The following is an 86342-nucleotide window of genomic DNA, read 5'->3' as shown; positions in this document are numbered from 1 at the left end:
AGCTCTTCACGCACGCGGCGGACTCGCAGTGGCGGCAGTACACCGGGGCCATGATGCCCCCCGCCGTACGCGTCATGTTGATGCGCGGCTGCCCGTGCACAAAGCGGCACGCGGCCTCGCAGGACTCGCAGCCGATGCAGCGGGAGTAGTCGATGAACAGGATCTTCTCGTGGTCGCTCATGGTATGGTCCCCCGGCTCAACGCAGGTCTTCCCTGCCGATGGGTTCGTCCTCGCGGTATTCGCGCTCGCGGCTCATGGCCTTCAAGGTCAGCCAGCGCGACAGGGACTGGGCCGCGCGCAGGCCGGAATACACGGCCTTGCCGATCTTGCTCGGCCCGGTGAGCGCGTCGCCCGCCACGAACACCCCGTCCATGCGCGTCATCTGCAGCCAGTGGATCTCGTTCTTGCGCACGCTCTCCAGGCCCAGGCGCTCGGCAAAGGGCGGAGAGGCGGTCTCGCCGATGGCGGCCACCACGATGTCCGCCGGGAGCACCGCCTTGGCGCAGGAATCGGGCACGGCTCCGCGTCTGCCGTCGGCGTCGGGCTCGCCCAGGCGGCACTGGATGCACTCCACCCCGGCCACCTGGCCCTTCCGCTCGCCCTCTCCCTCCAGAATGCGCAAGGGGGTGACCAGCTCCAGCCACTGGCCGCCCGCGGCCTCGAACTGCTCGATCTCGTGGGTGCCGCAGGGGGCCTCGCGCCGGGTGCGCCGGTACACCAGGCTCACCCGCGCCGCGCCCTGGCCAAGGGCCCCGTGGGCCACGTCGATGGCCGAAAAGCCCGCCCCGATGACGATGACGTTCTTGCCCGCCACATCGATGCGGCGCATGGCGTCCTTCTTGTACTGCGCGGCGCGGATGGGAAACAGGAAGGCCAGCCCGGTGTACACCCCGGCCAAATCCTCGCCGGGCACGTTGAGCTTGCGCGGCTTCCACGACCCGGTGCAGAGCATCACCGCATCGTGCCCGCGCACCAGTTCATCCAGGTCCATGCAGCGGGTGGAAAGCTCGTCGCCGGTGTCGTCCACCTGCCTGCGGTCGCAAATTTTGGTGCCGGGATGGAAGCGCACCCCGTAGCGCCCGGCCAGAACCTCCACCCCTTCCGCGATGCGCTCGGCGGGAATGCGCTCGGCCGGGATGCCGAAGACCATGAGCCCGCCCGGCTTGGGCAGCTTGTCGTACACGTCCACCGTATAGCCCAGGCAGGCCAGGAATCCGGCGGCGGCAAGGCCCGACGGACCGGCCCCGATGACGGCCACGCTGCGGCCGTTGCCGCGCGCCGGGCCGGGCCCGGCAAAGGCGAAATTCAAGGGCGTTGTGCTGATGGGCATGGGGTCCTCCCGTTGGTGTGGCGCCGAAGATAGGAACGCTGCGCGCGAACGCAAGGGGCTACTTGCGGGCTGTGTCCGCCTCGGGAACAACCTGGGTGTAGGCGTCGAAGCTGGGGAGCAGCAGCCCGGAACGCACCACGTCTGGAATCTCCGCCCCCGGGGTGAGGCCGGTGACGGCCACGCGCCCCACCACGAAGCGGCCCTCCTCGCCCTTGTGGCTCCTGGTGCGCAGGCCCCACAGGTCGTGCAAAATCACCGCGCGCCCGTTCCTCTGGCCCAGGTAGAGCATGATGTGCCCCGGCTTGTGCACCAGCGTCAAAAGGGGGCGGCCGCGCTCAAGGAGCAGGGCCTCCTTGGCCTCGGGCGAAAGCCCGTCCAGGGGGATGCGCTCGCCCTGGCGCGACTGCTGGCGCGAATTGCGCGGCAGAAAGATGCCGAAGGGCGCGTACAGGTCGAGCAGCAGCGCGGAGCAGTCGCGGTTCTCCAGAAACCCGCCCCAGCCGTAGGGCTGTCCCATAAGCTGCGCGACCAGGCCGGAGTAAGCGCGCGGGGTGAGGGGCAGGGGCAGGGGCCGGGCCTCGTCAGCGGCCAGGCCAACGGCCAGGCTCACGGCCTGGCCCGTGGCCTCCCGCGCCGGGGCCAGCAGGGTCACGCCGCCGGGGCCGAGCTCCAGAAGCGGCAGCAGCATCCCGATGCGCCCGGTGAACAGATGTGGGGCGGGGGTGGCCTCGTCGGCGAAGCGGGCGGAGACCGGCGCGCCCTCGCGGATGACCGCGCCCAGGGGCAAGCCCTCCCACTGGGCCATGAAGGCCTCGTCCACAAAGGCGATGTCGCGCACGGGCACCCAGCCCGCGGCCACGCGGCCCTCCACCAGCACCCAGGCGCCGTCGGCGCTCATGTGCGTGGCCAGAAGCGGCGTGCCCGCAAGCAGGGCAGAATTCTGCCAATAATCGAAGGGGTAGCCCTCGCCGGGCTTGTCCGGCTTGAGGAAGCCGGGGCGATGGGTGGGCAGCACGCGCAGGGAGGTGTTGGCCGTGGCAATGGCCGGACGCATGAGGTTGGGATAGCCCTCGCTCTGGGCAAGGGCCTCCATGCGCGCGCGGAACGTCGGCTCCAGCGGGCGCAAGTTCTCGCCGTAGTGGCGGCCGGGCTTGAGGGCGGCCAGGCCCCAGAGGGCGTCGGCCCTGGCGTGGGCCGGTGCGCTTCTGTGCCAGGGCGCGAAGTGCAGCTCGCGCAGGCGCGCGGCAAAGCGCCGCTGCTCCTTGCTGGACAGCAGGGGCCGGTCCAGGCTGGCGGGGTCGAAATAGGCGGCCACGTCCTGGGGCAAGGTCAAAATGTCGCGCAGCTCCGCAGGCGGCGGGGGCGGCGGCGGCGCGGGCGGAGGCGACACCTTGGCCGCACAGCCGACCAGGCCGAGCAGCACGGCAAGGGCGGCCAGACCGGCCAATCGCGCCAAGGACAGGCGCAACGGCCGCTGCGCGCTCCCCTTCCCACGCCAGAACGCCACGCGCACCTATTTTCCCTTGGCCGAAACCGTGAGGGCGTCCTTCAGCAGCCGGGCGGCGGGCACGTCGGCGCGGCGCTCCAGCACGATTTGCCTGGGACTGAGGGACTGGCCGTAGTAGGTCGTGTTCAGGCCCTCGCGCACATGCACCACCCCGCCCTCAAGGGAGATTCCGGCGAACAGGCCGCCCACGTCGGCGAAGTAGTACACATCCTTGAAGGCATGGGTGCTGGCCACCTCGCCGGTAAGGCCCTCGGTTCCGGCGGCCACGGTGGCGTCGGCCCCCAGGGTCAGGCCGGTGTCGATGGCGGCCTTGAAGGCCTTGTCGTTCATGAACACGAGCACGATGGCCGCCTCCTGCACGCCGATCTGCAGGCCGATGCTGCCGCCGCCAAGGGTGTAGAAGGCCGGAGAGGACCAGGAGCCGTCGGCCTCGCGCCCGAGGAGCACGCCGTTGCCGCCCTGGCCACCATAAATGAAGCCGGCCTTGATGACGCTGGGCAAAATGAGCACGCCGCGCGCGTTTTTCAGGTACACCTCGATGGGGCGGAAGGAGGGCGAAGAGCGCATGGCGCGCACCACCGCGGCGGACTTGTCCACCAGCCCCTGCTCGTAGTGGGCGGGATTCTCTCCCCCGCCGCCGCCGTAGGCGCCGTAGCAGCCGTGCAACAGGCCAAGAAGAAGCAGGGAAAGCAGGGCCGCGGCGAATCTGCGCATGAGCTGGCTCCTTGATTGCGGATGAAGGCCAGGGGCGGCGCGGAAGGCCAGCGCCCCAGAGCCCTGATACACCAGCCGCCGTGGTGAAGGCAACCGGATGCGCGTGCGCCTATCCGGCCAGCCGGGCCAGCCGCTCCTTGATCTCCTCGTCGAAGAGCCAGATGACGAAGGCCAGGGCGAGGCCGATGCCGAACACCAGCTTGACGGTGAACAGGTCGGCGTCGGCCGCCGCGCCGGTAAAGGTGAGCACCGCGAGCCCCGGCAGCCGCCCCAGGATGTTCACGGCCAGAAGCTTCCACAGCGACAGTCTGGTCAGGCCCGCCATGAAGCAGATGGCGTCCTTTGGCGTGCCGGGCAGCAGATAGAGCATGAAGAAGTTGGTCAGGCCGCCCCGGTGGATGGTGGCGTCGAACTTTTCCTGGATGCGCTGGGGCACGAAAGGCCGCATGACCCGCTCGCCGAAGAAGCGCGTCAGCAGCATGGCGAAGAGCGAGCCCACGGCGTTGCCCACCACGTTGAGCGCGAGACCGCGCCAGAAGCCGAACACGAAGCCGCCCAGCATTCCGGTGAACTGGCCGGGGATGGGCGCCACCACCACCTGCAGAAACTGCACGGCCAAAAACACCCAGGCGGCCACCGCCCCGAAGGCGTCGAACCAGGCCTTGAGCGCCTGCCTGCGGGTCTCGAAATCCTCGCGCGCAAGCTCGGCCACGAAGTCGACAAAGGCCTTGGGCAGGTAGGGTCTGGCCAGCCAGGCCACAAGCGCCAGCGCCAACGACACGGCCACCGCGCCCGCCAGAACCGGCAGCACGGAGGACAGACGCGACACCTTGCGCTTCAACCGCTCCACCATCACGCGCCCCGCACCCCGCGCCACGCGCAGCGCAACACATTGAATTTAAATAGGTATTAAAATGCCGGCCCGCGCCGTTTCCAAGGCCTGCCCGCTGGTGTATACACAAACTCGTCAGCACTCGCAAAGGGGAAGCCACATGTCGGATTTCGTGCACCTGCATTGTCACAGCGAATACAGCCTGCTTGACGGCGCCATACGCATCAAGGATCTTTGCTCACGCGCCAAGGACCTGGGGATGCCCGCCGTGGCCCTGACCGACCACGGCAACATGCACGGGGCTTTGGTGTTCCGGCAAAAGGCGCTGGATACCGGCATCAAGCCCATCATCGGCTGCGAGGTGTACGTGGCCCCCGGCCCGCGCGAAGACAAAAGCCAGACCAGCTCGCGCCAGGCCGCCTACCACCTGGTGCTGCTGGCGCAGAACCGCACCGGCTACCAGAACCTCATCAAGCTGGTGAGCGAGGGCTACCTGACAGGCTTCCATTACAAGCCCCGCGTGGACAAGGCGCTTTTGCGCGACTATTCTGAGGGGCTCATCGCCCTTTCCGCCTGCCTGGCGGGCGAGGTCAACCGCACGCTGCTCACCAAGGGGCTGGACTCCGGCATCGCCGTGGCGCGCGAGTACGCCGACATCTTTCCCGGACGCTTCTACCTGGAACTGCAGGAAAACGGCATCGCCGACCAGACCCGCGCCAACGAGATGATGCTTGAGGTCATGCGCGAGACCGGGCTGCCCCCGGTGGCCACCAACGACTGCCACTACCTCACCCGGGACGACGCCGAGGCCCACGACGTGCTGCTCTGCATCGGCACCCAGCGCACGGTTCTGGACAAGGACCGTATGCGCATGAACACTGACCAGCTCTACTTCAAGACCATGGAGGAGATGGAGGCCGCCTTCGCCTACTGCCCGGAGGCCATCAGCAACACGGTCAAAATAGCCGAGATGTGCGATGTTGAGCTGGAGCTTGGACAGCACCACTTCCCGGTCTACGAACTGTCCGAGGGCCAGAGCATCGACTCCGAGTTCGAGCGCATGGCGCGCGAAGGCCTCAAAAAGCGCCTGGCGGCCCTGACCTACGAGGTGGACCAGGACGCCTACTGGCAACGCCTGGAGTACGAGCTCGGCGTCATCAAGGAGATGGGCTTCCCGGCGTACTTCCTCATCGTGCAGGACTTCATCAACTGGGCCAAGGACCAGAAGATCCCGGTGGGGCCGGGGCGCGGCTCCGCAGCGGGGTCGCTGGTGGCCTGGGCGCTCAAGATCACCAACCTCGACCCCCTGCCCTACGATCTGCTGTTCGAGCGCTTCCTGAACATCGAACGCGTCAGTATGCCGGACATCGACGTGGACTTCTGCGAACGCCGCCGCCTGGAGGTGGTGGCCTACGTCGCGGGCAAATACGGCCGCGACCATGTGGCCCAGATCACCACCTTCGGCACCATGAAGGCCAAGGCCGCCATCCGCGACGTGGGCCGGGCCCTGGGCATGACCTTCGCCGACACCGACCGCATCGCCAAGCTGGTGCCCGAAGAGATGAAGATGACCATCTCCAAGGCCCTGGAAAAGGAGCCCGAACTCCAGGCCATGGCCGTGGGCAATCCCCAGGTGGAGAAGCTCATCGACGTGTCCAAGCGTCTGGAGGGGCTCTCGCGCCACGCCAGCACCCACGCGGCGGGCATCGTCATCTCCGACAAGCCCATGCTCGACTACCTTCCTTTATATAAGGGGAAGGAGGGTGAAATCGTCACCCAGTACGACATGAAGCTGGTGGAAAAGGTCGGCCTCATCAAGTTCGACTTCCTGGGTCTGCGCACCATGACCGTGGTGGAGGACGCGCTCGACATCATCGAGCGCACGGGCAAGCCCCGGCCCGACCTGGAGACCCTGGCCCTCGACGACCCCGCCACCTACGAAATTTTCTGCACCGGCGACACCGACGGCATCTTCCAGGTGGAATCCAGCGGAATGCGCAAGTATCTGCGGATGCTCAAGCCCACCTGCTTCGAGGACATCATCGCCATGCTCGCCCTGTACCGGCCAGGGCCGCTGGGCTCCGGCATGGTGGACGAATTCATCAAGCGCAAGCACGGGCAAATCGAAGTCACCTACCCGCATCCGTCCCTGGAGGAGACGCTGAAGCCCACCTACGGCGTCATCGTGTACCAGGAACAGGTCATGAGCTGCGCACGGGTCATCGCCAACTACACCCTCGGCGGCGCGGACCTGCTGCGCCGCGCCATGGGCAAAAAGAAGCCCGAGGAGATGGCCAAGCAGCGCCAGAAGTTCATGGAGGGCGCCCGCGAGAACAAGATCGCCGAGGCCACGGCCGCGGAAATCTTCGACCTCATGGAAAAATTCGCGGAATACGGCTTCAACAAGTCGCACTCCGCCGCCTACGCCCTCATCAGCTACTACACCGCCTGGCTCAAGGCCCACCATCCGGTGGAGTTCATGGCCGCGCTCATCAGCTCGGAACTCGCCAACACGGACAAGGTCTTCACCTACATCAACGCCTGCCGCGAAATGCAGATCGCCGTGGTGCCGCCCAACGTCAACATGAGCGAGAGCCGCTTCTCCGTGCAGGAAGGCAAGGTGGTCTTCGGCCTGGCGGGCATCAAGGGCGTTGGCGAGGACGCCGTGGGCGAGATCGTGGACGAACGCCTGCAAAACGGCCCCTTCCGCGACATCTATGACCTCTGCGAGCGCGTGAACCTGCGCAAGATCAACAAGCGCACCCTGGAGGCCCTCATCAAGGCCGGCGCGCTGGACTGCCTGGGCAAGACCCGCGCCGGGCACATGGCCGCGCTGGACCGCGCCGTGTCCATGGGCCAGAAGAAGGCCAAGGAAAAGGCCCAAGGCATGATCTCCATGCTGGACATGCTGGGCGGCGGCGGTTCGGCCACAGCCGAAGCCACAGCCCCCCTCGTGACCGACGAGGACGTGCCCGAGTGGGGCGACGAGGAAAAGATGCGCCTGGAAAAGGAGGCGCTCGGCTTCTTCCTCTCCAGCCATCCGCTGCTGCGCTTCCGCCACGAGCTGCAACGCCTGAACCTCACCAGCCTGGCCGAAATCAAGGAGCTTCCCGGCGGCATGATGGTGCGCGTGGCCGCGCTGGTCACGTCCTTGCGCGAATACATCAACAAAAAGGGCGACAAGATGGCCTTCCTGCAACTGGAAGACCTCACCGGCACGGGCGAGTGCACGCTGTTCGCCAACGTCTACGCCGAGGCCAAGGAGCTGCTCGGCCAGGACCAGCCGCTGGTGTTCGAGGGCAAGGTGGACGTGCGCACCAAGCCCGGCGAGGAGGAAGGCCCGCGCGAGTCCAAGATGCTGGCCGACAACGTGAAGCTGCTCGCCCAGGTGGCGGCGCAAAGCTTCGAGCCTGCGCGCATCCCCGCCCGCGAGGAGCACTGCGGCCCGGATCGCCTGGACGCCCTCAAGCAGCTGCTGTGCCGCCACCCCGGGAGCGTGCCCGTCATGCTGGACCTGCACCTGCCCGAGGCCGTGTGCACCCTGAAGCTCGGCGAGCGCTACCACATCTGCGCCTGCCCGGAATTCTGGGCCGATGTGGAAAAATGGCGCGGCGCGGCGCAAGGGGCAGCGGGACGCTAGCCCCCCTCCACGCGGGTCCAGGGGCGCTTAAGCCCCTGGCCTGCGGAGCACGAAACGGGCGCGGGGCTGTGCCTTTTGATGCCTCCGGCGGCCAAGGGGCCTCCCCGGCCCCTTGGAACCCCGGAAAGGGGGGAACATGCGGGACGCCGTCCCCCTGTCCCCGATTCACGCGGGCCCAGGGGCGCGAAGCCCCTGGCCTGCGGAGCATGAAGCGGGCACGGCGCACAACGCGCAAAGGACAGCATGAACCTGCCTGAACACCTTGCCTTGCGCCTCAACGCATCCCAACTGCGCCACGCCCTGCGCACGGCCATCGCGGCCACCATCACCTTTGCGCTGACGCTGCTGCTCAACCTGGAGCAGGGCTACTGGGCGGTATTCTCGTCCATCCTGGTGATGCAGGCGCACGTGGGCGGCTCCATCGCGGCCAGTTGGGCGCGGCTTCTGGGCACGGCCAGCGGCGCGCTTTTGGGCGCGCTTTCGGCCACCGCGGCCGACGCCTGGCTGGGTGCGGGCGTGTCGGGCCTGGGCGCGGCCATGTTCGTCACGGTGTTCTTCTGCGCGCTTTTGGCCTCGCAGAACGAAAACCTGCGTCTTGCGGGCCTCACGGCCGCGGTGGTCATCTGCCTGCACGGGGTCATGGGCGGCAGCGCCCTGGAGATAGGGCTGTGGCGTTTTCTGGAGGTCGGGCTGGGCATCGTGGTGGCGTTGGCCGTGTCGCTAGCCTGGCCCTCCCATGCGCGGGTGGTGCTGCGCTATGGGCTGGGCAAAGGGCTGACGGAACTCTCGGCGCTGCTGGCGACGCTTCTGGAGACCCGGCTGGGCGGCGGCTACGACGCCGGGCGCGTGTTCCACCGCAAGGACGCTGTGCTGCGGCTTCTGCTGCGCAACCGGCAGCTGCTGTCTGCGGCGCTGCGCGAACCGGGCACGGCGGCGCAGGGCGGGGAACTTTCAACGCTGCTGGAGCTGGAGGACCGGATGGCGGAGCATTTGCTGGCCATGGCCCACGCCGTGGAGAACGCGCCGCCCGAAGGGTTCCACCGGCACCTGTCCGATGAGCTGCGGGAGTTGGGCGAGGCGCTGGAAGAGGCCATGACCGGGCTGGGCCGCGCCGTCGCCACCAAGGCGCCCCCCCCGGCGGCAGCGGCCCCGCGGCTAGGGGCGGCCCTTGCCGCAGCGGGCGACAAGCTGCTCGACCTGCGCCGCCAGCGCACCATTGCGGTGTACGACCTGGACGAGGTGATGCACTTCTACTCGTTCTACCACGCCCTGCGCGAGGCCGCGCGACTGGTGCTGGCCGAGCTGTGGCGCCGGGGCGGGGTGGAGGCTACCGCGCCTCGGCCCCCAGAAAGCGCCCGGTGACGGACTCCGGGTTGGCCATGATTTCCTCGGGCGTTCCGCGGGCCACGATGGTCCCGCCGTTCTCGCCGCCGCCGGGGCCAAGGTCGAACACGTAGTCGCTGGCGAGCACCACGTCGGCGTTGTGCTCGATGACGATGACACTGGCCCCCTTGTCCACCAGTCGGTGCAGCACGCGGATAAGCTTGCCCACCTCGTGCATGTGCAGGCCGGTGGTGGGCTCGTCCAGAATGTACAGGGTTCCCGGCAGGCTGCGCTTGCCCAGCTCGCGGCTGATCTTGATGCGCTGGGCCTCGCCGCCGGACAGGGTGGTGGCGGGCTGGCCCAGGCGCAGATAGGGCAGGCCCACCTGCTCCAGCACCTCCAGCCTGCGGGAGAGGGCGGTGTGCGCGCCGAAGAACTCGCGGGCCTCGGCCACGGTCATGTCCAGCACCTCGGCGATGTTCTTGCCCTTGTGCCGCACCTCCAGGGTCTGCGAGTTGTAGCGCATCCCCTTGCACACCTCGCAGGTGACGAACACGTCTGGCAAAAAGTGCATCTCCACGCGCACCTGTCCGTCGCCCTGGCAGGCTTCGCAGCGGCCGCCCTTGACGTTGAAGCTGAACCGGCCGGGCGCATAGCCGCGCATTTTGGCGTCCTTGGTCCCGGCGAAGATTGTGCGGATCTCGTCAAAGGCCTTGGTGTAGGTGGCGGGGTTGGAGCGCGGGGTGCGGCCGATGGGCGTCTGGTCGATGGCGATGATCTTCTCGATGGCCTCGGCGCCGATGAAGGCGTCGACGGGGCCGGGCTGCTCCACCTTGACGCCCTGGGCCAGGGCCAGATGCTTGTAGAGGGTATCGACCACAAGGGAGCTTTTGCCCGAGCCGGACACGCCGGTGAAGCACACCAGCACGCCCAGGGGGATGTCCAGGTCGAGCCCCTTCAGATTGTTGGCGCGCGCGCCGCGTATGCCCAGGTGCGTGCGGCCGCCCACAGGGCTCGGCTGGCGGCGCTCCTCCGGCCGCCAGGAGCGCAGGTCGCCTCGCAGGTACTGGGCCGTAAGGGACTGGCTCTGGTTCATGAGGGCGTCCACCGGGCCCTGGAACACGATCTCGCCGCCCAGCTCGCCCGAGCCGGGCCCAAGCTCGATGACATGGTCCGCGCTCATGATGGTGGGCTCGTCGTGCTCCACCACCAGGACGGTGTTGCCGCGCTGCTGCAGGCTGCGCAGGGTGCGCAAAAGACGCTCGTTGTCGCGCGGGTGCAGGCCAATGGAGGGTTCGTCCAGCACGTAGGTGACGCCCACCAAGCCCGACCCCAGCTGGCTGGCCAGGCGGATGCGCTGGGCCTCGCCGCCGGAGAGGGTGCCCATGTTGCGGCCAAGAGAGATATAGTCGAGGCCCACGTTCTTCATGAAGCCCAGGCGGTGGGTCAGCTCCTTCAGCAGCGGCCCGGCGATGGCCTCGCTGGCCCCGGTGAAGTCGCGCTCCTTGAGCCACTGCAAGGCGCGGGCAATGGACAGGGAGCAGAATTCGCTGATGTTCAGGCTGTGCTCCGGGTCCGTTGCCGGGGCGCGCACGGCCAGGGCCTCGGGCTTCAGGCGCGCGCCCCCGCAGGCCGGGCAGGGCCGGGTCTGGCGGTAGCGGGCGAGCTCGTCGCGCCAGAAGGGCCCCATGCTGTAGCCCTGGTCCAGCAGGGGCTCCACGCCGGGCCAGCCGCACTGCTCGTCGCCGTCCACCAACGCCTGCCGCGCCGCCGGGCTGAAGGCCGAGAGCGGGGTGTCCAGGGTGAAGCCGTGGCGCTTGCCCAGCCGCCGCAAGTCCTCCTCGTGCCGGGCGAAAAGCCTGGGGTTGCGCCAGGGAAGCAGCCCGCCGCCCTTGAGGGAAAGCCCCTTGTTCGGGGCCAGCAGATCGAACTCGAAGCGCTCCACGCAGCCCAGGCCCGAGCACTCCGGGCAGGCCCCCTGCGGGCTGTTGAAGGAGAACAGCTGCGGAGTGAGCGGCGGCATGGAGACCCCGCAGGCCGCGCAGGTGCTCTCGGTGCTGAAGAGCCGCTCCGCGCCGGGGTCTGCCGCGCCGTGCTCCAGCACAATAAGCCGCCCCTTGCCCTGCTTGAGGGCCAGCTCCACCGAGTCGCCCAGGCGGGGGCGGATGTCGGCCTTGACCACCAGCCGGTCCACCACCAGCTCGATGCTGTGCTTTTTGAGCTTGTCCAGCTCAGGGGCCTCGTCCAGGGTATGCACCACGCCGTTCACGCGCACGCGCGCGAAGCCCTCCTTGCGCAGGCGGGCGAAGAGGTCCTTGTGCGTGCCCTTCTGGTGCTCCACCAGCGGTGCCAGGAGCAGAATCCGCGCGCCCTCGGGCATGGCCATGATGCTCGCGAGGATCTCGTCGCCGCTTTGCGCGGCGATTGGTTTGCCGCACTTGGGACAAAAGAAGGCCCCCAGGCGGGCGTAAAACACGCGCAAAAAGTCGTAAACCTCGGTCACCGTGCCCACGGTGGAGCGCGGGTTGCGCGAGGTGGACTGCTGCTCCAGCGAGATGGCCGGGGAGAGGCCCTCCACCTTGTCCACAAGCGGCTTGTCCATCTGCGGCAGAAACTGGCGGGCGTAGGCCGAAAGCGACTCCACGTACCTGCGCTGGCCCTCGGCGTACACGATGTCGAAGGCCAGGGTGCTCTTGCCGGAGCCCGACGGCCCGCAGACCACCACGAGTTTTTCGCGTGGGATGTCCAGGCTCAGGTTCTTGAGGTTGTGGTGCCTGGCCCCTTCGATGCGGATAACCCCGCGCGGGGCGGCCGGAACGTTTTGTGCGGCAGCGTCTGTGTTGGACATTTCCGGCATGTAATCATCGCCCCGGCCTTGGCAAGGGGGCGCGCGCCCCTTGACGGATTCCGAAAAAGGCGCGTATTGTGCAATCGGACCGGACTCCCCTTCACGTATCGGCATTTTCGATGCGCGGCGCGGGCCCGGCCACGGGAACCCCATGTACGGACTCACCGACAATATCGTCGCCGGACCTCCGGGCAGCACCACGGCAGGACCCGCCGGGCATTTCGAGGCCGGTCCTCCGGGCAGCTTCACGCCCGGCCCGGCCGGACACGTGCCCATCAGCGAGGGCGGCTGGGTGCCCATCAGCGAGGGCGGACACGTGCCCATCGACTGCACCCCCGCGGTGATTCCCTATTCGCCCTTGAGCGGCGGCGTGCTCTTCGTGGAGGGTTCAACGCAGTCGGCCATTCCGAGCACCGGCGGCGGCGGCGGACATGTGAGCACCGGCGGCGGCGGCACGGTGTCCGGTGGCGGCGCTGGCCTTGTGTCCGGCGCAGGCGGCGGCGCGGTTTCAGCAGGAAGCTCCGTGTCTGGCGGGGGCGGCGCGTCCGTCGTCTCCAGCGGAGGCGGCGGAGCGGTGTCCGGCGGAGGAGGAGGCTTCAGCGGCGGCGGCGGCGGCGCAATCTCCGGTGGAGGAGGCGCCACGGTTTCCGGCGGCGGCGGCGCAATCTCCGGAGGAGGAGGCGCCACGGTGTCCGGCGGCGGCGGCATCTCCAGCGGCGGCGGGGGCTCCGGCGGCGCGTCCGTCATTTCCGGCGGCGGCGCAAGCAGCGGCGGCGGCGGCATCTCCAGCGGAGGAGGCGGAGGCGGCGTCTCCAGCGGCGGCGGAAGCGCGGCCTCCGGCGTCAGCTATGTTCTGGGCGGCGCCACTCCTGTGGCCCAGGCCACCGGCGGCGGCATGACCTACTCCTCGACCTCCGGCCCCGGAATGCCGCCCGTGGAACTGCGCGTGGGCCAAGCCATGGCCCAGGCCTCGGCCTCGGCCCCGGCCACCCCCGCCACGGAGGGTTTCACCGTCAGCCCCGGCGGCCGCACGTTCCCAACGCCCACAGGCTATGTGCACCCGCCCCAGGCCATGCATTTCCACGGCAACCCGCACACACACGTGGCCCACCACCCCACGCGCGTGCTGCACAGCGAATTTCACGGCGAGGCGTACCAGCTCTATGAGCCCGCCTACGTGTGGCAGGAGCGGCCGAGATCCACGCCGCCGCCACCGTTTTTGGCCAGCGACTACCTCAAGCCCTCCACCTACGACCCGCCGCGCGTCATCTTCCCGGAGGAGCGGCCAAACGTCACGGTCAACGTGGACGGCAGCGTGGGGGCCAAGGGCGGGGTGCATGTCACCGAAAACATCAACCAGCCCCTTAACCAGGATTTCTCCCAGTCGCGCAACGTGGAGTTCGCCAGCACCACGGTGAACGAGACGAACCGCGCCTACGACAATTCCACGACCGTGAACCGGACCGTGCAGCAGCCGGAGTACAACCAGCAGAACACCACCCTCGACTTTTCGCAACACAACAGCCCGGATCTTTCCACCACCCGCCAGGAAAACACCCAGGTGAACGTGGAAGACGCCGCCCGCGTGCTGAACATGTTCTTCACCGGCGCGCTTCCGGCCGCATCCGTGGATGTGGGCTTGGGCAACCCTGTCGTCGGTCGGGTGGCCTGACCCCCCCCATGGACACGGAGCACGCGGCCCGGCGCGCCCTGTTCCCGCGCGGGCTCGTCCAGCCAGAGGGCGGCTTCCGCTTCGGGGCCGACACCCTGCTCCTCTCCGCGTTTGCCCACCGCCAGCTCAAACCCCGCGCGGCCCTCTGCGGGCTGGACCTGGGCTGCGGCTGCGGCGCGGCCTCCTTCGGCCTGCTTGTGCTGCCCGGCCGCGAGGGGCTGGACATCGCCGGCATTGATGTGAACCCCGCCATGACCGACGCGGCCCGGCAGAACGCCCTGGCCTTGGGCCTTGCGGACCGCTTTCGCGCCTGGACGGGAGACGCGGATGACTGCTCCACACGCGATTTCCCGATACAAGGCCCCGCGCATTTCGCGCTCTGCAATCCGCCCTTCCGCATCCCGGAAACCGGCCGCGCCTGCCCAAACCAGGCGAAGCAGTTGGCGCGTTTTGAAGGGCCAGGCGGCTTCGCCGTGTTCGCGCGCTGCGCGGCCAGACGCCTGCGGCGCGGGGGCAGCTTCTTTCTTGTGCACCTGGCGGAGCGCCTGCCGGAGCTGTTCCAGCACCTCACCCAGGCAGGGCTGCACCCGCGCCGCCTGCTTCCGGTCCAGGGGCGCAGCGGCGGGCCAATCCGCATCGCCCTGGTGCAGGCCGTTTCCGGGCAGGGCAGGACGCTTGTCCTGGAACCGCCGCTTGTCCTGTATGACGAGGCGCATCGCCTGACCCCGGAGGCTGAACGGTTCTGCCCGCACCTGGGCGCCAACCCCGACAGAAGGCGAACGGCCCCCAACGCGGGCGGCAGGCCCCGCGCCCCTTGCCAACCTGATTGAAGCGCGATATTGTCCACACCCTGTTGCATATGCCCCTCAAGGCCGACACGGGTAGTTCCCGCACCCAACACTCTAAAGAGGTATCACACCCATGAAGAAGCTTTGCGCACTCCTGCTGCTGGCCCTCGTGTCCGCCGCGCTCGTCGGCTGCAACAGCAGCAACAAGATCGCCGTTGTCGACGGGGCCAAGGTGTTCCGCGAATCCAAGCCCGGCCAGGAGGCCATGAACTACCTGCGCGACAAGAGCTCCGAGCTTCAGGCCGAAGCCAAGGCCGCCCAGGACAAGGTCCAGGCCAAGCAGACCCAGGAAAACGCCGCCGCCTTCCAGGAGGCCGTGACCAAATACCAGACCACCATGGGCGCGGAACAGCAGCGCGTGGTGGGCCTGCTGCAGGACCAGTTCAACAAGATTCTTGAAAAATACCGCAAGGACAACAAGGTCGACGTGATCCTGGCCAAGGACGTGGTCCTGTCCTACGACGAAGCCTCGGACATCACCAACAAGATCATCGAGGAAATCAACAAGGTCAGCATCGACCTGAAGGCCCCCGCCGAGGCCCCCAAGGCCGACGCCAAGCCTGCGGACGCCGCTCCTGCGGACGCCAAGCCCGCCGACGCCGCCAAGGCCGACGCTCCCGCCGCTCCCGCTGCTCCGGCTGCTCCGGCTGCTCCGGCCAAGAAGCCCTAGTCCAAAGTACGCTGCACCACACCTACCGCCCGGAACCCCTGTTCCGGGCGGTTTTTTTTATCCCCCCCTCTCCTCCCAGGCCTCCAACGTCACCGCATCGTCACCTCCGCGCCGCGCGATTGCGCTGGATTTTCTCACCACATATGTTTAGAGAATCTTTAAGTCTCACAATCACAATACGCTTTTCCGGAGGTGATCGGACCGCTGCACACAACACAGCACGACGACAGAGGACCCTGCCGACAGCCACAGAGCTGCCGTAACCACCAGCCCAAGGGATCCTGATGGCATCGAAAAACTTCGTGCTCGACACCAACGTGCTCATTGAAAACCCCAAATGCGTCCAGGCCCTGCGCAACGGCCAGGACAACACCATCCACATCCCGTACACCGTGCTCACCGAACTGGACCGCCTGAAGCGCGACCCGCGCCTGGGCCATGTGGTGGCCCAGGCCGTCAGCACCATCCTTAACGATGCGGACGTGCGCATCTTTCCGCCTGATGGCAGCGCATTGCCGCTGGCAATCGACGAATCCCCGGACGACCGCATCCTGCGCGAGATCGCCAATCATCCCGTGGCCGAGCCCATCCTCGTCACCAACGACCGCATCCTGCAACTGAAGGCGCGCGTATCCGGCATCCCCTGCGAGGGCTACCGCGACTCCGTGCCCTTTCAAAGCGAATCGCAAATCTACACCGGCTTTGTTGACGACGGCGAAGAGTGCATACCCAACTGCTTCCGCTGGGAAAACGGCGTGCCGGTGTTTTACGGCGCGGACGGGCCCAAGCCCATCGGCTACTCCCACGAAATATGGGGCATAAAGCCGCGCTCAGTATACCAAAACCTCGCCCTGGAGCTCATGCTCGATCCGCGCATCGACATCACCACCCTCCAGTCCGAAGCGGGCTACGGCAAGACCTACCTCGCCCTTGCCACGGCCCTGTACCTGACGCTGGAACGCAAGGACAATCCGTTCAAGCGCATCTACCTCGTCAAGCCCGTGGTGGAAATCGGCGCCAAAATGGGCTTTCTCCCCGGCGATGTGGAAGAAAAAATGGGCCCCTACGTGCGCTACATCACCGACCTGCTCCTGAAACTCCACGAGATTCGTCCAGCCAACCGCATCTTCCAGGACTCCCAAGCCGATGTGCTGAAACTCAACCCCAAACGTTTCGTCATCCAGCCCATCGCCTTCATCCGGGGCATGAACCTGGAAAACTGCGTCGTCATCGTGGACGAGATGCAGAACCTCTCGCGCACCGAAACCCGCGCCCTGCTCACCCGTATGGGCGAAGGCGTCAAGTGCATCTGCCTGGGCGATACACGGCAAGTAGACAACCCCTACCTCAACGAAAGCAACAACGGCCTCAACTGGACCGTCAAAAAACTCAAGGGTTTCCGCAACTACGCCCACATGGTCCTCAAGGGCGACAAATCGCGCGGCCCCATCACCGACATCGTGCTGAAGGCGAAACTCTAGTAGTGGCGAACAAGGGGCGCCGCCCCTTGGACCCGGTCAAGGGGATGCAGGCCCTTTGGAATTCCTTTGTAGAGGGTTCTGGCGGGAGAGGATACGGTCTGGGGAGCGGCAGCGAGTCTCGGAACGACTCCAAAGAGGCTCCCGTCCTGGGACCATGCTCACGGCGCAAATCCTGCGGGCTTTGGCCCGCTGGATTTGCGCCGCGTGCGCAGGGGCTCCGGGGGGCGCGGAGCCACCCGGCGGGTCCAAGGGGCGGGACCCCTTGATCTTTCCGAACCCTGTCAACCTGCTTATTTTGTCCTTTTCCCGGCCCAAAATATGCCTTTTTTGTCCGGCCTAAAAACCACTGGTATCCTTGCGGAATTTGCGATGGGCAGCCCGCCCGTTGCGCAACCGTAAGGAGCCCCCATGCCTCAGCCCTCCCTGCTTTCCATCAAGCGCGACGCGCAGGGCCGCATCGCAGAGCGCACTCTGAACTTCGGCAGTGAGGCCGAAATTCGGCGCTACGCCTATGATTCCGCCGGACGCCTCGCCCGCGTCACCAATGGCTCGGGCGGTCTGCTGGAGTCCTACCAGTACGACCACCAGGGCCGACGCCTCGCCGACATCAACCCGCAGCGCTTCCGTGGCGAGCGACGCTACAGCTATCTTTCCGGCAATCGGCTGGGACAGGCTGGCAGCGTTCAGTACGGCCACGATCGCACGGGCTTCCGGTGCCTGAAGTTCGAGGGCGACGAGGAGACGCGCTACCAGTACGAGCCCTCGGGCCTGCTGCTGGCGGTGGAGTTACCGGACGCGCGGCGTATCGACTACGCTTACGACGCCAAGGGCCAGCGCACGGAAAAGCGCATTGACGGCAGGCTCGTCGAGGCCTATCGCTGGCTCGATCCGCTGCGGCTCTCGGAATTCCACGACGGCCGCGAGTGGTGGCGGCTGGCCTATGATTCCGAGCGCCCTGGCCGTGGCAGCCGCACACCACTTGGCGTAACGAACAGCGAGGACTCGTACTTTCTGCTCTGCGACCAGGTTGGCACGCCCCTGGCCCTTGCCGATATGGACGGAAACGTTGTACAGGCGATGCGGTACGACGCATTTGGAAACCTGTTGCAGGTTCGGGGCGATGTGGTGCGCCTGCCGCTGGGCTTCGCGGGCGGGCTCTTTGACGCCGACACCGGCCTGACGCGTTTTGTCTGGCGCGACTACGACGCGGACACCGGGCGCTTCACCGCCCTCGACCCCATGGGGGCAAAGGGCGGCGACAGCGATTGGTACGGCTATTGTGTCGACGACCCGGTCAACAGGGTGGACGCGTGGGGGCTGTTTTGGGGAGAGGAGACACCGGGAGGGAGAATCGTATGGCAAGGTCTGAAGACAGCCGGAGAATGGGGAGTCGAAGGGGGAATTGCCGGGCTGCCCATAGAGGGGGTCGGTGCCATCCCTGGGGCTGCTGCGGGAGTATTCCTGGGATTCCCATACGGTTTGCTGAAAGGCACAGTAACTGAGATCGCCACGGGGGGCGACGGCAAGAAGTCTGAAGCCGAAAAACAGAGTGAATCCACACAGGGACAACGCGAAAGCATTGGTTGGCCCGGCTCTCGGCATTGAAACGCCGAAAACCGACCGTGCACAGTGGGAACAACATGAAACAATGTACCACATGTGGCCGAAGTCTGCCACGTTTTGACTTGAAAGCGCGTGGAATTGCATTCATGGCCGTTACAAGCATGACCTTCATCGCTACGCTCATATTTTCAAGCAAGACAGCGTGGTTGGTCGAAGGGATCCTCTCGACACTTCCATTTCTCATCGTCGGTTGGGGCATGTACGTGAAGGGCAAGGCCGCGAAGTGCCCATATTGCGGGAATACCCCAGCGGACGGTCCCAAATCCGCAACCGTATCAACAGCCGATGACGGGAAGAAATCGACACAGCACTGACGCCGACATCCCCCACAAAATAAACGGGGCGCGGAGCTTATTTGCTCCTCGCCCCGTCGTCGTTTTTGGCCTCGCCCGGCTGGGTGTGGCGTTTCTCCCCTTGACCGGGGGCCAGGGGCGGCGCCCCTTGATCTTTTCCAACCCCTGTCAACCCGCTATTATTGTCCTTTTACCGCCCAAAACGGGGTATTTTTGTCCGGCCCCGAAACCCCATGCTCTGCTTGCGCAATTTGTGCCGGGCATCCTGCCTGGCGCGCAAACGCTAGGAGCAGCCATGTCCTCCCCTTCTATTTCAGTGCGGTGCGATGAGCGCGGCCGCATCGCAGAACGCACTCTGAACTTCGGCGGCGAGTCCGAAATTCGGCGCTACGCCTATGATTCCGCCGGACGCCTCGCCCGCGTCACCGATGGTTCGGGCGGTCTGCTGGAGTCCTACCAGTACGACCACCAGGGCCGCAGGCTCGCCGACATCAACCCGCAGCGCTTTCGTGGCGAGCGGCGCTACAGCTATCTTTCCGGCAATCGGCTGGGCCAGGCGGGCAGCGTTCAGTACAGCCACGACAAAGCGGGCTTCCGCAACCTGAAGGTCGAGGCCACCTCCTCGAATCCGCGCGAGACGCGCTACCAGTATGAACCCTCGGGCCTGCTGCTGGCGGTGGAGTTACCGGAAGGGCGGCGCATCGAGTACACCCACGACGCCAAGGGCCAGCGCACGGAGAAGCGCATGGATGGCAGGCTCGTCGAGGTCTATCGCTGGCTTGATGCGCTGCGGTTGGAGGAATTCTTCGACGGGACGCGCTGGTGGCGGCTGGCGTATGATTCTGAACGCCCTGGCCGTGGCAGCCGCACGCCCGTTGGCGTGACCAACGGCGACGACTCGTACTTGCTGTGCTGCGACCAAGTCGGCACACCGCTGACCCTTGTCACAGTGGATGGCCATATTGTACAGAAGATGCAATACGACAGCTTCGGCAACCAGTTGCAGGTCCGGGGTGAAGTGGTGCGCCTGCCCTTCGGCTTCGCAGGCGGGCTCTTTGACGCCGACACCGGCCTGACGCGCTTCGTCTGGCGGGACTACGACGCCGACACTGGGCGCTTCACCGCCCTTGACCCCATGGGCGCAAAGGGCGGAGATGATGACTGGTACGGCTATTGCGTCGATGATCCGGTCAATCGGGTGGATGCGTGGGGGCTGTGGTCTCTCTTCGGCTTCGGGGCCGAGGAGCAAAAATCAGACGAAGAAAACACGGAACAGAGCAGAACCGACCGCGACGACAACCCCTACTGCAAGGTGTATCCGTGCGATGACAACGGGACCATGCAGGGGGACTACAAGCCAATTGACATTCACCCAGGCGCCAAACCGTTCTTGCTGGATTTTTCAGCTCCTGTCCCGAAATCCGTCACTGACTTTTTGGGCATGACCAGCAAGGACGACACCAAGGAAAAACGAGTGCCCCTTCTCCCCGACCCGTTGGTGTATCCGTTTGAAAAGATATATGAGCGAAACAAGGAGGCTCAAGGTGACGGCAAATGAACGCACAACAAGGGCCGGTCTTCGATGAAAGGCGTCTGGTATGTCGTCGAGACGTTTTGCACGTTCGCCATCTACAGGGCTGCCGTCGGCATCCTTGCCGCCGGTGATGCCACCGTGCTCCTTGCGGGCCAGCTGCTTTCCCTGTTGCTGACGCTCGTCCTCACGGCTTTGTCGCTTCTGGGGCGGCCATTCGCCCAACGCCTGCTCGCGGCGCTCATCGTGGGGAACGCGGTGTATCTTGGCTACCGCTACACCATGGTCGACGCAATCTCGACACCACTCCTGGCGATCGTCATACTGTTCGCCATCTATCTCTGCGTGGGCGCCGTCAAACTCTGGCGCATGGCGAACGTTCAATCGCAAGGAGGCAGCCATGCGTGAGGCGTGGTTCGTTGTCGAGGCATACTGCGCAACACACGTTCTTCTCGGCATGCTGATGCTCCGGGCGCTTCTGGAGCATCCACAGTCGGCCGCCAGGTTCCTATGCTCACTTATGGTCACGTTGTTCCTGGCTTTCCTGACCTTCAAGGGCGTGCGCATTGCCAGCCGGGCACTGGCGACCGTGGTCGCGATCATCCCGGCATCACTGGCTTGGTTGTCGTTCACCGGTCCCGGCGGTTTCGGCGTATACAATTTGTACGGGCTTGTGGTTGCGGCATATTTCGTCATCGGCGCCATCAAGCTCTGGCGCATCAAAGAGCTGCCTACGCGCTTCACTGATCCGCCGCCGGAGGAACAGGCGCAGCGCTGAGGCCGGTGGGCATCCATCAACGCAAAACGGGGCGAGGAGCGCGATCATGCTCCTTGCCCCGTCGTCGTTTTGGGACACGCCCGGCCCGGGTGTTACATTTCTTCCCTTGACCGGGTCCAAGGGGCGGAGCCCCCTGCCGTACTGCCCTGCTGTTTACAGTTGCTTGTAGCAGAACCACCAGTCGAAGCTGTCGGCCTTGCCGGTGCGCTCGCGGGCGGTTTTCACGTCCTTGGCGGGCGGAATGATGACCTGGCCGCCGATGAGTTCGTTGTTGGGCCAGCCTGCGGGGATGGCCACGCCGTGGGCGTCGGAGGTCTGCATGCCGCGCACCGCGCGCAGGATCTCGTCGATGTTCCGGCCCAGTTCCTGCGGGTAGTAGAACATGATGCGCAGGGTGCCCTTGTCGTCCACGATGAACACGGCGCGCACGGTGTTGGTGCCCTTGCCGGGATGGACCATGCCGAGCGTTGCGGCCACCAGGCCCATGTCGTCGGCGATGACCGGGAACTCGATGCGCTCGCCCAGCTTTTCCTCGATCCACTCGATCCATTTGATGTGCGAGAACACCTGGTCGATGGACAGGCCGATGAGTTCGCAGTTCAGGGCCTTGAACTCCTGGTAGCGCTTCTGGAAGGCCACGAACTCGGTGGTGCACACGGGGGTGAAGTCCGCCGGGTGCGAGAAGAGCACGAACCATTTGCCCGCCATGTCCTGGGGCAGGTGCAGTTCGCCCTGGGTGGTGGTGACGGTCATTTCCGGGAACTGTGCGCCGAGAAGGGGGATGCTGCTTTCCATTGTCTTTCTCCGTTTTTTTGTGTGTGGGTGTTATTGCGTGACGAGGGCCTGGCCGGAGCGCGCCCAGGCGAGCGTGCCCCCTGCCAGGGACTTGACGTTGCCGTATCCGTGAGATTTCATGTACGATCCTGCCATGTTGGAGCGGTATCCCGTGCCGCAGTAGACCACGATCTCGTCATCCGTGGGCAGGGAGCAGCAGGCTTGCAGGATGTCTGCGAAGGGCAGGTGTTGCGCCCCGGCTATGCGGCCCGCGTTCCATTCCGCAGGGGTGCGCACGTCCAGCAGCACGGGCGCGTTTCCCGTGGCGATACGCCGGGCCAGTTCCGGCGCGCCCAGCTGTTCCAGGCGTTCGGTGGGCTTGCCCGCGTAGATCCAGGCCTGCATCCCACCGGCCAGCCAGCCAAGGATGTTGTCGTAGCCGATGCGGTGCAGCTCGGTGCGCATGGCGTCGTAGGCCGGGCGGCCGTCCACAACGAGCAGGAGGTCGGCCTTGGGGTCCACCACCATGCCCACCCAATTGGCCAGCTGCTTTTCGAAGCCGATGTTCAGCGCGCCGGGGATGTGGCAGCCGCCGAAGGCCGAACCGTCCCGGGCGTCGATGATGGTGGCTCCGGCGGCCATGCGCGCCTCGAAGTCGGCCACGGAAAGCGCGCGCTCCAGGGGGCAGCGGTCGAGCAGCGGCGCACCGCCCGCGTTGGTGGCGATGATGTGGCTGAAGCTCTTGGGCCGTACGGGGAAGTCCTGGCTCATGGCCAGGGCGAAGTCCTCGAAGGAGGCGTATTGCAGACGCGGGTTGTGCAGGCGTTCGTAGCCCAGGGTGGTGCTGGGCTTGGGGCTCATGCCCTTGCCGCACAGCGAGCCCGAGCCGTGCGCCGGGTACACCTCCAGGTGGCCGGGCAGTGTTCCCAGCTTGACGAAGAGCGAGTTGTACAGGTTGTGGACCTGCTCTTTCAAGGCCGCATCGCCCACCAGGTCCGGCCGACCGATGTCGCCCACGAAGAGCAGGTCGCCGGTGAGCAGCATCCAGGGATCTTCGGAGCGCGCGAGGTCGGAGACCAGCAGCGAAATGGAGTGCGGCGTGTGGCCCGGGGTGTGCAGCACCTGCAGTCGCGCCACGCCGGCCTCCAGCACCTGGCCTTCCGGCAGGGGGGTGAAGGCGAACCGGGCCGGGGTGTCCGGGTGCATGCAAATGGGCGCTCCGGTCCGGGCGGCGAGCTCGTGCGCGCCGGAAACGTGGTCCGCGTGCACGTGGGTGTCGATGATGTGGGTGACGCGCATTCCTTCCTGGCGGGAGATGTCCAGATAGTCCTCAATGTCGCGTTTTGGGTCCACAACGACCATCACGCCCTTGCCGGGGCAGCCGAGCACATAGGAAAAGCATCCCAAACCGGGTACTTGGATCTGCTTGAAGTACATCTGGATTTCCTCCTGGCGGCCAATGCCGTGTTCAAAGTGATAACTATTACTATTTTAGAATTACGTCAATACAAAATAGCACCGGGCTTGCGCCCAAGGCAACAGCGAGGTGGGAAATCCTTGCCGTCGCACGGCTTGCCGGGCGCGGCGCGCTGGGCTACAAGTCGGGAATGCTGCTGGATCTCAAGATCGCGCTTTCGTCTCTTTCCGCGCACAAGCTGCGCGCGCTGCTGGCCATGCTGGGCGTGTTTCTTGGCGCGTTGTCGTTCAACGGGGTCCAGCATGTCTCCGAGGCCATGCTCAAGGCTGCGGAGGCTGAGGCCGAAAAACTCGGCCCCGGACTGTTCGCCGTGGTGGCCGGGCAAGTGCGTTTCACCCATGGCGGCGGGGGCACGCGCGGCCAGTCCGTGCAGCGCACCTTCACCGTGCAGGACGCGCGCGCCCTGGCCGGCGGGGTGCCCGGGGCCGTGGCCCTGGCGCCGTACCTCGCCGGAAACATGCCCATCCGCTCCGCAGGGGTCACTGTCACCACGCAGATGGTGGGCACCTGGCCGGACTACCCCCAGATCCGCAGCTTCCAGCCCGCCCATGGGCGTTTCCTCACACGGGCCGATGTGGAGGGCATGGAGCGCGTGGTGGTGCTGGGCAACACCATTGCGGAGCGGCTGTTCGGCGGGGCGGAGCAGGCCCTGGGGCGCGAGGTCCAGGTGTTCCGCGCGCGGTTCCGCGTGGTGGGCGTGATGGAGCCCAAGGGCCGCGACCTGACCGGCACAGACCAGGACGAGCAGACGTTTTTGCCGTTGTCCACCTACATGCGCCGGGCGGCCAACCAGACCTGGATCAGCGGGGCCTACCTGCGCCTGGCCGAGGGCGCGGACGTGGAGCTGGCCAGGGAGGCGGCCAGGCGCATCATGCGCCAGCGCCACCACCTGGAAGGCAAGAAGGACGACTTCAGCGTGCTCACCCCGGCCGACGCCATGGAGCTGCGGCGCGAGGCCCTGGACCTGGTGCAGACGCTGGGGGCCATCACCTCGGTCATCTCCTTCGCGGTGGGGGCCATGGGCATCTTGTCCATCATGGTGCTCATGGTGCAGGCCCGCCGCATGGAGATCGGCATCCGCCGGGCCGTGGGCGGCAGCCGGGGCCAGATCATCCGGCAGTTCCTGCTGGAGGCGGGCATCATGGCCGGCACGGGCGGGCTGTTTGGCGTGGCGGCCAGCATCCTCCTGGTGGAGATCGTGTGTGCGGTGGCGGGCTTTCCGTACGTGTTCGAGCCGCTGTTCACCCTGGCGACCCTGGCGGGCTCGGTGGTGCTGGGCCTTGCGGCAGGGGCATATCCGGCCAGGCAGGCCGCCAACATCGAGATTCTGGGCGTGCTTTCGGCCTAAAGCGCGTCAGCCGACAAAGAATTCGCTGCCCGTCCCTTCGTCAGGCTGGGTGCAGCCCGTGCGCAGCGCCGCAAGGCCCGGATCCCGGAGCATGGCGTCCAGCAGGCGCAGCAGCAAGCGTCGGGTCACTTCACCCTTCAGGCGGCCCGCCGCGTCCACAACGGGCAGGGCGGTAACGCCGCGTTCCCGCAGCAGCGGCCGCGCGGCCAGAAGCGGGGCGTCCGGCGCCACGGTGGGCAGGTCCGCGCGCATAAGCGTGGACACGGGCAGGCACTTCTTCGCCTCCAGCGCGCGGCCGATGCGCGCCAGCTCCTGCTCGTCGGAGCTGTCCTGCCCGTGCCCCCCGTCCATGAAGGCGTTGAGCAGCTCCAGCATGGTCACCACGCCGAGCAGCCGCCCGTTGGCGTCCACAACGTAGGTGTAGCGCGATCGGCCGCCAGGGTTCGCATACCACTCGACAAGGCGGGACAACGGCTCTTCCGGAGCGATGCGGGCAAGGTCGCGCCGCATGACTTGTTCGATGCGCATGGCGGACACCTCCGGCGGGAAGGGCGCGCGGGCCGGGCTGCGGCCAGGCTAGTCGCGCGCGGGCTTGGGCTTGTAGGCGGACACGCGGGCGTCCAAGCCTTCGCGCTCGACGCGGGAAAGCTCCTTGGCCACGGCGTCGCGCGGGGGCTGCGCCGTGGAAAGGCCGTGCCGCGCGGCAACGGAATACCAATAATAGGACTCGGCGGGCTTCTTCGCCAAGACCTGGCCCTGTTGGTACAGCAAGCCAAGGTTGAACATGGCCTTGGGATCTCCCAGTTCGGCCGCGCGCAAAAGCAGGGCCTCGGCCTCGGCGCTGTTCTTGGCGGAATCCTTGTCGTCCAGCAGCATGAGGGCCAGATTGCACATGGCCCCGGTGTGGTTGCGGTTGGCCGCTTCGCGGTACCAGCGCCGCGCCGCCTCGCAGTCGGCGGGCACGCCCTGCCCCTGCTGGCAGTGCAGGGCATAGGAATACTGGGCCCGGGCGTGGCCTTTCTTGGCCGCGCGCTCCAGCCATTGGGCCGCCTTGGCGGAATCCTTGGGAACGCCGATGCCCTGGGCGTACATCTGCGCCAGCAGGTACTGCGCGCGCGGGTGTCCGGCCTCGGCGGCCTTGCGCATCCACACTGCGGCCTTGGCGTCGTCGCGCTCAAGCCCCTTGCCGCGCGAATAGGCCAGGGCCAGATTGTACATGGACTTCACGTGGCCCTTGGTCGCGGCGGTTTCGTAGTGCTTGGCGGCCTGGCCCAGGTTCATGGGCACGCCATGGCCGCTGCTCAACAGCTCTGCAAGATTGTACATGGCCGCCACCTGCCCCTGCTCCGCCGCCTTGGCGTACAGCTCGGCCGCGCGGGCGGAGTCCCTGGCCACGCCCTGGCCCTGGTCGTAGGCAAGCGCCAGGTTGAACTGGGCCTCGGCCAGGCCCTTGTCGGCGGCCATGGTCCACCAGCGCACGGCCTCGGACGGGGATTTGGGCGCGCCCTTGCCCGTGGCGAGATGGATGGCCAGCTCGTTCTGGGCGTGCGCATCGCCCTCCTTGGCATTTTTCAGCAGCTCGCGGACCTTGGGGCTCATCTGTTCGGCGGCGGGTTCCAGGACCGAAGGCGGGGGCGGGGCGGACTTGCTGGCGTCGGCCGGGCCGGGACAGAACGCGGCCAGGGCCAAGCCGACGGCCACGGCGGCCCGGAGCCGGGGAAGGCGGGCAGAGGGCGGTTGCGTCACGGGTGGACCTCCTGAGGGCATGTCGGCCGGCGGAAGTGCGGACCGGAACAATCACTACTAGGCTGTGTGGGCGGTATTGTCCACATTCTCCGCCGCCAGCGCCGCGCGCAGGCCCGGCCCTTCTGTGTTGCAACGCCACTGTTGCATGGCCTGAGCCCAAAACTTTTAAACGTAGAAAGAGGCATTTCAAAAAGCAAATAGGCGAACCTATAGTCTATTTTATAAAAAACAACTGGACACAGGGTGGTACGTTAAATAGATACGCACAAAACGAACGGCGCACAACAGATGGCCTTGCGCCATGATCCAGGAGGACCTTCATGCATTGCCTGTTCATCTACCGGGATTCACAGGGGCGGCTCCCCGATGCCGAGGCTCTGCGGCGGTGCGGATTCGGGGTCTCGGAGGCGGCCCTGCCGCAGCCGACACCGGAGAGTCCGCGGCGCGAGCCAGCGGCGCTGGCGCTGGCGGCGGAAACCATTGCAGCCTACGGGGCCAAGCGTGCGGACGGGGCGGCGTGATCCGCAAAACACGGCTCCCCCGGCCGGTTTGACCAGGGGAGCCCACTGTTTGCGTCCGGAGTGCCGCCGGGGCCTACTCCGCTTGAATGGGGATGCGGCGCGGCGCTGTCTTTTCCAGTCGTGGCAGGTGGATGGAGAGTACGCCGTCCTTCAGGACGGCGGCGATGCGCTCGCGGTCCACCAGGTCGGACAAGGCCACCGCGCGGACATATTCGCCCGGTCCGAACTGGACCTCCAGGAAGGTCTCCTTGTCCGAAGCCCCCTGCATGGCGCGTCCGGTGACCAGCAGTTCATTCTCGTTGATGTCGATCTTGAGGTCCTCGCGGCGCACTCCGGGAATGTCCATGTAGATGTGGAATCCGTCCTCGCGCTCAAGGATGTCCGTGGCGGGGCTCACGCGGGGCAGGGCCTTGGCTTCCGCGCGGGCCTGGGTGTCGGGTGTTTCGGTCATGGCGTGTCCTCCTTGTTCCGCATTGCTGTGCCGCATCAGCTCACGTCGATGCTGATCTTGCGGGGAATGCATTCCGCGCACTTGGGCAGGGTGACGGTGAGCACCCCGTCCACCAGGGTGGCCTTCACGGCCTCGCGCTCCACGGGAACGTTCAGGGCGACCACGCGCTGGAAGAATCCGGCCGGGCGCTCCTGCCGGTAGTACTTGCCCTGCTCCGTGGGCCGTTCGCCCTTGATGACGAGGTTCTTGTCCGTAAGGGTGAGTTCGAGGGCGTCCAGCGGCAGGCCGGGCAGTTCGGAACGCACGTAGTACGCGGTGTCGTCCTCGCTCACGTTCAAGGGCGGATAGGCAAGCCGCCTTCCCTCGGCGAACTGCGGCTTGAAGAAGTCCTCGAACAGCCGCTCGAAGCGGCCCGGAAAGGTGTACAACGTATTGAAGTCGAGCACCATGGCGCTACCTCCTTGCGAATGTTGTGTGCGAAAAATAGGCACGCATATCGTCCAGTCAAGATGTTTTTTACAGTGATTGGCGTTGCGGTGATGGCGGTTTGGCGTACGGAGTATGGCATGGTGCAGTGCAGGATGGATGCATATGGAGACAGTGCTGCACATAAAAACACAGTGGTGTGCGCCGCATTCCCGTTTCCTTCGGGTGGACCCCGGCCCCCCTTTGTCCGGGCCTGTTCGGGTCACTGCGGCGCACTGCGCTCTTTCTTGGCTAGGGGCGGCTCAATCCGCCATTCTGTGGGGAAGCGCTCTGCGTCTATTCGGGTTCACCCTCCGTTGCCGTTGGGGTCGAACCACCGCCCTCGGGACTTCCGGGGCGGGCTTACTGTTAAGATAAGCACGATGCGGACGGTGTAAAGCCCCTTGCCCCCAGCTTGCCACGCGCGCCCCGCCGGTGCATTCTGTGTTCCGCGCCGCCCCCTGCCCGCGTTCGCGCCCACCACAGCAATGGAGGCCTTTATGACAAGCCCCGTGTACTTCTGGAACCTGCGCGCCAGCCTCAAGGCCCCCTATGCCGAGCGCATCCGGCGCCTGCTGGCCCGCGTCGGCTTCGCCGGACACGTGGAAGGCGGCGAGCTTACGGCCATCAAGATCCATTTCGGCGAACGCGGGGTCACCAGCCACGTGCAGCCCCTCATGCTCAAGCCCGTGGTCGATTTCCTGGTCAAGGCCGGGGCGCGCCCCTTCCTCACCGACGCCAGCACCCTCTACGTGGGGCAGCGCGGCGAGGCCGTGTCCCACGCCATGCAGGCCGCCCTGCACGGCTTCGATCCCCTGCTCCTCGGCGCGCCGGTCATCATCGCCGACGGCCTTAAGGGCGCAAGCCAGACCGCCCTGCCCGTGCGCGGCGGGAAACACTTCACCGAGGCCTTCATCGCCGCGGACATCGCCGGCGCCGACCTCCTCGTCTCCGTCAATCACGCCAAGGGCCACGAACTGGCGGGCTTCGGCGGCGCGCTCAAGAACATCGGCATGGGCGCGGCCTCCAAGCAGGGCAAGATGCAGCAGCACGTCAGCACCGGGCCGCTCGTGGTCATCGACAACTGCAAGGGCTGCGGGGCCTGCGTCTCCATGTGCGCCGCCCGCGCCCTCTCCCTGGCCGATGCCCCGGACGGCGGAAAGAAGATTCGCCTCGACGCCGCCCGTTGCGTGGGGTGCGGGGCCTGCTTCCTGGCCTGTCGGCACGGGGGCCTGGAAATCGACTGGAAGACCGATGTCGCCGCCTTTCTGGAGCGCATGATGGAGTACGCCGCCGCCATTCTGGTGGGCCGCGCCAAGCCGTCCCTGCACATCAGCTTCGTCACCAACGTCACGCCGGACTGCGACTGCATGGGCTTCTCCGACGCCTGCATCTGCCCGGACGTGGGGGTGCTCGCCTCCCTGGATCCCGTGGCCATCGACCAGGCCAGCATCGACCTCATCAACCAGGCCGAACCCCTGTGGCCCAGCCACCTGCCCAAGGGGCTCAAGCCCGGCGACGACAAGCTGCGCGCCCTGCACCCGCACCTGCCGCCCGCTTTCGGCCTGGACTACGCCGAAAGCCTGGGCCTGGGCACGCGGCGCTACGAACTGGTCGCGCTGTAGGGCGCAAAGATAGCGGCGGCAGCCAGGCCCGGCGCGAACACGGTCCCCCCTGCTTTCTTTCCCCGGAGCGCTTGTAGGGACGCGCGGGCGTTGGGCAGAGCGGCGCTTTGGAACGGAAGGGGGGAGGGCCGTGTCCGGCGCTCTGCCCGCCCGGCCCTTCCCTGTTGGCGACGTTTGTGCCAAAGAAGGCGGAGCGCCGCTCCGGAGCGCCGCCCCGTATTGGGGCAGGCGACGGCGTGGCGTCACCAAATCCGCAAGCATGGAGAACCGAATGCGCCTGTCCAAAGCCTATGTGCCCACCCTGAAGGAAGTGCCCGCCGATGCCGAGGTGGTAAGCCACCGCCTGCTTTTGCGCGGCGGTTTCGTGCGCCAGCTTACGCGCGGCATCTATACCTATTTGCCCCTGGGCTTGCGGGCCGTGAACAAGGTGGCGGACATCTGCCGCGAGGAGATGAACCGGGCGGGCGCGCAGGAGATTCTGATGCCCATGGTGCAGCCGGCCGACCTGTGGGCCGAGACCGGGCGCTGGGAGTTCTACGGCAAGGAGCTGCTGCGCTTCAAGGACCGCGCCGACCGCGACTACTGCCTGGGCCCCACCCATGAGGAAGTCGTCACCGACCTGGTGCGCGGCGAGGTGCGCTCCTACCGCCAGCTGCCCATCAACCTGTACCAGATACAAACCAAGTTCCGCGACGAGATCCGTCCGCGGTTCGGGCTTATGCGCGGGCGCGAGTTCGTCATGAAGGACGCCTACTCCTTCGACCGTGACGAGGCCGGAGCGGACGCCAGCTACCGCGCCATGTACGACGCCTACTGCGCCATCTTTCGGCGGCTTGGGCTGGAGTTCCGGCCCGTGGAGGCCGATACCGGGTCCATAGGCGGCAACTTCAGCCACGAGTTCATGGTGCTGGCCGACACCGGCGAGGACACCATCGCCACCTGCCAGGCCTGCGAGTACGCGGCCAACCTGGAGAAGGCCGAGGCCGTTGTTCCTGCGGACACCTGCGGCTGCGGCCACGACTGCCCGCCCGCAAGCGAGATTCCCACCCCCGGCGCGCACACGGTGGAGGAGCTGTGCGCCTTTTTGGGCGTGGAGGCCCGCGTCATCCTCAAGACCCTGCTCTTCGACGTGGACGGCAAGCCCGTGGCCGCGCTGGTGCGCGGGGACCGCGAGCTGAACGAGATCAAGCTCAAGAACCACCTGCACGCCCAGGATGTCAAACTCGCCTCGCCGGAGCAGGTGACCGCCTGGACCGGCGCGCCCGTGGGCTTTGCCGGGCCCATGGGGCTCAAGGCTCCGGGCATCGTCATCGTGGCCGACCGCGAGCTGGACCTGGACTGCGGTTGGATCGCCGGGGCCAACGCGGGCGACACGCACGTCAAGAACCTGGACCTGCGCCGCGACGTGAAGGTGGACGCCTACGCCGATTTGCGCAACATCACCGAGGCCGACCCCTGCCCGCGCTGCGGCGGGGCCATCCGGCTGCGGCGCGGCATCGAGGTCGGCCACGTGTTCAAGCTGGGCCTCAAGTACTCCAAGGCCATGAACGCCACCTTCCTGGACGAGAACGGCCGCGAGCAGGTGATGGTCATGGGCTGCTACGGCATCGGCGTGTCGCGCATCGTGGCCTCGGCCATCGAGCAGAACCACGACGACGACGGCATCAAGTTCCCGCCGTCCATAGCGCCCTACGAGGTGTCGCTTGTGTCGCTCGCGGGCAAGGACCCCGAAGTCGCCCAGGCAGCAGATGACCTGTACGAGCAGCTTGTGGGCATGGGCGTCGAGGTGCTTTACGACGACCGCGACGAGCGCCCCGGCGTGAAGTTCAAGGATGCCGACCTTTTGGGGATGCCCATGCAGTTGGTGTTGGGCGGCAAGGGCCTCAAGAATGGCGTCATCGAGGCCAAGGACCGCCGCACCGGCGAGAAGCGCGAGCTCAAGCTGGCCGACTTCGTGGCCGAATTCGCCTCCTGGCGGCGCACCGTGCGCCAGGGCTGGGGACTGGACATCGCCTAGGCGAGGGGGGGGGCCATGGCCGATCTCGACCTGCAACGCGACTACTGGAACGGCGAGGGGGCGGGCAAGACCTTCAGCCACCCCCTGCCCCTGGACGAGCTGTGCGCCCGGCTTGCGCCGCAGGCCGACATCCTGGACTACGGCTGCGGGTACGGACGCGCTGCGGCCCAGCTCGTCCAGGCGGGGTTCTCCCGCGTCGTCGGCGTGGACATCTCCGAGGCGCTTCTGGCCCGCGGGCGGCGCGAACACCCGGACCTGGACCTGCGTCTGGCCCAGGGTATCCCGCTCCCCTTCGCGGACGCCTCCTTCGATGCCTGCCTGCTTGTGGCCGTGCTGACCTGCGTGCCCACAGAGGCCGGAGCCGAGGCCGTGCTCGCCGAGGTCCGGCGGCTTTTGCGGCCCGGCGGACTGCTTCTGTTGAGCGACTATCCCTTCCAGCCGGACGCGCGCAACATCGCCCGCTACCGCCAGCACGAGGCCGAGTTCGGGATCTATGGGGTGTTCCGCACCGGCGGGGCCGTATGCCGCCATTTCGCCCCGCAGCGTCTGGACGCCCTGCTAAGCGGCTTCACCCCGGCCTGGCGGCGCGATGTGGACGTGCCCACCATGAACGGCAACCCCGCGCGCATCACCCAGGCCATCGCCCTGGCCAGCGGGCGCTAGCTCCGGTCCTGGAACGCAAGAGGGCTATGCGTCTCCGCGCAGGGCGGCGATGGGGTCGAGCTGGGCTGCGGCGCGCGCGGGCTTGATGCCGAAGACGAATCCGATGACCAGCGCGCTGCCCAGGGACAGGAAGAATACCTTCCAGGAAAAGAGGATTTGCAGCATTCCCAGCCGGGTGAGCAGCTGGCCGAGCCCCAGGCCGAGCCCCAGGCCCACCAGGCCGCCCACGGCCGTGAGCATGGCCGCTTCCAGGAGAAACTGGGCCAGAATGGCGTTTTGCGTGGCGCCGAGCGCCTTCTTGAGGCCGATTTCGCGGCTGCGCTCGCTGACGCTGATGGAGAAGAGGTTGGCCAGCACAAAGCCGCCCACGGTCATGCTGGCCGCCGCCGTGACGCCGAGGAAGGCCACCAGCCCGCCCTTGAAGGCCGAAAGGAACTTGAGGATCTCATCGGCGGTGATGATGGAGAAGTCGTCGTCGTCCGTGGGGCCGAGGTTGTGGTTTTGTCGCATGAAGGAGCGCAGGTTCTCCACATGGGTGCTCATGCGTTCGGGCTCCAGGAACTTGATGCGCATGGCCCGGTAGTATTTTCGGTCCATGTTGAAGCGGTTGGTGAGCGTGGTGATGGGGATGATGATGCGGTCGTCCACCTCTCCGCCGCCGCCGGAAGCCCCACGGTACTTGAGCAGCCCGATGGCCTGCACCTGGAACTTGCCCACCTGGAACGTGCGCCCCACGGGCGACTGGTCGCCAAAAAGCTCGCGCGCGGGCTTGTCGCCAAGAAGCGCCACCCGCGCGCCCAGGCGCACGTCCTCGGCCGAAATGTCGCGGCCTTCCACCAGCGGCCAGTTCCAGGCCTGGGCGTAGTTCTCCGTGGCGCCGATGACCAGGGTGCCCGGCATGTTGCTGTCCTTGTGGCGCACGGGCACCTCGGCCTTGGAGCGCATGGGCACCACCATGGACACGCCCGGCAGCGACTGGCTGATGGTGCGCACGTCGTCCTGGGTGATGGTGTTGAAGCGCGCCCCCACCGCGCGCTTCTTGAAGTTGCCGCCGAACACCAGCGCCGCATCCGGGCCGAACCATTCCACCAATTCCACGGCCTTGCGCTCGGCCCCGTCCACGGCGGTGACGATGAGCGTGAGCGAGGCCACGCCGAAGCCCACGCCCAGGATGACGAAGAGCGAGCGCGCCTTGTAGGCCCAGACCGCGGCCAGGGCCATGCGGCGCAAGCGCGCCAGCAGCGTCAGCGCGCCCGCGCTCATGCCCCCGCGCGGGCCGCTTTCCCGGCCTCGGCCATGCACTCCTCCAGGCAGGTGGCCAGCCGCTTGATTCCGTCCTCGATGGTGGCGGCGTCGGCGTTGGAGTAGTTGAGGCGCAGAGTGTTCTCGCCGGTGCCGTCCACGAAGAAGGCCGCGCCGGGCACGAAGGCCACCTTGCGCTCCACCGCGCGGCGCAGAAGCTCCGTGGCCGAGAGCCCCTCCGGCAGGGTGGCCCAGAGGAACATGCCGCCCTCGGGCTCCGTGACGCGGACGTTCTTGGGGAAGTGCCTGGCGATGGCGTCCTGCATGGCGCGGCACTGCTCGCCGTACAGGCGGCTGATGCGCGCCACATGGGCCTCGAAGTCGTTGTCCGCCAGAAAGCGGTGCACAATCATCTGGTCGAGGGAGCCGGTGTGCAGGTCGGCCGCCTGCTTGGCGATGACGAGCCGTTCCATGATGGACCCGCGCGCCACGATCCAGCCCAGGCGGAAGCCGGGCGCGGCCACCTTGGAAAAGGTGCCCAACAGCATGGAGAGCTCCGGCCGCTGTTTGCAGACCGGGGGCAGGGCCTGACCCTTGAAGCGCAGCTCGCCGTAGGGGTCGTCCTCCAGGAAGAAGGTGCGGTGCCGCTTCAGCAGTTCGGCTACGCGGGCGCGCTTTTCCTCGGAGTAGGACAGGCCAGAGGGGTTCTGGAAGCTGGTGACGGCGTAAAAGAGCTTGGCGCGCTTCAGGGCGCGGTCCAGCAGCTCCAGGTCCGGCCCGTCGTCCTCAAGGGGCACGGAGCGCCAGCTGGGACGGAAGATGGTGAAGGCCTGGATGGCCCCCAGGTACCCGGGTTTTTCCATGACCACGGTGTCGCCCGCGTTGACCAGGATCTTGCCCACCAGGTCCAGGGCCTGCTGCGACCCTGTGGTGATGAGGATGTCCTCGGGCCGCACGTCCATGCCCTTCTTTTCCTGGTAGCGCCGGGCGATCCACTCGCGCAGGGGCGCGTAGCCCTCGGTGGTGGAGTACTGCAGCGCGCTCGGTCCGGCTTCGTACAGCACTTTGGCGGCGGCGGCGGCTATCTCCGGCACCGGGAAGGAGGCCGGGTTGGGCAGTCCTCCGGCAAAGGAGATGACGGACGGGTCGGCTGTGACCTTCAAGATCTCGCGGATGAAGGAACGTTGTGCCTTGGCCACGCGGTGGGCGAACTGGGGCATGGGGGGTCTCCTTATTGTTGCGTAGGGGAGACTGTAGGCCCGCGCCCGCCGGATTTCAAGCCTTGGCGGCTTGACAATGCCCACGCAAGCGGAGATTCATGGCCCACACCCCATTCCCTCCGGGAGGTATCCAGTGACCGACGCCGACACCCTGTACCGCGACATCGAGGCCATACGGGCCAGGAATCCGGTGGTGGTCTCCATCACCAACTATGTGGTGACCAACACCACGGCCAACGCCCTGCTGGCGCTGGGGGCCTCGCCCATCATGAGCCACGCGGTCGAGGAGATGGCCGAGCTGGTGGCGATTTCCGGCGCGCTGGTCATCAACCTGGGCACGGTGGCCCCGGAGTACCTGGCCGCCATGGACCCGGCCTGGGCCGCGGCCGATGGAGCGGGCGTGCCCGTGGTGCTCGACCCCGTGGGCGCGGGCGCCTCCATGCTGCGCACCGTGACCCCCCTGGCCCTGCTGGATTCGCACCGGCCCTTCATCATCCGGGGCAACGCCTCGGAGATCATGACCCTTGCCGGGGATGCGGGCAGCGCCGCGCGCGGGGTGGACTCCACGGCCAAGAGCGATGCCGCGGGCTCGGCTGCGCGCGCCCTGTCCATGAAGCACGGCTGCGCGGTGGTGGTCAGCGGCGAGGCCGACCTTGTGGTGGAGGGCGGGGCCAAGGTGCGCGTGCTGGGCGGCAGCCCGCTCATGCCGCGCGTCACCGGGCTTGGCTGCACGGCCACGGCCCTGTGCGCGGCCTTTGCCGCGGTGAACAAAAACCCGCTGGAGGCCGCGCTCCACGCCAGCGTGACCATGAAGATCGCCGGGGAGATGGCCGAAGCCAAGGCCAGCGGGCCGGGCACCCTGCAGCTGCATTTCTACGACGCCTTGTACGCCATGAGCGCCCAGGACGTGGCCGACCATATCAAGCTGGTGCGCTAAAGGCGGCGGGCGTGGACTACGGCCTGTATCTCGTCACCGACCGGCCCCTGTGCCTGGGCCGCTCCCTGCTGGACGTGGCCCGCGCTGCCGTGGCCGGCGGCGTGCGCGTGGTGCAGCTGCGCGAAAAACATGCCCCCACCCGCGAGTTCGTGGAGCTGGGCCGGGCGCTGCTCGCCCTGCTGGCGCCCCTTGGCGTGCCGCTCATCATCAACGACAGGCTGGACGTGGCGTTGGCCATCGGCGCCCAGGGCGCGCACCTGGGCCAGGACGACATGCCCGTGGCCCAGGCGCGGGCCATGCTCGGGCCGGGGGCGATCCTCGGGCTTTCCGTGGAGACCATGGACCAGCTGCGCGCGGCCGAGGCCCTGCCCGCCGGGCTGGTGGACTATTATGGTTTGTCGCCTATTTTCCAGACCCCCACCAAGACCGACGCCGGGCCGGGCTGGGGCCTGGCCGGGCTGGCGCGCGCGCGCGCCGAGGTGGAGGCCGGAAGCGGCCGGGCCATTGTGGCCATAGGCGGCATAGGGCGGGAGAACGCCGCAAGCGTGTTGCGCTGCGGGGCGCAGGGCCTGGCCGTGGTTTCGGCCATCTGCTCCGCCCCGGACCCGGAAGCGGCCAGCCGCGAGCTGGCCGGGCTGGTGCGCGGCGCGCAAGGCTAGAAGACAGGCGTGAGGCACGGAGGGAACCGCATGGACGGGTATGCCATCCGCCGCATGGCGCGGCCGGAATTGAGCGTTGCCATCGAGTCGGCCGCGGCCGAGGGCTGGAATCCCGGCCTGCGCGATGCCGAGGCCTTCTGGGCGGCGGATCCGGACGGGTTCTTCCTGGGGCTCTTGGACGGTCGGCCCGCGGCCACGGTTTCCGCCGTGCGCTACGATTCGGGCCGTGGCGGCGGCTTCGGCTTCATGGGCTTCTTCGTGGTGCGGCCGGAGTTGCGCGGCCAGGGGCTGGGCCTGCGCCTGTGGCGGACCGCACAGGCCGCATTGCAGGCGCGCGGCGCGGCGGTCATCGGCCTGGATGCCGTGCTGGGCCAGGTGGAGACCTACCGCAAAAGCGGCTTCGAGCCGGCGCGCATCAGCAGCCGGTACCAGGGCCGCGCGGGCGGCGAGATGCCCCAGGGCCTGCTGCCCTTGAGCGGCGGCTCCTTCGATGAGGTGCTGGCCTACGACGGCCGCTGTTTTCCGGGCCGGCGCGAGGCGTTTTTGCGTTCCTGGCTGGACCTGCCCGGGCACGTGGCCCTGGGCACGCGGCGCGGGGGCGCGCTGGCGGGCTTCGGCGTGCTGCGGCCCTGCGGCGTGGGGGCGAAGATCGGCCCGCTGTTTGCCGACGATGTGGCCGTGGCCCGCGACCTGTTGCGGGGCCTCTTGGCGTCTGCTCCCGAAGGCCCGGTGTTCTTCGACGCGCCCGCCACCAACCCGGCGGCCGCGCGCCTGGCCGAGGACCACGGAATGCGCGTGGTGTTCCAGACCGGGCGCATGTACCTGGGCGGCGTTCCGGAGTACGACCTGGGGCGCGAGTTCGGCGTCGCCAGCTTCGAACTGGGATAGGGGGCGGACCGGGGCTGGGGAGAAATGGCGGCCCCCCCTAGGCGTGCCTCTCTTTCAAGGGGTTTCCTGTTCCCAATTGATGACCTGCTCTCTCCCCTTCTTTGCGAATATGCCGGTTTTTTTGATTTCTCCCGCCGTGTCCGTGACGGTGTACTGCAGTTCCACCATGGGTATGCGCCGCAATCCCTTGCCGAATGCGCCGCTTGCGTTGATCTGCAGGTTGTTGACAATGAGCGTGTAGGAAAGGCCGGCCTTGCCGTCCATGTGTTCGACCAGGGCGGCTGTTTCTGCCAGCTTCATGACTGCATCGGCGCTGGCCCCATCAAGGAATTGCTTGAGGGAATCCGCAAGCCAAGCGTATGCGAGAACCTTGTCAAGCCTTGCCTGCATGTCCGTAGCCGCTGCGGCGTCGGCCTTGGTTCTGCTTTTCCCCGCACTCTGTTTGTCCTCCGCCTTCTTGAGGCCTGTCTCCGCTTGAGCTTTCCAGGCGCACCATTTGCCGTAGGCCTCGCGCAGGGTATGGAGCGTTTTGTTTTTTGCCTCGAATTGCGCGGCGACTTTGTCCAATACGGCGGTCTTCCAGTCTATGCGCTCTATGTGGGCGCAGTTGGCGTTGCCCATGACCACCCGCTCGAAAGCATCGGCGCGCGAGGCTGAATGCAGCGTAATGGCCCGGTCGGTGCGAAGGGATTTGACGAGTTCCGACACCGCGCCTGCGGCGTAGAGCCCGGTGGTCGCCAAGCCGATGGCGGCTGCGGCGCTGAACGACTTTTGCTGTCCGGCGCCAAGGTCGCCAAGCATTTTGAGGGAAGCCTCGCGGAGGAGCCTTGCTTGAACGTCAAACCCGATCAGGGCCTGACGCCTTGCCGTGAGGTCTATTGGCGCGAACAGCATCGTCAGAGGCGCTGTCGCATTGCACATGGCTTCCGCAGCCTGCTGGATGAGAGGGAGGTCGCCCATGCTGGACCACAGCAGAAATGGGATATCCTTGTTTCCTGGGGTGACAGCGCCCCCCTCTCCAATGGGTTTCGGCGCACCAAGCAATTCCTTCAAGGCGGTGACGGTCGACAGCTCCGTGGCGGTTTGGCCCTTCTCAATGGCGACCTGGGCCTCCACCAGGTTTTTTAGCGCATCAATCTTGTCTTGCCCCGCGGTTGCTTCAAGTTTGGCTTGCTCCCGCTGGGCCTTGAGTATGGCCACTTTCGCCTCTGCGATCGCCTGCTGGGCCTTGAGATCTTCAAGGGCGTCGTCCGCCAGGGCCGCCGCCGGAAAGGCGCTCGCACCCGCCAGCATTCCCCAGAACGCCAGCCCGAGAATGGGCGCTCTCCATTGTCCTTTACGCATGATCTCCCCCTCTGGGGCACCGCGACGCGGGACGGTCCCGGGTCAGGCGGGCATCCCAGGCCGTATATCGCACCGCCGATCCGGGAGGTCAATGAGGGGGGGCCGAGAGAACGTGAAAACGCCGCCTCCCGTCCAAGGGAAGGCGGCGTTCCGGCCACGCAGCGCAACATCCTCAGCCCGACCGCTCCCGGCCGGGCCGCTTGTGCAGTCAGAATCCGTGGCGCTCGTACTGCCTGCCCACGCGGTCGATGAGCTGGGTGTAGCGGAAGCCCCCCCGCGCCTGGGCCTCGCCGTAGATTTCAAGCCCGCGCGCGCGGCATTCCGGGCAGGCGTCCACGGGGATTTCCACGCCCAGGCAGTCCGGGTTTTTGGTGGAGCGGCTTACAACCTTCATGAGCCCCCGGCAGGAGCCGCACAAGAGCAGCGATTCCGTCTGCGCCTCGCTTATGCCGTCGGTGTCGTAGTAGATGTCCTTGTGCCGGGTGAACCATTCCACCCCTTCGCGCCGTTCCACTTGTCCGTCCTGCATGGCCTGGGAGGCTGGGGGCGGGCTGAAGTACAGCTCGGGCAGGGCGTCGCAGAGTTTGTCCAGGTATTCGGCGATCTGCGGGCGCTGGGCGTGGCGCACGGCGTCGAAGTCCGGCTCGCGCACGCCGGAGTAGTCCAGCCCGGCCATGGACAGGCAGATGCCGAGGTTGACGTAGGGCAGCGCGCCCTGGATGGAATAGCCGCCCTCCAGCACCGCGATGTCGGCCTGGAGCAGCTCGGTCAGGCGCGCGTACCCCTGGGCGGTGAGGTTCATGTTGGTGATGGGGTCGGTGAAGTGGTTGTCCTGCCCGGCGGAGTTGATGACCACCTCGGGCTTGAAATGCCTGAGAATGGGCATGACCACGCGCTCCATGGCCTGCATGTAGCCCTCGTCGCCGGTGCCGGGGGGCAGGGGAATGTTGATGGTGCGGCCCACGGCCTTGGGGCCGCCGCAGTCTTGCGGAAAACCGGTGCCGGGGTACAGGGTGCGGCCGTCCTGGTGCAGGCTGATGAAGAGCACGTCCGGGTCGTGCCAGTAAATGTCCTGGGTGCCGTCGCCGTGGTGGCAGTCGGTGTCCACCACGGCGATGCGCCGTTTGCCGTGGTGCTCGCGCAGGTGCTCGATCATCACGGCCTCGATGTTGATGGTGCAGAACCCGCGCGAGCCGTGGACCACCTTCATGGCGTGGTGCCCCGGCGGCCGCACCAGGGCGAAGGCCTTCTTGGCCCGGCCGCCCATGACGAGGTCGGCCGCGGTGATGCAGCCCCCGGCGGCCACCAGGTGCGAGCGCGTGGCCACGGCCTCCAGCTCCGGGAAGCAGAAGTGCGTGCGCTCCACATCCTCGCGTCCGGCCACGCCGGGCTTGTGCTCGTCCACGCCCTCGATGTCGAAAAGCCCCTCTTCCTTCAACTGGTCCTGGGTGTAGAGCAGGCGTTCCTCGCGCTCCGGGTGGGTGGGCGAGATGCTCCAATCGAAGGCGGGGAAAAGGATGACCCCCAGGCTGTGCTTGGCCTCGTGCATGGCTACCTCCCGCCCTCGCCCTGGCCGTTCAGGACGAAGGCCACGCCGGGCTTTATCTGGCATTTCACGCGGATGTTGCGGCCCGTGGTGACGCCGTCGCTGACCATGTTGAAGCTGGAGGCGTGGTTTACCTGCGCGTTGTCGCGGTCGGCGAACACGCCCATCTCGGAGAGGTGCGCCAGCAGGTGGTTCAGGGCGTCGCGGCTGGCCTCCTGCAGGCTGTAGTTGCGCGGCACGTTTTCGCGGTGGCTCAGGGCCGGAATGAACATGACGCCCTTTTCCGTGTCCGCGAAAAGCTCCAGGCTGGCGGTGTTGCGCGTCAGCGCCGCGCCGATGGCGTTGGCCACGCCGGAGTGCTCGGGCACCACGGTGAACAGCTCGAAGCGCTGGCGCAGGGGCTCCTTCATGGCTTGCGCCGGGCCGCCCATGACGTACACGCGCCGGGGCGCCACGCGGCGGCCCTCCAGCAGCTCGTGAATGGTGTACACTGGCTTGTCGTTGATCTCGTCCAGAAGCTCGCGGGTGGCGGTGTAAATGGCCTCGCAGGCGGCCTCAACGGCCTGCGCCGCCAGCAGTTCTGGGGAGATGGAGTGCCGTGCGGCGAAGGCGGCCACGGCCAGGCGCGAGGCCTCCACGTTGCCATGGGCGCAGGCGCCGGTGCAGTTCAGCGCGTCGATGAGGGTGGGCCGGGCGTCCGCGGCCGGGCGCTGGCCCGGGGGCACGCCATCGGCCTGGGAGGGGCCAAGGCGGTTGGGGCCCACGCGCACGGTCTCGCCCAGCACGCCGATGGCCGAGTCGCCGCCGATGCCGATGGAGCGCACCTTGAGGGCGCGCACCAGGGTGGGGTGGCTGCCGATGTGAATGCCGTCGTGCTCCACCAGCGGCTGCCCGTCCACGAACACGGCGATGTCCGTGGTGGTGCCGCCGATGTCCAGGATCACGGAGTCGTGGGTGATGTCGCACAGGGCGATGATGCCCATGACGCTGGCGGCAGGGCCGGAGAAGATGCTCTGCACGGGCATTTTGCGCGCCTGGGCCAGGGGGAAGGTGCCGCCGTCGGCCTTGAGGGTGTTCACGCGCACATGGCCCAGGCCCAGGCGCTCCAGGCTCTGCTCCACGGCGTCGGCGAACTGGTTGAACACGCGCCACACGGCGCAGTTGAAGTAGGCCGTGGCCAGCCTGCGCGGGAAGTTGAGCCGCCCGCCCAGCTCGTGTCCCAGGGTCACGGCGTCGGCGCCGCCCTCGCCCAGGGGGCCGATGAGCTGCCGCAGGCTGTTCTCGTGGAGCGGGTTGCGCGTGCTGAACTTGCCCACGCAGCCAAAAACCTTGACCCCGGCCTTGCGGCAGGCGGCGATGGCCGCTCGCGCCTGGTCCTCGTCCAGGCGCTCCACTTCGCTGCCCCGGTGGTCGATGGCGCCGCCCAGGGCGTGGTAGTCGCGGCAGAGCATGAACTCGCCGGGGTTGATGCCGGTTCCGGCCACCACCAGCATTCCCACATCCTCGGTGTTCCCCTGCACAATGGCGTTGGTGGAGAGCGTGGTGGACAGGTTGAGCTGGGTGATGTCCCCGGGGGGGACGCTCTTGAGGATGACCGCAAGGGCGGCGTTCACCGAGCCGAGCAGGTCGGCGTGGTCGGTCCTGACCTTGGCCTGGGCGGCGATGCCCGATTCGTCGAGCGCCACGGCGTCGGTGTGCGTGCCGCCAACATCAATGCCGAGAAACATGGGCTGGCCCCCCTTGTCTGGTTTGTGGCTTCGGCAATGCTTTCCGCCGCATAGCACCGGGCATGGGGGCCGTAAAGGGCGGCGGGGCGCGGCATCGGCGGGCGGTCGGAGAGGGTCGGTGGGCGGCGCTGGGGCCGAAAAGCGTGCGGGGCCGGGCGCTGCTGTCTGCGCACTCGGCCCCGGCGGGAAGGCGTTGCCCGTTCCGGGCTAGTTCACGTCCTCGGTCTCCGGCGCAACCTCGGCCCCAAGGGCCTGGGCGCGGCCGGACTGGGTGGGCAGCACGGGCATTTCCGGCTCGCCGGAGTCTTCCCCCGTGCGCGGGCGCGGGTTGGGCATCTCGATGCTGCCGTTCAGCACCGCGCCCTGGTCCATGCCCAGCGCCGGAGTCAGGACATGGCCGTCGAACACCGCGTGCTCGTGCAGATGCACATGATGGCTGGCGCGCACGGTGCCGATGAACGTGCCGTTGGCGTTCAGGCTGGCCACGTCCACCTCGCCCTTCACCAGGGCGTCGCGGCCGAGGATGAGCGTGCCGGTGGCCGTTATGGTCCCCTGGAAATGCCCGTCAATGCGCACCGAGCCCTCAAAGCTCAGGTTCCCGGTGAACCGGGTGCCCACGCCGAGGAAGGCGTTCAGCTCGCCGGAGGTGTTGTCCGTGTCGGCCGACTCGGAAAAAATTTTGGAGAACCACTTCATGCCGCACCTCGAGATGATATAGACCACATCTCTTGATTATACCTCTATGGATTGAGAAAATCCAGCGCTTTCGTCGGCCCAGGTCCGGGCTATTTGCGGGTCATGTCGCTCCAGGCCCAGACCACGCGCCCCCCGATGGCGGCGGAGAGCTCCCCGCCGTAGTCGCGGTTGAGCCGGAATACGCGCGGGGGGTAGTCGCGCGAGTTGTCGGAGTAGAACACAAGCTCCAGGTCTCCGTCCACCGGGCGGGTGGAGACGCGCTTCACCGCGCAGCCTCCGTCGGGCTCGCACACGAGCATGATCTTGCCCGGCGGGTCCGGGGCCTTTTCTCCCCGGTCCACCAGAACGATGTCGCCGGGGTGCAGGGTGGGCACCATGGACACCTCGCCCTTGCCGATGCTCACGGCCACCAGGTCGGAGCGGAAGCGGACGGATTCGTGGTGGCGCCACACCAGAACCCAGCCCCGGATGTCGTCCTGGGGAATGCGGCCCGGTCCGGCGGCAACGGGCTCTGTGGCGAGCGGCACGGCGAAATAGTCCTCGGAGGCGGGGGGGGCGGGGTCCCCCACTGTTCCGGTGGGCCGGGCGGAGACGAAGCACACCTCGCGGGCAACCTCGGGCGGGGCCTCGCCAGGGAGCACCAGCCGCGCGCCCAGTCCGTCCAGAACGCGTCCCAGGGTGTCCACGGACAGCCCGCGCTCGCCTTCGATGAAGCGGTTGAGCTGCGAGGGGTCGATGCCCAGGGCGTCGGCCATGCGCTTGCGGTTGGGGAAGGTCTTGCCCTCTCCGATCCGGTCCCAGAGGATTTGGCGCAGGTTGTTGGTGAAGTCCACGTTCGGCTCCTGGAGTTTGCGCACTGCGGGGGAGCGCGGCGTTTGCTCTCTGGCACAATGTTAGCAGGATTTTTGTCCGGGTCCACTTCTTTTTGTGGTCTGCACTTGACAAAAGATTATATATTTGACAAAATTTTGGCATGAAAACAGCGCGCCAGCGTTCCTGCAAATCCGTGCTGCAAAGCCCGTTGTGGCAGTGCCGAGAGCTGTGGCGCCTGTGGGGCTGGTGCCTGCTGCGTGCCGCGAGAAAACACATAATATCTGACTGTTGTGGCGTTCCTGTCCGCCTTGGTCCCGGCCAGGCGGCCGCGCCTTTGGAGGTGATTTGCGCAGAGACGGGCCTGTCGCGGCTGGACCTGCGGCAAGCTCTGACAGTTGGCAAAGAAATTGGCGTTCTGGAGGTGCTCTGTACGCCCTGGGGACTGCGCATCTCTATTGTCGATTGGCAAGCCGTGTCGCTGCGCGGCCTATGCGCTGCGCCGTGACGCTCGCAACCCTTCATCAGGAGGACGGTATGGAACTGCACATGGATATCTGCGTCAAGGGCGCTCGGGCCATATGCGAGGCCGTTGGCGAAAATCCCAAGCAGATCGTGCGGCTGGTGCGCGATCTGGGGCTGCCCGCCTGGCGGCGCGCGGGGTCGGGCTCCTGGCGCGCCCTGCCTGAGGATTTGAAGCGCTGGATTTTGTCACAACGCAACCAGCACCTGCCCGAACCACTTCGCCAGGATCTTCCCCAGTAATGTCCCCCCCCCCGCCCAGAGTGCATCCGCTTCCGGGCGGGGGGAGTCTTTTCCCCTGCCTTGACAGACTGTAAAAAAAGCTGACACCGGAGTCGCGCCGGATGACGCCATGATGCAACGTCGGCATGGATAACCTGCTGTCGTTAAATGGCTTTGTTTTTTCCTCAGCCTGGCACGGCAATTGCCTATCGCCAAGCAAAAGGAGCGACAATGCCCGCGTCCATCCGGCTCGACATCGCCATCACCGATAGAAACCCGCATGTGCGCGAGTTCTTATGCCGGGAGCTGTGCGGCGAGGGCCACCGGGTCGGCGCCCTGGCCGGAGCGGGGCAGTTGCTTGAGGGGCTGCGCGGCGGTCATCCGCCCCAGGTGCTGGTGCTGGACCCCGAGGCCGCCGGGCCTCGCCTGGCGGAGGTCGCCGCCAGCCTGAAGCGGTGTCCGGAGGTGCTGGTGCTGCTCCATGTGTTCGAGGGCGAGGGGCAGCAGCCAGGTTTCGAGGGCGCGTTTGTGGTGGAGAAACAGCCCGACATCGGCGCGCTCAAGGCGGCCATTCGCGCCTTGGCGGCGCAGTTCGCAGGGCGGGGGCCGGACCGCGCGCAGCAGCAGGAGAAGCCATGAAGGTGCTTTTGGTCGACGACGAACAGGATTTTCGGGACACCCTGGCCAAGCGTCTCGCCCGGCGCGGCATAGAGGCCGAAACCGCGCCCGGCGCGGCCGAGGCCCTGGCTTGGCTGGGGCGCAATCCAGGAGCCGACGCAGTGGTGCTGGATGTCAAAATGCCCGGCATGGACGGCATCGAGGCCCTGAAGCACATCGCGGCCAGCTATCCCGGCGTGGCGGTGCTCATGCTTTCGGGGCACGCCCATGTGGAGACGGCCATGAAGGGGCTGGAGCTCGGCGCCTTCGACTATCTCATGAAGCCCGTGGACATCGAGGAGCTGGTATTCAAGCTGCAGGACGCCTGCGAGCACAAGGCGCTCAAGGGCAGGGCGTAGCGCGTCGCGCTGGCCTGCCCATAAACTGGCGAGGCATTGAACCGGGACCGTTCGTGCGGGCCGGTTCCGGTTGAGGCAAACATTTATACTTGGAGGGTGCTTTGATGGGCTTTGGAAGACAGGTCTTCGAATTCCTCAAGCAGGCGAGCATCGCGCACGCCAAATGGGACATGGAGATGTCCCTGTCCATCTTGAGAAGCAGGAAAAAGCTGGCCATCCTGGGGCTGATGGTCCTGCCCATCCTGCTCATCAACTTCGCCTTCGCGGCGGACATGATCGGCAGCAAGACGGCCTATGCTCCGGCCTTCTACACCAACACCATCTTTGTGGTGTCCATTTTCGTGGGCCTGGCGGCGGGTTTGATCACCGGCTGCATCGGCGCGGGCGGCGGCTTCATCATCACCCCGGCGCTCATGGCCGCGGGCGTCAAGGGCATCCTCGCCGTCGGCACCGACCTGTTCCACATTTTCGCCAAGGCCATCATGGGCACCGCCGTACACAAGAAGCTTGGCAACGTGTCCGTCAAGTTGGCCATCGCCTTTTTGGTGGGCTCGGGCGTGGGCACGGTCATCGGCGGGGCCATCAACACCGGCCTGTACAACAAGGATCCCCTGCTCTCCGAAATGTTCATCAGCACCATCTACGCGGTGCTGCTGGGTTTCCTCGGCTTTTACGCCCTGTTCGACTATCTCTCCGCCAGCCGCAAGGGCGAGACCGGAAGCGGGCATGACGCCCACGGCGGCGCTTCCGGCTCGACCGGTCTTGCCACAACGGTCCAAAAGATCCGCTTGGCCCCCATGATTACCTTTGACGAGGACTTCGTGCCCGGCGGCAAGCAGATCTCCGGCTGGATCGTCGCGGCCGGCGGCATGGTGGTCGGCATCCTGGCGGCCATCATGGGCGTGGGCGGCGGCTTCGTCACCTTCCCCATGTTCGTGTATATCTTCGGCGTGTCCAGCATGACCACGGTCGGCACCGACATCCTGCAGATCATCTTCACCGCGGGCCTGGCCGCCGTGGGCCAGTACGCCATTTACGGCTACGTGTTCTACACCCTGGCCATGGGAATGCTCATCGGCTCGCTTTTGGGCATCCAGGTCGGCGCGCTCACCACCAAGGTGGTCAAGGGCATCCACATCCGCGGTTTCTACGCCATCAGCATCATCGCGGGCTTCATCAACCGCATCTCCGTGCTGCCCAAGAAGATGGTCGAGCTGGAGATGGTCAAGATCGACATGGGCCTGTGCAACCAGATCGAGTTCGTGGGCAACATCATCTTCTGGATCGTCGTCGCCTTCTTCGGCTTCTGGATCTTCAGCAAGTTCTTCGGAAACCTCGGCAAGCTGCGTCAGGAGGCCTAAGATGCTCATCGCCAACAAATCCACATTCAACAAGGGCGCGCTGCTCTTCGTGTCCTTCGCCTGCGTGTTTGGCTCGCTGTTCCTGCCCATTTGGGACGGCCACAACGGCCTGAACGCGGCGGACAACATGTTCAACCGCCTGTCCAAGGGGTCCAGCTACTTCATTCCGGATGTGCAGAAGCAGGCGCTGACCCTTGCGGGCAAGAACGTCACCGTCACGGCCAAGATCAAGGACGCCTCCCTGGCCCCCATCGCCGTCAAGAACCTGACCCAGGCCGGGGCCACCGCCGAACTCAAGGACGGCGCCCTCACCTATTCCGGCGACCTGGGCAAGATTCTTACCGCCGCCCTGGCCGACGCCGACGACATGTTCAAGAACACCCAAGATGGGGTGCTGCAGCGCTCCGGCCTTTCGGAGAGCGAAATCGCCGCGATTGCGGAAGAGCGGAACAAGGACGCCGCCGCAGCCAGCGCGGAGGACAAGAAGAAGGCCGGGGAAATCCTTGCGGCCAAGGCCATCACCAAGGCCTGGTGGGCCGTGCTCGATGCCTCCATCAAGGAGCTGCAGAAGCAGAAGCTCATCGAGGAGGCCAAGATCGTGGGCAACGTGAACAAGCGCGGCCTGGAGCCCGGCTACAACTTCTTCGGCATCGCCGGAGAGAAGGTGCTGGACAACGTGCTGCCGCTTGTCGGTCTGCTTGTGTTCTATGTCGTATACACCATGTGGTACGGCTTCGCCATCTTCGACCTGTTCGCCGGCATGGGCCTTGGCATGAGCAAGTCCAAGAGCAAGAGCGAGGCCTAGGCCTCAGCCCCCGTCCCCTCGCGTCCCCGGTGGTCACGGCCGCCGGGGACGTTTGCATTTTTACGCCGCCGCCGCTATGACGTGACTTGAGAAGGAGCCCCTGGATGTTCGAGACTCTGCGCGCCCTGTTCCGCCGCCCCCGGCCGCTCCACGTGGCCGATGCGGATGTTGCCGAGCGCATAGGGGCCGATTTTCGCCGTCGGCACACCAATTTCCGCCTGCTCTTGACCGCGTGCACGCGGCTGCTTTCCATCCTGGGCGACATGGAGCGCGCCGCCACGGACGGCCGCGTGTTCGGCATGACCTTCCTGCGCGCCGGGTCGACCGCGCTTGTGGTCAACGGCTTTCGCATGATCAAGCACTTGGAGGCCATTGCGCCCCAGTGCGCCGCGCGGCTCAAGCCGCGGCTGCAGGAGGTGGGCGTTCGCGTGGAGGAAGTGCTGGGCCGCCGCAATCCGCCCGTGTGCGGGCAGCTTGTGGCCGATCTGTCCCAGGTGGAGGCGGACATGGCCGACCTTGTTGGCGCGCGTCTGGCCGAGCTGGGCGAGGTCAAAAACCGGCTGGGCCTGCCTGTTCCGGAAGGGTTCGTCATTGGGGCCTGCGCCTACGAGCTTTTTGCCGGGCAGCCCGGCCTGCGCGAGGAGATAGCCCGCCGCACCCAGGCCGTGTACGATGTGACCGGGGCTTCCGCGACGGACAGCGACGCCCCGCCGATGCTGTACGGACCAGATGCCGCCACCCTGGCGGCCTTGAGCCGCGAGGCGCAGGCGCTGGTGATGGCCGCGCCCCTGCCGCCCGAGCTGGAGGACGCCGTGACCCGCGCCTGCGCAGAGCTTTCAAAGGGGAGCGGCTGCACCCGCGTGTGCCTGCTGCCGTGCAGCCTGGGCGAGGGGCAGGGCTTCACCGGGGTGTACCCGGCCCAGTTCGGCGTGCCGTGCCACGAGGTGCTGGCCGCCTACCGCCGGGCCCTTGCGGGCAAGTATTCCGTGCAGGCCATGCGCAGGCGGCTCATCAGCGGCATTCCGGACATTGACGTGGCCATGTGCGTGGGGGTGCTGGCCGTGCCCGGCGGCGTGGAGGACTGGCTGCCCGAGTGCCGGGAGGACGGCCTGCGCGGGGCCGAGGGCGAGCGTTTGCGCGGGGTGTGCCGCAGCACCGCGCCGGAGGCCGCAGCCCGGTCCGCAGGGTTGGGGCCCGCGGACGCGGCCGAACTGCTGGACTTGGCCCGGCGGCTAGAACGGGGGTTGGGCGCGCCGGCCCTGTTCGAATGGGTCAAGGAGCCTGGCGGGCACATGCAGGTGTTGCGCTGCGGCCCCCTGCCCCCGCCGGACGAGGACGAGCCGACGCCGACGCCCGCCGGGGCGCGCGTCCGCTCGCACATGGAAGGAACGCCCGTTCATGCGCGGTTGCTGGAACTTCTTGAGCTGCTCTCGCCGCTTACTCTGCCGCCGCCGGAGGATCCCGGCTTCCGCGCCGCCGCCTGCCGCACCCTGCGCGACGTGGGGCGCATCGCCCACCAGCGCGGGGTGGAGGCCATGTTCGATTTCGGTCGCGCCCAGCAGAATTTTCCCGAGCGGCAAGCCAAGCAGCTGTGGGCGAACGGCTCGGCCATGCAATGGTGGATCATCAATCTGGAGGACGCGTTCAGCGCCCCACCGGAGGGCAAGTTCATCCGGCTGGAGCACATTGACTCGCCCCCGTTCCAGGCCGTGTGGGAGGGCATAAGCGCCTTTCCCTGGGCCGGGCCGCCGCCGGTGGACGCGCGCGGCTTTCTCTCCATCATGTACGAGTCCACCACCAACCCAGAAATCACCATCACCGGAGATTTCGACTTCGGGGTGCAGAACCATATCCTGCTGTCCAAGTCGTATGTGTCGCTGTCCTCGCGCTTCGGCTACCATTTCGTGACCATAGAGGCCCTTGTGGGCGACCGCGCGCGGGAGAACTTCGTGAGTTTCCAGTTCCGCGGCGGCGCGGCGGAATTCACGCGCCGGGCCAGGCGCATCGCCTTCGTGTCCGATCTGCTTTCCGGCTTCGGCTTCAGCATGGAGACGAAGGACGATGCCCTCATTGCGCGGGTGGAAGGCCTGAGCACGGACGAATTCATGGATCGTCTGCGGATTCTGGGCTACCTCATCATCCATACCCGCCAACTGGACATGATCATGCGCATTCCCGCCCAGGTGCGCCTGCACCGCGAGAAGATCCTGCGCGAGGTGGACGAGATGCTGTCGCGGCGGCGGAAGGGGTAGGGCGTGCGCTCTGTGCGGATGTACGTGCGGCTGCCGCGCGCGCAGGTGGCCCTGTTTCGTTTTCTGCTGGAGGCCTGCGAGGGTCTGGCCCTGTTCACCAGCCTGGGGAGCGATGCGGACGGGCGCGAGGTGCTGTGCCTGCGGTGCGCGCCCGGGGCCGAGGCCGAGTTGCGCGCGTTTCTCTCGCGCGCGCGGGGCGAGTGCGGGGCCGAGATGCTGGGCTGCGGCGAAAGGTGCGCCGCACCGGCAAGGCGTTGACGCGTCCGCCATACGCGGCCGGCACCGGGTTTCGCCTCGGACTACGGGGCAAGGCCCGCTGCAACGCGGATTGGCTGTGTCCGCGCGTCCACGCGGCCAGGGCCGGGAGCCCTGGCGCGACTGTGGCGTCACGAAGGTTTGTTGGGGGCTCTGTTGTCGCGGTGGAGGCGGCTCTTCGCCGGGAGGGGATGTGATGCTGGGGAGGATGCTGCGCAATATCGTGTTTTAGCTTGGGCTTGCGTACCTCCTCTTTCTTTTTGTGCAGCCGTTTCTTTTGGCGCTGTCCGTGGCCGTTTTTCCGCCCAAGCGAACGATCTTCTTTGCGCCCAGGAATTTGGCCTCTCCGACGGAAATCGTGACGTGGAGCTTTTCGCGTGTGCATTCCCAGCACTACATCGCCCTGTCGCTGATGGCGCTGGGCGCTGTCATTACCCTGGTGAGGAAGCCCGGCCCAGGCGACAACGGCGTGGCGGCCCCGCGCGCCGCAGGTGCGCCAGGCATGGCGCCGCGCAGCGCCCCGGCGTGTCCCCGTTGCGGCTGCGCCGTTGAGCCTTCCGCGCGGTTTTGCGAGTACTGCGGGCAGAAACGGTAGCCTGTCGCATTGAGGATGGGAGGGTATGCGCATGGCGAAATCCGGCATCGTGTCTTCGCTCATGTTTCAGGTCGGCCTTGTGGCCTTTTTGGACAAAATATTTTGGTCTGTCCGGTACACGAACGAGTTTATTGAGCACAACCAGTTGGATCGGCCGGACGAATTGCGGCAGCTGTTTCTGCTGGGGCACCGCTTCGGGGATCTTTCGCTCTGGGAGCATCGGCGGATTCTGTTGAACAACCTTTCGTTTCCCAACGTTTTCTTGGATTACTTCTTTCGCTTTCCGCTCCCGGTATTCGTGTATGCGGCGCTTCTGTTCGTGGGAGGTTTCCTCGTCCTTCGCGCGAAAGGGGTTTTTGACGGTAGGCCCGTGGGCATGGCGCGCGAAACGCCCTTCCAGACCTCGTCGGCCGGAAACCGCTGCCCTTGCTGTGGCGCAATCGCACATGGCGGGGATGTTTTTTGCGGCGCGTGCGGCAATCGGCTTTGTTAGCGCGGCGCGCGGACAGGCAGGAGCCGGAACCTCTCGGCCTGGGGCTTTCGGGCGGGGCCGTAAGCGTCTTGGGCACCTGCACTGGTCCAGGGGACACAAGCGGAAAACGCCTTCCTGGTTGTCCGGGAAGGCGTCTCTGAGGCAATCCCTGTCGCGAGGCGGTCCGGCGGGCGGGGGCTTCGCGGGTTTGCACCTGTTGGCGTGACGGGGGCTACGGAAGCTTTGCGCCGCAATTGGAGCAGAAAGCCGCGTCAGGCTCCAACTGGCCGCCGCAGCTGGTGCAAAAACGCTTTCCCGCGTTGGCCTGGACGGTCTGCTGCGGCTGGGCATAAGGCGTCTGGGTCGGCGCGCCAGGCTGGGAGTACCCGTACAGGGATCTCCCGTCCGACAGGTATATCCAGCCTTTGATCGCCCTGTAGAGACCCCAGCAGAAGCCTATGATCAGAATCGGGAAGCCGATGACGAACAAGAGGGTCATGGCGCCCACTATCCCGATGCCGAGCTGGACCCAAAAGGTGTTGATCTGCCACCTGAAGTGCTCTTGAAGCAGTGGATACCCGATGGCGTCGTCCTTTTTGATATAGTCGATGATGACGGCGACAATGGCGGGGATGCCTCCACAAACGTAGCCGAGACCGAACAGGGCGTAGCAGAGCTGAAGGGTCTTCCGGAGCCCGTTTTCGCGCATGTCGTAGGCGCCGTGCATCTGCATGTTGGACGAGTGCATGTGTTGCCCCTTGTTTAGGCGTGTCCTGTTGTCCGTGCGTTCCTGCCGTTTGCGGCCAGCGCCGTAGCAAGCCCTGGCCCATCATCCCAACGTCTGCTGCTTATGTGCAATGGGGAATGGGCGTCAAGGGGGGCGAATGTTTCGGGCGCGTCTTCATCCCTGCCGGGGCCTCTGCAGAGGACGGCGGAATGCCTGCGGACGCAAGCAAACCGCGTGGGCTGAGAGGTGTGGCGGCAAGGGTCTGAAGGCCACAAAAAAGGCGGTCAGGATTGCTCCAGACCGCCTGTGATTGCTGGCGTCCCCAAGGGGGTTCGAACCCCTGTTGCCGGCGTGAGAGCCACGCCACAACCCCATGTCCGCCAAGTATTCTAACTCCTTGTCCTCGCACCAAGAGGCCAGAAAAGCACCACACAGCACCCCATAGGGTATCCATCGGGATATCCGCACCCCCTGCCCTGCGCCAAGTTCGCCCATTGCGCCCTTGGCTTGTCTTCAGACGTGGGCATGGCATCGCGGCCCAGCAGGGGCTTGTGGTGGGGTGCGGCCCGCGCCTCCCCCTCTCCCCCTTTCCTCGGGAGATCATGCAAAGGGCTAATTGGGCGGCTCGGACCCCCGTGGGTCCTTCCTGGCCTCTCTTGACCACGGGCACCAGGGACCTCGGGACATTCCCGCGCAAAATGAAAAAAATCCATTGGAAAAATGGAACTTTTTCAGGCTTGCACCAAGCGTGCTACGCCGGTCGCAAGGTGTGTCACGAAGGAGGTGCACGCTCATGAGCGATGAAAAGCACGAAGACATGGACATCCAGGCGATGGTTGAAGCCGATGTTGCGGAAGAGCAGCAGAAGTTCGTTGGCCAGCCGAAGAAGCCTAACGAGATTTCATCATCCGACATCCTGCAGGCGTTGTGGGATCAGGAGGACGGCGACCGCGACCTGTTCTGCCGCCTGTATCGCGGGAAGCTGTGCTTCGACCACCTTGAGCAGGCCTGGTATGAGCGCACCACCGGCCATTGGCGGCTCGACAAGCACAACAACGTCCTGACCTACATCGACGGCATCGTGGAGCTCTACCGCAAGGAGGGGCTGAACCAGCTCAAGATCGAGCGCGAGGCCTTGGACGAAAACGAACAGAAGATGGCCGCAGCGCGTCGCAAGGCCTTGAATGAACGCGCGAGCGCCCTGAAAAAGCGGCACCGCAAGTTGAACGTGCTGGCCCTGGCCGCCTCGGGCGAAAAGTACCTGGCCGTCTCCGGCGAGCAGTGGGACACAGATCCCTGGAAGCTCGGCGTGCTCGACGGCTCCATTTGCCTGCGCAGCGGCGCCCACCTGCCGCCCCGGGCGGAGGACTACATCCGCCTGTTCGCTCCGGTGCCGTATGCCAACGCTTCGACCGAATGCCCCACCTGGTGGGCGGCGCTGGACGAGGTGTTCGCCGGCGACCGCGTCATGATCGACTACTTCCTGCGCGTGCTTGGCCATTCGCTCATCGGCAAGTCCCTGGTGGAGCACTTCTTCGTGCTCTACGGCCCGGGCGGCAACGGCAAGACCGTGCTCATCGAGACCATCTACAAAATCCTCGGGCCGCTCGCCCGGCCCATTCCCCCGGCCATGCTCATGGACCGGCGCTTCGCGGCCGACGCCGACAAGCCCTCGGCCACCAAGATGATGCTCCGGGGCCTACGCATCGCCTGCGCCAGCGAATCCAAGCAAGGCGAGAGCTTCGACACCAGCGAGATCAAGGCGCTCTCCGGCGGCGACAAGATCACGGCCCGGGCCCCGCACGACAAGCGCCAGGTGGAGTTCCCGCAAAGCCAGACCCTGTTTTTGCTCACCAACAAGCTGCCCATCCCCCCGGTGGATGACCGCGGGTTCTGGCGGCGCATGCGGGTGATCCCCTTCGAGGTGGAGTTCGTGGACGGCGAACCCAATCCGCAGCTCAAGCAGCGGCGCAAGCGCGACAAGGACGAGCTGGAGCGCGCCCTGGCCAAGGAATACCCGGCCATCCTCTGCACTCTGGTGCAGCATTGCCTCAAGGCCCAGGAGCCCGGCGGGCTGGCCCCGCCGCCCAAAGTCACGGCGGCCACCGTGGAATACCGCACCGATTCCGACCTGCCGGGCATGTTCCTTTCGGCCTGGACAGAGGCCATCCCGGGCAGCCGCATCCAGGCCGGCGACCTCTACATCGGCTACGAGCTGTGGTGCGCGCAGAACCGCATCAAGCCCGTCAGCGGCGTGCGCTTCGGCAAAGACATGCGCAAGCGCCTGAGCGTGAAGGACTCCAACGTGGTCTGGTACGAGGACATCCAGTGGAAACCCGGCGAAGGCGTGGACGCGGCGGACCCCGCCCAGCTGGTGGAGCAGGAGAAGGAGCGCCGCAAGAGAGGGGGCAAGAAAGAGGCATGACAAAGGGCGAAGGGCTGAACCCCCGGAACAAGGCTCCAGGAAGAGCACTTAGCCCTTTTTCCCCTTTTAGAAAAAACTCGGTTGAAAAAAGAAGAAGGAGCGAAGCTCCAACAAAAGATTCTTCAGAACGGGCGAAAACGGACGAACGGGCAAAAGGCGGACAATGCGGACCATTCTCGATCTCCTGGCGGAAGATGGCATCGTAGCCGTCTTGAAGGGCTCGAAGCACGGCGGCGAGTACCATTCGGCCTGCCCGGGCTGCGGCGGGCGTGACCGTTTTGTGTGTTGGCCTGAGGCTTCTGGCGGGATGGGGGGCGGCCGCTATTGGTGCCGGGGCGGATCCACGGGCGGCAAGGGTTGCGACAGCCAGGGCGACGCGGTGCAGTACCTGCGCGACTTCCGGGGCCTGAGCTTTCAGGAGGCGCGGGAGTCTCTCGGCGTCCCGCCCGACCGCGCGGCGCAGCGTAGGCTCGGCCTGCGTCCGGTCCAGGCTTCGGAGTGGGAGCCCCATGTCGAGGCTGCCCCGCCCGAGCTGTGGCGCATCAAGGGCGCGGCCTTTGTGGCCCACTGCGAAGAGGAGCTTGCGCGGCGTCCGCTGGTGCTGGAGTGGCTGGACCAGCGCGGCATCACGCAAGCGGCCGCGCGCGCCCGCCGCCTGGGCTTCCATGACCAGCTGGCCTTCCGCCCCCTGTCTGCCTGGGGGCTCCCGGCGCCGCCGCGCAAGGACGGCAAGACGCCCAAGCTCGCGCTCCTGCCCGGCCTGGTCATTCCGTTCTTCGAGCACGGCGAGCTGCACAAGCTCAAGGTCCGTGAGTTCGCATGCGCGCCCTGGCCGGAGTGGGCGCAGGGCGACAAGTACCGCGAGATCAAGGGCTCGAACCAGCGCTATTCGGTCTACGGCCAGGGCCGGGATCTGGCGGTGGTGGTGGAGACCGAGCTTGACGCCATGCTCCTGGCCGAGCGCGTGGGCGACCTGGCCCTGTGCCTGGCTACGGGCTCGGCCCAGCGCAAGCCGGATGCGGCGGCGGCCCTGCTGCTCAAAAGCGCAAAGCTGGTGCTCAACGCCCTGGACAGCGACGATGCCGGGGCCAAGGCCGCCTGGAGCTGGTGGGACAAAAATGTGCCCGGCGTCAAACGCTGGCCTGTGCCCAAGCGGCTCGGCAAGGACCCGGGCGATCTGGTCAAGGCCGGTGTTGATGTGCGCCAGTGGGTCCTGGCTGGCGTGCGGCGTCATGCCCCGGCCCTGCTGGCGGCCAGCGCTCCGCCATGCGCCGCACCTGCCTGCGCCGCGCCGCCTGCCCCGGAACAGCCGCGCCGGACCGCGCGCTCCTGGCCCGTGCCCGAGGGCGTGGCCCTGGCCGACATGACCTTGCCGCCCCGCGCGCCTGCCGTTCCAGATCTCGTGCGCGCCCTGCAGGGCCGCCCCCTGGACGCGCCCAGCTGCCTTGTTCCGTGCCCGCGCACCCGGCCCACGTTCTGGTGGGTCTATTTTGCCAAGGCCTGCCAGGGCTGCGCCGGGCATCCGCAGTGCCTGCTGGACCTTGTGCGGTCAAAGCAGTTCCAGGAGGCAGTCAATGCCCAGGCATAGCCTTCTGCCACACAGCCTCGGCGTGGGCGCTTTCTCAAATCGCGTCCGCTCCAAAAATGGTCCCCATGCCTTCAACAAAGCCATAGCTGTACTTCACTTTGCCTCGAATGGCGCTCGTTTGATCGCTGCTTTTTTCTCCACCCAGCAATCCAAGTTCGCGGAGCACGCCGCCCCTGCCAGCGGCGTCCAACTCCGGGGAAAGCGTCGCGATAAGCACCACCATGCCCTCTATGATGGCCGCACCCGACTGGATGGTGCCGTCCCCCACGCCAATGAGCATGACCCCGGACGCGTTGGGCGCATCATTTGGCGTGGCGATAACCAAGCCGATATGTTTGCCGACCTTGACTTGCATGGACGAAGCCGCAGGGCCGCTGGAATTCTTCGTTATACGAGCCTTGTGGTGAAAATCCATCTTTCGAGCTGCCTGATTGAAACGTTCGACAATAGCTTCTGCAGTGTAGGCCAATGTCGGGGTTGTGGCCTCTACCACCTGCTCTTGCTCGGCTGTCGGCGTTGCGGCCTGCTCCGTACTCTTTTTGTCCGTGCTGCCCAAGTTGCCGATGACGACCAGGACCACCACTGCCAGCAGGGCGAGGCCGCACCCCATCTGCCCCTTCTTGACCTTTGCCCGGCCTGCCTCGCGGTCCTGCTCGGTAATGGGCTGGCCGCACTTGGGGCAGGCCTCTGCGGCGTCCGAAATTTTCTTTTTGCAAGCCGGGCAGGGGATCATGGTGGGGGGCATATTGGAAGCGCTCCTGGGGTTAAATTGATAAGAGGTTCAGATGTTACAGCATGTTCCGATGAATGTTTTACTTTCGATATGCCCGGCCTTGTGCCTTTCGTCAAACAGTTTTGCGAACCAAGCGTATTCTTCTCCCAGCAGCGGGCAAAGAGGGAGACAGGTGCTCGAAACACCTTGATCGTGGGACGGCCCCACGGCCGTCAGTCTCCGTGGGATTTTTGCTTTCCAGCATCTGGATGCGCTCCCGGCGACGCCCGATGGCCCGCGTCCCCGCATCCAGTCCAAGGCGGCCTACCACGCCTACCGTCAGTGGCGCCGCAGCGCCGGGGTGCGCCCGGTGAGCAACGTCTGGTTTGGCCGCTGGATGCGCGGGCGCTTCGACGCCCATGACCCCAACGTGGTCTGGTATTTCTGCACACTCAAAACCGGGGCACCGGAGGAACATGGCCGAACGTAAGAACAAACGCGACGCTCTCATCAGAGCCCTCAGCGACGCGGACGCCAATCGGTTGGCGGTCCTGGCCCAGGCGCGCGAGAACGCCAAGGCCGCCGTGCTGGAAAAATCCTCCAAGTCGAACATGGAGGCCCTGCGCACCGCCGAGCAGATGCTGGCCAAATTCCAGGCCGACAAGGGCCTGGACGGCACGGGCGCGGGCCTGTGCTTCAAGAACATCAACGAGGTGCACCGCTACTTGAGCGAGCAGGGCTACAAGGCCGCGCTCTCCACGCTCTACAACGACAAGAAGTTCTTTCCCAAGCGCAAGGGCGTCATCAGCTTGCGCGCGGTCAAGGGCTACATCGAGGCCAAGAAGCTGGAGAAGCGCTCCGCCTCCGCCCAGCAGGAGGCCGAGGCCGACGCGGGCCTCTCGTCCGAGGCGCGCCGCCTGGACGCCGACGCCGCCCTGAAGGAAAAACGCGGCCGTTTGCTCGACTTGCAACTGGCCAAGGACGAAGGGGCCCTTTTCCCGGCAGAGACGGCCGAGCGCGAACTCGCCGTGCGGGCCCAGGCCTTCCGCCTTGGCCTGGAAGGCTGGGCGGCCAAGGCGGGCGAGACTGTGGCCGCGACCTTCGGCGCCGACCCGGACCTGGCGGCCAAGGCCGTGGTCCGCGTTGGCGGCGACCCCGCCAAATCCGGCGAGCTGGTGGCCTTCCTGCTCTCGCGCGTGCCGGCCTTTGTCACCCTGTTCGTGGACGAGCTGGCCAAGGCGCTGGACGACTACGCCTCGGGCGTCTGGCTCACCCCGGACATGGCCGAGCGCATGCGCGCCTGGGAGCAGGCGCGCGCCCTGCGCGAGGTGGAGACCTGCCGCGAGGCCTGCCGCCTTGTGGGCGCTCCCGAGGACCGGGCCGAGGCCCTGGCCGCAGTCTTTCTCGTGGCGCGGAGGCTGACGCGATGATCATCCCCCAGGCTGCCACATCGTACATGCCGGTCCGCTGGTTCCCGGGCGAACTCGAGGTGCTGTGCCTGCGTCAGTGGGAGAGCACCTTTGAATGGGCGCGCACGCACTTCCGGCTGGTGGTCGGCGCGCAGGCCGGGCGGCTGTGGGACCCGGACGCCGCGCCCTACGCCCGTGGCATCATGGATGCCTGGGACCGGCCCGAGGTGCGCAAGATCTTTGTCATCGGCCCCAGCCAGGGCACCACGAAGACCACCATCGCCTACGCCTGCGGCTTTTCGCGCCTGTGCCGCAAGCCAGGCCCCCTGGGCATCGCCATGCCGGACCAGGAAGCCGTGGAGCGCATCTTCCGCGAGCGCATCATCCCCCACTTCCGCAACACGCGCCCCCTGCGCGAGTTGTTGTCCGTGGAGCGCTACGCCGAGCAGAAGGCCAGCCTGCTCTTGCGCAATGGGTCCATTGTGCACGGGCTGTGGACCGGCTCGGAGTCGCGCATGTCCTCGGTGTCGCTGGAAACCCTGCTCATCGACGAGGAGGACGCCTACCAGGACAAGGGCGCGGTGGCCGTGCTCGAGGAGCGCGTGCGCGCCTACGAGCACACGGGCAAGATCCTGCGCTTCTCCAAGCCGCGCGGCAGCGAGGACCAGTCCACCATCTGGCGCGACATGAAGGCCGAGGCCCAGGTGCTCTATTCCTGGCGCGCGGTGTGCCCGGCCTGCGGCGCGGCCGAGGTCATGGATCTGGACAACATCCGCGTGCCCGAGGGCGTGCGCGACCCCAAGGAGATCATGGACAAGCGGCTGGCGCGTTACGTGTGCCCGCACTGCCAGTACCAGTGGAGCGACTACGTGAAGAACCGCGCCGTGGCCGCCGGGCACTGGCACCCGAACCGGGAATCCGCCGCGCCCTCGGTGGTGGCCTTCCACCTGCCGTCCTGGACCGCGCAGGGCATGAGCCTGTCCAAGGTCATGGCCGACTATTTCAAGGCCCAGCGCGAAGGGCACAGGCGCATGCTCTGGTTCGATAACTCCCACAAGGCCGTGCCCTATTGCGAGGTCACCGCCTCAACCGATGAGGAGGCCTTGCAGAACCAGGTGGACCATGGCCGCCCGGCGCAGACCGTGCCGGATCAGGCCGTGGCCCTGACCTTCATGGCGGACACGCAAAAGGACCACTTCTGGTGGTCGGTGTACGCCCACGGCTTGGAGCCGCGCATGGAGTGGCTGGTGGACTATGGCCGGGCGCAGACCTTTGGCGATCTGGCCACCCTCATCTTCCAGACCACCTACCCGCGCGAGAACGGTCGCGAGCGCCTGGGAATCTGGCGCGCCGGCATTGACTCCGGTGGCTCGCGCGAAAGCCCGCTGGAGCCTTCGCGCACCATGCAGGTCTACCGCTGGCTCATGACCCAGCCGCCAGGGGTGATCTTTGCCACCAAGGGCATGAGCTACCAACGCCCCGGCGTGCACGTGTATTGGTCCTTGCTGCAAAAATACCCAGACGGCGCGGCCATGAAGGGCGGCCTCCGGCTCTACCACATCGACACCGACGCCTTTAAGAGCGAAGCCCTCTGGCGCATGTCCGGGGAGGAGGGAGCCGACCCGCTGCGCTTCCACGGCAGCGTGACCCCGGATTACTTCCGGCAGCTCCAGAGCGAGCGCAAGCAGTGGGAGGGCGGCAAGGAAGTGTGGAAGAAGGTCCGCAAGGACAACCACTGGCTGGATTGCCTGGTGGGCCACCTGGCCATGGCCCACTTCCAGTGGTCGCCCAGCCTCGCCGTGGTGGCGCAGTCCATGCTTCAGGCCCGTGTGGAGGCCTCCGGCCCGCCCCCGGCCCCTGGCATGTCCACGGGCCCGTCTCCGGGCGGTTCAGGACCTGGCTTCGGCGGCGCCCGCCCCTCCTGGAGGCGATGACATGCCGAAGCCCGCCACGAAACCGCAGACTGCAGCACACGAAAGGAAGGACGCGATGACCATAGATGCCGCCGCCAGCCACAGCCCCGGGCGAAACCGCCGTCAGGTCTGCGCCAGCCTCGGGTGCTCGCGCTCCATGTTCTATGTGCTGCTCGACCGGGGCGAGTTCCCCAACGCCTACTTTGTGGGCGGGTCCGTCCGCGTCCCACAATCCGACGTGGACGCGTACAAAGCCCGCAATAACTATGTGCGAAAAAAGGACGCCGAGGCAGGGTGAGAATTGTGCCCTAATCTCACTTTCCGTCCACAGGTGTCCATAGCGTACCGTAGCGTCCAATGACTTCGCCCGGCAGGGCCGCGTATTTTCGCGGCCATGTCGGAATACCTCTCGCTCTACACTGACGAAGAACTCGACGCGGAGATCGCTGCCTGGAAGGTGGCGCTCCGCGACGTGTCCATGGGCCAGAGCTACACCATCCGCGGCCGCGAGCTGACCCTCGCCTCCCTGGCCGAGATCAAAAGAACCCTTGCCGATATGGCCCGCGAGAAGAGCCGCCGCCTGGGCGGTCAGACCCCGCGCGTCGTGCAGGCCGTCATCCGGAGGAGCTTCTAGTGGCTGCCCCGGCCGTGCTGCGCCATCGCCTCCGCCCAGGGCAGGTCCGCGGAGTCCGCCGCGTGGCCGCCTCCCACGGCGGCACCCTGGGCAACTGGAGCCCCTACCGTGTTTCGCCGCACCAGGAGCCCCTGGACCGCGAGACCATGCAGGCCCGGAGCGAGGACATCGTGGCCAACGACGGCCACGCCACCAGCGTCCGCGATACCATCATCATCAACGCCATCGGCACTGGCCTCACCCCGCAGTCGGCCATCGACTACGAGGCGCTGGGCATCACCGAGGACCAGGCGCGCGGCATCGAAAAGGCCCAGGAACGGGCCTTCCGGCTTTGGCAGCGCGAGGCCCACGTGGGCCGGGCCATGCACTTCCAGGACTGCCAGCAGCTCTCCATCGGCTGCGTCGTCACTTTTGGCGAATACGCATGGGTCGGCCGCATGCTCGATGAAGCCACCCGCTTGCGCAAGGGCCGCAGGTTCAGCTTTGCCCTGCAGGACATCCACCCCATTCGGCTCAAGACCCCAACCGACCGCGCCCTTGACCCCCAGGTGCGCGACGGCATTCTGTTGGATGAAGACGGCGAGGCCGAAGGCTACTGGTTCACGAACTCGGACAGCATGGGCGTGCTTACCGAGTACCATTTCGTGCCTGCGCGCCAGGGCCACCGCCAGCTTGTGTTCCACGCCTGTCGCCACCGCGAGCCCGAGCAGGTGCGCGGCATTCCGCTCCTGGCTCCGGTCATCAAGCTCTTTCGCGATAAGTACGATTTCCTGGACTACGAGATAATTGCGCAGATCATCACCGCCAGCTTCCCCATCGCCATCGAGAGCGAGAACCCCAAGGACCACGGCGTGCATCAGGGGACCGGCGGGGCCGGGGCCGACAAGCGCTGGTATCAGGGCGTGAACCCTGGCCAGATTCTGTACCCGAACCCCGGCGAGAAGGTGAGCGCCATCCAATCCAACCGGCCGGGCAACAACTTCGATTCGTTCTTCAAGCTCATTTTGAAGACCCTCGGAGCCGTGGCCGGCATCCCCTACAACCAAATCCTGAAGGACTTCAGCGACACCAACTATTCCAGCGCCCGCGCCGCGCTGCTCGAAGCTTGGCGCGTGTATCAGGACTACCGGGCCTGGCTGGTGCGCCGCTTCTGCCAGCCGGTGAGGGAGCACGTGCTCGAAGAGGCCTGGCTGCGCGGCATGTGGTCCATCCCCGCAGGCGCGCCCGGTTTCTACGAGCAGATGGACCTGTACACGGCCTGCCGCTGGACCCCACCCCCGCGCGGTTACGTGGATCCCTACAAGGAAATCCAGTCGCAGGTGCGTGGTCTGGAATCCGGCTTGTACTCCTGGTCTGATCTCCTGGCCGAGCAGGGCATGGATTGGGAGGAAGCATTCCAGCAGCAGGCGCGCGAGCGCCGTCTGCGCGAGTCTCTGGACCTGCCCCTGCCCGGCGCGGGCGACAGCCACGAGACCGATCCTCTGGCCATGATGCCCGACCCCCCAACCATCCCGGGAACCTGAGAGGTGCGCCCATGTCCTTCGTGAACATCCTCCCTGCCTATTGGGCCATGAAGCCCGAAGCCCTGCGCAAGGCCGTGAACGATGCCGCATCGCACCGCGCCGACCTGGCACCCCGCGAGGCGGGCGCGCTGCCGGGTGAGCGCAAGCTGTACCGCCTGGAAAACGGCCTAGCCATCATCCCCGTGCAGGGTAACTTGCTGAAGGAGTTCCACTACCCTCCTTTTTGGACCTCCTACGTGGTGGTCCGCGCCCAGTTGGAGGCGGCCCTTTCCGACCCTGACGTGCGGGCCGTGCTGCTCGACATCGACAGCCCCGGCGGCACCGTGGCCGGCTTTCAGGATCTGGCCGACGCGGTGTTCGCAGCGCGTTCGCGCAAGCCGGTCTACGCCTGGACCGACGGCACGGCGTGCAGCGCGGCGTACGGCGTCGGCGCGGGGGCCAAGCTGTTTGCGGCCTCGCCCATGGCCGAGGTCGGGTCCGTTGGCGTGGTCTGGGTCCACACCGAGTGGACCAAGTACGACGAGCGCGTGGGCCTCACCGTCACCGTGCTCCGCGCGGGTGAGTTCAAGGCCCTGGGCAACGAGTTCGAAGCCCTGGACACCAAGGCGCGCGAGGTCCACCAAGCCACCCTGGAAGGCATGTACTCCCTGTTCCGCGCCAGCGTGGCCAAGGCGCGCGGGCTCTCGGAGAAGAATTTCGAGGATTGGGCCGAAGGCCGCGTGTTCCTGGCGGGCGACGCGGTGAAGGTTGGCCTGTTGGACCACGCCTGCCCCAAGGACGAATACCTTTCGATCATCATGAAGGAGGTCAACATGAATCCCACCGAGTTGCGGGCCCAGTTCCCCGATGCCGTCGCGGCCATCGAGGCCGACGCCGCCAAGACCGCCACGGCGGCAGCGGAAGACCGGGTTGCCCAAGCCAAGGAATCCGTCGTGGCCCTGGCTGGCACCCTTTTTGGCCAGGAGGCTGTGGACAAGCTGTCCGCCGCGGTCGAGGCCGGGCTCACGGCCGAGCAGGCCGCCAAGCTCGGCCTGTCGGCCCAGCCCCCTGCCCAGGCCGGAAGCGGCGACGGCCAGATGAAGAACATGCTCGACGCCCTCCAGCAGACGGACCCGTCCGGCGTCAAGCCCGGCGCGTCCAAGCCCGCCGGTGAGAATCTCCTCCTGGCGGCCGTGACCAAGTACACCAAGGAGTAGCCCATGGCGTTCATCAACGAACCCACCCGCCTGCCCGACATCCTGCGGCGCGAGCTCGATCCGGGCTTTTGCCGCGAGGAAGTGATCGTGCTCCAGGGGCAGAGCCTGCCCCTGGGCGCCGTCATCGGTCGCCGCTTGTATGCCTGTCCCGAGGTCGCCACGCCCAAGGCCGGCAACGTCGGCAACGGCACCGTGGAGCTGGTGACGGCCGGGCCGTCCGTGCTCATCGGCCAGTACCGCCTGGTGTGCACCCAGGCTGAAGCCAATGGCGGAGTGTTCCAGGTCTTCGACCCGGGCGGCAACCGCATGGCCGACGCCGTGGAAGGCGCGGAATACGACCAGCCGCAGCTCGGCTTCATCATCAACGACGGCAGCGTCGACTTCGCCGTGGGTGATGAATTCTCCATCATCGTGGCCGAAGGCGACGGCCGTGTCCGCGCCCTGGCCCCGGACGCCGCAGACGGCACGCAGGTGGCTTACGGATTCCTCACCGCCGCCTGCGACGCCACCGGAGCGGCCTGCCGGGCCGTGGCCATCAAGCGCGACGCCTTCATCCTGTCCGCGCACCTGGTCTGGCCTGCCGACATAACCGCCCCGGAAAAAACCCTGGCTCTCAAGCAGCTCGCGGCCCGTGGCATTCTCGACCAGAAGGGGGTCTAAATCATGTTCAACCCGTTCGCCGATGAAAACTGCTACGGCCTGTATCCGCTGACCAAGGCCATCAACGTCATGCCCAACCGCTTCGGGCGGCTGAACCAGATGGGCCTGTTCAAGCCTGAACCGCTGACCACGGATGTCGTCAGTATCGAAATGCAGAACTACGTCATCCGCCTGCTGCCCTCCAAGCCCAAGGGCTCCCCGGGATCGCAGAGCGAGCACGGCAAGCGCGGCGTGCTGACCTTCAAGGTGCCGCACATCCCGCTGGAAGACACCATCCGTCCCGAGCATTACGCGGGCGTGCGCGCCTTCGGGACCAACAGCCAGGCCGAGACCTTCGCCAATGTCATGGCCCGGTTCCTGTTCGAGAACCGTGCCAAGTTCGAACTCACCTGGGAGCACCTCAAGTGGGGCGCCCTCAAGGGGCTCATCATCGACGGCGACGGCGTGACTCCGCTGTACAACCTGTTCAACGAGTTCGGCATCCAGCAGAAGACCGTGAACTTCGAGCTCGCCGACCCGGCAACCGACGTCCAGGCCAAGTGCTTCGAGGTCTCGCGCCACATCGAGGAGAACCTCAAGGGCGATGTCTCCTCCGGCGTGCGCGTCATGGTCAGCCAGGAGTTCTTCGACGCGCTGACGGGCCACCCCAACGTGCTGAAGTTCTTCCTGAACCAGAGCGAGGCCAGCCAGGTGTCCGGTCAGGACATCCGCAAGGGCTTCCGCTTCGGCGGCCTCGTGTTCGAGGAACACCTCGGCAAGGCCCCCAACGGCGGCACCGGCGACATCCAGCGCTTCATCGCCGTTGGCGAAGGCCACGCCTTCCCGGAAGGCACCTCGGCGACCTTCCTGAACGCCATGGCCCCCGGCGATTTTCTGGAGACCGTCAACACCCCGGGCGTGGAGCTCTACGCCAAGCAGAAGGTGAAGGATTTCGACAAGGGCGTTGACCTCTGGTTCGAGAGCAACGTGCTGCCCATCTGCCTGCGGCCCGGCGTGCTGGTCAAGGTGGTGAAATAATCTCCTCCCTCGGCGCAGCGGGGGTCCGGCTTCCCGCCCCGGTCGGATCCCCGCCAATCAAGAACCAATAAAAAGGACAGGCGCGCATGAACACCCACCGCCTCGCCAAGCAGCTCCTCACCGATGAAGGCCTGAAGCTCAAGCCCTACCGCTGCACTGCGGGCAAGCTCACCATCGGCGTGGGCCGCAATCTTGAGGATCGCGGCATCACCGAGGACGAGGCCATGCTGCTTCTCCAAAACGACATCAAGCGCTGCTGGGGCCAGGTGGTGGGCGCGTTGCCCTGGGTGCTCAACGCGCCCGAGCCCGTGCAGGAAGCGCTGGTGAACATGTGCTTCAACCTGGGCTTGGCGGGGCTGCTCAAGTTCAAGAACACCCTGGCCCACCTTGAAGCTGGCGAATACGAGCTGGCGGAAATGGAGATGCTCGACAGCGCCTGGGCCAAGCAGGTGGGCGCGCGGGCGAACCGGCTGGGGGCCATGGTCCACGGCTGCGCGAAACAGGAGGGCTAGGCCATGTCCCTGCTCAGCTTTATTCCCGTCATCGGCGCGGCCGCGCAGAAGTTGATCGACCTGATCCCCGACCCCAACGCGCGGGCCAAGGCGGCGGAGGAGTATCAGCGCGAGGTGCTGGCCATGGCCGCCAAGGCCGAGGCCGACCAGCGCGACATCAACAGGGCCGAGGCGCAGCACGCCTCCATCTTCGTCTCCGGCTGGCGTCCGGCCATCGGCTGGGTGTGCGCGGCGGCCCTGGGCTTCCAGTACCTGCTGCGGCCGCTCTTGTGCTGGGCGGGCGGCGTGTGGTGGCCGGAGCTGCCGCCCCTGCCGGGGCTGGACGCCAACCTCTGGGAGCTGATGTTCGGAATGCTGGGCCTGGGCTCCCTGCGCACCTTCGAGAAGTCCAAAGGGGTGGCCAGGTGAGCGAGTCCGTGGAGGTCCGCCTCGCCCGCATCGAGGTGAAGCTCGACGCGCACTTCTCCCGCGACGACGAGCGCGCGGCCAAGTGGGAAGGGCACGAGGAGCGCATCCAAATCCTGGAGGCCGCCGAGAACCAGCGCAAGGGCGGCCGGGCCATGCTGGTGGCCCTCATGGGCGCGGCTGCGGCCCTGGGCGGCATCGTCGCCAAGCTGCTCCCCTTCGGGGCGAGGTAGGCCGATGCGCCCCTTCGAAGCCATGCTCGCCCGGCACGCGCAAACCGTGTTCCTGAACCCGCGCACCTTCGCCGGGCCGCTCTCCATCGATGGCCGTCCGGTCACGGCCATGTGGGACGCCTCCATGCAGCCCGGCGGCGCTGGCGAGGCCATGTACGGGGTCAACGTGGAGCGCCGCCTGCTGCTGGCCCTGGCTGCGGAGCTGCCCACGCGGCCGGTCTCCGGCCAGGAGCTGGTGGTGGATGACGTGTACTGGACCGTGGGCCCGGTGCGCGATTGCGAAGGCATCCTCGAAATCGAACTCAGCCGGAACCTGTCCTGAGGTGACGCATGAACAGACGACTGCGCGAACTGGATTTCTTGGGTGGAGTGGTGGCCACGGTCGATGGCCACGATGTGCAGTTGGCCGTGGACCGGGCCGCCAAGCTCATCCCGGATCAGATCATGGAGGCCGCGGGCGCGGCCCAGCGCAAGGCCATGGTGGAGCTGCGCAAGACGCTCATCCAGGACCTCAAGGACGACACCACCCTGGCCCCCCGGGTCATCACCAAGGCTGTGCGGACCAAGACCCCGCGCCGCAGAAACGCCGAGGTCGAAGGTCATGTCCGGGTGGCCAGCTCCCGCCTGCCCCTCATCCGCTACGCACGCGGCATCTCGCCGCTTCGGCTCACGGCCGAGAAAGGCAAGCGGCCCCAGGACTGGCAGCCTTTGAGCTATCGCCTCGACGGCTCCGGCAGGACCTTTGACAACAGCCCCCGCAGCGAGGGCGATTCGCGCCTGTTCGTGGCCCAGCTGCGTTCCGGTCACATGGGCGTGTTCAGCCGTCTGGCTGGCTCCAGCTTGATCAGTGAGGAGACCGGCCCCTCTGTCCAGTTTCATGTGGCCGCCGACGAGAAGCGCGCCAAGTACGAAGGCCTGCTGATCATCCGGTTTGAAGACGCGCTGGCGCGCGAAGTCTCGGCGCGGGGAGGCGGGGAATGAACGCCTACACCCTCATGTGCGCCATGAAGTCGGCTCTGGAGGCCAGGCTTCCGGAACTGCCCCTGGCTACCCCTGGCCGCGTCCCCCATCCCGAGGGGCTGCGTGCGGCCAATGTATTCATCGGGGACCTTCCCCCCAAGAAGCCCGAAGGCCCGGACCAGGAGTTCCCCTTCGTGCTCTTGCAGGCGAAGACCGGCCACCTCACCGACGCGGAAAACATGGCCGAGGTGCTGCTGCGGCTTGGCGTGTACTCCCGCGAGGAAGGCGACAACGGCGAAGCCACCGAGAACGACTTGTCCAATCTGGTCTCGCTGGTTTCCCGCGTGCTCAAGCCCTACGCGGCCGCTCCCCTGGAGTCCCGCTACTCCCTTGAGGCTGATGGCAAGGGGCGCTTCCTGTTCTGGGAGCGCCCGGACAAGCAACCCCAACCCTACGCCGAAGCGTGGATGATCTCGCTCTGGCGCATGCCCGCTTGAGGCAGAAAGGAGACCCCATGAGCAAGCTGCCCAAAACCGACATATCCGCCACCGCCCCCGAACCTCAGGGCCAGGCGGAGTCTGCCGTGCCCGCCGTGGCCGCCTCCGAGGGAACCGGCGCGGTCATGTATCTCGGCCCGCGCCTGCTGGCCCCGGTTCACCTGGCCCCACACACCGTATTCCGGGGCGGCCTGCCGGCAGAAATTGCCGCCCTGGCTGCGGAGGACGCGGACCTGCGGGCCTGCCTTGTGCCCGTCGAAAGGGCCGGTCAGGCCATGCGAGGGGAAGGCGCCGCAGCTCTGGCCACGGCCGCGACTCAGGTCGCCAACCGCTACTCCCGGAGGAAATAGCCCATGCCCTTGAACTACCGTCACGGCGTCTCTGTTTCCGAGGTGCCCACCAGCGTTGTCGCGCCGGCACGCATCGATGTGTCCCTGCCTGTTGTGGTGGGCATCGCCCCGGTGCACAAGCTGCCCATCGGCGTCAGCCGCCTGGTCAACGAACCCAAGATCGTCTTCAGCTACCAGGAGTTCGTGGAGCTCTTCGGCTGGGATGACGACCTGCCCACCTACGGCCTGTGCGATGTGGCCAAGGTGTACCTGTCGCTCTACGGCATGTCGCCCATCGTGTTCATCAACGTGTTCGACCCGGCCGTGCACAAGACCGGCGAGACCCCGGACCCCGCCAAGGTCACGGCCGCAGACATCATCGGTGGGGTGGACGCCACCACGCTCAAGCGCACCGGCCTGGAGCTGGTGGCCGAGGTGTTCCCGCGCTTCCGGCTGGTGCCCGGCCAGATCCTTTGCCCCGGCTTCAGCAGTGACCCGGCTGTGGCCGTGGTCATGGGGGCCAAGTGCAAGCTGGTTTCCGGCCACTTCACGTGCTCGGGCATCATCGACGTGCCCGCGAGCGTGAGTCGCTACACCGACGTGCCCGCCTGGATCAACGACAACAACCTGACCGACTCCGGCCTGAGTATCTTCTACGGCTCGCCCGTCCTCGGCACGGAGATCCACAGGGGATCGTCGCATCTGGCCGGGGGTATCGCCGCGCGCGACGTCAAGAGCGGGGGCGTGCCCTTCTGGAGCCCCTCCAACAGCCGCCTGCTGTGCAACAGTCTGGTGCACGGCGGCAAGGAGCTGCACCTTGACCCTGGCCAGGCCGCGTATCTGGAAAGCCAAGGCATCGTCACCGGCCTGAACTTCATCGGCGGCATGAAAATTTGGGGCAACCGCACCGCCGCCTATCCCGGCGTCACCGACGTGAAGGACACCTTCATCCCGGTGCGCCGCATGTTCAACTGGATCGGCAACACGCTGATTCTCACGGCTTGGCAGCTTGTGGACTGGCCGGTGCGCCGCCGCACCATCGAGACCGTGTGCGACACCTTCAACTGCTGGCTCAATGGCCTCACCTCCTGCGAGTACCTGCTGGGCGGCCGCGTGGCCTTCCTGGAGAGCGAGAACCCCACCCTGGACCTGCTGGACGGCATCATCCGCTTCCACGTCTACGCGAGCCCGCCGCCGCCCGCGCGCTCCCTGGAGTTCATCATGGAATACGACGTCAAGTACTTGAGCGCCCTGTTCGGGTCCAGCAACTAGGAGGATGAGGCCATGACCCTGCCCACCGCAAACCCCATCCCCGAGAAGCTCATCGGCTTCCGCGTCTACAACGAAGGCCAGGACCAGATCGGCCTTGCCGACGTGGAGCTGCCGGAGATCGAGTTCCTGACTGAGACCACTTCCGGCGCAGGCATCGCCGGCGAGGTCGAATCCCTTGTCCTTGGCCAAACCAAAAGCCTCAGCATCAAGTTCAAGTGGCGCGCCTTCAACGGTTCGTCCGTTTCGCTCCTTGCCCCCAAAGGCCACCAGCTCGACTTGCGCGGTTCCATCCAGCGCTTCGACGCGGCCGCCGGGACCTACGAACCGCAGGCCATGAAGATTGTGGTGCGCTGCGCGCCTAAGAAGGGCGGCCTGGGCAAGCTTGAAATGGGCAAGCCCATGGACAACGAGAGCGAACTCGAAGTCACCTACCTCAAAGTCTGGCTTGGCGGGACCGAGGTGCTCGAGATCGACAAGCTGAACTACATCTTCAAGGTGGACGGCACGGACTATCTGGCCACCGTCCGCGCCAACCTGGGCATTGAAGTCTAGCAAGCAACAGGGAGGGGAGGCAAAGCCTCCCCTCCCTCAACCCAAGAGAGGAACGCACCATGTCCAACACGCTGAAGCTGGAATTCCCGTTGATGCTTGATGGCGGCGAAGTCACCGCCCTTGTGATGCGCCGCCCCACGGTTGGTGATCACCTCGTCGCCGAGAAAGCGACGGGCGGAGAGCTTGACGCGGAGGTGGTCCTGTTTGGCCGCCTTTGCAGCATGAACCCTGAGGACCTGCAACTTATGGACATGGCAGACTACAAGGGCTTGCAGGAGATCTACAAGGGTTTTTTGTCCAGAAAGAAGATGGAGTAAGGCTGCGGCGCATGGTGGTGGAGGTGGCGGGCATGACCGGCTGGAGCCGGGAAGACCTGCTCTCCATGACTGTGGCGGAGCTGAGTCAGTGGCGAGAGGCCTCTGTCGAGGTCAGCAGGCGCGCCGGGAACGGCTAGCGGAAACGGTGGTGTCGGAAATGCAGAGTCGCCCGTACAAGGAATCCACCGCGAAGCAGACGAAGCGGATCGCCAGCCAGGCCAGGCTGGCGTGCCCGAGCGGCGCTGTCCAGGCTTCCGGGGACTCTTGCCCGAGCAGGGCGCGCACGGCCAGCTCCAGGACGAAGACCAGAATGAATGCAACGCGGGGCAGTGGGTTCCCCGCTTCTATGTGGGTGTAGCGCATGTCTATTGGCAGAACCTTCGGCATATCTTTCGCCCTCGGTGTGGCTCTGAGCCCATCGGTCACTTCCGCATTTAAGACGGTGAAGGAGAAAGCGCAAGCCCTCAACGCGGATCTCAAGACCATGCGGGCCACGTCGAGCAAGGCCAAGGCCGTTGTCGAGACCAGCCGCCAGCTCACCGCCTTGAAACAGGCGCGCAAGGAGGCCCCGGAATCCGACCGCGAGATGCTGGACGCCAAGATCAAGACCGTGGCGCAGCGGTACAATCGTGCCACAGAAGCCGCCCAGAAACACGGCCTCTCCGTGGTCCAGTGCGCCACCCAGTACAAGAAGCTTGAAAGCGAGATCGCCCGTGCCGAGGCAGCGCTGGCCAGGGTGAAGAAGCGCCAGGAGAACAGCGCCAAGCGCAAGGAACTACAGGGCGAAATGGTGGGAGCCGTGGCCACGGTGATGACCGTGGCTGCGCCCGTGACCATGGCCATGGATTTCGAGAGCGCCTTTGCCGACGCCAAGAAGGTCATGGACGACTTCACGGAGTCGGACATTGCCCAGATGCCCAAGGACATCCGCAAGCTGTCCAAGGAGACGGGCCTTGCAGCTGCCGACATCGCAGGCATCTACGCCGCCGCCGCCTCGGCAAAGATCGCCACCAGCCGCGAGGAATTGCAGGAATTCGCCAGCACGGCCGCCCAGATGGCCGTGGCCTTTGGCATGAGCGCCGCCGATGCGGGGCAGCGCATGTCTTCCTGGCGCGCCAAGATGGGGCTCTCCCAGGCGGAAGTGGTGGCCTTGTCCGACGCCATCAACCACCTGGGCAACAACATGGCCGCCGATCCCCTCAAGACCTCCGAGGTGGTGGAGCGCGTGGGTGCCGTGGCCAAGACCGCAGGCTTGGCTACCCATGAAATAGCCGCCATGGCGGCCGGCTTCGTGGCCGCCTCGCCCAGCCCGGAGATCGCGGCCACGGGCATGAAAAATTTCCTGCTGACCCTGGCCAAGGGCACGGCCATGTCCAAGGATCAGAAGGAGTCTTTCGCGCGCTTGGGCTTCGACCCCAAGCTGCTGGCGAGCGACATGCAAAAGGACGCAGAGACCACGGTGCTGCGCGTGCTCACGGCCCTGCGGCGCATGCCCGAAGCCGAGCAGGCCTCGCTCTTGTCCGAGATGTTCGGCACCGAATCTCTGGGCGCCATCGCCCCCATGCTGCAAAACCTGGACGGGCTCAAGAAGGCCTTCGGGAACGTGGCCAAGGCCGAATCCTACGCCGGGTCCATGACCAAGGAGTACGAGTCCCGCTCGGCCACCACGAAGAACGCCCTGCTGCGCCTCAGGCGCGGCGCGGAATCGCTCGGCATCGGCGTGGGCTCGGTGATGCTGCCGCCCCTGGCGGCCGGGGCGGACGCCGTGTCCACCCTGCTCACTCCGGTGATCGCCGCGGCCGAGCAGTTCCCGATGTTGACCACCGCCGTCATGGGGGTGGTCACCGGGCTCGTGGTGCTCAAGGTGGGGGCCATCGCCTGCGGGTATGCGGCCACCATCCTGTCCGATGGCTGGCTCATCGCAAAGGGCGTCATCGCCGCCCTGCGGCCCACGGTCATCGCCACCAATGCAGCCCTGGTTTGGAATCGCGGCGTGGCCATTGCCTCGGCCGTGGCCACCAAGACCATGACTGTGGCCCAGTGGGCGCTCAATGCGGCCATGACGGCCAATCCCATCGGCCTGGTGATTGCGGGCGTGGTCGCCCTGGGTGCGGCCGTCTGGGCGCTCTACACCTATTGCGAGCCCGTACGCCGCGTGCTGGACGGGCTTTGGGACGGCGTGTCCGCCAAGGCCACGGCGGCCTGGGGCGCGGTGACAGGCGGCGCCCGGGCGGTTGTGGACTGGCTGGGTTCCCTCTCGCTCTACGATGTGGGCGTGAAGCTGCTCACCACCTTTACCGAGGGCATCAAGGCCGTGGCCATGGCTCCGGTCGAGGCCGTGGCGGCCGTGGTCACCAAGGTGCGCGAGTACCTGCCCGGCTCCGACGCCGAGCGCGGGCCGCTGTCCACTCTGACGGCCTCGGGCGCGGCCATCCCGGCCACCATGGCCCAGGGCATGAACGCGAGCGGCGACGGCGGCCTCGGCCAGGCCCTGGACAACAGCCTGGGCCTTCGCCCGCGCGGACAAGGCGGCGGCGCTCCCGGCGGGGCTGGGCTGGTGATCCACTTCGCGCCCACCATCAACGTGCAGGGCGGCGGCCCGGAGCTCCCCGCCGTGATCGGGGCGCAGCTGCAACTTTCCGAGGCGCGCCTGCGCGAGATGCTTGAGAACCTCCAGAGCAATGGACGGAGGCTCGCCTATGCCTAGCACCATCACCACCTCCCAGGGGGATAGCTGGGACGGCCTGGCCTACCGGCTGTGGGGCGAGGAGCGGTTGTTCGACCAGCTCATGCGCGCCAACCCCGCGCACCTTGACGTGGTGGTGTTCCCGGCGGGCGTCGTGCTTGTGGTGCCCGATGTGGAGACCCCCACCCAAACCCTGGAGCTGCCGCCGTGGATGACCGCATGAGCGATCTGATTTCGGGCAGCAACGCCCGCAGGGTACGACTTTCCGTCGTCATCGGCGGCAAGGACGTGACAGGCTCCGTGTCCCCGGACCTTTTGGCCTTTGAGCTGACGGACCATGCCCACGGCAAGGCCGATGATCTGCGGCTGACCCTGCGCGACACGGACGGCAAGTGGAGCGGCCCCTGGCGGCCGGCCAAGGGCCTGCGCATTTCCGCGTCCATCCTCTGCCTTGACTGGACCGGGCCGGGGCAGCGCCTGGGCTTGAATTTCGGCGCCTTCGCCATCGACGAAGTGGAATTCGAGGGCCCGCCCGACCTGGTGCAGATCAAGGCCGTGTCGGCCAGCACGGCCACGGCCCTGCGCCAGGAATCGCGCACCCAGGCCTGGGAGTCCGCCAGCCTGCGCGTGGTGGCGGGCGAGATCGCCAAACGCCACGGTCTCAAGCTCTACTACGACGGCGCGGATGTGCCCTTTGCCCGCGTGGACCAGCGCGAGGAATCCGATCTGGGCTTCCTCAAGCGGCTGTGCGAGGAGCGTGGGGTCAACCTCAAGGCCCACGACGGCCGCCTTGCGCTCTTCGGCGCGCAGTCCCACGACGCCAAGGCCGCCGCCCTCACCGTGACCAAACGCGGCGGCGGCCTGCCCGCGCTCAAGTGGAATTTCAAAAGCAAGAGCGGCGTGATGTACAAGGCCTGCGAGGTGTCCTGGCTGGACCCGGAGACGCGCGAGTTGCGCACCCATACGTACGCCCCGCAGGGGCAGGCCCCCTCGGAACAGCTCCTGCGCATCAACCGCCGGGTGGAGAGCATGGCCGAGGCCGAGCGTCTGGCCCAGGCCGAGCTGCGCAAATGTAACAAGGGCGAGTACGAGGCCAAGCTTGACTGCATCGGGCACCCTGGCCTGGTGGCGGGCATCGTGGTCGCCGCCTCAGGCTTCGGCCGGTTCGACGGACGCTATTTCGTCGAGGAGGCCGTGCACCGGGTGGACGGCTCGGGCGGCTACGTCACATCAATCAAGGGCCGCGCGGCCCTGTCCTATTAGGAGCATGCAATGAGCGTCGAGTTGGAAGGCCGGGTCCGGGCGTTGGAGGCCGTGCTGCGCAACCTCATCCGCGTGGGCGAGGTGGTGGGCGTTGATGAAGCCGCGGGCACCGCGCGCGTGCGCTTTGCCGATGCGCAGAACCTGGTGAGCCACCCGTGCCGGGTGCTGACGGACAAGAGCCTGCGCGACAAAAGCCAGTGGATGCCGGACCTGGGCGAGCAGGTGCTGTGCCTGTTTCTGGCCGGCGGACTTGAGCAGGGCTTCGTGGTCCGGGCGCTTTATTCTTCCGCCGACCCCGCCCCGGGCAAGCCCGGCCACATCCGTTTTGTGCGTTTCGAGGACGGCACCGAACTTGAGTACGACCGCCAGGCGCACAAGCTGCGGGCCGACGTGAAAGGCGAGATCGAGGCCAAGGCCCAAGGGAACATCACGGCCAGCACCCCGCAGTTGCTCACCCTGGAGGGCGGGCAGGGCATCGTCATGCGCACACCGGCCCTGACCATGCAAGGCCTCGGCGGGGGATGCTCCGCCGTGCTCGAGGCCAACCTCAGCCTGCGCGGCGACCTGACACAGGAGGGGGGCATGAACGTGTCCGGCAATATCACCGCTGGCGGAACCATCATGGATGGCGGCGGCAACTCCAATCACCACAGCCACTAGGGGGTGGGCATGGCCACCGTGGACGCAGCCACCCGTTCAGCCCTGCAGGCCAGCCTGCTGGCCAGCATGTTCAAGGGCGCCCCTCCGAACCCCGCCACCATCAGCCCGCTGGTGGAGATGGCGGCCGTTGCTCACGGCTCGACCTTGAGTGAGTCGGGCTTGGCCCCGTGGGCGCGCATGCTGGAGCTGGAGCTGGGGGCTTTGACCGGCAAGGTGGACCGCACGATGGGGCGGGTCGGCCTTGATGCCGAGTCGCGGGATCTCGCGTTGCTCGCCGTGTCCGGGGTCATGACCATGCGTGGCCAAGGGGTTGGCCCGGATTCCTGGAAACTGTGGCTGGACCAGGACGCTTCGGCCAAGATCGCCGATGCCGTGGTGGGCGGCGCTCTGGCCAAGCTGCCCGCAGCCTCCATCCTGAGTGACGCCAAGGATCTATTGCAAACCTTCAAGGATGCGACGGCCGTGCAGACGCCCGGAATCGGCTGGCCCCTGCCCATCCCGGAGGAAATCGAAGAGACCAGCGCGCTGCCTATGCGTGCGGGCACGGGCAGCTTTGGCCCCGTGTCCTTCGAGGTCAGCACGGAGAGGGTGAAAACATGGTCTGATCTGTCGCGGGAGCACAAGGGCCGCTACGCCGCCCACGAGGTCCTGGGGGCCATGCCGCGCCTGGAGTTCCTGGCCCCGGAGATCACGCCCACCACGTTCGCAGTGCGCCTGGACGCGGGGCTCGGCGCATCCCCTGCGGCGGACCTGGACACCCTGGCGGACCTGTGCCGCACCGGCCGGGTGGAGCGGCTGGTGCTCGGCGGTCGCAACCTTGGGCCGCATGTCCTCGAAAGCGTCAAGGAGACCTGGCGGCGTCTGGGGCCTGGCGGCTTTCTCCTGGTGGCCGAGGCCGAGCTGACGCTCAAGGAGTATGCCTGATGGAATACGACGTGCTGGCCGCACCTAGCGGCGCAATCGCCTTCGGCGCTCGCGGCCTGGCCGAGATCGCGCAGAACATCCGTATCATCCTGTCCACTTTGGCCTGGTCCTGTCCCCTTGACCGGAAGTTTGCCGGAGGGGCCGGCTACCTGGACAGTCCTTTGCCTCTGACCACGGCCGCGCGCGTGGCCAGCATCATCGAAACCGTGGAACAGCATGAGCCCCGGGTCCGCGTCACGGCCGTGACTTTCGAGGCCGATCCGTCCTCGGCCCTGGACGGCATCGTGTACCCGCGAATCCGCTTCGCGCTCAGAAAGGGGGTGTCCTTGTGAGCAGCCAATCCTTGCTCCCGTTCCTGGAGTACCTCCCGGAACTGCACTTTTGCGAGACCGATCCGGCAGCCGTCGAAAAGGGCTTCTTCGCGCTGTACGAGAAGATAACGGGCCTGACCCTGGCCCCGGGCAATCCGGAGCGGCTGTTCATCGAGACAGTGGCCTCCATTGTGGCCATGCAGCGGGTGGTCATCGACGAAAGCGCGCGCAGCCAGCTGCTCGCCTACGCCGCCGGGGAGCACCTAGACCACCTGGGCGCCTGGGTGAGCACCCAGCGCCTCGCCGCCTCCCCGGCCAAAGACGTGCTCCGGGTGGAGCTGGCCAGCGTGCAGGGCGCGGCCTGGACCGCGCCGCAGGGCACGCGCGTCACCCCGAATGGCACCCTGCTCTTCGCCACGGACTCGGCCCTGGTCATACCGGCCGGGCAGACCGTGGGCGAGGTTGGCATCACCTGCCTTGCCGAAGGCGCGGTCGGCAACGGCTACCTTGCCGGCCAGATTGCCCGCCTGGTGGACCCGTTGCCCTTTGTGGCCAGCGTGGCCAACGTGGGCGGCACCTCGGGCGGGGCCGACGTGGAGGCGGACGACAACTTCCGCGAGCGCATCCAGCTTGCCCCGGCGCAGTATTCGGTGGCCGGGCCGGATGACGCCTACGTGTATTGGGTGCGCTCGGCGCATCAGCTCATCAAGGACGTGGCCGTGGTCTCCCCCGCGCCTGTGGAGGTGGAGCTGTACCCGCTGCTCGCGGACGGGGCCGTGCCGGAACAATCCATGCTGGACCTCGTGAGCGCCACGGTGCTCCAGAAGTCTCGCGTTCCCCTCACCGACCGGGTGTCGGTCAAAGCCCCGGTGGTGGTCGAATACCCCATCGAAATAACCTGGTGGCTGGAAGCACGGCAGAGCGCCTCTTTGGCCCCTATCGCCACGGCGGTAAACGCGGCGGTGGCCGCTTTCGCGGCCTGGCAGCGCGCCAAGCTGGGGCGCGACATCACCCCTTCGGAGCTCATCCGGCAGGTGCAGTCCGCCGGCGTCAAGCGCGTCGTGGCCACCTCCCCAGCGGACACCCCCCTGCATCCCTGGGAGGTCGCCCACGCGTCCGGAATCATCGTGACCTTCGGGGGGCTGGAATGATGCGCCAGGCCGACCTTGATCTCCGCGCGCTTCTGCCGGGCTCCATCGCGGGCGACGCCACGGTCATGGCCATGGCCGAAGGCTTTGGGCAGGAGCTGCGCACCGTCGCAGGCCTCATCGACAGGGTGCGGCTCTACGATCGCCTGGATGAACTGACCGAGCCGACGCTTTCGATGCTGGCCTGGCAGTTCAACGTGGTCTTTTGGGACGCCCAGCTTTCGGACGCCGTGAAGCGCACCCTCATCCGGCAGGCGATTCCCTGGCGTCGCATCCACGGCACGCCCGCGTGCGTGGAACAGGCCGTGGCCGCTGTGTTTGGCGAGCCCGCCCTTGTGGTGCCCTGGTTTGAGTACGGCGGGGTGCCCGGCACGTTCCGGTTGGAGGTGGAGATCACCGAGGCCCCCCTTCCGCCTCAGATCGCGGACGCGGCCCTGGACGTGGTCAAGGCCACAAAGAACGCGCGCTCACACCTGGACGAGCTGCGCATCATCATCGCAGGGCGCGGTGGCGCAAATGCCGCGTGTGTAGCCATGGCGGACGAGGCGGTGGATGTTTTGCCCTGGAGCCTTGCCGGCGTGGACGCCGCATTGCCGGTGCGCTCCGCCGCTGCCGTGCATGTGGTCGAGACGCATAACCTCGTTGTTCCAAAGTAGAGGAGGAAACATGCCCTATTTCACCGTGTTGACCAAGGTCGGGCAGGCGCTCATCGCCACGGCCCACGCCACGGGCACCCCTGTCAAGCTGACCCATCTTGCCGTGGGCGATGGCGAAGGCGCGCAAATCACGCCGCGCGAGGACATGAGCGCCCTGCGGCGCGAGGTGTGGCGCGGCGCGCTGAACACCCTGTCCGAGGATCCGCAGAACCCCGGCTGGATCATGGCCGAAGCGGTTGTGCTCGAGACGATCGGAGGATTTACTATCCGCGAGGTGGGCCTGTTCGACGAGACAGGCAAGCTCGTGGCCGTGGGCAGCCTGCCGGACAGCTACAAGCCGCAGCTGGCCGAGGGCTCGGCCAAGACCTTCTACATCCGCATGCGTATCGAGATCGGCAACGCCAGTGCGGTGACGCTTTTGATCGACCCCAGCGTGGTGCTGGCCACCAAGGAGTTCGTGGCCATCGAGGTCGGCAAGGTGCGGGCCGACCTGGACGCCCTGGCCGAGGATGTTGGGGACCACGTGGGGAACCTGGCCAACCCGCACCAGGTGACGGCCGCGCAGGCCGGGGCGGAGACGGCGGGAGCTGTGGCCACGCACAACACCGCCGTGGACGCCCACGCGGACATCCGGGCCGCCATCGCTGGCATCACCATCCCCCAGGCCAGCGAGACAGTGGCGGGGATGGTGCGCTTGTCCACGGCCGCGCAGGCCCTCGCAGGCACGGACAACGCCACGGCTATGAGCCCTGCGGATGTGGCAGCGGCCATCGCGGCCACCCGAAAGCCGGACGGGCTGGCTCGCGACAACGCGGCTATGAACGCGTTTGTGTCCTGGCTGGCCGCTGGGCGCGCCAGCGGCCCCGTGCCCGGCGGCTACCTGTGGACCTTCTTGTCCGACGAATGGAATAAAGCCCAGGCGTATTATTCCGCCGCCGAGGACTGCTACCACAATGTCCCGTCCGGATCGGTGGACCATGCAGGCACCATACACACGGGCACGCCCAGCGTCAGCGGCTATTCGACGGTGGACACTTCCGTTGTGATGGCGAATGGGAGCATCGTCACGGGCATCCGCATTTATTCCGTCGTGCCAAGCACGGGGAAAATCTACATCGTGCAGCGCACCGCCGCCGGGGCCTACACTGTCGTGGCAACCGGCACCTACAGCCACACGGGCAGCGGCTGGGAGACGTTTGCCTTGCCTGCCGCGTACACAGTGCCCGCGAGCGGTACATATATGCCTGCGGCCTATTCCGCCAATTTTGGGGCCTGCTCGTATCACACAGATGGGCGAGCGATCAAAACTGGAGAGATCAGCGGCAGCGTCACAATGTCGGAGGACACTGTGTCGGGCTTGGTCATGGGCTATGCGGCCGACGCCACCCCGGCGAACATGACCATCTTCAGCCCGCCGGTCTCGCTGGGGTTCATCCCCGCCAAGGCCACCGCATATGTGCTGCATAGGGCCGTGGACGCCGTGGCCCTGAACACGGACATCACGGTCGGGGCCTCGCGCGGGAGCGGCTGGGCCTACGCCACGGACCTGGTCGACCTTGGGGCCTACAGCGCCAGCTACAAGCTGCTGCGCGCCTCGGCCTCGCTGTCCGCCCTGTCGTCCGGGCAGAGCGGGTACGCGCGGATCGAAACGGCGAACCACAAACGTCAGCACATCCGCGCCGTCCTGGCGTGGTTCGAATAGGAGGCGCACAATGCTTGCCCGAATCATCGAGAACCGCGTGGCCGAAGTGTTTGCCCAAACGCCGGAATTGGGCGCTGGCGAGTGCGCCCTTGTGGTGGAGGTTGGGGACGATGTTGCGCCCGGCTGGCTGTGGACGCCGGAGGGCTGCACCGCGCCGCCGGAGCCGCCCGCGCCGGACCCCAACGCCGCCATTGATGCCGAAATACTGGCCATTGAGGCCACAGTGACCCAGCGCAGACTGCGCGAGGCGCTCCTTACAGACGAGGGCAAGACGTGGCTGGCGGACGCCGAGGCGCGCATCGAGGCCCTGCGGTCGCAACGGGCGTAAGCCATGGCCGACATCATCGACGATGCCCAGGCCACCGAGGTCCTCGACCGCCTGCAGGCCCTTGCCCGTGTGCCGGGCCTTGGCACCGGGGAGGCGCAGCTCGTCATCGAGGGCGCGGTGTGCTGCCTGGAGTGCGAGGAGCCCATCCCCCTGGCCAGGCTTGCGGCTGTGCCGGGGTGCGTGCGCTGCGCGGAGTGTCAGGAGGAGGCCGAAGGTCTCTAAACAAAATGGCTCTCGCCTACGAAAGCCGCTGCTTACGTTAAACGAAGTGACCAGATGCATAAACAGAGGCCCCGGTGATGAGCCAGGGCCTCTGTTTTGCCCGAAGCACAAAGCGCCGTTTTTCTTGTGGTCTGTTTATTTCAGCGCCTCCACCACCATTTCCCTGTCCCCCTTCGTCCCGGGCGTCTCCTGCCCCTTGCTCTGCTGGTAGGCCAGCCCGAGCCCAAGGAGGTTGCCCGGCGCAGCACGCAGCGCCGCAGGCAGCGACATGTCCGCGCTGATGCGGTCGCGTAGCGCCGTGGCGTCCTGGTACCAGCGGACCGCCTGGGGCAGCCCCTTGCCGGAGAAGGCCCCGGCGTGAAACCCCTCAAGAACTTTGAATGAGTCCAGCTCCGCGAGCAGCCGCCCCACTTCGGCCTTGGCTTGGGCCTCTGTCATGGCCGCTTGCGGTGTTGCGGCCGGGGCGGCAGGCGGTGGCGCCTTCTTCTGACTCATACCCCAAACCGCCAGCGCCCCAAGGGCCAACGCGGCAACGGCGAAGACCTTGAGCACAACTTTATTTGTTCGTGTCCGATCAACCGTCACAGCGTTTCCTCCTCCCATGCTGCTTTGCTACTACAAGTCGGGACATGCAGCCACTGCCTCGCTGGCCATGGGGGATAGCCGCTTACAGTGGCCAATAGCTGTTTTTGAGCATCTCCAGTGCGTCCATTGCGCGGCAGATCAACCAGCACTCGACGTAGAACAATATCTCTCGCAGCGCGGCCTGTGGCCGTCCGTCTCCACGCCCCTGCCCCCGGATCAGACGGTATCGTCCCCGGCAGCCTTCTTGGGGTTGGCCTGTGGCGCGTGCTCTGCCGGATCTGCGCAGTCCTTTTGCGCCCCGCTCAGCTTGGCGATCTCGCCTTCGAGCATGGCGCGCAGCGAATGCAGGATGGCCAGCTGAGGGGACCCTGCCTCTTTCATGGTCCGTTCCACGGTGGCCAGGCGCGCGGCCGTGAGCGAGATCGTGGCCGGGGCCTCGTCCGGCTGCGCAAAGTCGCCGCGCTTCTCGCGCAGCCAGGTCAGCGGGCCGCGCTCCTCGTACTGCTCTTCGGTCAAAAAGGGCTGGCCCACCTGGGCCAGCAGGAAGTTTGCGTTCACCCGGTAGGCGTGCACCAGCCGGGCGACGGTCAACCCCGAGAGCATCGCCTGGGAATCCGCGCAGGCGCGCAACTCGGCAGGGGTCATGCCTGCCACCTGGGCCACCTGGGGCAGCTGATCCGGGAGCTGGTTCAGCAGGTCGCGCAGGGTGTCGCCGATGGGCACGTACTCCGGCACGAGTTCGCCTTCTCCCGCCTCGTCCTGGGGCTGTCCCACGCCCAGCAGGAGCCACGTCGGCGACAAGCCGAGCGTGACGGCCAGGGTCTCCAGATCGTCGGCGCTGGGTCGCTGGCCTTTCTTCCACGCCTGGAGTTTGGGCACCTTCACCTTCGCGCCCAGCAGCTCGCACGCGTTGGCCAGGGTGTACTTCAGCCCGCTCCCGGCCAAGCGTTCCGCAATAATTCTCTCAATTATTTCGAACTGCCGAGGCCACTCCATATGAAATTAACCTTCTTTTTTATGAAATTTCATTGACAGTGTGTGAGATTTCACTGTACCCGTTTTGCGAACACTTCAGGAAACTGTTTGAGGCCAGCATGAGCAAGTCCAGTCAACGCGTTCGCTTCCGCATGGGCTCGGTCAGGGTGAACTGGCAGGCGCTCATGCACGCCCGGCCAAGGCTCGCGGCCTTGGCGCGGGGAGCTGCACAAAAAGCCGCGCAAAAGGTGGATGTGGACGGACAGCACTTCCTCCCCGGTCTCGAATACCTCCGCGAAAAGATGCCCAGGCAACGCAGGGCATCAAAAGGAGTTCAGTGAATGGTTACGGCAACTACCAGCAAGGGTCAACTGCACGTCCCCACCTCGACGCTCCGCAAGGAGTGGCTGCGCCAGAACGGCCATTCTGGCCGGGCCTTGGCGCAGCTCTTCGGGGTCAAGCCTCCGCGGGTGTCCGCCATCCTCTCCAGCGGCGAGTGCCCCCAGCGCTACATCGACATGCTGCGCCAGCTCGGTATGCCCATGGATCTTCTTCCAGCGCCCTCGCGCGAGAAGCCCGGACCACACATCGGCGCCGCCCTGGAGCAAGCCGAAGCCTGATCGGCTGCCCCCTTGTTTTGGCCCTAAGCGCACGCCCGCGCCCTAGCAAGATGAGATCCCGAGGAGAACCTCACGATGAGCGACGACATTGACCTGCAGGACCTCTCACTTCTCGATGCCCTGGACCTTGCCGTGACGCGCTCCGGCAAGTCGCGCGTAAAAATCGCGGAGGACATGGGCTGGGGTTGGAGCAACGCCAACCGAATTTTCACCAGCGAGCGTTACTGGTGGTGCTTCGAGGACTTCCCCCGCTTGCTCGCAGTGCTTGGCAACACCATCCTTCTTGATTGGGCCAGGGCCCACGCTGATGCGGGCGGGCTCCGGCGCGTGCCCAAAGACCTTGACTGCGCTGCGCTCGTGCTCCGCATGGGAGTGCTCTTCAAAGAGCTGGGCGACGTGGCGCGGGTCGGCGAACAGGCCATCCGCAACAACAAGATAGACAAGGGCGAGGCCCGCCAGCTCATCCGCGAGTTGATGGACGTGGCCAACGAAACCCTGGGAACCATCAACGGACTGCGGAGCATTGCGGGCATTCCGACGAAGTGACCGCAGCAGGGAACCGGAGGAGGTACGCATGTCGACGACTCAGCCCCTCTACGACCTCTTGAAGAAGATCGACGCCCTGGTGGTGCAGGCGCTGCGCCACCCCGAGGCCTCGCAGTCGGACAGGGCCATCATCGTGCAGGGCGGCACGCGGCTGGCCGAAGTTTGCCGTCGGCATATGCCCAAGCGGCTGCCCATTGACGCCGCGGCCCTGCCCGCAGGCGCGCACTTCCAGTCCTTCACCCCGGTACCTGGCTTGAAGCGCGGACACCTGCTGGATTGGGAAGACTCAAAGGAGGGAGCACATGAGCAATAAAATGCCTTCACGGATATACGTCACCCACATGGTTTGCAGTACCCCGCTTGCGCAAATAGTCGAAGTCCGTGTTCCGGGCGATCTGCACCCCGACACAAGGGCTCTGGTGCGGCGCTTCGCCGAGGCCTTGGCCAAGAAACTCCTCGCCTCCGAAATCAAGTACGGCTACGGCAACGGCTGGAAGGACCCCGGCTGTGTGGAGGAACTGCGCGGCAAGCTCGCGGAGCATGTGGCCAAAGGCGATCCTGTGGATGTCGCGGCCTTTTGCGCCATGCTGTGGCACCACGGGGAACACTGCCGACCACACACACGTGCCGAAGCAGTCGAGGCCGAGCGGGACGCCTTGCGTAAAGCGCTGCAGCTAAAGATTCAACACCCAGCAGCGTGTTGCCCTGGTGCGGCAGGATGCTGCCCAGAGGCCAGCCCAGAGCCGGGCTGCATCCTTGCGCGGGCGGTCATCGAGTGTTGGATTTCCGCTGGGGAAGCCGCCCTGGCCGCCACGGAGGTGCCCGCATGACCGCCCTTCCCGCGACCACGCTCGTGTCGGCCACGCGCCTCCAATCCCGCATCGGCGTTTGCTACGCCTGCGAGGCCATCTTCCTTTTGGCCCCGGGCCAGATGTTCACTGAGCCTTTGCCCTGCGGCCACCCGCTCGGCCTTTATCTGGCCGAATCGTCCATCCTCGCGGCGCTGCGCGACGCGGACTTCCTGGAGTGGGCGCACCGAAGCGGCGCCCTGGACGCAGCGCTGCAGGCCCTGCGCGCTGCGGGCGGCAGCTACAACCCTTGGGCCCAGGGGCCGGGCAGGCTTCGTCTTCCTGGAGGTGCCTCATGAGTAACGACATGCTCATCGCCCTGGTGTTCCGCGCGGCCTGTGTGCCCGCCGGAGTGCAGCCCGCAGACATGGCCCGGTACCTCGGCCACGTCATCGAGGACAGGGACGGCTCGCCCGCGCCGGAGGTCTGCGCGGCCATGCACCGCGTCAAGGGCCAGCTCCTGGGCCACTTCCTCTTGCCGGATGGCCCGGCCGCACAGGATCCCGCAGCCAGCCGCCTGACCGTCAAAGGCCCCCGGTCGCACATGAAGGAGATCCTCGGCCGCTACATCGAGGCGGGCAGCCTGGTGGACGGCGCGGTTCCGGTGCGCCCGGCCATGCTCAAGCGCACCACGCTTCCCGTGCGTCTGTTGCTGGCCCTGCACGCGGCCGGGGTCTCTCTGCCCTGGCTTCTGTCGGGCGAGGGCGACCCTCTGCGCGACGCCAGCCGCGCCCGCGTCGAGGGCACGGTCAACATGATTCTGCGCAGGCTGGAGGCCCTGGAGGCCGCAGTGGCGGAGGCGCAGCGCGTGTCGCGCATGACTCTTGACGACCTGGTGCAGGCCAAGTCTGCCGACCTGACCGAGCTGGCCGAGGCCAGGCGGGAGGTCCAGGCCCTGCGCGCGCAGCTGCGCGACGTGAGCGCGGAGCTGGCCGCGCATGAATTCAGCATGTGAGGAGGGAGAACATGTTGATCAAGATTGAGAAGGCCGCATTGGCGGCGCAGCTGGCCACTGCGGCCCGCATATCCGGCAAAGGGCAGGCCGGGTTCCGGTCGCTGATCCTGAGCGCGGCCGAGGGTGAGCTGAAGGTCATGGCCACCGACGGCAGCATTGAGTTCTGCGGCAAGGTCCCGGCCGAGGTGCAGGAGCCGGGCGAAACCGCCGTGTGCGGCAAATTCCTGCACAATCTGGTCAAGCGCCTGCCGGCGTGGCCCCTGACCCTCCAGACCGACGAAGCCGGCAGCATCGTGCTCAAGAGCGAAAAGCTCAAGTACACCCTGGCCGCAGAAGCAGCCTGGGACTCTGAGAGCCTTGCCCTGGAGCCGCCTGCGGGCGGCTTGGCCGTGGATGGCGCGATGCTGGCCGAGGCCATTGACCGCGTGCTGTTCTGCGTCGGGCGCGATGCTGGCATGGAAGGCATTTCCTGTCTCAAGATCGACCCGGACCCCAAGTCCGAGGAAGTGGCCATGGTGGGTCTCGACGGCCACCAGCTGGCGCGGACCCTGGTGCGTGACACCACGTTGCGCTCTCTGCTGCCCGACGCGGGCCTGCTGCTGCATTGGGCTTATGTGGATGAGCTGCGGCGCTGGCTGCCTCCGGGCGGCGTCCAGGTCGCAGTGGGCGCGAAGCGGCTGCATCTGCGCACGGCGGAGGAAATGTTCTCGTTGCCCATCAGCGATTGGAGCTACCCCTCGTTCAGAGCGCTGCTTTCCAGGGCCGAGGCCGCGCCCTCGCGCCTGGAGGCTGGCCGCGAGGCCCTGCTCGCCGCCCTGGACCGCCTTGCCCTGTTCACCACCGAGGTTATGAGCGGCGCGGTGCTGACCGCAAACGCTGATGCCGATGGCGTGGCGCTTTCGGCCCAGGCCGACCAGGGCAAGGCCGAAGAAGCCCTCGTGTCGGACTTCCAGGGCGACCCCGTGCGTGTGGCCCTGCCGGTAAAGCCCCTCGCGGACATGCTGCGCAACCTCACCAGCGAACGCGTGCGCCTGGATATTTGCGGCGAGAAAGGCCCGTGCCTCATCACCGGGCAGGATGACGGGGATTGGGACTACGCGTTGATCCTCATGCCGCTCATCATGAAAGACTAGGAGGAACCATGTTCAAGGAGTTGTTTGATCTGATTCCCGACAAGGGCAGCGTTCGCTTCGCCCTCACCCGCACCGGCGCGGACACCATGGCCGTGGTCCTGGTGCCGGAGTTCCCCGTGGGCAAGGGTGAGGAGCCCAAGCTCACCCCCTTGTCCGTGAGTGGCCCGGTGGCCGAACTGGAAGCCGGGTTTCTGGACGCCGTGCTGGCATACGCTCCCGATGTGGCCGCGTTGGCAAGCAACTTGTCCCAGGCCAAGGCCTCCATGGAAGGGGGGAAGAAGGGCGGCAAGGCCAAGGAGCCCAAGCCCGACCCCAAGCCCGTGGCGCCGCAGGCCTCGTTCCTGACCATGGACAGCGACCCGGCCGAGTCTGCGCGCACGTGCCGCAAGTGCGGCTGCACCGATGACCAGGCCTGCTCGGGCGGCTGCTCGTGGGTCGAACCGGACTTGTGCAGCGCCTGCGCGGAAACGGGTGGCACGGCGACCGCCGCGGTCGAAACTGCGCAGCAGGAGGAAGAGGATCATGGCGCTTGAAGTCAAAGCTCTCCCGCGTGAGTTTGTGGCCCGCCAGGGCAAGGGCAATGAGCGCGTCTTGACTGACCCCGGCACGGGCATGAGCCCGGAGGAGGTCCGCGCCCATTACGCCCAGGTCTACCCCGAGCTGGCCAGCGCCGGCGTCGAAGGACCGGAGGTTAAGGACGGCAAACAGGTCTACGTTTTCACCGGCAGCGTCGGAGTCAAGGGATGACCACGGCGGAGTACATTAAGAGGTTGCGCCGCGCAGCGCCCAAGCGGGGCGCGCGCGGCGCGCAGCCTGAGAGCCACCCTTCGGCTCCGGGCGCGGAGACGCGCCCCATGCGCGCGCACAGGGCCTTCGCGGCGCTGCTCGAAGAATCCAAGGGCGCAGCCGCGCACATGCGCGGCGTGGAGCTGCCCAAAGCCATGGAGACGCCGCGATGCCTGCTCTCGCCTCTGGTCTGACCCTGCCGAACATTTCTTCCCTGCCTCTGATGCGTCCGTGGCATGAGGTGGAGTGCCGGCAAGGCCTCAGTTCGTTCCCGGGAGACCCTGACCGGGCGCTTCTGGACCTCTGGCCTTTGTTCAAGAAGCAGGTGGAATTGGGAGACTGGCGGATTCCTGAGGCCAAACGGGA

The 86342-nt window shown here is 66.6% G+C and carries 96 protein-coding genes (2 of these 96 cut by a window edge); 72 read left to right on the top strand and 24 right to left on the bottom strand.

All coding sequences use genetic code 11. From position 1 onward, the window contains the following. The 5 genes from CHB73_RS14205 to CHB73_RS14185 all read right to left on the bottom strand — a co-directional run. Positions 1–181, bottom strand: partial view of a 4Fe-4S dicluster domain-containing protein gene (locus tag CHB73_RS14205; protein WP_089275260.1) — the 5' portion only. It extends 344 nt beyond the left edge of the window; the window shows 181 of its 525 coding nt (coding positions 1–181); the start codon lies at positions 179–181; its stop codon lies off the left edge, out of view. Positions 182–197: 16 nt separating this feature from the next. Then, complete coding sequence (locus CHB73_RS14200; RefSeq protein WP_089275259.1) at positions 198–1331, bottom strand: FAD-dependent oxidoreductase; 1134 nt, start codon at positions 1329–1331, stop codon at positions 198–200. 58 nt (positions 1332–1389) lie between these two features. Continuing rightward, the gene (locus CHB73_RS14195; protein WP_179217064.1) at positions 1390–2838 is read right to left on the bottom strand and encodes an NlpC/P60 family N-terminal domain-containing protein; all 1449 of its coding nucleotides are present in this window, start codon (positions 2836–2838) and stop codon (positions 1390–1392) included. Positions 2839–2844: 6 nt separating this feature from the next. Beyond that, entirely contained in the window at positions 2845–3552 is a 708-nt protein-coding gene (locus tag CHB73_RS14190; RefSeq protein ID WP_089275257.1) for a lipid-binding SYLF domain-containing protein, read from the bottom strand. A 109-nt stretch (positions 3553–3661) separates the two neighbouring features. Continuing rightward, positions 3662–4405 (bottom strand): TVP38/TMEM64 family protein, encoded by a 744-nt coding sequence (locus tag CHB73_RS14185; protein ID WP_089275256.1) that lies wholly within the window; start codon positions 4403–4405, stop codon positions 3662–3664. A gap of 139 nt (positions 4406–4544) precedes the next feature. Between CHB73_RS14185 and dnaE the strand changes: the two genes are divergently transcribed. After that, the gene (gene dnaE / locus CHB73_RS14180) at positions 4545–8024 is read left to right on the top strand and encodes a DNA polymerase III subunit alpha (RefSeq protein WP_089275255.1); all 3480 of its coding nucleotides are present in this window, start codon (positions 4545–4547) and stop codon (positions 8022–8024) included. A 243-nt stretch (positions 8025–8267) separates the two neighbouring features. Continuing rightward, positions 8268–9386 (top strand): FUSC family protein, encoded by a 1119-nt coding sequence (locus tag CHB73_RS14175; protein WP_089275254.1) that lies wholly within the window; start codon positions 8268–8270, stop codon positions 9384–9386. Here the strand turns inward: CHB73_RS14175 and uvrA are convergent. After that, positions 9352–12195, bottom strand: a complete 2844-nt coding sequence (gene uvrA / locus CHB73_RS14170) for an excinuclease ABC subunit UvrA (RefSeq protein WP_089275275.1) — start codon at positions 12193–12195, stop codon at positions 9352–9354. The genes CHB73_RS14175 and uvrA overlap by 35 nt on opposite strands. Positions 12196–12346: 151 nt before the next feature. Here uvrA and CHB73_RS14165 point away from each other — a divergent pair, with 151 nt between their 5' ends. From CHB73_RS14165 to CHB73_RS14130, 8 genes are all read left to right on the top strand, one after another. Further along, positions 12347–13867: a hypothetical protein gene (locus CHB73_RS14165; protein ID WP_089275253.1), complete on the top strand. Its 1521-nt coding sequence runs from the start codon at positions 12347–12349 to the stop codon at positions 13865–13867. Positions 13868–13875: 8 nt separating this feature from the next. Further along, positions 13876–14697 carry a tRNA1(Val) (adenine(37)-N6)-methyltransferase gene (locus tag CHB73_RS14160; RefSeq protein WP_089275252.1) on the top strand — a complete coding sequence of 274 codons (822 nt, stop codon included), beginning with the start codon at positions 13876–13878 and terminating at the stop codon, positions 14695–14697. A gap of 91 nt (positions 14698–14788) precedes the next feature. Continuing rightward, a complete protein-coding gene (locus tag CHB73_RS14155) occupies positions 14789–15385 on the top strand; it encodes an OmpH family outer membrane protein (RefSeq protein ID WP_089275251.1) in 597 nt (198 codons plus the stop codon). 284 nt (positions 15386–15669) lie between these two features. Then, positions 15670–16866, top strand: a complete 1197-nt coding sequence (locus tag CHB73_RS14150; RefSeq protein WP_089275250.1) for a PhoH family protein — start codon at positions 15670–15672, stop codon at positions 16864–16866. Positions 16867–17274: 408 nt separating this feature from the next. Then, complete coding sequence (locus CHB73_RS14145; protein WP_089275249.1) at positions 17275–18471, top strand: RHS repeat domain-containing protein; 1197 nt, start codon at positions 17275–17277, stop codon at positions 18469–18471. 606 nt (positions 18472–19077) lie between these two features. Beyond that, complete coding sequence (locus tag CHB73_RS14140; protein WP_179217063.1) at positions 19078–20340, top strand: RHS repeat domain-containing protein; 1263 nt, start codon at positions 19078–19080, stop codon at positions 20338–20340. A 24-nt stretch (positions 20341–20364) separates the two neighbouring features. Next, on the top strand, positions 20365–20721 hold the full coding sequence (locus CHB73_RS14135) for a hypothetical protein (RefSeq protein WP_089275247.1): 357 nt from the start codon (positions 20365–20367) through the stop codon (positions 20719–20721). Further along, positions 20714–21091: a hypothetical protein gene (locus tag CHB73_RS14130; RefSeq protein WP_089275246.1), complete on the top strand. Its 378-nt coding sequence runs from the start codon at positions 20714–20716 to the stop codon at positions 21089–21091. The genes CHB73_RS14135 and CHB73_RS14130 overlap by 8 nt, the downstream gene beginning before the upstream one ends. Before the next feature lie 153 nt (positions 21092–21244). Here CHB73_RS14130 and CHB73_RS14125 read toward each other — a convergent pair whose 3' ends face one another. Together CHB73_RS14125 and CHB73_RS14120 are read right to left on the bottom strand one after the other, a co-directional pair. Then, positions 21245–21886, bottom strand: coding sequence for a peroxiredoxin (locus CHB73_RS14125; protein WP_089275245.1), 642 nt, complete (start codon positions 21884–21886; stop codon positions 21245–21247). Between the two features lie 30 nt (positions 21887–21916). Next, the gene (locus CHB73_RS14120) at positions 21917–23302 is read right to left on the bottom strand and encodes an MBL fold metallo-hydrolase (protein ID WP_089275244.1); all 1386 of its coding nucleotides are present in this window, start codon (positions 23300–23302) and stop codon (positions 21917–21919) included. A gap of 170 nt (positions 23303–23472) precedes the next feature. Here CHB73_RS14120 and CHB73_RS14115 point away from each other — a divergent pair, with 170 nt between their 5' ends. Beyond that, entirely contained in the window at positions 23473–24690 is a 1218-nt protein-coding gene (locus tag CHB73_RS14115; RefSeq protein ID WP_089275243.1) for an ABC transporter permease, read from the top strand. A gap of 6 nt (positions 24691–24696) precedes the next feature. On the opposite strand, the gene CHB73_RS14110 is transcribed toward CHB73_RS14115, so the two are convergent. Both CHB73_RS14110 and CHB73_RS14105 read right to left on the bottom strand, forming a co-directional pair. Continuing rightward, positions 24697–25218 (bottom strand): CBS domain-containing protein, encoded by a 522-nt coding sequence (locus CHB73_RS14110; protein WP_089275242.1) that lies wholly within the window; start codon positions 25216–25218, stop codon positions 24697–24699. 48 nt (positions 25219–25266) lie between these two features. Then, the gene (locus tag CHB73_RS14105) at positions 25267–26436 is read right to left on the bottom strand and encodes an SEL1-like repeat protein (protein WP_179217062.1); all 1170 of its coding nucleotides are present in this window, start codon (positions 26434–26436) and stop codon (positions 25267–25269) included. 320 nt (positions 26437–26756) lie between these two features. Between CHB73_RS14105 and CHB73_RS14100 the strand changes: the two genes are divergently transcribed. Further along, entirely contained in the window at positions 26757–26957 is a 201-nt protein-coding gene (locus CHB73_RS14100) for a hypothetical protein (RefSeq protein ID WP_089275240.1), read from the top strand. 73 nt (positions 26958–27030) lie between these two features. Here the strand turns inward: CHB73_RS14100 and CHB73_RS14095 are convergent, their stop codons facing one another. Together CHB73_RS14095 and CHB73_RS14090 are read right to left on the bottom strand one after the other, a co-directional pair. After that, positions 27031–27408, bottom strand: a complete 378-nt coding sequence (locus CHB73_RS14095) for an Hsp20/alpha crystallin family protein (RefSeq protein ID WP_089275239.1) — start codon at positions 27406–27408, stop codon at positions 27031–27033. A gap of 35 nt (positions 27409–27443) precedes the next feature. Continuing rightward, positions 27444–27857, bottom strand: coding sequence for an Hsp20/alpha crystallin family protein (locus tag CHB73_RS14090; protein ID WP_089275238.1), 414 nt, complete (start codon positions 27855–27857; stop codon positions 27444–27446). Positions 27858–28373: 516 nt separating this feature from the next. Here CHB73_RS14090 and CHB73_RS14085 point away from each other — a divergent pair. From CHB73_RS14085 to CHB73_RS14075, 3 genes are all read left to right on the top strand, one after another. Then, positions 28374–29498 (top strand): DUF362 domain-containing protein, encoded by a 1125-nt coding sequence (locus CHB73_RS14085; RefSeq protein WP_089275237.1) that lies wholly within the window; start codon positions 28374–28376, stop codon positions 29496–29498. A gap of 271 nt (positions 29499–29769) precedes the next feature. Continuing rightward, the gene (locus tag CHB73_RS14080) at positions 29770–31515 is read left to right on the top strand and encodes a proline--tRNA ligase (protein ID WP_089275236.1); all 1746 of its coding nucleotides are present in this window, start codon (positions 29770–29772) and stop codon (positions 31513–31515) included. 15 nt (positions 31516–31530) lie between these two features. Beyond that, positions 31531–32178 carry a class I SAM-dependent methyltransferase gene (locus CHB73_RS14075; protein WP_089275235.1) on the top strand — a complete coding sequence of 216 codons (648 nt, stop codon included), beginning with the start codon at positions 31531–31533 and terminating at the stop codon, positions 32176–32178. A 24-nt stretch (positions 32179–32202) separates the two neighbouring features. On the opposite strand, the gene CHB73_RS14070 is transcribed toward CHB73_RS14075, so the two are convergent. Together CHB73_RS14070 and CHB73_RS14065 are read right to left on the bottom strand one after the other, a co-directional pair. Beyond that, on the bottom strand, positions 32203–33441 hold the full coding sequence (locus CHB73_RS14070; RefSeq protein ID WP_089275274.1) for an ABC transporter permease: 1239 nt from the start codon (positions 33439–33441) through the stop codon (positions 32203–32205). After that, on the bottom strand, positions 33438–34640 hold the full coding sequence (locus tag CHB73_RS14065; protein WP_089275234.1) for an aminotransferase-like domain-containing protein: 1203 nt from the start codon (positions 34638–34640) through the stop codon (positions 33438–33440). Before CHB73_RS14065 ends, CHB73_RS14070 begins: the two co-directional genes overlap by 4 nt. Positions 34641–34773: 133 nt before the next feature. On the opposite strand from CHB73_RS14065, the gene thiM reads away from it, so the two are divergent. Genes thiM through CHB73_RS14050 form a run of 3 tightly spaced genes read left to right on the top strand, consistent with a single transcriptional unit; the run spans position 34774 to position 37124 of the window. Next, positions 34774–35577 (top strand): hydroxyethylthiazole kinase, encoded by an 804-nt coding sequence (gene thiM / locus CHB73_RS14060; protein WP_089275233.1) that lies wholly within the window; start codon positions 34774–34776, stop codon positions 35575–35577. Between the two features lie 11 nt (positions 35578–35588). Then, positions 35589–36236 (top strand): thiamine phosphate synthase, encoded by a 648-nt coding sequence (thiE, locus tag CHB73_RS14055; protein WP_089275232.1) that lies wholly within the window; start codon positions 35589–35591, stop codon positions 36234–36236. 30 nt (positions 36237–36266) lie between these two features. Continuing rightward, on the top strand, positions 36267–37124 hold the full coding sequence (locus CHB73_RS14050; RefSeq protein ID WP_089275231.1) for a GNAT family N-acetyltransferase: 858 nt from the start codon (positions 36267–36269) through the stop codon (positions 37122–37124). 54 nt (positions 37125–37178) lie between these two features. Here CHB73_RS14050 and CHB73_RS14045 read toward each other — a convergent pair whose 3' ends face one another. The 5 genes from CHB73_RS14045 to CHB73_RS14025 form a co-directional block, all read right to left on the bottom strand. Next, positions 37179–38468, bottom strand: a complete 1290-nt coding sequence (locus CHB73_RS14045) for a hypothetical protein (RefSeq protein WP_143337403.1) — start codon at positions 38466–38468, stop codon at positions 37179–37181. 208 nt (positions 38469–38676) lie between these two features. Then, positions 38677–40017: a histone deacetylase family protein gene (locus CHB73_RS14040; RefSeq protein WP_089275229.1), complete on the bottom strand. Its 1341-nt coding sequence runs from the start codon at positions 40015–40017 to the stop codon at positions 38677–38679. A gap of 2 nt (positions 40018–40019) precedes the next feature. Beyond that, positions 40020–41741: a hydantoinase/oxoprolinase family protein gene (locus tag CHB73_RS14035; protein WP_089275228.1), complete on the bottom strand. Its 1722-nt coding sequence runs from the start codon at positions 41739–41741 to the stop codon at positions 40020–40022. A 207-nt stretch (positions 41742–41948) separates the two neighbouring features. Beyond that, positions 41949–42437, bottom strand: coding sequence for a bactofilin family protein (locus CHB73_RS14030; protein ID WP_089275227.1), 489 nt, complete (start codon positions 42435–42437; stop codon positions 41949–41951). An 89-nt stretch (positions 42438–42526) separates the two neighbouring features. After that, on the bottom strand, positions 42527–43270 hold the full coding sequence (locus CHB73_RS14025; protein ID WP_089275226.1) for an XRE family transcriptional regulator: 744 nt from the start codon (positions 43268–43270) through the stop codon (positions 42527–42529). 140 nt (positions 43271–43410) lie between these two features. Here CHB73_RS14025 and CHB73_RS16555 point away from each other — a divergent pair, with 140 nt between their 5' ends. The 10 genes from CHB73_RS16555 to CHB73_RS13980 all read left to right on the top strand — a co-directional run bounded on the left by CHB73_RS16555 (position 43411) and on the right by CHB73_RS13980 (position 50768). Continuing rightward, complete coding sequence (locus CHB73_RS16555; RefSeq protein ID WP_143337402.1) at positions 43411–43755, top strand: hypothetical protein; 345 nt, start codon at positions 43411–43413, stop codon at positions 43753–43755. Positions 43756–43784: 29 nt separating this feature from the next. Beyond that, complete coding sequence (locus tag CHB73_RS14020) at positions 43785–44012, top strand: DNA-binding protein (protein ID WP_235641619.1); 228 nt, start codon at positions 43785–43787, stop codon at positions 44010–44012. 210 nt (positions 44013–44222) lie between these two features. After that, a complete protein-coding gene (locus tag CHB73_RS14015; RefSeq protein WP_089275225.1) occupies positions 44223–44630 on the top strand; it encodes a hypothetical protein in 408 nt (135 codons plus the stop codon). After that, complete coding sequence (locus CHB73_RS14010; protein ID WP_089275224.1) at positions 44627–45007, top strand: response regulator; 381 nt, start codon at positions 44627–44629, stop codon at positions 45005–45007. Before CHB73_RS14015 ends, CHB73_RS14010 begins: the two co-directional genes overlap by 4 nt. 104 nt (positions 45008–45111) lie before the next feature. After that, positions 45112–46368 (top strand): sulfite exporter TauE/SafE family protein, encoded by a 1257-nt coding sequence (locus CHB73_RS14005; protein WP_089275223.1) that lies wholly within the window; start codon positions 45112–45114, stop codon positions 46366–46368. Position 46369: 1 nt separating this feature from the next. Next, positions 46370–47173, top strand: a complete 804-nt coding sequence (locus tag CHB73_RS14000) for a hypothetical protein (RefSeq protein WP_089275222.1) — start codon at positions 46370–46372, stop codon at positions 47171–47173. A gap of 104 nt (positions 47174–47277) precedes the next feature. Further along, positions 47278–49425: a PEP/pyruvate-binding domain-containing protein gene (locus tag CHB73_RS13995; protein WP_089275221.1), complete on the top strand. Its 2148-nt coding sequence runs from the start codon at positions 47278–47280 to the stop codon at positions 49423–49425. Between the two features lie 3 nt (positions 49426–49428). Then, on the top strand, positions 49429–49683 hold the full coding sequence (locus tag CHB73_RS13990; protein WP_235641618.1) for a DUF4911 domain-containing protein: 255 nt from the start codon (positions 49429–49431) through the stop codon (positions 49681–49683). A gap of 355 nt (positions 49684–50038) precedes the next feature. Then, positions 50039–50275 carry a zinc ribbon domain-containing protein gene (locus CHB73_RS13985; RefSeq protein ID WP_143337401.1) on the top strand — a complete coding sequence of 79 codons (237 nt, stop codon included), beginning with the start codon at positions 50039–50041 and terminating at the stop codon, positions 50273–50275. 31 nt (positions 50276–50306) lie between these two features. Continuing rightward, a complete protein-coding gene (locus CHB73_RS13980) occupies positions 50307–50768 on the top strand; it encodes a zinc ribbon domain-containing protein (RefSeq protein ID WP_143337400.1) in 462 nt (153 codons plus the stop codon). 211 nt (positions 50769–50979) lie between these two features. Here the strand turns inward: CHB73_RS13980 and CHB73_RS13975 are convergent, their stop codons facing one another. Next, positions 50980–51495 (bottom strand): zinc-ribbon domain-containing protein, encoded by a 516-nt coding sequence (locus CHB73_RS13975; RefSeq protein WP_089275217.1) that lies wholly within the window; start codon positions 51493–51495, stop codon positions 50980–50982. A gap of 772 nt (positions 51496–52267) precedes the next feature. Here CHB73_RS13975 and CHB73_RS13970 point away from each other — a divergent pair. Both CHB73_RS13970 and CHB73_RS13965 read left to right on the top strand, forming a co-directional pair. Continuing rightward, positions 52268–53899, top strand: a complete 1632-nt coding sequence (locus CHB73_RS13970) for a DNA primase family protein (protein WP_089275216.1) — start codon at positions 52268–52270, stop codon at positions 53897–53899. A 163-nt stretch (positions 53900–54062) separates the two neighbouring features. Further along, complete coding sequence (locus tag CHB73_RS13965) at positions 54063–55487, top strand: toprim domain-containing protein (protein ID WP_089275215.1); 1425 nt, start codon at positions 54063–54065, stop codon at positions 55485–55487. A gap of 34 nt (positions 55488–55521) precedes the next feature. On the opposite strand, the gene CHB73_RS13960 is transcribed toward CHB73_RS13965, so the two are convergent. Further along, positions 55522–56220: a zinc ribbon domain-containing protein gene (locus CHB73_RS13960; RefSeq protein WP_143337399.1), complete on the bottom strand. Its 699-nt coding sequence runs from the start codon at positions 56218–56220 to the stop codon at positions 55522–55524. 455 nt (positions 56221–56675) lie between these two features. Between CHB73_RS13960 and CHB73_RS13955 the strand changes: the two genes are divergently transcribed. The 19 genes from CHB73_RS13955 (at position 56676) to CHB73_RS16550 (ending at position 69765) form a co-directional block, all read left to right on the top strand. Next, entirely contained in the window at positions 56676–57629 is a 954-nt protein-coding gene (locus CHB73_RS13955) for a hypothetical protein (protein WP_089275213.1), read from the top strand. Next, positions 57626–59542 carry a terminase gpA endonuclease subunit gene (locus CHB73_RS13950; protein WP_089275212.1) on the top strand — a complete coding sequence of 639 codons (1917 nt, stop codon included), beginning with the start codon at positions 57626–57628 and terminating at the stop codon, positions 59540–59542. Before CHB73_RS13955 ends, CHB73_RS13950 begins: the two co-directional genes overlap by 4 nt. Positions 59543–59597: 55 nt before the next feature. Then, positions 59598–59819 carry a helix-turn-helix transcriptional regulator gene (locus CHB73_RS13945; protein WP_179217060.1) on the top strand — a complete coding sequence of 74 codons (222 nt, stop codon included), beginning with the start codon at positions 59598–59600 and terminating at the stop codon, positions 59817–59819. Positions 59820–59915: 96 nt separating this feature from the next. Next, positions 59916–60155, top strand: coding sequence for a hypothetical protein (locus tag CHB73_RS16895; RefSeq protein WP_179217059.1), 240 nt, complete (start codon positions 59916–59918; stop codon positions 60153–60155). Positions 60156–60217: 62 nt separating this feature from the next. Continuing rightward, entirely contained in the window at positions 60218–61678 is a 1461-nt protein-coding gene (locus CHB73_RS13940; protein ID WP_179217058.1) for a phage portal protein, read from the top strand. Between the two features lie 11 nt (positions 61679–61689). Further along, entirely contained in the window at positions 61690–62874 is a 1185-nt protein-coding gene (locus CHB73_RS13935) for a S49 family peptidase (protein ID WP_089275209.1), read from the top strand. Positions 62875–62877: 3 nt separating this feature from the next. Continuing rightward, positions 62878–63534 carry a head decoration protein gene (locus tag CHB73_RS13930; RefSeq protein WP_089275208.1) on the top strand — a complete coding sequence of 219 codons (657 nt, stop codon included), beginning with the start codon at positions 62878–62880 and terminating at the stop codon, positions 63532–63534. A 3-nt stretch (positions 63535–63537) separates the two neighbouring features. Further along, complete coding sequence (locus CHB73_RS13925) at positions 63538–64551, top strand: major capsid protein (RefSeq protein WP_089275207.1); 1014 nt, start codon at positions 63538–63540, stop codon at positions 64549–64551. Positions 64552–64637: 86 nt separating this feature from the next. Beyond that, positions 64638–65063 carry a glycoside hydrolase family protein gene (locus CHB73_RS13920; RefSeq protein WP_089275206.1) on the top strand — a complete coding sequence of 142 codons (426 nt, stop codon included), beginning with the start codon at positions 64638–64640 and terminating at the stop codon, positions 65061–65063. A gap of 3 nt (positions 65064–65066) precedes the next feature. Then, on the top strand, positions 65067–65471 hold the full coding sequence (locus CHB73_RS13915; RefSeq protein ID WP_089275205.1) for a 3TM-type holin: 405 nt from the start codon (positions 65067–65069) through the stop codon (positions 65469–65471). Further along, positions 65468–65701 carry a hypothetical protein gene (locus CHB73_RS13910; protein ID WP_089275204.1) on the top strand — a complete coding sequence of 78 codons (234 nt, stop codon included), beginning with the start codon at positions 65468–65470 and terminating at the stop codon, positions 65699–65701. Before CHB73_RS13915 ends, CHB73_RS13910 begins: the two co-directional genes overlap by 4 nt. 4 nt (positions 65702–65705) lie before the next feature. Then, positions 65706–66023, top strand: coding sequence for a head-tail joining protein (locus CHB73_RS13905; RefSeq protein ID WP_089275203.1), 318 nt, complete (start codon positions 65706–65708; stop codon positions 66021–66023). Between the two features lie 8 nt (positions 66024–66031). Beyond that, the gene (locus CHB73_RS13900; RefSeq protein ID WP_089275202.1) at positions 66032–66682 is read left to right on the top strand and encodes a hypothetical protein; all 651 of its coding nucleotides are present in this window, start codon (positions 66032–66034) and stop codon (positions 66680–66682) included. Then, positions 66679–67158, top strand: coding sequence for a hypothetical protein (locus CHB73_RS13895; protein WP_089275201.1), 480 nt, complete (start codon positions 66679–66681; stop codon positions 67156–67158). Before CHB73_RS13900 ends, CHB73_RS13895 begins: the two co-directional genes overlap by 4 nt. 17 nt (positions 67159–67175) lie before the next feature. Continuing rightward, on the top strand, positions 67176–67508 hold the full coding sequence (locus tag CHB73_RS13890) for a hypothetical protein (protein WP_089275200.1): 333 nt from the start codon (positions 67176–67178) through the stop codon (positions 67506–67508). Between the two features lie 3 nt (positions 67509–67511). Beyond that, positions 67512–68759 carry a phage tail sheath family protein gene (locus CHB73_RS13885; RefSeq protein WP_089275199.1) on the top strand — a complete coding sequence of 416 codons (1248 nt, stop codon included), beginning with the start codon at positions 67512–67514 and terminating at the stop codon, positions 68757–68759. A gap of 12 nt (positions 68760–68771) precedes the next feature. Then, positions 68772–69311 carry a phage major tail tube protein gene (locus CHB73_RS13880; protein WP_089275198.1) on the top strand — a complete coding sequence of 180 codons (540 nt, stop codon included), beginning with the start codon at positions 68772–68774 and terminating at the stop codon, positions 69309–69311. 59 nt (positions 69312–69370) lie between these two features. Then, positions 69371–69628 (top strand): phage tail assembly protein, encoded by a 258-nt coding sequence (locus CHB73_RS13875; RefSeq protein WP_089275197.1) that lies wholly within the window; start codon positions 69371–69373, stop codon positions 69626–69628. 11 nt (positions 69629–69639) lie between these two features. Further along, the gene (locus CHB73_RS16550; protein ID WP_143337398.1) at positions 69640–69765 is read left to right on the top strand and encodes a GpE family phage tail protein; all 126 of its coding nucleotides are present in this window, start codon (positions 69640–69642) and stop codon (positions 69763–69765) included. On the opposite strand, the gene CHB73_RS13870 is transcribed toward CHB73_RS16550, so the two are convergent. Beyond that, entirely contained in the window at positions 69740–69991 is a 252-nt protein-coding gene (locus CHB73_RS13870; protein WP_089275196.1) for a hypothetical protein, read from the bottom strand. The genes CHB73_RS16550 and CHB73_RS13870 overlap by 26 nt on opposite strands. Before the next feature lie 40 nt (positions 69992–70031). Between CHB73_RS13870 and CHB73_RS13865 the strand changes: the two genes are divergently transcribed. Genes CHB73_RS13865 through CHB73_RS13815 form a run of 11 tightly spaced genes read left to right on the top strand, consistent with a single transcriptional unit; the run spans position 70032 to position 79528 of the window. Continuing rightward, positions 70032–72335: a phage tail tape measure protein gene (locus CHB73_RS13865; RefSeq protein WP_179217057.1), complete on the top strand. Its 2304-nt coding sequence runs from the start codon at positions 70032–70034 to the stop codon at positions 72333–72335. After that, positions 72328–72537 carry a tail protein X gene (locus CHB73_RS13860; protein ID WP_089275194.1) on the top strand — a complete coding sequence of 70 codons (210 nt, stop codon included), beginning with the start codon at positions 72328–72330 and terminating at the stop codon, positions 72535–72537. Before CHB73_RS13865 ends, CHB73_RS13860 begins: the two co-directional genes overlap by 8 nt. After that, positions 72534–73577 (top strand): phage late control D family protein, encoded by a 1044-nt coding sequence (locus CHB73_RS13855; protein ID WP_089275272.1) that lies wholly within the window; start codon positions 72534–72536, stop codon positions 73575–73577. The genes CHB73_RS13860 and CHB73_RS13855 overlap by 4 nt, the downstream gene beginning before the upstream one ends. A 9-nt stretch (positions 73578–73586) precedes the next feature. After that, complete coding sequence (locus CHB73_RS13850; protein WP_089275193.1) at positions 73587–74237, top strand: phage baseplate assembly protein V; 651 nt, start codon at positions 73587–73589, stop codon at positions 74235–74237. A gap of 9 nt (positions 74238–74246) precedes the next feature. Next, the gene (locus CHB73_RS13845; RefSeq protein ID WP_089275192.1) at positions 74247–75161 is read left to right on the top strand and encodes a phage tail protein; all 915 of its coding nucleotides are present in this window, start codon (positions 74247–74249) and stop codon (positions 75159–75161) included. Then, a complete protein-coding gene (locus CHB73_RS13840) occupies positions 75161–75493 on the top strand; it encodes a GPW/gp25 family protein (protein WP_089275191.1) in 333 nt (110 codons plus the stop codon). Before CHB73_RS13845 ends, CHB73_RS13840 begins: the two co-directional genes overlap by 1 nt. Continuing rightward, positions 75490–76623, top strand: coding sequence for a baseplate assembly protein (locus tag CHB73_RS13835; RefSeq protein WP_235641617.1), 1134 nt, complete (start codon positions 75490–75492; stop codon positions 76621–76623). The genes CHB73_RS13840 and CHB73_RS13835 overlap by 4 nt, the downstream gene beginning before the upstream one ends. Beyond that, positions 76620–77276: a phage tail protein I gene (locus CHB73_RS13830; RefSeq protein WP_089275190.1), complete on the top strand. Its 657-nt coding sequence runs from the start codon at positions 76620–76622 to the stop codon at positions 77274–77276. The genes CHB73_RS13835 and CHB73_RS13830 overlap by 4 nt, the downstream gene beginning before the upstream one ends. Positions 77277–77286: 10 nt before the next feature. Next, positions 77287–78978 carry a phage tail protein gene (locus CHB73_RS13825; RefSeq protein ID WP_179217056.1) on the top strand — a complete coding sequence of 564 codons (1692 nt, stop codon included), beginning with the start codon at positions 77287–77289 and terminating at the stop codon, positions 78976–78978. Positions 78979–78988: 10 nt separating this feature from the next. After that, a complete protein-coding gene (locus tag CHB73_RS13820; protein ID WP_089275188.1) occupies positions 78989–79306 on the top strand; it encodes a hypothetical protein in 318 nt (105 codons plus the stop codon). 3 nt (positions 79307–79309) lie between these two features. Then, positions 79310–79528, top strand: a complete 219-nt coding sequence (locus tag CHB73_RS13815) for a TraR/DksA C4-type zinc finger protein (protein WP_089275187.1) — start codon at positions 79310–79312, stop codon at positions 79526–79528. Positions 79529–79663: 135 nt separating this feature from the next. Here the strand turns inward: CHB73_RS13815 and CHB73_RS13810 are convergent, their stop codons facing one another. After that, complete coding sequence (locus tag CHB73_RS13810; RefSeq protein WP_179217055.1) at positions 79664–79966, bottom strand: hypothetical protein; 303 nt, start codon at positions 79964–79966, stop codon at positions 79664–79666. A gap of 363 nt (positions 79967–80329) precedes the next feature. After that, positions 80330–81058 (bottom strand): hypothetical protein, encoded by a 729-nt coding sequence (locus CHB73_RS13805; protein WP_179217054.1) that lies wholly within the window; start codon positions 81056–81058, stop codon positions 80330–80332. 149 nt (positions 81059–81207) lie between these two features. Here CHB73_RS13805 and CHB73_RS13800 point away from each other — a divergent pair, with 149 nt between their 5' ends. From CHB73_RS13800 to CHB73_RS13745, 12 genes are all read left to right on the top strand, one after another. After that, the gene (locus tag CHB73_RS13800; protein ID WP_089275184.1) at positions 81208–81429 is read left to right on the top strand and encodes a hypothetical protein; all 222 of its coding nucleotides are present in this window, start codon (positions 81208–81210) and stop codon (positions 81427–81429) included. Then, positions 81430–81708: a hypothetical protein gene (locus tag CHB73_RS13795; protein ID WP_089275183.1), complete on the top strand. Its 279-nt coding sequence runs from the start codon at positions 81430–81432 to the stop codon at positions 81706–81708. A gap of 75 nt (positions 81709–81783) precedes the next feature. Beyond that, the gene (locus CHB73_RS13790) at positions 81784–82254 is read left to right on the top strand and encodes a hypothetical protein (protein ID WP_089275182.1); all 471 of its coding nucleotides are present in this window, start codon (positions 81784–81786) and stop codon (positions 82252–82254) included. Between the two features lie 28 nt (positions 82255–82282). Next, positions 82283–82567 carry a hypothetical protein gene (locus tag CHB73_RS13785; RefSeq protein ID WP_089275181.1) on the top strand — a complete coding sequence of 95 codons (285 nt, stop codon included), beginning with the start codon at positions 82283–82285 and terminating at the stop codon, positions 82565–82567. Further along, entirely contained in the window at positions 82557–83084 is a 528-nt protein-coding gene (locus CHB73_RS13780; protein WP_143337396.1) for a hypothetical protein, read from the top strand. The genes CHB73_RS13785 and CHB73_RS13780 overlap by 11 nt, the downstream gene beginning before the upstream one ends. Next, positions 83081–83401, top strand: a complete 321-nt coding sequence (locus CHB73_RS13775) for a hypothetical protein (protein WP_089275179.1) — start codon at positions 83081–83083, stop codon at positions 83399–83401. Before CHB73_RS13780 ends, CHB73_RS13775 begins: the two co-directional genes overlap by 4 nt. Beyond that, positions 83398–84057 carry a hypothetical protein gene (locus tag CHB73_RS13770; RefSeq protein ID WP_089275178.1) on the top strand — a complete coding sequence of 220 codons (660 nt, stop codon included), beginning with the start codon at positions 83398–83400 and terminating at the stop codon, positions 84055–84057. The genes CHB73_RS13775 and CHB73_RS13770 overlap by 4 nt, the downstream gene beginning before the upstream one ends. 11 nt (positions 84058–84068) lie before the next feature. Further along, positions 84069–85190 carry a beta clamp domain-containing protein gene (locus CHB73_RS13765; protein WP_089275177.1) on the top strand — a complete coding sequence of 374 codons (1122 nt, stop codon included), beginning with the start codon at positions 84069–84071 and terminating at the stop codon, positions 85188–85190. A gap of 8 nt (positions 85191–85198) precedes the next feature. Further along, on the top strand, positions 85199–85723 hold the full coding sequence (locus tag CHB73_RS13760; RefSeq protein ID WP_089275176.1) for a PRTRC system protein E: 525 nt from the start codon (positions 85199–85201) through the stop codon (positions 85721–85723). Continuing rightward, on the top strand, positions 85713–85937 hold the full coding sequence (locus CHB73_RS13755; protein WP_179217053.1) for a PRTRC system protein C: 225 nt from the start codon (positions 85713–85715) through the stop codon (positions 85935–85937). The genes CHB73_RS13760 and CHB73_RS13755 overlap by 11 nt, the downstream gene beginning before the upstream one ends. Continuing rightward, positions 85934–86170 carry a hypothetical protein gene (locus CHB73_RS13750; RefSeq protein ID WP_089275174.1) on the top strand — a complete coding sequence of 79 codons (237 nt, stop codon included), beginning with the start codon at positions 85934–85936 and terminating at the stop codon, positions 86168–86170. Before CHB73_RS13755 ends, CHB73_RS13750 begins: the two co-directional genes overlap by 4 nt. A gap of 29 nt (positions 86171–86199) precedes the next feature. Next, positions 86200–86342: the 5' portion of a hypothetical protein gene (locus CHB73_RS13745; protein ID WP_179217052.1), read on the top strand. The gene runs 883 nt beyond the window's last position; 143 of the gene's 1026 nt are visible here — the first part of the coding sequence; its start codon is at positions 86200–86202; the stop codon falls past the right edge of the window.

Source organism: Humidesulfovibrio mexicanus (assembly GCF_900188225.1).
In the GTDB taxonomy this organism is placed as follows: Bacteria; Desulfobacterota; Desulfovibrionia; order Desulfovibrionales; family Desulfovibrionaceae; genus Humidesulfovibrio; species Humidesulfovibrio mexicanus.
Note: the sequence above shows the minus strand (reverse complement) of the source record. Positions and strands in the feature narration are given on the sequence as shown.

Excerpts from the sequence above, each read along its gene's own strand:
- CHB73_RS14200 (WP_089275259.1), bottom strand. The coding sequence starts at position 1,331 with ATGCCCATCAGCACAACGCCCTTGAATTTCGCCTTTGCCGGGCCCGGC.
- CHB73_RS14190 (WP_089275257.1), bottom strand. The coding sequence starts at position 3,552 with ATGCGCAGATTCGCCGCGGCCCTGCTTTCCCTGCTTCTTCTTGGCCTG.
- CHB73_RS14185 (WP_089275256.1), bottom strand. The coding sequence starts at position 4,405 with ATGGTGGAGCGGTTGAAGCGCAAGGTGTCGCGTCTGTCCTCCGTGCTG.
- dnaE (WP_089275255.1), top strand. The coding sequence starts at position 4,545 with ATGTCGGATTTCGTGCACCTGCATTGTCACAGCGAATACAGCCTGCTT.
- CHB73_RS14175 (WP_089275254.1), top strand. The coding sequence starts at position 8,268 with ATGAACCTGCCTGAACACCTTGCCTTGCGCCTCAACGCATCCCAACTG.
- uvrA (WP_089275275.1), bottom strand. The coding sequence starts at position 12,195 with ATGTCCAACACAGACGCTGCCGCACAAAACGTTCCGGCCGCCCCGCGC.
- CHB73_RS14165 (WP_089275253.1), top strand. The coding sequence starts at position 12,347 with ATGTACGGACTCACCGACAATATCGTCGCCGGACCTCCGGGCAGCACC.
- CHB73_RS14160 (WP_089275252.1), top strand. The coding sequence starts at position 13,876 with ATGGACACGGAGCACGCGGCCCGGCGCGCCCTGTTCCCGCGCGGGCTC.
- CHB73_RS14155 (WP_089275251.1), top strand. The coding sequence starts at position 14,789 with ATGAAGAAGCTTTGCGCACTCCTGCTGCTGGCCCTCGTGTCCGCCGCG.
- CHB73_RS14150 (WP_089275250.1), top strand. The coding sequence starts at position 15,670 with ATGGCATCGAAAAACTTCGTGCTCGACACCAACGTGCTCATTGAAAAC.
- CHB73_RS14145 (WP_089275249.1), top strand. The coding sequence starts at position 17,275 with ATGCCTCAGCCCTCCCTGCTTTCCATCAAGCGCGACGCGCAGGGCCGC.
- CHB73_RS14140 (WP_179217063.1), top strand. The coding sequence starts at position 19,078 with ATGTCCTCCCCTTCTATTTCAGTGCGGTGCGATGAGCGCGGCCGCATC.
- CHB73_RS14135 (WP_089275247.1), top strand. The coding sequence starts at position 20,365 with ATGAAAGGCGTCTGGTATGTCGTCGAGACGTTTTGCACGTTCGCCATC.
- CHB73_RS14130 (WP_089275246.1), top strand. The coding sequence starts at position 20,714 with ATGCGTGAGGCGTGGTTCGTTGTCGAGGCATACTGCGCAACACACGTT.
- CHB73_RS14125 (WP_089275245.1), bottom strand. The coding sequence starts at position 21,886 with ATGGAAAGCAGCATCCCCCTTCTCGGCGCACAGTTCCCGGAAATGACC.
- CHB73_RS14120 (WP_089275244.1), bottom strand. The coding sequence starts at position 23,302 with ATGTACTTCAAGCAGATCCAAGTACCCGGTTTGGGATGCTTTTCCTAT.
- CHB73_RS14115 (WP_089275243.1), top strand. The coding sequence starts at position 23,473 with ATGCTGCTGGATCTCAAGATCGCGCTTTCGTCTCTTTCCGCGCACAAG.
- CHB73_RS14110 (WP_089275242.1), bottom strand. The coding sequence starts at position 25,218 with ATGCGCATCGAACAAGTCATGCGGCGCGACCTTGCCCGCATCGCTCCG.
- CHB73_RS14100 (WP_089275240.1), top strand. The coding sequence starts at position 26,757 with ATGCATTGCCTGTTCATCTACCGGGATTCACAGGGGCGGCTCCCCGAT.
- CHB73_RS14095 (WP_089275239.1), bottom strand. The coding sequence starts at position 27,408 with ATGACCGAAACACCCGACACCCAGGCCCGCGCGGAAGCCAAGGCCCTG.
- CHB73_RS14090 (WP_089275238.1), bottom strand. The coding sequence starts at position 27,857 with ATGGTGCTCGACTTCAATACGTTGTACACCTTTCCGGGCCGCTTCGAG.
- CHB73_RS14085 (WP_089275237.1), top strand. The coding sequence starts at position 28,374 with ATGACAAGCCCCGTGTACTTCTGGAACCTGCGCGCCAGCCTCAAGGCC.
- CHB73_RS14080 (WP_089275236.1), top strand. The coding sequence starts at position 29,770 with ATGCGCCTGTCCAAAGCCTATGTGCCCACCCTGAAGGAAGTGCCCGCC.
- CHB73_RS14075 (WP_089275235.1), top strand. The coding sequence starts at position 31,531 with ATGGCCGATCTCGACCTGCAACGCGACTACTGGAACGGCGAGGGGGCG.
- CHB73_RS14070 (WP_089275274.1), bottom strand. The coding sequence starts at position 33,441 with ATGAGCGCGGGCGCGCTGACGCTGCTGGCGCGCTTGCGCCGCATGGCC.
- CHB73_RS14065 (WP_089275234.1), bottom strand. The coding sequence starts at position 34,640 with ATGCCCCAGTTCGCCCACCGCGTGGCCAAGGCACAACGTTCCTTCATC.
- CHB73_RS14050 (WP_089275231.1), top strand. The coding sequence starts at position 36,267 with ATGGACGGGTATGCCATCCGCCGCATGGCGCGGCCGGAATTGAGCGTT.
- CHB73_RS14045 (WP_143337403.1), bottom strand. The coding sequence starts at position 38,468 with ATGCGTAAAGGACAATGGAGAGCGCCCATTCTCGGGCTGGCGTTCTGG.
- CHB73_RS14040 (WP_089275229.1), bottom strand. The coding sequence starts at position 40,017 with ATGCACGAGGCCAAGCACAGCCTGGGGGTCATCCTTTTCCCCGCCTTC.
- CHB73_RS14035 (WP_089275228.1), bottom strand. The coding sequence starts at position 41,741 with ATGTTTCTCGGCATTGATGTTGGCGGCACGCACACCGACGCCGTGGCG.
- CHB73_RS14030 (WP_089275227.1), bottom strand. The coding sequence starts at position 42,437 with ATGAAGTGGTTCTCCAAAATTTTTTCCGAGTCGGCCGACACGGACAAC.
- CHB73_RS16555 (WP_143337402.1), top strand. The coding sequence starts at position 43,411 with ATGAAAACAGCGCGCCAGCGTTCCTGCAAATCCGTGCTGCAAAGCCCG.
- CHB73_RS14020 (WP_235641619.1), top strand. The coding sequence starts at position 43,785 with ATGGAACTGCACATGGATATCTGCGTCAAGGGCGCTCGGGCCATATGC.
- CHB73_RS14015 (WP_089275225.1), top strand. The coding sequence starts at position 44,223 with ATGCCCGCGTCCATCCGGCTCGACATCGCCATCACCGATAGAAACCCG.
- CHB73_RS14010 (WP_089275224.1), top strand. The coding sequence starts at position 44,627 with ATGAAGGTGCTTTTGGTCGACGACGAACAGGATTTTCGGGACACCCTG.
- CHB73_RS14005 (WP_089275223.1), top strand. The coding sequence starts at position 45,112 with ATGGGCTTTGGAAGACAGGTCTTCGAATTCCTCAAGCAGGCGAGCATC.
- CHB73_RS14000 (WP_089275222.1), top strand. The coding sequence starts at position 46,370 with ATGCTCATCGCCAACAAATCCACATTCAACAAGGGCGCGCTGCTCTTC.
- CHB73_RS13995 (WP_089275221.1), top strand. The coding sequence starts at position 47,278 with ATGTTCGAGACTCTGCGCGCCCTGTTCCGCCGCCCCCGGCCGCTCCAC.
- CHB73_RS13980 (WP_143337400.1), top strand. The coding sequence starts at position 50,307 with ATGGCGAAATCCGGCATCGTGTCTTCGCTCATGTTTCAGGTCGGCCTT.
- CHB73_RS13975 (WP_089275217.1), bottom strand. The coding sequence starts at position 51,495 with ATGCACTCGTCCAACATGCAGATGCACGGCGCCTACGACATGCGCGAA.
- CHB73_RS13970 (WP_089275216.1), top strand. The coding sequence starts at position 52,268 with ATGAGCGATGAAAAGCACGAAGACATGGACATCCAGGCGATGGTTGAA.
- CHB73_RS13965 (WP_089275215.1), top strand. The coding sequence starts at position 54,063 with ATGCGGACCATTCTCGATCTCCTGGCGGAAGATGGCATCGTAGCCGTC.
- CHB73_RS13960 (WP_143337399.1), bottom strand. The coding sequence starts at position 56,220 with ATGATCCCCTGCCCGGCTTGCAAAAAGAAAATTTCGGACGCCGCAGAG.
- CHB73_RS13955 (WP_089275213.1), top strand. The coding sequence starts at position 56,676 with ATGGCCGAACGTAAGAACAAACGCGACGCTCTCATCAGAGCCCTCAGC.
- CHB73_RS13950 (WP_089275212.1), top strand. The coding sequence starts at position 57,626 with ATGATCATCCCCCAGGCTGCCACATCGTACATGCCGGTCCGCTGGTTC.
- CHB73_RS13945 (WP_179217060.1), top strand. The coding sequence starts at position 59,598 with ATGACCATAGATGCCGCCGCCAGCCACAGCCCCGGGCGAAACCGCCGT.
- CHB73_RS16895 (WP_179217059.1), top strand. The coding sequence starts at position 59,916 with ATGTCGGAATACCTCTCGCTCTACACTGACGAAGAACTCGACGCGGAG.
- CHB73_RS13935 (WP_089275209.1), top strand. The coding sequence starts at position 61,690 with ATGTCCTTCGTGAACATCCTCCCTGCCTATTGGGCCATGAAGCCCGAA.
- CHB73_RS13930 (WP_089275208.1), top strand. The coding sequence starts at position 62,878 with ATGGCGTTCATCAACGAACCCACCCGCCTGCCCGACATCCTGCGGCGC.
- CHB73_RS13925 (WP_089275207.1), top strand. The coding sequence starts at position 63,538 with ATGTTCAACCCGTTCGCCGATGAAAACTGCTACGGCCTGTATCCGCTG.
- CHB73_RS13920 (WP_089275206.1), top strand. The coding sequence starts at position 64,638 with ATGAACACCCACCGCCTCGCCAAGCAGCTCCTCACCGATGAAGGCCTG.
- CHB73_RS13915 (WP_089275205.1), top strand. The coding sequence starts at position 65,067 with ATGTCCCTGCTCAGCTTTATTCCCGTCATCGGCGCGGCCGCGCAGAAG.
- CHB73_RS13905 (WP_089275203.1), top strand. The coding sequence starts at position 65,706 with ATGCGCCCCTTCGAAGCCATGCTCGCCCGGCACGCGCAAACCGTGTTC.
- CHB73_RS13900 (WP_089275202.1), top strand. The coding sequence starts at position 66,032 with ATGAACAGACGACTGCGCGAACTGGATTTCTTGGGTGGAGTGGTGGCC.
- CHB73_RS13895 (WP_089275201.1), top strand. The coding sequence starts at position 66,679 with ATGAACGCCTACACCCTCATGTGCGCCATGAAGTCGGCTCTGGAGGCC.
- CHB73_RS13890 (WP_089275200.1), top strand. The coding sequence starts at position 67,176 with ATGAGCAAGCTGCCCAAAACCGACATATCCGCCACCGCCCCCGAACCT.
- CHB73_RS13885 (WP_089275199.1), top strand. The coding sequence starts at position 67,512 with ATGCCCTTGAACTACCGTCACGGCGTCTCTGTTTCCGAGGTGCCCACC.
- CHB73_RS13880 (WP_089275198.1), top strand. The coding sequence starts at position 68,772 with ATGACCCTGCCCACCGCAAACCCCATCCCCGAGAAGCTCATCGGCTTC.
- CHB73_RS13875 (WP_089275197.1), top strand. The coding sequence starts at position 69,371 with ATGTCCAACACGCTGAAGCTGGAATTCCCGTTGATGCTTGATGGCGGC.
- CHB73_RS16550 (WP_143337398.1), top strand. The coding sequence starts at position 69,640 with ATGGTGGTGGAGGTGGCGGGCATGACCGGCTGGAGCCGGGAAGACCTG.
- CHB73_RS13870 (WP_089275196.1), bottom strand. The coding sequence starts at position 69,991 with ATGCGCTACACCCACATAGAAGCGGGGAACCCACTGCCCCGCGTTGCA.
- CHB73_RS13860 (WP_089275194.1), top strand. The coding sequence starts at position 72,328 with ATGCCTAGCACCATCACCACCTCCCAGGGGGATAGCTGGGACGGCCTG.
- CHB73_RS13855 (WP_089275272.1), top strand. The coding sequence starts at position 72,534 with ATGAGCGATCTGATTTCGGGCAGCAACGCCCGCAGGGTACGACTTTCC.
- CHB73_RS13850 (WP_089275193.1), top strand. The coding sequence starts at position 73,587 with ATGAGCGTCGAGTTGGAAGGCCGGGTCCGGGCGTTGGAGGCCGTGCTG.
- CHB73_RS13845 (WP_089275192.1), top strand. The coding sequence starts at position 74,247 with ATGGCCACCGTGGACGCAGCCACCCGTTCAGCCCTGCAGGCCAGCCTG.
- CHB73_RS13840 (WP_089275191.1), top strand. The coding sequence starts at position 75,161 with ATGGAATACGACGTGCTGGCCGCACCTAGCGGCGCAATCGCCTTCGGC.
- CHB73_RS13830 (WP_089275190.1), top strand. The coding sequence starts at position 76,620 with ATGATGCGCCAGGCCGACCTTGATCTCCGCGCGCTTCTGCCGGGCTCC.
- CHB73_RS13825 (WP_179217056.1), top strand. The coding sequence starts at position 77,287 with ATGCCCTATTTCACCGTGTTGACCAAGGTCGGGCAGGCGCTCATCGCC.
- CHB73_RS13820 (WP_089275188.1), top strand. The coding sequence starts at position 78,989 with ATGCTTGCCCGAATCATCGAGAACCGCGTGGCCGAAGTGTTTGCCCAA.
- CHB73_RS13815 (WP_089275187.1), top strand. The coding sequence starts at position 79,310 with ATGGCCGACATCATCGACGATGCCCAGGCCACCGAGGTCCTCGACCGC.
- CHB73_RS13810 (WP_179217055.1), bottom strand. The coding sequence starts at position 79,966 with ATGACAGAGGCCCAAGCCAAGGCCGAAGTGGGGCGGCTGCTCGCGGAG.
- CHB73_RS13800 (WP_089275184.1), top strand. The coding sequence starts at position 81,208 with ATGAGCAAGTCCAGTCAACGCGTTCGCTTCCGCATGGGCTCGGTCAGG.
- CHB73_RS13795 (WP_089275183.1), top strand. The coding sequence starts at position 81,430 with ATGGTTACGGCAACTACCAGCAAGGGTCAACTGCACGTCCCCACCTCG.
- CHB73_RS13790 (WP_089275182.1), top strand. The coding sequence starts at position 81,784 with ATGAGCGACGACATTGACCTGCAGGACCTCTCACTTCTCGATGCCCTG.
- CHB73_RS13785 (WP_089275181.1), top strand. The coding sequence starts at position 82,283 with ATGTCGACGACTCAGCCCCTCTACGACCTCTTGAAGAAGATCGACGCC.
- CHB73_RS13780 (WP_143337396.1), top strand. The coding sequence starts at position 82,557 with ATGAGCAATAAAATGCCTTCACGGATATACGTCACCCACATGGTTTGC.
- CHB73_RS13775 (WP_089275179.1), top strand. The coding sequence starts at position 83,081 with ATGACCGCCCTTCCCGCGACCACGCTCGTGTCGGCCACGCGCCTCCAA.
- CHB73_RS13770 (WP_089275178.1), top strand. The coding sequence starts at position 83,398 with ATGAGTAACGACATGCTCATCGCCCTGGTGTTCCGCGCGGCCTGTGTG.
- CHB73_RS13765 (WP_089275177.1), top strand. The coding sequence starts at position 84,069 with ATGTTGATCAAGATTGAGAAGGCCGCATTGGCGGCGCAGCTGGCCACT.
- CHB73_RS13760 (WP_089275176.1), top strand. The coding sequence starts at position 85,199 with ATGTTCAAGGAGTTGTTTGATCTGATTCCCGACAAGGGCAGCGTTCGC.
- CHB73_RS13755 (WP_179217053.1), top strand. The coding sequence starts at position 85,713 with ATGGCGCTTGAAGTCAAAGCTCTCCCGCGTGAGTTTGTGGCCCGCCAG.
- CHB73_RS13750 (WP_089275174.1), top strand. The coding sequence starts at position 85,934 with ATGACCACGGCGGAGTACATTAAGAGGTTGCGCCGCGCAGCGCCCAAG.